The sequence below is a fragment of the Actinorugispora endophytica genome, assembly GCF_004363075.1.
Classification (GTDB): Bacteria; Actinomycetota; Actinomycetes; order Streptosporangiales; family Streptosporangiaceae; genus Actinorugispora; species Actinorugispora endophytica.
Genome location: NZ_SNYN01000015.1, coordinates 1 through 103014 on the forward strand (window position 1 = coordinate 1; position 103014 = coordinate 103014).

Genomic DNA, 103014 nt, shown 5'->3' on the forward strand with positions numbered 1-103014 from the left:
TACGGGGAGTCGGGCGCCGGCGCGGGTGCGCGCGCTCGCCTGCGTTCCGCGCGGCGCGCTTCCCGCGCCACGCCGTGCCCAGGGGCACGACGTTCAATAGGGGGATCGACCAGAGGGCCAACCACAGTCCTTGAGGGAGTGGACCGCGGGACCGAGGCCGGAGCCGAGAGCACCAGCACAGCACGCGCGGCCAGGACCAGAAGCCCGCTCACCGGGCAGGCCGAGGCCAAGAGCGCAGCAAGCACAAGAAGAACGGTGAGGAGAGGGGAAAGGGGGGAGGAGGGAAGCAGGGAAGGCACCGTGTTCCGTCCCTGTTCCGCTGAACAACCGGAAGCAGCCGGAAACAACGGCAAACAGGGAGAGGAACTTTGCCAGGCCAGAGCCTTATTTATGGCAACGGTGCAGGTCGGAGCATTCTGGTTTTAGAATCCGGCTTACCGGCCGACTCCTCTTCTCCTCGCCCTCCTCAGACGGCGGGGCGGCATCCTCCTGCGGGGGTCCTCCCCGGCCGCCAGGCCGCGGCCCGTCTCGGTGACGCCGCCGAGTTCGACCAGGTCGGACGAGGAGCGCTCGAAGTAGGAGATCGCCCGGTGGGTGGTCTTCAGGGACTCCGCGGCCATGCGCACCCGATCGGGCGGCAGACCGATCCCGGCCGCGATCTCCTGTGCGGAGAAGCGACCGAGCCAGCCCTCCTGGTCCTCCAGCCGGATCAGTTCGCGCAGGACAGCACCCTCGTCGTCGTTCATGGTCCGACCGTAGACAAACACCCCGCGGCGCGCATAGCAGACGCGCTGGCGGAGCGGAATCCCGGGATCCCGGTCCGGGAACCGAGTGGGGCGAGGGGCTCCGGCCGACGGATGAAAACTCCTGCCGGGTGTCCCTGTCGGTATGAAACCGCCGGTCAGGGGCATGGTGGCCGGAACGGGGGAGCCGGACGGCCTGTAACGGGCGGTGCGTCGGACTCCGGGGGTCTTCGGGCACCACTAGATTGGGGGAAGTTTTCGGCGGCGTCCCCGACCCGAGTGGGTGAGCATGAGTTCCACGGTGTACCTGCTGATGTTCGGCCTCCCCGTTGTCGCGATCATCGTGATCATCGGGTTCGCCCGTTACCAGTCCTCCCCGGTGGAGCACGACGAGCGCGAGGAGGAGCGGTCGGGCGAGGAGTAGGGAACCTCCGGCGCGGGGGTGGTTCGGCGTGCCGGTGCTTCGGGTGGGTCTTTCGGTCTCGCGCCACGCGGATCGCGGGGTCACGGCGGGCGGCGACGGACCCCTCACACAACGGACACAGACCCCGAGCAGACCTCGATCCGGCCAACCACGCGAAACACCCCCGCGGCGGAAACCCCATAGCCCGCCCGCGGACCGGGACCCTCCGGGGGCGCCGTGTGCGCGGCGCCCGCCGAAGCCCCCGGCACTCCGTGCCGGGGGCTTCGGGGAGCCCGCCCCTACTGCGGCTGGGGCTCCCGGGCCGTTCCGGTCGGGGGGTGTTGCCGTCCGGGGACCGGGGCGGCCTCCACCGCGGTGAACAGGCCGGTGCGCGGGTCCAGGACGTGCAGCATCGCCGTGTCCAGGTCGTAGTACAACCCGGTCAGTTCGAGCTCTCCCCGCTCGTGGCGGTCGCGCACCGCCGGGTAGCCGAGCAGGTTCTCCAACTGCTGCACCACGTTGGCCTGGGACAGCCGCCGCACCGACTCCGCCGCGGGCACCCCGGGGCCGACCTCCCCCAGCCGGTCCAGGCTCGGTTCGCCGTACCGCAGCCAGCGCCCCAGCGACCCGGCTGCCACCTCGTCGGCGGCCGCCGAGGGCCGCTCCTCCAGCAGCGCGCGCATCGCGCCGCAGTGCGAGTGCCCGCACACCACGATCGAGGGCACCTCCAGCACCGACACCGCGTACTCGATGGCGGCGCCCATCGAGTCGTCTCCGCTCCCGGCGCCCCGGGGCGGCACCAGGTTGCCGATGTTGCGGACGGTGAACAGGTCCCCGGGGCCGCTCGAGGTGATCACGTTGGGCACCACCCGCGAGTCCGCGCACGTGATGAACAGCGCCTGCGGCCGCTGGCACTGGGCCAGCCGCCCCATCAGCGCGCGCATCCGCTCGGCGGTGCTGGCGTGGTACTCCCGGGCCCCGGCCAGCAGCAGCCCCGAAGCGTCGGGGGAGGCGGCCCGCTCCTGGCGCATCCCCCACGGCGCCCACCAGCGGGCCAGTCCGCGCGTCGGGGTCTTGGCGACCGGCGCGGTCCGGGTGGAGTTGAGCTCGTACCAGTTCTCGTGCACCTCGTCGATGTCGACGCGGCCGCCCGTGCGCTCGTGGTCCACCCGCCAGGCGTGGATCGACTCGAACGCGGCGTGGTCCATGAAGTCCACGTGCAGGTCCAGGTCCACGTGCGCGCCCGCGGGCACGGTCCGCAGCACCTGCGCCACGCGGGGCACCCCGAGGAACGTCAGCGAGCCCTGCACGACCACGTGCCACTGCCCGGTGCCGCCCGGTCGCTCCTCGGTCAGCACCGTCACCCTGGTCAGGCGGCGCAGCGAGACCAGGAGCGCCAGCGCGAAACCGATCAGCACCCCCTCCATCAGCCCCAGCAGCACCACGGCGGCCAGTGTCGTCAGGTACACCCCGGCCTCGTGGTGCTCGCGCAGGTCGCGCAGGTGCGCCAGGTTCACCATCCGCACCCCGATGAACACCAGCAGCCCGGCCAGCGCCGCCATCGGGATCAGTTCCACGGTGGAGGCGAACAGCGCGACGAACAGCAGGACCCATACGCCGTGCAGGACCGCCGCCAGCGGTGTGCGCGCGCCCGCGCGGGCGTTGACGCTGCTGCGGACGATCACCCCCGCCACGGGCAGCCCGCCCAGCGCGCCGCTGGCGATGTTGGCCGCGCCCTGTCCGATCAGTTCGCGGTTGAGGCGGACCCGGCGCCCGTCGTGCATGCGGTCGACCGCGATGGCGCACAGCAGCGACTCCACGCTCGCCACCAGGGCGACGGTGGCGACGGCGGTCGCCACGCCGTGGACCTGGCCGATCTCGGGCAGCGCCGGCCCGCTCCAGGCGTGCGCCGGCGAGTCGGGAAGGTCGACCCGCTGCACCGGCCAGTCGTAGAACGAGGCCGCGGCGGTGGACGCGGCGACCGCCACCAGCGCGGGGGGGATCCGGCGCAGCCGCCCGGTCTCCGGTAGTCGGGACCACGCGGTCATGACCACGACGGTCACCAGGCCCACCGCGACCGCGGGGGAGTGGTTGTCCATGACCTGCCGGGGCAGTTCCATGATGTTGGCGACCGCCGAGCTCTGCGGGTCGCCGCCGAGGACCACGTGCAGCTGGGCCAGCGCGATGGTGATGCCCACTCCGGCGAGCATGCCGTGGATGACGGCGGGGGAGACCGCCAAGGCGGCCCTGGCCACGCGGAACGCGCCCAGCGTCAGCTGGACCAGGCCGGCGAGAACCGTGACCAGGCAGGTGACCCCCCACCCGTGGGTGAGGACGAGCTCCGCGACGATGATGGTCAGCCCGGCGGCGGGTCCGCTCACCTGGATGGCGGAGCCGCCGAACGCCCCGGCCACGATCCCTCCGACGACGGCCGCGATGATCCCGGAGACGAGCGGGGCGCCGGACGCGACGGCGATCCCCAGCGACAGCGGGACGGCGACGAGGAAGACCACGAGCGAGGCGGCCGCGTCGCGGGGCAGGGAGCGGAGTAACGGAACGGCGCGCGCGTCGATCGCGCGGATCGGCCGGACAGCCGGATTCGACGGTGTTCCCTGGGCGTCTTCACACATGCGGTACCCCCGGTGGGTCTGCGGAGCCCGCGCGCACCGGTTCCCGGCTGCTGCTCCTGCCGGCGGTGCGCGCTCCCCCGATGAAACGGCGCTCTGGGGACAGCGGGCCGGGGGAGACCAGGTCGTGCCTCTCGAGTCGTTCCGGGTTCGCGCCCGCCGGAGCGGTGCTCGCCGCGCCGATTCCGCTCGAACGGCCGCCCGGGGCGAACCTCGCGAATCAGCGGGCGGGTCCCGCCCCGGACGGGGGTTCGCCCACCCGGACGTCCCCAAGAGAAACCCCCGCTGCGGCCGGCGGGTTCACGTCGTCCCGGTTCCGGCAGCATCGAGGCCTGTTCACCCGGCGGATGCTGTCGATCACTTACCGTCGCCAATTCTGGGGGTGTCCGCTCGCGGCGCGGGCGGTCTTGGCCGATCTTCTCCCCGAGTGTGGCCAAGGACACGTTTCGGGACCGGGTATGGAAACGGCCGGGGGCGGGGCGCTGTCCGCGCCCCGCCCCCGGCCGTTTCCGACGGTGTCCCGTTACCGGCGGTAGCCGTCGCCGTAGTAGTTGTCGGGATCGTCCTCGGGCCGGTTCGGGCGGCCCTGGGGAGGACCGCTCTGGTCGTAGGGCGGCCACTCGCCGGGCCGGGGGCCGTAGCCCGGTCCGGTGCCGTACCCGCCCGGCTGGGCCGGCCCGCCCTGGGGGTATCCGCCCTGCCCGTCGGGGTAGCCGTTGTAGGACGGCGGCTGCGGAGCGCCCGGCGCGGGGTAGTCGCCGCGGTTGTAGGAGCCGGTGTCGTAGGGGTTGTCGAAGGACCCGGTGGTGTAGGGGGAGTCGTAGCCGCTCGTCGAGGGCTGCGCCCCGGTCGGGGTGTAGCCGCCGCCGACCCCGGGACGTTCCCCGGCGTCGCCGCCGAACGGCTGCGGCCCGCTGTCGGGGGAGCCGCTCCAGGAGGACTCCTCCCAACCGCCGCGCGGTCCCGGACCGTACCCCGGTCCGCTCCGCCCCTGTGCCGGGTCCTGCCCGGCGGAGTCGCCGCGGTTGTAGGAGCCGGTGTCGTAGGGGTTGTCGAAGGACCCGGTGGTGTAGGGGGAGTCGTAGCCGCTCGTCGAGGGCTGCGCCCCGGTCGGGGTGTAGCCGCCGCCGACCCCGGACTGGTCGGGGGAGGAGCCCCGGAAGGACGGCTGCGCACCGGTCGGCGCCGCCCCGGCGGGCGGGAACGGCGGCGCGGCCGGCGGAACCGGCGGCCGCTGGTGGGAACCGGTGTCCAGACTCGACCAGATCGGGGATCCGGTGGCGGGGCCCGACGGAGGCGTTGACGTGAACGACGGGTCGGTCAACGGGTCCCCGGGGGAGGGCCGGGCGGCCGGCGCGCCGGCCGCGAAGGAGCCGGTGTCGTAGCTTCCGCGGCTGTGGGAGCCGGTGGTGGAGGCGGGGCGGTCGTGTGACCCGGTGTCGTAGGAGGAGGGGGTCGGCGCGCCCGACGGGAAGGAGCCGGTGTCGTAGCCTCCGCGGCTGTGGGAGCCGGTGGTGGACGACGGCGCGGGGCCGCCCAGCGGGTCGGACTCGTAGCTTCCGCGGCTGTGCGACCCCGTGTCGAAGGACGACGCGGGGGACTGGCCGCCGGGCGTGCCGTAGCCCCCGCGGTCGTGCGACCCGGTGTCGTAGCTTCCGCGGCTGTGGGAGCCGGTGGCGGAGGCGGGGCGGTCGTGTGACCCGGTGTCGTAGGAGGAGGGGGTCGGCGCGCCCGACGGGAAGGAGCCGGTGTCGTAGCCTCCGCGGCTGTGGGAGCCGGTGGTGGACGACGGCGCGGGGCCGCCCAGCGGGTCATCGGCCGCGCGCGGGTCCCACGCCTGGGTGCGTTCGGTCGCGGACGGGACCTGACCCGGGTTCCAGCCCTGGGCGGGCGTCGCGGGAGCCGCCGGGACAGGGGGCAGGGCCGCGGCGGGGGCGCGGTTCACGAGGCCGCCCAGAGCCTCACCCGCGACGGGGGTGGGCGGACCGGTCCGGCCGGAGAGGCCCGGCTCCGAGGGGGAGTCGTCCCCCTGGCCGAGACTGGCCAGCATCGCCAGCGGGTCGGTGCCGCCGGACGCGGCCGGCGCGGCCTCCTCGGCCTCGCCCCGGGAGCGGCGGCCGCGCGAGCGCGGAGGCTCCTCGTCGTACTCGTCGTCCGCGACGACGGTCATGGCCGCCGTGGACTCGTTGCGGGTGTCGCGGCGCTGCGGTTCGGGCTCGTCGAAGTCCGGCCCCTGGTCGAGGCCGTCGTCGGAGCGGTCGTCGTGCAGGCTGGAGAAGTAGCCGTCGTCGTCGCCCCAGTCGTCGTCGCGGCTCTTGCGCGAACGCGGCTTGCGGGCGGCCCGGGGCTCGGCCTCGGACCGGGACCGGCGGCCCCCGCGCGACCGGGGCGCGGGCTGATCGTCCTCGGACTCCTCGGCCGGTTCGGCCTCGTCGTCGCGGGCGGCCGCGCGGCGCGAGGAGCGCCGGGCGCGGGGCTTAGCCTCCTCGCCCTCGTCCTCCTCGACGTCGTAGTCGTCCTCGTAGTCGTCCGCCGCGCTGCCCGCGCCGAGGGCACGCAGCCCAAGCACGATGAGCAGAAGCACGACGATGACGATGACGACGATGAGTGCAATGATCATGGTGAACGCACCACCCTGGGCCCCGTGGCCTGATAGAGGACAGAGATGGCACCGGCGGTGGTGATGTGTCTGGCCGGTGTCGGACCGTTCCCGCCGTGATGGCGTCCGCGCCCGGGGGCCGGTGCGGAGTGCCCGGTGAAGGGCGCCCCGGGATCGGTGCTCGGACGTCGGCGCGCGCGAGCACGTCGACGCGCCGGCGCACGCGGAACGGATTCGGTCATCAGAAAATCAGCGGGGGGCACGGCCCCACTTTATGCATAGTTGCGCCGTCCGTGCAGAGGGCGACGGCCGGTTCTCCCTGAGGAACGGGAGACCCGCGCGTTCCCGGGTGTCGCATGTCACGAAGCGCTCACGGTCGTGAGCCGCCCCCGGGCGAGTGTATGCGAGGCGATCGCCCCGAGCGCGACATCCAGCGTCGCGGAGTCGCCCAGGTCCAGCTGCTCCGACAGCGCGTACACGGTGAAGCGGAACTCGTGCTCGACGCCCTCCTCCGGGCAGGGCGGCTCGTACGCGGCGTTCCCGAGGCTGTTCTGGCCCTGCTGGGCGGGTTGGGGGACGCTTCCCTCGGGGAACTCCGGGTTGACCGGGTCGATCCCGTAGACCACCCAGAGCACGGTGGCGCCGCCCGACGACTCGGCCTCGTCCACCACCAGCGCCAGCGACTCGGTGTCGGAGGGCAGGCCCGACCAGCGCAGCGGCGGCGACACGCCGTCCCCCGCGCAGGTGTAGCGGGCCGGGATCGTCTCGCCCTCGCGCAGCATCGGACTGGTGACGGTGATGTCGTCGCTGGTCTCGACGTTGCTCGTACCGATCAGCACGTCGCACCCCGTGGTCAGGGCGATCAGCGCGGCCGCGCCGCCGGCGGCGGCCGACCGGCGGGCACGCCCTGCGGCCGTGCGGTGTCGTGCGAAGGCGAACATGGGACTCCTGCGGGACGGGGCGGACGGGGGCGCGCGTGCCGCGGCACGCGCACGCGGGCGGACCCGCGCGCGGTGCGGCACGCGTCGGCGGGCTCCAACCGAACCATACTGCCGTCGGCGCCCCGCTCGGCCCCGGCACAGACGGCGCGGGGAAAGTTTCGCCGCGCCGCGCGCGGGTCGAATCGGTTGGCCCGGTAGGTCCCTTATCGGTGACGATAGGGGAGTGAAGTTCTCGATCCTGGGCACGCTCGCGGTGCACGACGACGAAGGCCGGCCCGTGCCGGTCGGCGGAACCCGGCTGCGGGCGCTGCTCGCCATCCTGCTGCTGGAACCGGGTCGCGGCATCGGCGCCGAACGGCTCATCGACGAGATCTGGGACGGCGTCGCGCCCGCGGGAGCGGCCAACGCGCTGCAGGCCCTGGTGTCCCGGCTGCGCAGGGCGCTGGGCGAGGCGGCGCCGCTGCGCGCCGAACCCGCCGGGTACCGCCTGGACATCGACCCCGCCGACGTCGACCTGTGGCGCTTCGAGGAGCTGGTGGAGCAGGGCCGCCGAGCCCGTGCGGAGGGCCGCGTCGAGCGCGCGGCGGAACTCCTGGACGCGGCCCTGGCGCTGTGGCGCGGCCCCGCCGACGTGCTGGCGCTGCCCGGGGGCCGGGGGGTCGCGGTCCGGCTGGCGGAACTGCGCGGCACCGTCACCGAGGAGCGCCTCGGTCTGGCCCTGGACCTGGGCGAGCACGCCCGCGCGCTGCCCGACATCGAGGCCGTCGCCGCCCAGTCGCCGTCCCGGGAGCGGCCGACCGCGCTGCTGATGCGCGCCCTGGCCGCTTCCGGCCGCACGGCCGAGGCGCTGGCCGCCTACGACAAGCTGCGCCGGGTGCTCGTCGACGAGCTCGGCATCGACCCCTCCCCGGAGCTGCGCGCCCTGCACGTGCGGCTGCTGCGCGGGGAGCTCGACCCCCGACCGGAACGGCCCCTCGACGACGAGGAGGAGCCCCCCGCGGTCCGCCTGCCCCCCACCCTCACCAGTTTCGTCGGCCGCGCCGCCGAGGTGCGCGCGGCCGTGGACCTGGTCGGCGGCGGACGGCTGGTCACCCTGACCGGTCCTGGAGGGGCAGGCAAGACCAGGCTGTGCATCGAGAGCGCCGCCCGCCTGGCCGCCGAACGGCCCGGCCTGGTCCGCGACGGCGTGTGGTTCGTCGAGCTCACGCCGCTGACGGGGGACGCGGAGGTCTCCCAGGCGGTGCTGGCCGCGCTGGGCCTGCGCGAGCGGGTTCCGGTGGGGGTGCGCGGCGGGGCCCCCGCCGCGCACGAGCCGATGGCGCGCCTGACCGAGGCGCTGAGGGGGCGGCGGATGCTGCTGGTGCTGGACAACTGCGAGCACGTGGTGGAGGCCGTCGCGGCCTTCGCCGCGCGCCTGCTGGCGGCCTGTCCCGGCGTGCGGATCCTGGCCACCAGCCGCGAGGCGCTCTCCGTGGCGGGGGAGCGGCTGCTGCCGGTCCCCTCGCTGGATCTGCCTCCCGAGGGCACCGGGGCCGACCGCGCCGCGCAGTACGCCTCGGTTCGGCTGTTCACCGAGCGGGTCGGCGCGGTACTGCCCGGTTTCGCCGTCAACGACGGCAACGTCGCCCAGGTGGTGCGCCTGTGCCGGGAGCTCGACGGCATGCCGCTGGCCCTGGAACTGGCCGCCGCGCGCGTGCGCACCATGCCCCTGGCCCGGCTCTCGGACCGGCTCTCCGACCGCTTCCGGCTTCTGGCGGGCGGGAACCGGCTCGCCCTGCCGCGCCACCGGACGCTGCTGGCCGTCGTGGACTGGAGCTGGGAGCTGCTGGACGACGCCGAGCGCGCGCTGCTGCGCCGCCTCTCGGTGTTCGCGGGCGGCGCGACCCTGGACGCCGTCCAGCAGGTCTGCGCGGACGACGCCGAGGCGGGGGTCATCGCCGGGCGCGACGTGTGGTCGGTGCTGTTCGCGCTCGTGGACAAGTCGCTGGTGCAGATCGTCGACAGCGGCGGAGACGGGACGGACCACCGCCACTACGGGATGCTGGAGACGGTGCGCGCCTACGGCGCGCGCCGGCTGGCCGAGGCGGGCGAGACCACCGCCGTGCGCGCCGCGCACGCCGCCCGGGTGCTGCGCCTGTGGCGCGAGGGCGACCCGCAGCTGCGCGGCGCCGGGCAGCGCCGCTGGCTGGCGCGGTTGCGCGGCGAGCAGGACGACCACACCGCCGCGCTGCGCTGGGCGCTGGAGGTCCGCGACACCGGGCTCGCCCTGGACCTGACACTGGCCGCCCACTGGTACTGGCAGATCATGGACGGCTGGATGGACTTCGGGGGCTGGGCCGCGAAGGTCCTGGAGCTGGCCGGGGACCGGCCGCCTCCCGGGAAGGAGCTCGCCTACGCGGCGTGCCTGTCCGCCGTCGGGATGGACGGCAGGTCCGAGGAGAGGAGGATCTCCTTCCTGGAGCGGGCGCTGGGCGTCCTGCGCGAGGCGGGGCTGCGGCCGCGGGACCACCCGAGCACGATCGTGATCCCCGGGATCCTGGCGCTGGTCCGGGGCGAGGGCGAGAAGGGGCTGGATACGGTCGCGGAGTGGCGGGACCACCCGGACCCGTGGCTGCGGGCCACGGCGCTGTATCTGGAGGGCACGCTCGCGATCCAGGTCGGACAGGCCGAGCGGGCGTACGCGTCCCTCTCGGTCGCGGTCGAGGAGTACCGGTCGCTCGGAGAAGGCTGGGGAACGGCCCAGGGGCTGGTCATGCTCACCGACATCCTGCGCTTCACCGACCCGGAGCGGGAGCGGGAGATGCTGCTGGAGGGGCTGGGCCTGACCGAGGGCATGGGGACGGGCGACTACTTCGTGATGTTCCGGCTCAAGCTCGCCCTCTCGCACGCCGAACGGGGGGAGCGGGACGACGCCAGGACGCTGCTGGACCTGGCCCGGGGCGCGGTGGCCGCCTCGGTGTTGTCGCAGCAGGAGATGAGGATCTACATCGACTTCGTCGCCGCCGAGGTCGACCGGCTGCTCGGCGACCGCGGATCCGCCCGCGAGGGGTTCACCCGGGTCCGCTCGGACCTGGCCGGAACGGCCGAGGTCGGCACCCTCGCGCGGGTGCACCTGGACGCCCTGACGCGCGACGCGCTCGCGCGGCTGGCGGTGGACGACGGGGACGCGGAGGCGGCCAGGGAGCACCTGGCCGTGGCGTGGACGGCGCTGGAGGACGCCAGCGGAGACGCGTTCTCGACCGCGACGCTGCTGGAGACGATGGCGGCCCTGGCCGAGCGGGACGGCGAACCGGAGCGGTCCGCCGTCCTGCTCGGGTTCGCCGGGCTCGCCAGGGGCATCCCCGGCGGTATCGCGCCGGAGGCCGTCCCCCTCCGCGAGCGGTTGCGCGCGAGTCTGGGGGCGGACGGCTTCGCCCGCGCCCACGCGCGCGGCGCGGGCGGAGCCCCCGACCGGCTCACCGCCGAGGTCCGCGCGTGGGTGGGCTCCTGGCGCTGACCCGGCACCGCGGAGAAACGTACCCCCCGGCACCGCGGGGGGTGACGGTCCTGGGCAGGGCCGCCCGCCGGGCCTCAGCGGCAGGGCGCCGTGGGGTTTCCGCCTCGGGGGTGTCTCGGTGTCGGGGGTTCGCCGGCTCCTTGGCGCTCTCTCCGGTGATCTTGACCTTTTCGGGGCCTCAACCGTCTCTGAGACCCCGAAAAGGTCAAGATCACCGGGAGGAACGGACACCACGGGCATCGGGGCGGGGCCCACTCCCGGCCCCCGCCCGCCGTCGCCGCCGCTGTCACCAGACCCTGAGCGGACCCCGCCCCGACAGAGCCCGAAACACCCCCGCGCCGGGGACTCCCTAGGAGCGGCGTCGGTAGGCGCGGGTGGCCAGGGGGAAGAAGAGCGCGACGAGGCCGAGGGACCACGCCAGGGTCCACAGCAGGGGTTCGGCGACCGGGCCGCCCAGCATCAGTCCGCGCATCGCGTCGGTCACGTGCGTGACCGGGTTCGCCCCGGCGAACGCCGCCATCCAGCCCGGCATGCTGTCGGTCGGCACGAACGTGGAGCTGGCGAAGGTCAGCGGGAACATCCAGAGGGAACCGAAGATGTTCACCGCCATCGGGGTGCGCAGCAGCAGCCCCACGAAGGCCGACAGCCAGCACAGCGCGAACGCGAAGAGCATCAGCACCGCCGTGGCCGCCAGCACCCCCGGAAGGCCGTTGTCGGGCCGGAACCCGATGACGACCGCCACCAGCAGCACCATCGCCACGGTCAGCAGGTAGCGGACCATGTCGCCCAGGATCGCGCCGATCAGCGGGGCGGAGCGGGCCACGGGCAGTGACCGGAAGCGGTCGAAGATCCCCTTCTCGATGTCGGTGTTGAGCGCGACCCCGGTGCCGATGGTGGCGAAGATGACGGACTGCGCGGTGATGCCCGGGATGGTGAAGTCCCGGTAGGCCCGCCAGTCGCCCATCATCGCCTCGCCGAAGACGAACACGAACAACGCCACGAACATGATGGGCATGAAGGTCAGGCCCAGGACCTCTTCGGGGTTGTTCTTGATCCGGATCAGGCTGCGCCAGGTCAGCAGCAGGCCGTGCCGCACCGCGGAGAGCGGCGATATCCAGGCGGGCGGCTCGGGCGCGGCCCCGGCCCGGGGGGCCGCGTCCGTCATGGTGCTCATGCGTTGGTCCTTTCGGGGCTGTGGCCGTTCAGGGCGGCGGTGTCCTCGGCCGCGTGCCCGGTGATCGCGAGGAACACCTCGTCCATGCTGGGCTTGCGCAGCGACAGCTCGGCCACCGCGATGCCCGCGGCGTCCAGGCGGCGCACCACCTCGGGCAGCATGCCCGGGTCGGTCACCGAGGCGTGCACCGAGTCGTCGGTGGAGCGGGTCCGCGAACCCGTCACGGACTCCACGACCCCGGCCGCGTCGGCGAGCCGGCCGGTGCGTACCGGCCGCACCTGGAGCACCTGGTGCCCGGCGCGGTTCTTGAGCTCCTCGGGCGTGCCGGTGGCGATCACCCGGCCGTGGTCCAGCACCATGATGTCGTCGGCGAGCTGGTCGGCCTCCTCCATGTACTGCGTGGTCAGCAGCACCGTCACGCCGTCGTCGACGAGCCCGCGCACCACGTTCCACAGCTCGTTGCGGCTGTGCGGGTCCAGCCCGGTGGTGGGCTCGTCCAGGTACAGCAGGCTGGGGCGGCCCACCAGGCTCGCGGCCAGGTCCAGGCGGCGGCGCATGCCGCCCGAGTACGTCTTGGCGGGCCGCCCGCCCGCGTCGGTCAGTGAGAACCGCTCCAGGAGTTCGGCGGCGCGGGCCTTCGCGGCCGGGCGCGAGTAGCCCAGCAGGCGCGCGATCAGCACGAGGTTCTGCGTTCCGGTGAGGCCCTGGTCGACCGCGGCGTACTGGCCGGTGAGCCCGATCAGGCGGCGCACCTGGTGCGGCTGCTTGACCACGTCGAAGCCGCCGACGAGCGCGTGCCCCCCGTCGGGCCGCAGCAGCGTGGACAGGACGCGCACCGAGGTCGTCTTGCCGGACCCGTTGGGGCCGAGAACACCCAGTACCGCCCCCGTGCGGGCCACGAGGTCCACCCCGTCAAGCGCGGTCTTGCCCTTGAACCGCTTGACCAGGCCCTCCGCTCGGATGGCGTCAGTCATCAGTTCGGTCCTCCACGTCCTTTTCCGTTTTCACGGCACCCAGTCTCGGGGGCGCCGCTGACAAAGAGCTGACAGGCGGCACCGGGCGCCTCCGTCGGAGACGCCCGGAGTGTCGATTTCCTGTCGGAAAAGCCGAAGTGTCCCCTGGGGGGCGCGTCACCGTAGAATCTGACGGGTGACGATCACAGCCCGGCTGCGCCCTCCCCAGAACCGCGTTTCCCCCCGAGCCGTCTGGATGTGGACGGTGAGCGACGCGGTGGGGTCGGTGGTCCTCACCGGTCTGCTGGCCGCCGGCGCCTGGACGGTGTGGTTCTTCCGCTGGTCCTGGATACCCGACTGGGTCGTGGAGTACGCCTGGCTGGTCCCCGTGGTCGCCGGGGTGGTCTCGGTCGTGGACACGGTCGTCTCGCCGCGCTGGCGCTACCAGGCGCACCGCTGGGAGATCACCGGTGACGTCGTCTACACCCGCAAGGGCCGGATCGGCCGCTCCTGGCAGCTGGTGCCGGTGGGACGGATCCAGACCGTGGACCACACCCAGGGATGGTTCGAGCGGGCCTTCGGCCTGGCCACACTCAAGATCCAGACCGCCTCGCACGCGGGCTCCTCGAGCATCGAGGGGCTGGAGGAGGCCGACGTCCGGCGGATCTCCGAGGAGCTGGCCGCGCGCGCCGGCGAGCTGAAGGACGACGCCACGTGAGCGCCCCGGACGAAGCGGAGCAGGGCCGACCGCACCTGGGCGACGGGGACGGCCCCCGGCCGCCGCGCGACCCCGCCGAGGCCGTTCCCGCCGAGGCCCCCGAGGGGACCGGGAGCGCTCCGGTGGAGGAGCCCGGCCCCGTGGGGGCCCTCGACGGGGCCGAGGCCGGACTCGCCCCCGACGCCGACCGGAGGCTCAGCCCTCTGACGGTGGTCACCGCGTCGATCAACCACGTGCGGTCGTTCATCGTGCCGATCGTGGTGGCCCTGGTCGCCGGAAGCTTCAACCCCTGGGTGCTGGGCGGTTCGGCCGCGACCCTCGTCGCCCTGGTCGTCACCGGCTTCGTCACCTACAAGACCGTGCGCTACCGGGTGAGTCCCGAGCGCCTGGAGATCCGCTCGGGCCTGGTCTCCCGCTCCCGGCGCACCATCCCGCTGGAGCGCATCCGCGGCGTGGACATCACCTCCACGCTCCTGCACCGCGTGTTCGGCCTGGCCGTGGTCAAGATCGAGGCCGCGGCGGGCGGCGGCGGGGGCAAGGAGGAGGGCAAGCTCGACGCGGTCACCGCTGCCGACGCCGAGCGGCTGCGGGTGGAGCTGCTGCGCCGCAGGGCGCTGCTGACCGCCGGGGCCGCCGCCGACCCGGTGGAGGGCGGCCCGGAGGCGGGGGAGGCCCCGGAGGCCGACGCCGGGGCGGACCCCCGGGACGTCGTCTACTTCCGGATGCCGAACCGCTGGTACCTGTACGCGGTGCTGAGCCTGGGCTACCTGCTCACCCCGTTCGCGGCGCTGGCGGCGCTGTTCGGCTTCCTCAGCCAGCTCGTCGACGACGACGCCATCGCGGACTACGCCGTGGAGGGGGTCGACGCGGTCCAGGACCTCGTCCGGTCCGGGGTGGCCGTGCTGCTGATCCTCGTGGTCGGCGCGGCCGTGCTGCTGCTGGTGGCCATGCCGCTGTTCGCGGTGGGTTCCTACCTCGTCAGCCACTGGAAGTTCACGCTGCGCCGGCACGGCGACGCGCTGGTCACCGAGCGCGGTCTGCTCACCCGGCACAGCGTCACGCTGGAGCACCGCCGCATCCGCGGCCACGAGCTGTCGGACAACCCGATGCAGCGGATGCGCTCGCTGGTGCGGCTGTCGGCGATCGTCACGGGGCTGGGGGAGTCCGCGACCCGTGCGGCGCTGCTGCCGATGGGCCCGCGCGCCGTGGTGGACGACGTCCTGGCGCGGGCGCTGCGCCCGTTCGAGGGCGTGCTGACCCCGCATCCGCCCGCTGCCCGTTCGCGCAGGCTGTTCCGGGCGGTCGTGCCCCCCGCCGTGGTCGCCGTCGCCGCCGCGCTGTCGGGGTTCTACTGGGTGGCCGGGGCCTTCGCCGTCCTGGCGCTGCTGGGAGTCCCGCTGGGTCTGAGCCGCTACCGCGCGCTCGGCCACGGCTACGACGGTCACCTGGTCAGTGTGCGCTCGGGGTCGCTGAGCCGAACCCAGGCGAGCGTGCGGCGCGACGCCGTCATCGGCTGGCGGTGGGAGCAGAGCCTCTTCCAGCGCCGCGCGGGCCTGGCCACCGTGAAGGTCACCGTCGGCGCGGGCAGCGGAGGCTACGACGCCGTCGACGCGGACTTCGCCGAGTCCGTGGCCTTCGCCCACGGGGTCACCCCCGGGATGGTCCGCCAGTTCCTGGAGGCCGGACCCGGGAAGCCGGAGAAGCATGAGCCCCCGAGGGAGGGCTGACCCCGGGAAACGGAGCGGGCCCCGCGGCCTGGCCGCGGGGCCCGCTCCGTCACGGGTCATTCGGACTTCTTGGAACCGAACATGATCTCGTCCCAGGAGGGGACCGAGGCCCGGCGGCCGCGGCCCTTGCGGCGGGGCGGCTGCGGGGCCCCCGAGGCCGCCGCGGGCAGCGGCGGGTCCGGGTGGGGCGAGAGCTGGCCGGGGGCGGAGGGCTGCTGGGCGGCGGCCGGGGGAGAGAGCGGTTCGGGCCGCTCGGCCCGCCCCGGCGGAGCGGGCGCGGGCGGCGGGGCGGCCTCGGGCCGGTACCGGTACTCGGGGGCGGGGCGAGGAGGAGCGGACTCGGCCTGGCGCATCCGCTCGGCGGTGATGGGGACGCGCGTTCTGCGCGGTGCCGCGGCGGGGGCGGGCCCGGCGGCCGGGGCGGCGGTCTCCTCCAGCGTGGGCGGCGGGGCCTGCGGGACCTCGCGCGCGCCGGGGCGGCGCGGCGCGAACGGGGTGACGTTGGCGCTGCCGGGCCCCAGGTCCGGCGGCTCGTCGGAGTCCGCGCCCGAGGAGAACCGCACGGCCTCCTCGTCGTAGGGGGTCACCGAGCGCCGGCGCGGCTCGTACACCCAGTGCGCGACGTGTTCCTCGCCCATCACCCGGAAGGACAGTCTGATCTGCCAGGTGTTGTCCTCGCGCTTCCAGGAGTCCCAGGAGGCGTCCCCGGACTCCAGCTGGGCGCTGCCGATCCGCTCGGCCACGACGTCGCCGAGGACGGGCCCCGGCGCGGCGTCGCCCTGGAGGCGGACCGAGGCGCGCTGGGCCTGCTGCGCCATGTACTCGCGTTCCTGCAGGACCGGGCCCTCGAACCAGCGCACGCGTTCGATGGGGATGCCGGCGGCCTGGGCGATGGATTCGGCGGTCTCACCTGAGCGGATCCGGGCCTGGATCTCCTTGGGGCGCAACGGATTCTCCACTTCGATCTCGTACTGGCCGAGCCGAGAGAACTGTCCGCGCACGGCGGCGCGGAGACGGTCGTCGACGGGCAGCGTGAACCGGGTCCCGCGCCCGGCGCTGGCCAGCACCAGGTAGGTTCCGTCCTCGCTGACGGCGACCAGGCGAAGCTCCTGCATCGCCCTCCCTTTCGCGTCCCGTCGAGGGTATGTCGGCAGCCCTACATCCCCCAGCTCACAGTCTTGTCGGCCCGGGTTTGTCGAGCCAGTACCGCGCCCGGCATGTTCCGAACCTCCGACACCCGGTACGGGGCGCGCTGCACGCCCCTATCGTGCCATCTTGACACGTCGGCGTGTCGGAGCCGAGACCGCGGATCCGACACTCGGGCGCCCGGTGCTTGACGCGCGCCGGTCGCGCCGTCCACCGGCTCCGCTTTCCCCGGTGGCCCGCGCAGCCGATCACGGGGCGTCCCTGATGTCGAATCGACACGCCGTCCGCTGCCCCGGGAAAACGGGTCCAACCCTCCCGAGGGAGGCCGTGTGGTCTCGGGCGGGCCGGAGCCCGGTCCCGGGTCACCTCCCCAGCACGCGGTCCAGGTAGGCGTTGGCGAAGAGCCGCCGGGGGTCGACCCGCTCGCGCACCGCCAGCGCGTCGCCCAGGCGGGGGTACACCGTCTCCAGGTACGCCAGGTCCCGGGTGTGCAGCTTGCCCCAGTGCGGACGCCCGGCCACGTTCGTGAAGACCGCCTCCAGGTCCGCGAAGTACGCCTCGTGCGGGGTCCCCCGGTACACGTGCACGGCGACGTAGGCGGTCTCGCGACCGTAGGCGGTGGACAGCCACAGGTCGTCGGCGGGCGCGAAGCGCACCTCGATGGGGAAGCTGACGCGGTGCTCCCCCCGGTCGAACACCGCCCGGACCTCCCGCAGAACGTCGGCCAGGTGCTCGGCCGGGACGGCGTACTCCATCTCCACGAACCGGACCCGGCGCGGGCTGGCGAACACCGAGTGCGAGGCGTCCACGTACTCGCGCGCGGACAGCGCCCGCGCGGACACCTGGTTGATCGCGGGGATCGCGCGGGGGAAGCGCAGCCCTATCCGGTTGACGGCCTCGAACACCGTGTTGGACAGGAACTCGTCGTCCAGCCACGCCCGGAAGGCCGACAGCGGCCGGGCCGGGCCGGGGGTCCGGTTGTTGCGCTTGGTGTTGGTCGAACCGGTGTGCGGGAACCAGAAGAACTCGAAGTGCTCGTTCTCGGCGCGCAGTTCGGGAAGCCGTTCCAGGACCTCGGCCAGCGGCATCGGCTCCTCGCGCGCGTGCAGCAGGAACGCGGGTTCGATCGCCATGGTCAGCGCGCTCACCACCCCGAACGCGCCCAGGCCCAGGCGGGCGGCCTGGAACAGGTCGCCTTCGGTGTCGGCCGAGCAGTCGACGACGGAGCCGTCCGCCAGGACGATCTCCAGGCCCAGGATCTGTGCGGCGATGCCCGCCGAGCCGCGTCCCGTCCCGTGCGTGCCGGTCTGGGTGGCGCCCGCCAGCGTCTGCACCGCGATGTCGCCCATGTTGGTCAGGGCGGCGCCGCGCGCGGCGAGCGCGTCGTTGAGGTCGCACAGCCGCGCCCCGGCCTCGACGGTCGCGGTCCCCGCGTCGAGGTCGATCGAGCGCACCGACGCCAGCGCGGTCGGCGACAGCATCAGGCCGTCGGTCACGGCGATGTCGGTGAAGGAGTGGCCCGATCCCACCATCCGCACCCGCAGCCCGTCCCCGGCGGCCGCGCGCACCGCCGCGACCACGCCGGCGGTGTCGGCGGGGGCGCCCACCCGGCGGGGTTCGCTCCGATAGGTACCCGACCATGTGTTCCACGTCACACTCGTCATGCAATGGCACGGTACACAGTGGAGGCCCGAGAGGTAACCCGTCGGTAATGGGCTTTTCGCCGGCCCCCGCGGCGGGCGGCCGGGCCGCCTCCGCGCCGGGCCCCCGGCGTGGAGCGGGGCGCAGTCCGGGGGTCGCGCGTGACCTCCGCGAACAGCTGGTTTGATGGGGCCATGAGGCCCTACGACGCTTTCCTTCTTCTCTCCTTCGGAGGACCGGAGAAATCCGACGACGTCATCCCGTTCCTGGAGAACGTGACCCGCGGGCGCGGGATCCCCCGGGAACGGCTGGCCGAGGTCGGCGAGCACTACTTCCTGTTCGACGGAGTCAGCCCGATCAACCAGCAGTGCCGGGACCTGGTCGAGGCGGTCCGGGCCGACTTCGACGCGAACGGGGTCGACCTGCCCGTCTACTGGGGCAACCGCAACTGGGACCCCTACCTCGGGGACACGGTCGCGGCCATGGCCCGGGACGGCGTGCGCCGCGTCGTGGCGCTGGCGACCTCCGCCTACAGCAACTACTCGAGCCACCGGCAGTACCTGGAGGACATCGAGCGGGCCCGCGCCGCGGTCCCGGGGGCGCCCGAGATCGACCTGATCCGGCCCTACTACGACCACCCCGGGTTCGTCGACTCCTTCACCGGGCACACCCTCGACGCCCTGGCCCGGCTGCCCGCCGAGCTGCGCGAGGACGCGCACCTGCTCTACTCCGCGCACTCCATCCCCGAGGCGATGGCCAGGGCCTCGGGCGACCCGCGCCGCGACTACGGTCCGGTGGGCGCGTACGAGGCGCAGCTGGCGGAGGTGGCGCGGCTGGTCACCGAGCGCGTGGGCGGCGGCCACCGCTACGACCTCGTCTACCAGAGCCGCAGCGGCCCGCCCACCCAGCCGTGGCTGGAGCCCGACATCAACGACCGCCTCGCCGAGCTGGCCGACGAGGGCGTCCGGGCCGTCGTCGTGGTCCCCTACGGCTTCGTCTCCGACCACATGGAGGTCAAGTACGACCTCGACGTGGAGGCGCTGGAGACCGCCCGGAAGCTCGGTGTCCGGCTGGAGCGGGCATCGGCCCCGGGCACGCACCCCGCGTTCGTGGCGATGGTCCGCGATCTTGTCACCGAGCGCGCCGAGGGCCGCGAGCCCAGGGGTCTGGGCGCGATCGAGCGCTCCTGCCACGACGCCCCGGAGGACTGCTGCAGACCGCGCTGACGCCCCGCGTCCGGGAACCGCCGCGGGCCGGGGTCAGGAGACCGGGACGGCGGCCCCCTCGGCCTCCGAGGGGGCCAGGAACTCCGCCCAGCCCTGCTCGGGCCGCTGACCCACGCCCAGGGTCGCCAGCCGCTCCACGACGGCGGGGTCCTGGGCGTTGATCCAGTCGGTGAACTGGCGGAAGGAGACCATCCGCACGTCCCGCTCGCCGCCGACCCCGTCCATGAACCGCTCGACGGCGTCCATGTAGATCCCGCCGTTCCACCGCTCGAAGTGGTTTCCCACGAACAGCGGCGCGCGGTTGCCGCTGTAGGAGCGCTCGAAGCCCGCCAGGTAGGTGCCCAGCGCCTGCCCGCCCCACGCGCGGTGCCTGCTCTTGTCCTTCGTGCTGGTCTCGGACTGGTTGAACATGATGTTGTAGTCCATCGAGAGCACCTCGAACCCGCTGCCGGGCATGGGGATCGACTGCAGCGGGAAGTCCCAGAGCCCGCCCCTGCGCCGCGGCCAGACCTGCAGGCCGCCCGGGGAGCTCGCGTCGTACTTCCAGCCCAGCTTCGCCGCGGTGGGCAGCAGGTTGTCCTGGCCGAGCAGGCACGGGGTGCGCGCCCCGACCAGTTCCCTGCGGTAGTCGAAGGGCAGCGGCGGCAGGTCGGTGAAGCCGGTGTTGGTCTTCCAGTTCATCACGAACCGTACGGCCTGCTCGATCTCGGACGCCCAGTCCGCCGCGCCCCACAGCCGAACGCCCCGGGGGCCGCAGAAGTGCCCGTTGAAGTGGGTGCCGATCTCGTGCCCGGCGCGCCAGGCGAGGTCGATGTGCCGGATGGTCCGGTGCACCGACTCCTCGCTCAGGTAGGCGATGTCGGAGGCCCCCACGGGGTGGCCGGGCGGGCGGTAGAGGTTCTTCCGGTGCTCGGGCAGGAAGTACAGGCCGCTGAGGAAGAACGTCATCCACGCGCCGTTGCGCCGGGCGACCTCCAGGAACCGGGCGAACAGCCCGTCGCTCAGCTCGCCCGCCCCGTCCCAGGAGATGATCACGAACTGCGGCGGGGCCTTGGTGCGGTCGAGTGTGTCCACCACGGGCTGGTTCGGCTGCGGTCCCGTGTCCGACGTGGAGCCGTCGCCGATGAGGCGGGCCTCGGGCGCGGGCCCGGGCGGGGGCTTCCCGGTCCGCGGCGCGGAGCACCCGGCGGCGCCGAGCGCGCCCAGCGCGGTCGCGGACAGGAGTGTGCGGCGCGAAATGTCTCTCACTTGGATCCCGGTTTCCCTGGGCGCGTGAACGCGGCGGAAGGTGACCAGGAGAAAATTTATCACTTTAAGTAATCATTCAGCTGCGTTACGTGCTCGATTGTCCGTCTGGCGTGTCATGCGCTTACTGTGCGTCCTTGCGGGCGCCGATAGGGTCACAGACGAGACCAACAGTCGAGAACCGGAGGGTTCTATGCGTCAGCCGTGGCACGAACCGGACGCGTACGTGGCACTGCGTCGGGTCAACGGCCTCCGCCTGTCCCCCGACGGCCGCAGGCTCGTGGCCCCCGTCAGCGAGCTCGGCCCCGACGGCAGGTCGTTCGTCTCCTCGCTGTGGGAGGTCGACCCCGGGGGAGCGGCGGAACCGCGCAGGCTGACCCGCTCGGCCGCGGGCGAGAGCGCCCCCGTGTTCCTGCCCGACGGCTCCCTGCTGTTCACCTCCAAGCGCCCGGACCCCGACGCCGAGCCGGGGGAGGAGGCCACCGCGGGGCTGTGGCTGCTCCCCGCGGACGGTGGAGAGGCGCGCAGGGTCGCCGCGCGCCCGGGCGGCGTCGCCGGGGTGGCGGTCGCCCGCGACGCGGGAACGGTCGTCTACACCAGCGACGTGCACCCGGGCGCGGCCGATGCCGAGGCCGACGCCAAGGCGCGCAGGGACCGCAGGGACGCGGGTGTCACCGCGATCCTGCACGAGGGGCCCCAGGTGCGCCACTGGGACCGCGACCTGGGGCCGGACCGGCCGCGGCTGTTCGCCGCGGACCCGCCCGCCGACGCCTCGGACGGGCTGGCGGACGAGCGCGACCTCACCCCCGACGCCGGAACGGGCCTGGACTTCACCGCGCCCGCGCTCACCCCCGACGGCGCCACCGCCATCACCCCCTGGGCCGTGGCGGACGAGAACGCGCGGCAGCACACCAGCCTGGTCGCCATCGACACCCGGACCGGCGGGCGCCGGACCCTCGCCGACGACCCCGACCGGGACTTCGAGGCCCCCGCGGTCTCGCCCGACGGCCGGTACGTCGCGGCCGTGCGCGCCTTCGACGGCCACTACGACGGCGAACCGCGCGACAGCACCCTCTGGCTCGTCGACCTGGAAACCGGGCAGGGCCGCGACCTGCTGCCCGGACACGACCTGTGGCCGGGCGAGATCGCCTGGGCGCCCGACTCCTCGGCCGTGTACGTCACCGCCGACGACCACGGCCGCCGCCCCGTCTTCCGGATCGGCCTGGACGGCGCCGCGCCGGTCCGGCTCACCGGCGAGGGCGCCTACAGCGCGCTGAACCCGTCCCCCGACGGCGCGGCCCTGTACGCGCTGCGCGACTCCTGGAGCGAACCGCCCACCCCCGTGCGCCTCGACACCGCCGCCACCGGACAGGACCCGGTTCGGCTGCCCTCGCCCACCCCCCGGCTGCAGCCGCCCGGCACCCTCACCGAGATCGAGGCCGTCTCCGCGGACGGCACCACCATCCGCTCCTGGCTGGTGCTGCCCACCGACGCCTCGGCGGACTCGCCCGCCCCGCTGCTGCTGTGGGTGCACGGCGGCCCCTACTCGAGCTTCAACGGCTGGAGCTGGAGGTGGAACCCGTGGCTGATGGCGGCCCGGGGGTACGCCGTGCTGCTGCCCGACCCGGCGCTGTCCACCGGGTACGGCGTCCGGATGCGGCAGCGCGCCTGGGGGAACTGGGGCGAGCCCACCTTCGCCGACGTCATGGCCGCCACCGACGCCGCGGAGGCCCGCCCCGACATCGACGCCGAGCGCACCGCCGTGATGGGCGGCTCCTTCGGCGGTTACATGGCCAACTGGATCGCCGGGCACACCGACCGCTTCAAGGCCGTCGTCACGCACGCCTCGCTGTGGTCGCTGGACGGCTTCCACGCCACCACCGACTACCCGGCGGCGTGGATCCGCGAGTTCGGCGACCCCCTGACCCAGCCCGAGCGCTACGAGCGGAGCTCGCCGCACCGCCACGTGGCGGCCATCCGCACGCCCGTGCTCGTCATCCACGGCGACAAGGACTACCGGGTGCCCATCGGCGAGGGACTGCGGCTGTGGTGGGATCTCCTCAGCCACAGGGTGGACGCCAAGTTCCTGTACTACCCGGACGAGAACCACTGGGTGCTCACCCCGGGCAACATCAAGGCCTGGTACGAGACCATCTGGGCCTTCCTCGACCACCACGTGCACGGCAAGGAATGGCGCCGCCCCGAACTGCTCTGAGCGGCCCCACACTCAAGGAGAAGACGATCATGACAGATCCCGATCCCCGGGTCCTGCTGGACCTCGCGGTCGAGGCGGCCCGCAAGGGCGGCGCGCTGGCCGCGCGCGGCCAGGCGGGCATCTCGGTGCTCGACACCAAGTCCTCGCCCACCGACGTGGTCACCGAGATGGACCGCGCGAGCGAGGAGCTGATCCGGGGCGTCCTGCTCGGGGCCCGCCCCGGCGACGCGATCCTGGGGGAGGAGGGCGGCGAGGCCTCGGGCAGCACCGGGGTGCGCTGGCTGGTCGACCCCATCGACGGGACCGTCAACTACCTGTACGGGCGCCCCGACTGGGGCGTGAGCATCGCCGCAGAGGTCGACGGCGTCGTCGTGGCCGGGGTCGTGGAGGTCCCGGTGCGCGGCCTGACCTACACCGCGGTGCTGGGCGGCGGGGCCTTCCGCGACGGCGAGCCGATCGCGGCCGCGCCCCGGGTCGAGCTGGGGATGGCCCTGGTGGCGACCGGGTTCGGCTACGAGTCCCGGCGCAGGCGCAAGCAGGCCGAGGTGCTGGGCACGGTCCTGCCTCGGGTGCGCGACATCCGCCGGGTCGGTTCGGCCGCGCTGGACCTGTGCGACATCGCGGAGGGGCGCGTCAACGCCTACTACGAGCGGGGGATGCAGCCCTGGGACTGGGCCGCGGGCGCCCTGATCGCCGCGGAGGCGGGAGTCCGGGTCGAAGGGCTGCGGGGCGGGCCGCCCAGCACCGACATGACGCTGGCGGCGGTCCCGGGCCTGTTCGAGGAGCTCCACGACCTGCTGGAGCCCCTGGGGGCCGACACCGACGGCTGAGGCGCCTCCGACGGTGAAAGGGGCCGGCCCGGTGTCCCGCCGGGACCCGGGCCGGCCCCTGCCCTGCCGTCTCGAACGCTACGCGTTGTGCGGGTCGATCCCATTGCGAGCGGCGATGCGACGCAGGTCCTCCAGCTCCGACGCGTGCGCGTCGGCGAGGAATTCGTCTCCAGCGGCCTGAGCCGCTTGGAGCGACGTGCAGGTCTCGTTGATCCGGACCCGAATCTCCGACAGAAACTCGCCCATCATCACACCCCTCTCACCACATGGTTGGCGGTTGCCGACCATACCCACGCCCGTGCACGCGCCAAACCTCCCGGTTCGAAGGTTCACCAACCGGTAACCGGTAACCGGTGACGCGGCGGACGCCGGTTCCGGCCGCGGGCGCCGGGCCCCGCCATGATTCCAGGGGCCTCGCGGAGGGCGCGGGCCGGGTGGCGGTAAACCGCGATCGGGGTGTCTTACCCCACAATGGTCACGAAAGAGGGGTGCTTACCTTTTTCTTATCCGTGCTGTGTCACATTCGAGATGTGCGGGGTGAACGTCGCGGTCGGCGGTTGGGGGATGCGCCGACCGCGACTCCGCGTTCTCGGGGGTTCCGGACCGACGTCCGGACTCCGGTGAGCGAAGAGCGCGGAACTCCCCGTATCATCGAAGACGTACCGGCTCCGGCCGGGGAAGTCGCCTGATCTTCCGGTTGCGCGACACCGACCTGGTTTACCAGCACCTTAACCAGGACGTGGGAAAACAGATGACGCAGCCGGGGTTGAGCGCCGCTGCCGGTGTGTTGGGGGATGCGCCGGCAGCGGCCTTTTTTCTGCCGCCCCGACGGAGAAACGAAGGACACAGTGCGCGTACTCGTGGTCGAAGACGAGCAGGTCCTCGCGGACGCGGTCGCCGTGGGCCTGCGGCGCGAGTCGATGGCCGTGGACGTCGTGTACGACGGTGACAGCGCGTTGGAGCGCACCAGCGTCAACGACTACGACGTCGTCATCCTGGACCGGGACCTGCCGGGAACGCACGGCGACGACGTGTGCCGGTCACTGGCCTCCTCCAGCTACACCGGGCGCATCCTGATGCTCACCGCCGCGGGCGAACTCGACGACAAGGTGGCCGGGCTGACCCTGGGCGCCGACGACTACATGGCCAAGCCCTTCGCGTTCGCCGAGCTCATCGCGCGGGTGCGGGCACTGGCCCGGCGCGCGGCCCCGCCGCTGCCGCCCGTGCTGGAGCGCGGGGGCATCACGCTGGACCCGGCCAACCACACGGTCGAGCGCGACGGGCGCCCCGTCCCGCTCACGCCCAAGGAGTTCGCGGTCCTCGAGGTCCTGATGCGCGCGAACGGCACCGTGGTCAGCGCCGAGGGCCTGCTGGAGAAGGCGTGGGACGAGAACGCCGACCCGTTCACCAACGTCGTGCGGGTGACCGTCATGACCCTGCGCAAGAAACTGGGCGAGCCCCCGGTGATCCGAACCGTGCAGGGCGCGGGGTACCGCATTTGAGTGCCGAGGGACAGGGGCGGCCCGACTTCGTCCCCGCCCAGGCCTCCACCGGCGAGGTCCCGCCCACGCCGCCCGGCGAGACCGGGACCTGGCGCCGGCTGTCCTCGCCGCTGCAGTCCGCGGCCTCCGGCGGCGGGCCGGTGTCCCGCCCCGTCAGGGCGGAGGTGCCCCAGATCACCGACAACATCAGCCTGCGGATGCGCCTCACGCTCATCTACGGGATGCTCTTCTTCGCGGCCGGATCGCTCCTGGTCCTGCTGAACTACGTGATCCTGACCAGCGTCCTGGACAAGCCCGACTTCACGATCCAGATCGACGGCTACACCCTCGAATCCGAGATCGCGGAGGAGATCAAGGCCAGCCTGATCGACGGCATCGCCAACCAGGTCACCCGGTTCTCCATCCTGGCGCTGGTCGTGGTGGGCGTCCTGGCGGTGGGCCTCGGGTACGTGGTGGCCGGCCGGGCGCTGTCCCCGCTGCACAAGATCACCCGCATCGCGCGCAGGCTGTCCGAGCGCTCACTGCACGAGCGCATCGCGCTGAGTGGGCCCGACGACGAGATCCGCGAGCTCGCAGACACCTTCGACGCGATGCTGGAGCGCCTGGACCGCGCCTTCGACGGCCAGCGCCGCTTCGTCGCCAACGCCTCCCACGAGCTGCGCACCCCGCTGGCGATCAACCGCACCCTTCTCGAGGTCGCGCTCGCCGACCCCGAGGCGTCGGCCGACCTCAGGACCATCGGCCGCACCCTGCTGGAGACCAACTCCCGGCACGAGCGCCTCATCGACGGCCTGCTCTTCCTGGCCAAGAGCGACCGCGAGCTGAACGTGCGCGCCGTGGTCGACCTGGGCGAGGTGTCGGCCACCGTGCTCAGCCAGCTCAGCGGCGACATCGAGAACTCGGGGCTGAGGATCCGCACCGACCTGCGCGAGGCGCCCGTCACCGGTGACCCCGTGCTGCTGGAGCGGCTCGTGGGCAACCTGGTGGAGAACGCCCTGCGGTACAACGTCGCCGGCGGCGAGATCACGGTCCGCTCCGGCGAGAACGAGGGCGCCCCCGCGGTCCAGGTGGAGAACTCCGGTCCGGTCATCCCGGTCTACGAGATCGAGGGCCTGTTCGAGCCGTTCCGTCGGGGTTCCGGCGACCGGGTGCGCTCCAAGAAGAGCGCGGGCCTGGGACTGTCCATCGTGCGCTCGGTCGTGCGCGCCCACCAGGGGGTGGTCACCGCCTGGCCGCGTGCCGGGGGCGGCCTCGTGGTGACGGTCCGCTTCCCCTCGAGCGGCCGCCGCGCCGACTCCGAGGGCGCGGTCTGAGACCGCTTCCGGTCGCCGGAGTGTCAGCTGTCGAGACCGACTGCGCTTTCCATCGCCTCCGTGGTATTCATACGTGTCCGGTGACACGGGCGGCCGCGGTACGGAGTGCTCCCACGGGTGGGTATGCTCTCCCGGGCATCGTCACGGCGGGACGCGTCTCGCCGTGGACGTCCGCTCTGACCTCCTGACTTGGCGCGGGTTCCGTGCTCGGCCAGTCGGGACGCAGAGGAAACAGGTCGGAATCCGTTCGGCGTTGGGTAGCACATGGGGATGAACCGTTCGCGAAGTACACGAGTGCGCTCGCGTTCGGCCGCTCGATGCTGCCGTTCAGGTGTGACAAGCACCCGGGAGGGGTCACAGTCCACTAACGCCGTGGGAATTTTTTGATCCGAACGGGCACAAGAAACGTCTCTCAAGCGTTACACCCGCGCGACGAGGCACAGAGATCGAGGGGGATGGAGTAAGAAAGATGGCCACCGACTACGACAGCCCGCGTAAGACCGACGAGGACCTGGGCGAGGACAGCCTTCAGGAGCTGCAGGCGCGTCGGGTGGACAAGGGGACCAGCACCATCGACGTCGACCCCGACGACGTCGCGGAGGGCCTGGAACTGCCCGGTGCGGACCTGTCCGGCGAAGAGCTCGCCGTCCGGGTGCTGCCGCGCCAGGCCGACGAGTTCACCTGCTCGCGCTGCTTCCTGGTGCACCACCGCAGCCAGCTGGCCGAGGAGCGGAAGGGGCAGCTCGTCTGCAAGGAATGCGCCTACTAGGCAGGCGGCGTTCCCCTTCCCCACTCCGTCTCTTCCGGCCGAAGAACGCGACGCGCCCCGGCAACCGTGCCGGGGCGCATCCGTTTCCCCGGCCCGGCACGCGCTTCCGGGACGTTCCCGCCGTCGCGGCCCCCGGGCCCCACGGGCGGCCGCCGGGGGGCGCGGGAGACGGGCCGCGCCAGGGACGGAACGGGACGGCGCACCCGTTCGTCTACCGTGTGTGCCACTACCACCTTCGTCGCGAAGGGGAACGAGACCGTGACCGAAGAGACCGAAGACAGGGACCGGAACATCGAACCGGGAACCGGGCTGGTGCCCGTCGGCGACGCGGAGGTGGGTGAACTCGTCACCCGGCTGGTCGCCGACGACGGAACCGACAAGGAGGGGCGCGCCCGGCTGCTGGGGCGGCTCTCCGCGGCGCTGGCCCGCAGCGCGCGCACCGCCGGAGCCAGGAGCCTGGCGGGCGGACGCTGGCTGACCGACCTGTTCACCGAGGAGATCGCGCCGCGCATCCCGGTCCGCGACCGCGAGACCCTGGTCCGCCACCACAAGGGCCTTGAGGGCGAGGAGCTCGCCGACGCGCTGGAGCGCACCGCGACCAACGCCACCACCGCCGTGGGCGCGGCGGGCGGGGCGCTGGCGGCGGTCCAGTTCACCGCGCCGCCGCTGCTGCTCACGGTGCCCGCCCAGATCGTCGCCGAGACCGTCGTGGTCGCGGCGATCGAGGTCAAGCTCATCGGCGAGCTGCACGAGGTCTACGGGGCGCCGGCCAGGGGCGGCTCCCTGCAGAGGACCTCCGGCTACCTGCTCTCGTGGGCCAGGCGGCGCGGCATCAACCCGGCCCAGATGACCGAGTCGCTCACGGTCGCCCTGGGGTCGGCCGCCAAGACCGCGCTGCGCAACCGTCTGATGAAGCTGCTGGGCCGCCACGTGACCACGCTCGGCCCCTACCTGACCGGAGCCGTGGCGGGAGGGACGCTGAACCGCGTCGGGACCCGCGGCATGGCCAAGGCCGTGCGCGCCGACCTGCGCTCGGTGGCGCTTCCCGGAGCCGGGGGCATGGCCACGGTGACCCCGCTGTCCCAACCCGCGCACCGCAGGAGCCTGGACGGCGGTCACTAGGGAGTCTCCGGCGCGGGAATGATTCTTGTACCGGTGCTTCGGGGGTCTTTCGGCCCCGCGCCACGCGGTTCGAGAGGTCACGGCGGGCGGCGACGGCGGGCGGGGGCCGGGGCCGCACCCACGGTGTCCGGTGCGTGAGGGTTCCGTTGACGGTCGTGGGCTTTCTGCCCGTTTCGGGGCCGGGAAGGGCGGAAAGCCCGTGATCATTCCGGGTGGGGGCGGAACCGGCCCTCGAATGTCCGGTGATCTTGCTGTTTTCCCCACGGAATCCTTGGTTTCAGGGGGAAACAGCAAGATCATCAACGGAAACCACGCGAAACGGACGTCGTGGGCGCGGCCCCGACCCCCACCCGCCGTCGCCGCTCGCCGTGACCCCGCGATCCGCGTGACAGGAGGCCGAAATGTCACCGAAGCACCGGAGGGAACGCCAGGAAACGGACGCCTTCCCGCAGCCCGGGGCCCCGCCCGTCGTCGCCGCCCCGTCACCGCGCGCACGAGAACACCCCGACGATCCGGTCGGCGGACTCCCGGCGCCGAATCACCCCCGCGACGGAAATCCCATGGTGCGGTGACCACAGGCGTTCGTCGGGTCGGAGGGCGAGAAGCCCCTCCGTGAGCGGCAGCGGCCTCGGACCGCCGCCGGTGGCCGGGGAGGGTCACCAGGCCGCCCCGGCGAACGTCTCCGGCCGGAGCGCCGGGGGCTCCCGGGGTTTCCGGCGCGGAAGCGCGGCGGGGGACGGCGGGAGTGCTCCCGCCGTCCCCCGAACCGGACCCGGAGGGTCAGACCGGCAGGTCCTTGATGTCGCGGTGCCGGCGCGGCGCGAACCGCTTGTGCACGGTGCGCACCACCAGGACGCGGGCCACCTCCATGCCCACGCCGGTGACCACGGCCCAGCCGAGAGCCTCGCCCAGGCTGATGTCGGGCGCCTCGGGGTCGGCCGGGGGCTCCTTGCCCACGGCCTTGGTCCAGGCGAGGGTCAGGGCCTTGCGGGTCACGTAGGCGGCGGCCAGCGCGGCCACGCCTCCGACGATCCGGGCGGTGAGGTCACCATCCTTGTCTGCCATATGCGTTCAGTCGCCTTCCGTTTCGGCGTCGGTCGTCAGCGGGGAACGGGAAACACTGACCGAAATACTGCCACGCCCGGGGCCGCCGCCGCAGGGCGCGGCCGCTCAGGGTGTCGGGGCGGCCGCCCGGGGACCGGGGACCGGGAGCGCCGCGGGGCCTGTGGACAACCGGAGCGATCATGCGCGCGGGGCCAATACCATTACCTCTATGACCAACCGCTCTCGTTCCTTCAACGTGCCTGAGAAGCCTTCGCTCGACGGTATCGAGGCGAAATGGGTGGACGCCTGGGACGAGTCCGGCGTCTACCACTTCGACCGCTCCCGGAGCCGGGAGGAGATCTTCTCGATCGACACCCCGCCGCCCACCGTCTCGGGCTCGCTGCACATCGGGCACGTCTTCTCCTACACCCACACCGACACCGTCGCCCGCTTCCAGCGGATGAACGGCAAGGCCGTCTTCTACCCGATGGGCTGGGACGACAACGGCCTGCCCACCGAGCGCCGGGTGCAGAACTACTACGGGGTCCGCTGCGACCCGTCGATCGCCTACGACCCGGACTTCACCCCGCCGGCCAAGCCCGACGCCAAGCGACAGGTCCCGATCTCCCGGCGCAACTTCATCGAGCTCTGCGACCGGCTCACCGCCGAGGACGAGAAGGTCTTCGAGGGGATCTGGCGCACCCTCGGCCTGAGCGTGGACTGGCGGCACACCTACGCCACCATCGACGACAACTCCCGCGCCGCCGCCCAGCGGGCCTTCCTGCGCAACCTCGCGCGCGGCGAGGCGTACATGGCCGAGGCGCCCACCCTGTGGGACGTCACCTTCCGCACCGCGGTGGCCCAGGCCGAGCTGGAGGACCGCGACCGCCCCAGCGCCTACCACAAGCTGGCCTTCCACCGCGACGGCGGCGAGCCGGTCCTGATCGAGACCACCCGCCCCGAGCTGCTGCCCGCGTGCGTGGCGCTGGTCGCCAACCCCGACGACGAGCGCTACCAGCCCCTGTTCGGCTCCACCGTGCGCACCCCGGTCTTCGGGGTCGAGGTCCCGGTCCTGGCGCACCGCCTGGCCGATCCCGAGAAGGGCTCGGGCATCGCCATGATCTGCACCTTCGGCGACCTCACCGACGTCACCTGGTGGCGCGAGCTCCAGCTTCCCACCCGGCCCATCGTCGGCTGGGACGGCCGCATCGTCGCCGACCCTCCCGCGGGCCTGGAGTCCGAGGCCGGGCGCGACGCCTACGCCACGCTCGCGGGGGCCACCGTGCACACCGCGCGCGAGCGCGTGGTCGGGCTGCTGCGCGAGTCCGGCGACCTGATCGGCGAGCCCAGCAAGATCACCCACCCGGTCAAGTTCTACGAAAAGGGCGACAAGCCCCTGGAGATCGTCACCACCCGCCAGTGGTACATCCGCAACGGCGGACGCGACGCCGGGGTCCGCGAGGCGCTGCTGGAGCGCGGCCGCGAGCTCGCCTGGCACCCCGCGCACATGCGCAGCCGCTACGAGCACTGGGTGGGCGGGCTCAACGGCGACTGGCTGATCAGCCGCCAGCGCTTCTTCGGCGTGCCGTTCCCCGTCTGGTATCCGCTGGACGCCGAGGGCAACCCGCGCTACGACGAGCCCATCACCCCGGCGGAGTCGGCGCTGCCGGTCGACCCCAGCTCCGAGGCCCCCGAGGGCTACACCGAGGCCCAGCGCGGCGTGCCCGGCGGTTTCACCGGCGACCCCGACGTCATGGACACCTGGGCCACCTCCTCGCTGTCGCCGCAGATCGCCGCGGGCTGGGAGCGCGACCCCGACCTGTTCGAGCGGGTCTTCCCGATGGACCTCCGCCCGCAGGGCCAGGACATCATCCGCACCTGGCTGTTCGCCACGGTGGTCCGCTCGCACTTCGAGCACGGTTCGCTGCCCTGGAGCACCGCGGGCATCTCCGGCTGGATCCTGGACCCGGACCGCAAGAAGATGTCCAAGTCCAAGGGCAACGTCGTCACCCCCATCGACCTGCTGCAGAAGTACAGCTCCGACGCGGTCCGGTACTGGGCGGCCAGCGGCCGCCTGGGCACCGACACCGCGCTGGACGAGGGGCAGATGAAGGTCGGGCGGCGCCTGGCCATCAAGATCCTCAACGCGAGCAAGTTCGCGCTGTCGGTCGCGGGCGAGACGTCCGTCCCGGACCCCGCCGCCGTCACCGAGCCGCTGGACCGGTCGATGCTGGCGGCCCTCGCCGACGTCGTCGAGGACGCCACCGCGGCGTTCGAGGGGTACGACCACACCCGGGCGCTGGAGCGCACCGAGCGGTTCTTCTGGGACCTCTGCGACGACTACCTGGAGCTGGTCAAGACCCGCGCCTACGACACCGAGTCGGCGGCCGGGGCCTCGGCCCGCGCCGCGCTGCTCATCGCGCTGTCGGCGCTGCACCGCCTGTTCGCCCCGTTCCTTCCCTTCGTCGCCGACGAGGTCTGGTCGTGGTGGCAGGACGGCTCCGTGCACGCGGCGGCCTGGCCCTCGACCGGCGAGTTCCGGGCGGCCGCGGGCGACGGCGACCCCGCCGTGCTGACCGCCACCGCCGAGGTGCTGCGCGCGGTGCGCAAGGCCAAGTCCGAGGCCAAGCTGTCCATGCGCGCCGAGGTCGACCGGGTCGTCGTGCGCGGCAAGCAGGCCGAGAACGCGGGCCTGTCCCGGACCGACATCGCGGCCGCGGGCCGCGTCGGCGAACTGGGCTTCGAGACCAGCGACGACGCCGAACTGCGCGTCGAGGTGTCCCTGCCCGAGGCCGCGGAGTAGCGGCCGGGAACCGACCGGAGGCGCCCCGCGTTGACGTGGGGCGCCTCCGCTGTTCGCGGTAGGCTCGGCCAGTGTGAGCAACGTTTCCCTCGACAGCACTCCGGTACGGGTCCGGATCCTGAGGATCGACCCCGACCTGCCGCCGCCCGCCTACGCCCATCCGGGGGACGCGGGGGCCGACCTGGCCACGGCGGAGGACGTCGTGCTGGACCCGGGCGAGCGTGCGACCGTGCGCACCGGCCTGGCCGTCGCGCTGCCGGACGGCTACGCGGCGTTCGTGCACCCCAGGTCGGGCCTTGCCGCGCGGTGCGGGCTGACCGTGGTGAACGCGCCCGGCACGGTCGACGCCGGATACCGGGGGGAGATCAGGGTGACCCTGCTCAACACGGACGCCACCACGCCGGTGAAGCTGACCCGGGGGGACCGCGTCGCCCAGCTGGTGATCCAGCGGGTCGAGCACGCGGTCTTCGTCGAAGTCGACGAACTCGGGGACTCGGCGCGCGGTGCCGGTGGGTTCGGCTCCACCGGCGGCCACGCCGTGCGGCCGGACCAGCGATGAACGTCTCCCGGACGATCCGGGACACAAGGAAGAGGTGTTGAGGCGTGTTCGGACGCCGACGCAAGAAGAACGCCAAGAGCGGCGCTGACGACACCATCCCCGCCGTCGCACCCCGACAGAGCCCGGTGACGGAGCCGGCCAAGGAGGAGGACAGGTACCGCGCCCAGGGACCGTGGGACGCCTCCGAGAAGTCGTCCGAGGTGCAGCGGGTGGACCTGGGGGCCTTGCGCGTCCCGGTCGGCCCCGACATCGAGGTCCAGGTCAACGTCGCCAAGCAGCAGAACAAGGTCATCGGGGTGACCATCGTCAACGGCCAGACGGCCTTGCAGGTGCAGCCGTTCGCCGCACCCAAGTCCAGCGGGCTGTGGGACGAGATCCGCGGTGAGATCGCCGCCGAGATCGCCCAGTCCGGGGGCAAGAGCGAGGAGTTCGACGGCACCTTCGGCCCCGAGCTGCGCACCATCCTGCCGGTACCGGGCAAGACCAACGACAAGGGCCAGCAGCTCGCCCAGCCCGCCCGCTTCATCGGCGTGGACGGGCCGCGCTGGTTCCTGCGCGGGGTGATCCGCGGGGAGGGATCAGTCCGGCCCGAGGCAGCGGCCAGGATCGAGGAGATCTTCGCGGGGATCGTCGTGGTCCGCGGCGACCTGCCGGTTCCGCCCCGGGAGCTGCTGGACCTCAAACTCCCCCAGCAGGCCAGGCCGGCGCCCGGGACGGCCGCGCAGCAGACCGCCAAGGAGTAGCGTCCCCGCCGACGGGGCCCGCACGGCGCGGACCCCGTCGGCGGGCACGGCGGGCGGGACGAGGACGTCCGGCCACCGCGTGTGCGGGTGTGGACGACGAGCGGATGCCGATCCGACGGGAGACCCCAGCGGGCCATCGACGTCATCCGGCCGGTCACGGCCGCGGTCTTCACCCGGGAGGGGAGGAGCCGCCCGAGGCGGACCTGACCGACCGGCTCCGGGCCTGGGGCCGATCAGCGAGGGAAGGGCCACCGTCCCGCAACATCCCTCGGGCACCGCGAGGAGTGACGACTCCGAGTGGGAGTCACCCGCCGACCCTCGGACACGGGACGCTAGGGAGCCTCCGGCGCGGGGGTGGTTCGGCGTGAGGCCGAAAGACCCCCGAAGCACCGGTGCCCGAATTCACCCCCGCGCCGGAGCTTCCCTAGTCGCCCGCGGGGCCCGGGTCCTTCGGGTCGTTGACGGTGCCCAGGAACAGGATCGCGTCGCGGCGGCGCAGGAGGACGAGGAAGGGCCGGTCCACGACGAAGGGCACCGGCGGGGGCGGCATCGCGCCCGCGGCGCGCATCATCATGACCGCGGTCGCGGCCGCGCCCTCGGCACCCTTCTCGTCGACCCGGAGCCGGGCCTGGTGGACGACGGAGTCCACCTTCAGCGGCACGGGGGAGATCGCGGACAGGTCGGCGGCGTCGGTGAAGACGGTGCGCACCCCCGCGGAGTCCAGCACGTCGGTGAGCTCCTGGTGGTGGGTGACGTCGAAGCGGGGCAGGGCCAGGGCCACGGAGGTGTCGCGCGCGTCCCGGTACAGCGCGGTGAGCGTCCCGGCGTCCAGCGTGCTCCGGGAACCGGCCTCGGGTGGAAGCAGCACGTCCAGTACGAGGCCGTCCCGCCCCGGCAGGCTCACCATCCGCCAGTCCCCGGTCCGGGCGTGGGCCAGGCGCTCGACCCGGTGCATCAGCGCGGCGCGCCTGGTCCCCGAGGGGGCGTGGAAGGGGAGGTCGCGGGTGCGTCCGGGGTTGAACGGCTCGGTCCAGCGCATCTTCACCCACAGCGCGTTGACCAGGATCGACAGCACGTCAGCGGTGACGCTGCCGGGGGTGAGCAGATCGCTGATCATCCCGCGGGTGGTCTTGGCGACGTCGGAGTTGATCTCGGCCCGGACCCCTTCGGGGTCGCCGCGGAAGTCCGCCGCCCGCAGGTCGGAGTCGGGGCGGGCGCGGACGCGCGACTCGAAGCCCGGCTCCACGGGCACGTCGTCGCGTACCCACAGGGCGGTCCGCGAGGCCAGTTCGGGTCCTCCGGCCACGGCCTCGTCGAGCGCGGCGAGCAGGCCGTCCAGGTCCGCGCCCAGCAGCGCGGTCAACTCCGAGCGGGTCCGCCCGTGGGCGCCGGCGGCCACGAGGCCCAGCGCGCACGCCACCGAGTAGGGCGACCACACGAAGCCCGGCCCGTCGCCCGCCCCCGACGCGGTCAACAGCTCGTGTACGCGGAGCGCGAACGCGACGTGGTCGGGGCGCGGGGCGGTGGCGGGCATCGGGTACTCCTTCGCGGAGAACGGCACTCCTGGCGGTTCACACCCTAGGCGACGTACCGTGGGTAGCTCCAGAACGGTGTTCGCCCGCGTGGGCGCGCAGGTCCGGGCGCCGTCGACACTAGGCTGGACGGCGCGGCAACCCTGTTGACCGCCTCCGTTCAGCGCGTCCCAGACTTCTCCAGGAGTGAAATGACCGACCAGCGCCAGGGCGAGGTCTCCGAGAACACCGTCGAGGAGGTCGTTCGAGGCCAACTGTCCAAGGCTCTGGGCGGCAAGCGCGGCATGGCGGAGGCGGCGGTGCCCACCATCGTCTTCACCGTCACCTACCTGCTGGCCAACCGCTACGAGTTCGGCCCGGTCATGGGACTGGACAACCTCCGGATCGCGCTGGTCCTGGGCGTGGGCTCGGCCCTCGTGCTCGCCGCGGTCCGGCTCGCCCAGCGCTCCTCGGTGCAGTTCGTCTTCAACAGCCTGATCGGCATCGGCGTCGCCGCGTTCTTCGCGCTGCGCAGCGGGGAGGCCGAGGACGCGTTCCTGCCGGGCATCATCTACAACGCCGTGTACGCGGTCGTGCTGATCCTGACCATCCTGATCCGCTGGCCGGCGATGGGCCTGCTCATCGGCGCGGTCACCGGGGACACCGGGGGCTGGCGGTCCGACCCCGCCGTCCTCAGGCTCAGCTCCCGGCTGACCTGGCTGCTGGTGCTGCCGTGCGTGGTGCGGGTCGTGGTGCAGTACCCGCTGTGGGCCTCGGGCGCGGTCGGCTGGCTGGGCGCGTCCAAGGTCCTGATGGGCTGGCCGCTCCAGGTCGCCGCGCTGGCCGCCATGGTGTGGCTGCTGGCCCTGGGCCGCACCCCCATCGGGGGCTCCGTCCCCCACCAGGACCCCGGGGACGGTTCTCCCCGGTGATCTCGGTCCCTCCGGGGCTCGGAAGCGGTTGAGAGCCGGGAAGCGTCGAGACCACCGGGGGAGGACCCCGCCCGGCCAAGGGCGGGGCGGGGTCAGGCGCCCAGCAGGTCGGCGAAGGGGGTCGGGTCCTCGTAGGGGTCCGAGGGCTTCTGCCGGTCCCGGCCGCCGAGCAGCGCGGCGAGTTCGCCGGCGGCCCGATCGATCCGTTCGGTGAGCGCCCGGCCGTCACCGCCGCCGGTCCCCCAGTCCTCGGACGCGGCGTAGACCGCGGTCGGAACGACGACGGACCGCAGGTAGGCGAACAGCGGGCGCAGGGCGTGCTCGAGCGCGAGGGAGTGGCGCGGAGTTCCGCCGGTGGCCGCGATCAGCACGGGCTTCCCGGCCAGCGACTCGGGTTCCAGGACGTCGAAGAACATCTTGAACAGGCCGCTGTAGGAGGCCGTGAAGATCGGGGTGACCGCGATCAGGGCGTCGGCGTCGACCACGCTGTCGATCGCGGCCCGCAGGTTGCCGGTGGGAACGCCGCTGACCAGGTTGTTCGTCAGGTCGTGGGCGTGGCCGCGCAGTTCGACCACGTCGACGGCCGCCTGGATCCCCTGGCCGAGCAGGGATCGCCCGGTCGCCGCGGCGAGCCGGTCGGCCAGCAGCCGCGTGGAGGACGGCTGGCCCAGGCCCGCCGAGACGACGGCGAGAGTGCGGTTGCTCATCAGGCCTCCCCGGCCTTCTCGGTGTCGGCCGCCGCGGCCGCCGCGCGCAGGGCGGCGTGCGTGGGAGCCTCGGGGACGTGTGCCGGGCGCAGGGAGTCGAACTCCTTGCGCAGGACGGGGACGACCTCCTCGCCGAGCAGGTCGAGCTGCTCCAGGACGGTCTTGAGGGGCAGGCCCGCGTGGTCCATCAGGAACAGCTGGCGCTGGTAGTCGCCGAAGTGGTCGCGGAACCCCAGGGTCCTGTCGATGACCTCCTGCGGGCTGCCGACGGTGAGGGGCGTCTGCTCGGTGAACTCCTCCAGCGACGGGCCGTGCCCGTACACGGGGGCGTTGTCGAAGTACGGGCGGAACTCCCGGACCGCGTCCTGGGACCTCCTGCGCATGAACACCTGGCCGCCGAGGCCGACGATCGCCTGGTCGGCCGAGCCGTGGCCGTAGTGCTCGTACCGCCTGCGGTACAGGTTGATCAGGCGGACGTAGTGCTCCTTGGGCCAGAAGATGTGGTTGGCGAAGAACCCGTCCCCGTAGTAGGCCGCCTGCTCGGCGATCTCCGGGCTGCGGATGGAGCCGTGCCAGACGAACGGCGGAACGCCGTCCAGGGGCCGCGGGGTCGAGGTGAAGGACTGGAGGGGGGTGCGGAACTTGCCCTCCCAGTCCACGACGTCCTCACGCCACAGCCGGTGCAGCAGGTGGTAGTTCTCGACGGCCAGCGGGATGCCCTGGCGGATGTCCTGGCCGAACCAGGGGTACACGGGGCCGGTGTTGCCGCGCCCCATCATGAGGTCGACCCGGCCGTCGGCCAGGTGCTGGAGCATCGCGAAGTCCTCGGCGATCTTGACCGGGTCGTTCGTGGTGATCAGGGTGGTGGAGGTGGACAGGACGAGCCGCTCGGTCCGGGCCGCGATGTAGCCGAGCATCGTCGTGGGGGAGGAGGGCACGAACGGCGGGTTGTGGTGCTCGCCGGTGGCGAAGACGTCCAGGCCCACCTCCTCCGCCTTCAGTGCGATCGTCACCATCGCCTTGATCCGCTCGGCCTCGGACGGGGTCCGCCCGGTCGTCGGATCCGTGGTGACGTCGCCGACGGTGAAGACTCCGAACTGCATGCCGACCCCTCCGAGAAGCTTTCCTTGATTGGAAAGAAGTAGAAAATTCAACTATATGTGCGAACTTACCCGCGTTCGCGTGTATTCCACGGATGCGCCGCTGGTGGGACACGTCACCCGGGCGGCGCGTCCCCTTCCCACGGTACGGGCCGCGCCTCTCCCCGGAGCCACCGGGGAGAGGCGTTCCTCTCAGCGGTCGGACGCCCCCGCCAGCACCGCCTGCAGGTCGTCGTCGGCCTCGGTGCTGCTGAGCAGCACCAGGTCGTCCCCCGGCGAGAGCACGGTGTCGGCCAGTGGGGCGAGCGCCCGGCCGCCGTGCACGACCGCCACCAGCACGACGCCCTCGGGCAGCTCCGCACCGAACTCGCCGACGGCCCGCCCCACGTGCGGGGAGTCCGCGGGCAGGGTGAACTCCAGCAGGTCGGTGCCGCCGAGCGCGGCCAGAGCCACCGCGTCGCCGGCCCCGGGAAGGCCGAACCCGGTGTCGTCCTCGTCGTCCTCCACCAGCGCCGCGATCAGCCGCGGCGGCGAGACGGCGACGTCCACCCCCCAGGAATCGGTGAACAGCCACTCGTTGCGGGGGTCGTTGATCCGTGCGACGACCCGGCGCACCCCGAACTCGCTCTTGGCCAGCAGCGCCACCACCAGGTTGACCTTGTCGTCGGAGGTCGCGGCGACCACCACGTCGAACTCGTCCAGCCGGGCGTGCTCCAGGGAGCTCAGCTCGCAGGCGTCGGCCAGCATCCACTCGGCGCTCTCCACCTCGTGCACGCCGATCGCGCGGGAGTCGCGGTCGATGAGCAGCACCTCGTGCCCGTTGCCCAGCAGCTCCATGGCGATGGAGCGCCCCACCGCGCCGGCCCCGGCGATCGCGACGCGCATCATCGGCCCGCCCCTTCCACATCGTCCGCGCCGAGACGGCGCACCGTCTCCTGGATCGAACCCGCCGGAGCGAGCACGTGCAGCACGTCACCGGACCGCACCCGGGTGTCCCCGCGCGCCAGCGTGATCTCCCCGCCCCTGCCCAGGTAGGCCACCCGCACCCCCAGCGCCGACTCGACCTGGTCGACCCGCCGGTCCAGCCACGAGGTCCCGGTCACGGCCTCGACGAGCGCGAGCGTGCCGGAGGGGTCCCGCCACAGGGGCTCGGCGCCCAGCCCCTCGTCACCGGGGACGAGGCGGCGCAGGATCGTGTCGGCGGTCCAGCGCACCGTGCCCACGGTGGGGATTCCCAGCCGCTGGTACACCTCGGCGCGGCGGGGGTCGTAGATGCGCGCCACCACGTTGCGCACCCCGAACGTCTCGCGTGCCACCCGGGCGGCGATGATGTTGGAGTTGTCCCCGCTGCTCACCGCCGCGAACGCGTCCGCCGTCTCGACGCCCGCCCGCACCAGCACGTCCCGGTGGTGGCCCAGCCCGGTGACCGCCTGCTTGGCGGTGGCCGAGCGCAACCGCCGGAACGCCTCGGGGGAGCGGTCGATCACCGCGACCGTGTGCCCGGCGTCCTCCAGCGTGTGCGCGAGGGTGGACCCCACCCGCCCGCAACCCAATATGACGATGTGCACTGGTTGTCCGATCCGATCGGGTTGTTCTCACTTCGCGCGCGCACGATCGCGCGGTCCAGGATTACGAAGATATCCAGTTCGCACGGTGGGCGTCGTCCCGCCCCGGGGCCGCGGCGCCGGTTCCGCCGGGCGCGGAGCCGCCGCCGCTCGACTAGAGTTACCGCAGACGGGCGGTGGCTGGAGCGTGTCTTCAAAGCCGTTTCGGGCTCGCGCCCACCAGGGGCAGGGCCCCGCCGCGCGAGAATCGCGAAGCGGTGCAGCAGGGACGTTCGCCGCGCCGATGTCACTCGAACAGCCGACCGAGACGAACGTCGCGAATCGGCTTGCGGGCAGCGCCCTGGACGGACGAGAGCCGTCCCGAAAAGCCCCTTGAGGACACGCCCCGGCAAGGGGGTACCCGTTGCGATGCCCGAAGTCCCGTCTAAACGAAGGTCGTTTTCCATGAGTATGGTCGGAAGCCACGTAGAGCTGAGCGTCGACGGAGTCGCGCACGGAGGGTGGTGCGTGGGGCGTTACGACCAGCAGGTCGTGTTCGTCCGGCACGCCCTGCCAGGGGAGCGCGTCCGGGTCCTGGTGACCGAGGAGACCAAGAAGTTCCTGCGCGCCGACGCCGTGGAGGTGCTGGAGGCCTCCGAGGACCGGGTCGAGCCGCCGTGCCGCTTCGCGGGCCCCGGCAAGTGCGGCGGCTGCGACTGGCAGCACGCCTCGCCGGACGCCCAGCGCCGGATCAAGGCGCGGGTGGTGGCCGAGCAGCTGCGCCGTATCGCCGGGATCGAGCGCGAGGTGCGCGTCGAGGAGCTGCCCGGAACCCCCGACGGTCTGGGGTGGCGCACCCGGGTGCGCTTCGCCGTTGACGCGGACGGCGCCGCCGGACTGCGCAAGCACCGCTCGCACGAGCTCCAGCTCATCGACGAGTGCCCCATCGCGCACCCCGAGGTCAACCGGTTGGGCGTGCCCCGCCTGGAGTGGCCCGGAATCGCCGAGGTCGAGACCGTCACCTCGGCGAGTACCGCCGACACCGCCGTCATCATCACCCCGAGCGGGGCCAAGCTCCCCGAGCTGCCCACCCCTGAGGCGTCGACCGCGGTGCTGCGCCGCTTCAAGGGCGGACGCACCCAGCCGATCAAGGGCCGCCGCGGCATCCGCGAGAACGTCGCGGGACGCGAGTGGCGGGTCAGCGCGGGCGCGTTCTGGCAGGTCCACCCGGCCGCGGCCGAGACCCTCACCCAGGCCGTCCTGGACGCGCTCGAGCCCGAGCCCGGCGAGACCGCCCTCGACCTGTACTGCGGGGCCGGGCTGTTCGCGGGCGCCCTCGCCCTCGCGGTCGGCGCCGAAGGCCGGGTGCTCGGCGTGGAGGGCCAGAGCGACGCGGTCCGCGACGCGGAGCACAACCTGCGGGACCTGCCCCAGGCCAAGGTCGAGCGCGGCGACGTGGCCGGGCGCCTGCGCCAGTGGGCCGACCTGCGCGCCGACGTCGCGGTCCTGGACCCGCCGCGTTCGGGGGCCGGGACGGAGGTCGTGGAGTCCCTGACGCTGCTGCGCCCGCGCCGTGTCGCCTACGTCTCCTGCGACCCCGCGACGCTGGCCCGCGACATCAAGACCTTCGCCCAGCGCGGCTACCGGCTCACCGGCCTCCGCGCCTTCGACGCCTTCCCGATGACCCACCACGTGGAGTGCCTGGCCACCCTGACCAGGGACTGAAGGGCCTGAGCGGCGGGGCGGCCGATGGCGCGCGCTCGGACTGGCGATCCCCCGGCGCGGGGGCCGCTCGGTGTCCGTGGACGGGGACCTGCTCGATGGTCTCGAGCTTTCCGCCCGTTTCGGGGCCGGAAAGAGCGGAAAGCTCATGATCATCCCGAGCCCGGTCACCCCGCGCCGGGGGTCAGCGGCACGGCGGGAGTTCCGGGGGATCCGGCGCCGTCGAGGGGGCCGTCAACCACTCGGCGGCCTGCTGCTCCTCCACCATCGCCTCCCACTCGGCGGACATCCGGTCCCACCGCAGCCGGGCCAGGCGCAGGTGGTCGGCGGTGACCTCCACGCCCAGGAGCGCGGACGCGTCCGCGCTGCCGGTGTCGGGAGAGGCCAGCGCGTCCCAGTGCCGCTCCACCCCGTCCCGGACCCGCGACACCGGCGCGTCGTTCAGCGCGGACAGCACCGCCAGGTCCTCCGCGGAGTAGGTGTCGGGCTGGAACCTGGTCTCGGCCAGGGCCTCCATCGGGTCGCCTCCGTGAGCCCGGTGGTACTCCCCGGTCATCCACAGGGCCAGGACACCGCGCGCCTGCCCGGTCATGGTGCACTCGTCCATGGAGGGGTTCAGGCCGCCGAGCGCGGCCGAGGCGACCCCCATGGCCACGTACCCGCCCGACAAGGGGTCCCACGCGGAGTACGCCTCGACGTACCCGGTCTCGGGCGGGGGCTCGCCCGCGCCGTGGGTCACCCACACCACGGGCAGATCCGCCCTGACGTGCCCGGGCAGCAGGACGACCAGCGGGCGCAGGCCGTTTCCCCACCCGGGGAGCAGGGACGCGTACGGCTCGATCGAGCAGTAGCGCGCCCCGTGGTCGGTGACACAGGACTCCGCCGGCAGCGGCCGGGCCGGGTACAGCGGTGACGAGGGCCGCTGGTCGTAGGGCAGGCTCGACAGGCTCTGGATCGCCCCGCCGCTCAGGACCAGGGCCGAGGCGGTGAGCGCGCCCACCACGGCCCGCCCCGCCGCGCGGCGCCGGTGGCGCAGCTCCACGGCCAGCACGCAGAAGAGCAGTGTGCCGACCAGGTAGGCCAGGTACATGGGGGCCTGCGAGTAGCCGAACGCCTCGTTCCCGTACGCGGGATGGGTCACCAGGTCGGGGAGGAGTGTCGCCCTGCGGCCGATGGAGCCCGGGGTGTCCCCGAGGAACACCCCGGACACGCCGAGCCGACCGCCCAGGTAGACCAGTACGAGTCCGAACGCGGGCAGCGCCGAACGGGTCCAGGCGGCAACCGCGACGGACAGGAGCCCGCAGGCGGGAACGGTCAGCAGGGGGACGCCCAGCTGCCACAGGTGGAGATCGCCCAGGAGCTCGTCCCGGCGGGACGCCAGGTACAGTGCCGCGGCTCCGCTGAGCAGCAGCCCGTGCAGCGCGCCGACGAGCGCGGTGGCCAGCAGCAGTGACGCCCTGCGGACCGGTTCGGGGACCGGGGAGACGACGTCCGGGCCGTGCCGGAAGACGCGCACCCCGGCGAACGTCGCCGCGATGAACAGTCCGCCCGCAGGGTAGGCGCCCAGCGTCAGCACCGAGTCGAGCGTGTCGCTCCACAGCAGCGGCCGCTCCATGAGCCTCAGGTCGCGGTAGCCCAGCAGCAGCCCGCCGACCAGCCCGAACCAGGGGAACGGCGATCGCAGCAGCCGCCCCGCCTCGAACCGGCAGAGCCTGGCCAGCGCGGTCGGGACGCGCGCGGCCGCGCGGCCCGTTCGGGGCGTCAAGCCGCCACCGTTCCCTCGGCGGACCCGGTGACCAGCAGGTAGCCGTCCTCCAGGGTGGGCTCCAACGGCTCGGCGATCCCCCCGTATCCGGCCGGGGGCTCCGCCCCGTGCGGGGTGAGCACCCGGTAGCGCCCGTCGGGGGAGCGCCACGAGGTGCTCCCGGTGGAGGGCCGCTCGGGCAGCGACCAGACCCGGCCCCGGGCGCGGTCGGTGAGGGCCGCGGGCGTGTCCGCGAACACGACCAGCCCCTCGTCCAGCACGACCACGCGGTCGCACACCGCGGCAACGTCCTCGGTCTGGTGGGTGGACAGCACCACGGCCCGGGTCGCGGCGAACTCCGAGACCAGGTCGCGGAAGCGGATGCGCTGCTCGGGGTCCAGGCCGATGGTCGGCTCGTCCAGCAGCAGCAGCCCGGGCTCTCCCAGGAGCGCCCCGGCCAGCCCGAGGCGCTGGCGCATCCCTCCGGACAGCCTCCGCACCCGCGTGTGCCGCCGGTCGGTGAGCCCCACCTGGTCCAGGACTCGCCGCACCTCGTCGTGGCGGGCACGCCGCCCGCCCACCTCCTTGAGGATCGCGATGTAGTCCAGCAGGGTGAACGCCGTGAAGTTCGGGTAGAACACCGGGTTCTGCGGCAGGAACCCCAGCTGGGCGCGGACACGGGCGCGCCCCGGAGCGGTCGTCGGATCGTGCCCGAGGACCTCCAGGGAGCCCGAGTCCGGGTCGTGCGCGGTGGCCAGGCAGCGCAGCAGCGTCGTCTTGCCCGCGCCGTTGCGGCCCAGCAGTCCGGTCACCCCGCGGCCCAGGTCGAGGTCGATCCGGTTCAGCGCCGCGCGGTCGCCGTAGTGCTTGGTCAGGCCGCGGGCCGAGACCACGATCCCCGAGGGGGACGGCCACGTCGTCATCGTCGTCGTACTCCTGGGTCTCAGGCGCGCCGGGCGCGCGCGGCGATGCAGGCGGTGCCGAGCGCGGCGAGAAGGACCGCGTACAGGGCCTGGGCGGGCGGGGTGAACAGGTACGCGGCCGCGAACCGCGACTCGTGGTGCAGGACGGTGGACACCAGCGCGCCCGTCCACACCGTCCCGGTCAGGCCGGTGGCCATGATCAACGGAACCCACCGCGACAGCAGGAGCGAACCGGTGACCAGGGACAGCGCGGGCAGCAGCCAGGCCACCGGCGCCCACCCGGGCCCGTGTCCGGGCAGGAGCAGGGCGGTGACCAGGCAGAGCGCGAACGCGGGGACGAGGACGGCCAGGGAGCGCAGGAACAGCAGCCGCTGGCCCGCCATCGGGGTGACCGAGGTGAACTCGTGGGCGGGGTCCACCCAGCGGCCGTAGGCCAGTGCGACGCCGACCAGCGGGAGCACCGGCGCGAGCGAGAAGAACATGAGGGTTCCGCCGTTCACGTTGTAAGCGGTGGCCAGGGCCATGCCCAGGACGACCACCATGGCCAGCAGCCACGCGCGGTACAGCATGGGGGTGGCGACCAGCAGCCGGGCGGCGGCCTCGTGGACGCCGATCCGGGTCAGCAGGCGCTCCAGGAGGCTGGCCCGGGGCCGGTCCACGACGTCGCGCAGTTCGGCCCACCCGGCCCTGATCCAGGCGGGGTCGGCGGGCACCCCCGCGCGGCACCGGGGGCAGTCGAGGATGTGGGCTTCCGCGGACATCGCCATGGCGTGGTCCAATCGTCCGTCGGCGTAGTCGTCGAGCTGCTGTCGGGTCAGGTGCCAGGCGGTCATGTCAGCTGCTCCCGAAGTCGTGCCTTCGCCCGCATGACGCGGGTCTTGACGGTCCCCTCCGGGACGCCCAGGAGCTGGGCGGCTTCGCGTACGGTCAGCCCGTCCAGGATGGTGGCCTGGATCGCCAGGCGGAGCTCGGGGGACAGGTTGTTCAGCGCCGCTCCCAGCGGCCCGTGCTCGATGCCCACCAGTACGAGGTCTTCGGCCGAGGCGTCGCCGACCGGCTCGTAGGACTCCAGCGCGGCGTCGCCGATCCACTTGTTGCCGCGCCTGCGCAGGGCGGAGACGAGCTGGCGGATCGCGATCGTCCAGATCCACGCGGCGGCGTCCCCGTCGGCCGTGCGCGGTGTGAACGTCCTGGCGTTACGCCATATGGACAGGAAGGCGTCCTGCAACGCCGCGTCGACGACGTCGGGATCGGCGCACCGGTAGCGGAGCCGCGCGCCCAGCCACGGGGCGTGCCGCCGGTGCAGGATCTCCAGGGCGTCGGCCGCGCCCGCGCCGATCGCGGAGAGCAGCTCGGCGTCGGAGCTCCGCGCGTCGTAGTCGGGGACGCGTCTGGCGCGTCGAAACAGCTTCACGGTGCTCTTATCGCGGTCGGGGGCGCGGACGGTTCACGGGGCGGGGCGGATCGGGGGAAGCGGGCCGGGCGGCCCCGGCCCCGCCGCCCCGACGTTACGGGGGCTCAACAGGGAGGCGGCCGGTGGCGCGCGCCCGGAGCACCCCGGTGCCGCGCCGAGGCAGCCGGGGGAGGACGAAGGGGCGTCCGGTCGACGGGACAATAGGGTCATGCGACTGAGGATTTTCACCGAACCGCAGCAGGGCGCGAGCTACGACACCCTTCTGGCGGTGGCCAGAGCCGCCGAGGAGCTCGGCTTCGACGCCTTCTTCCGCTCCGACCACTACCTGACCATGGGCGGCAGCGGGCTGCCCGGTCCGACCGACGCCTGGGTCACCCTGGCCGGGCTGGCCCGGGAGACCTCCCGGATCCGCCTGGGCACGCTCATGACCGCGGCCACCTTCCGCCCGCCGGGCCCGCTGGCGATCAGCGTCGCCCAGGTGGACCAGATGAGCGGCGGCCGGGTGGAGTTCGGGTTCGGAGCGGGCTGGTTCGAGGCCGAGCACACCGCCTACGGCCTGCCGTACCCGGCTGACGCCCGTGAGCGCTTCGACCGCTTCGAGGAGCAGTTGGCGGTCATCACCGGGCTGTGGGAGACCCCGGTCGGCGAGACCTTCGACCACAAGGGCGAGTACTACAGCTTCACCGACAGCCCCGCGCTGCCCAAGCCCGCCCAGTCGCCGCGTCCGCCGGTCCTCATCGGCGGTACCGGACGCAAGCGCACCCCGCGGTTGGCCGCGGCCTACGCCGACGAGTACAACGTCCCGTTCAACTCCCGGGAGGACACCGCTGCGGCCTTCGAGCGCACCCGCGCCGCGGTCGAGGCGTCCGGGCGGACCAGGCCCATGGTCTACTCCGCCGCCCAGGTGGTGTGCGTCGGGCGGGACGACGCCGAAGTGGCCCGACGCGCCGCCGCGATCGGGCGGGAGGTGGACGAGCTCAAGGCCAACGGCCTGGCCGGGACCCCCGCCGAGGTCGTCGACAAGATCGGCCGGTTCGCCGGGATCGGCGCGGAGCGGATGTACCTGCAGGTGCTGGACCTGTCGGACCTGGAGCACCTGGAGCTGATCGCCGCGGAGGTCGCGCCGGGGCTGGACGGATAGCGGCCCGGGCGGCGGGGCCCGGCCCCGCCGCCGCGCCTTCCGGGGCCGCCGTGTCCCGGCCGCGGCGCGGGGTAGTGGAGCGACGGCGGGGACGTCGCCGGTAGGTAACTTGATGTCGAGATACATGTTCGATACCTTGATATCGAGATAAAAACGAGAGCGAATCACTGAGCGCGTGAGGTTCACCGCCACCGGCGCTCCCACCTGCCATGATGAAGTCGGGGCAGTCCGAGCCCGGATGGCGGGGCCAAGGTCGTCAGCGCAGGTGGACCCCTGTGGCAGGGCTGACGGGAACCGTCGTCCCGGTCCGGGGAAGCGGTCTCGTAAGGGCAGCCTCAGTGATTTTCCGGCACCGCCGCTAGGGCAGGATGCTGGAGAAAAGTGGCGAGATCAGGAGGCGATCAACCGTGTCGGCGAACAGCTTCGGCAGCCGTGACACGCTCCGCGTTGGCGACGAGTCGTACGAGATTTTCCGTCTGGATGCCGTCGAGGGATCCGGACGACTTCCCTACAGCCTGAAGGTGCTGCTGGAGAACCTCCTGCGCACCGAGGACGGCGCGAACGTCACCGCGGAGCACATCCGGGCCCTGGGCGAGTGGGACCCCAGCGCCCAGCCCAACCAGGAGATCCAGTTCACCCCCGCGCGGGTGATCATGCAGGACTTCACCGGCGTCCCGTGCGTCGTGGACCTCGCCACCATGCGCGAGGCCGTCAACGACCTGGGCGGCGACCCGGCCAAGATCAACCCGCTGGCCCCCGCCGAGCTGGTCATCGACCACTCCGTGATCGTCGACGTGTTCGGGCGCGCCGACGCCTTCGAGCGCAACGTCGAGATCGAGTACGAGCGCAACCGCGAGCGCTACCAGTTCCTGCGCTGGGGCCAGACCGCGTTCGACGAGTTCAAGGTCGTCCCGCCGGGCACCGGGATCGTGCACCAGGCCAACATCGAGCACCTGGCGCGCGTCACCATGACCCGCAACGGCCAGGCCTACCCCGACACCTGCGTGGGCACGGACTCGCACACCACCATGCAGAACGGCCTGGGCATCCTGGGCTGGGGCGTGGGCGGCATCGAGGCCGAGGCGGCCATGCTCGGCCAGCCGATCTCCATGCTCATCCCGCGCGTGGTCGGCTTCAAGCTGAGCGGCGAGCTGCCCGCCGGGACCACCGCCACCGACCTGGTGCTCACCATCACCGAGATGCTGCGCGAGCACGGCGTCGTCGGCAAGTTCGTCGAGTTCTACGGGGACGGCGTGGCCGCGGTGCCGCTGGCCAACCGCGCGACCATCGGCAACATGAGTCCGGAGTTCGGCTCCACCGCCGCGATCTTCCCGATCGACGACGAGACCATCCGGTACATGAAGCTGACCGGCCGCAGCGAGGCCCACACCGCGCTGGTCGAGGCCTACGCCAAGGAGCAGGGCCTGTGGCACGACCCCTCGGTCGAGCCGGTCTTCTCCGAGTACCTGGAGCTGGACCTGGGCGAGGTGGTGCCCTCCATCGCCGGTCCCAAGCGTCCCCAGGACCGCATCGTCCTGGCCGAGGCCAAGCACACCTGGCGCCACGACGTGCAGAACTACGTCAGTGACGGCCTCGACGAGACCGTCGAGGACTCCTTCCCGGCCTCCGACGCCCCGAACTACGAGGCCAACGGCGGGGGGCGCCCGCACGCGCCCGTCAAGGTCACGCTCGAGGACGGCACCGAGACCGAGATCGACCACGGCGCCGTCGTGATCGCCGCGATCACCTCGTGCACCAACACCTCCAACCCCTCGGTCATGCTGGGCGCCGCCCTGCTGGCCAAGAAGGCGGTGGACAAGGGCCTGTCCCGCAAGCCCTGGGTCAAGACCTCCATGGCGCCGGGCTCCAAGGTCGTCACCGACTACTACGAGCGCTCGGGGCTGACCCCGTACCTGGACAAGCTGGGCTTCAACCTGGTCGGCTACGGCTGCACCACCTGCATCGGCAACTCCGGGCCGCTGCCCGAGTCGGTCTCCAAGGCGGTCAACGACAACGACCTCGCGGTCACCGCCGTGCTGTCGGGCAACCGCAACTTCGAGGGCCGGATCAACCCGGACGTGAAGATGAACTACCTGGCCTCGCCGCCGCTGGTGGTCGCCTACGCCCTCGCCGGTTCGATGGACGTCGACATCACCACCGAGCCGCTGGGCACGGGCTCCGACGGCGAGCCGGTGTACCTGGCCGACATCTGGCCCTCCGCCGAAGAGGTCCAGGAGGTCATGGACACGGCGATCGCCGCGGACATGTACGAGCAGGCCTACGCCGACGTGTTCGCCGGTGACGAGCGCTGGCGGTCGCTGCCCACGCCCACCGGCGACACCTTCGAGTGGGACGCCGAGTCCACCTACGTGCGCAAGCCTCCGTACTTCGAGGGCATGGAGCCGACCCCGGCGCCGGTCACCGACATCGAGGGCGCGCGCGTGCTCGCCAAGCTCGGCGACTCGGTCACCACCGACCACATCTCGCCCGCGGGCGCGATCAAGCCGGGCACCCCGGCCGCCGAGTACCTGAAGTCCCACGGCGTCGAGCGCCGCGACTTCAACTCCTACGGCTCGCGCCGCGGCAACCACGAGGTCATGATCCGGGGCACGTTCGCCAACATCCGGCTGCGCAACCAGATCGCCCCGGGCACCGAAGGCGGCTACACCCGCGACTTCACCCAGGACGGCGGCCCGGTCTCGTTCATCTACGACGCCGCGCAGAACTACGCCGCGCAGGGCACCCCCCTGGTGGTGCTGGGCGGCAAGGAGTACGGTTCGGGCTCCTCGCGCGACTGGGCGGCCAAGGGCACCGGCCTGCTGGGTGTGCGCGCGGTCATCACCGAGTCGTACGAGCGCATCCACCGCTCCAACCTGATCGGCATGGGCGTGCTGCCGCTGCAGTTCCCCGAGGGCCAGTCCGCCGACTCCCTCGGCCTGACCGGTGAGGAGACCTTCTCCATCACCGGCGTGACCGTGCTGAACGAGGGCCGCGTCCCCGCCACCGTCAGGGTCGGCACCGACACCGGCGTCGAGTTCGACGCCGTGGTGCGCATCGACACCCCTGGTGAGGCCGACTACTACCGCAACGGCGGCATCCTGCAGTACGTGCTGCGCCAGCTGATCGCCAAGTAGCGGTAGTCGTCCCGCCGCGCCGCGGGAGCAGACCCGCGTAAGGGCCCACCAGGCCCGGCGCGGCCGCCAAAAAGGCCCACCGCCGTTCAGGAGACGGCGGTGGGCCTTTGGCGTCGGCGGGGGTGTTTGTGTGCCGGTGCTTCGGGGGGGTCTTTCGGCCTCGCGCCACGCGGATCGCGGGGTGACGGCGGGCGGCGACGGCGGGTGCCGGTCGGGGCCGCGCCCATGATGTCCGTCGCGTGAGGGTTTCGTTGACGGTCGTGGGCTTTCCGCCCTTCCCGGCCCCGAAACGGGCAGAAAGCCCACGACCGTCAACAAAACCACCGGTGCCCGAATTCACCCCCACCCCGGGGACTCCCTAGTGGCAGGTGGGCTCGTCCTGGTGGGCGAGGGCGGTCTGGGCCGCCTCGATGATCGGGTAGACGTCGATGCCGCGGGCGGCGGAGTGGAGCTCCAGGACCTTCGCGGTGACGCCGCGCGGCTCGGCCAGGACGCAGTGGACCCCGCGCGAGGCCAGGGCGCCGTGGGCGGCGCGCAGGGCGCGCAGGCCGCCCGAGTCCAGGAAGGTCACCTGGGACAGGTCGACGATGACCGGGCGTCCCGGGGTGGAGCCGCGCGCGGCCTCCCTGATGAGAGAGCCGAACGTGGGGCCGGTGGCGAGGTCGATCTCGCCGCGCAGCCGGATGACGAGCGGGGGGTGAGGGTGGGACACAGAGATCATCTCTCTCCGGAGCGGACCAGGGTGACTGGATTCGCGGAGGGGCCGCCGCGAACAAGGACTTTCGCGACGGAAACACGTGAGGCCGCTCCGGGGCCGATGGTCGTGGCTCCCGGGCGGTTCCGGCCGGCACCGGGATCCCTCCACAGCAAGAGGCGCGTGAAGCGGTCCCTCCGTGTCCCGGTGCCGTTGACCGCACCGTCCGGCGTGACCGTCCGCACGCCGGACACCGGGAAGGCCGCCCACCCGTTTGAGGGCAGAAACCTACCGGCCTTGATCAACTTACTGAATTTTGCGTTTTCTGGCTACTCGAGACCGTCGTCGATCGTTTAACGGATATGACAATCCGGGTTGGATGTACCCCAAAACGGCTAATTATCACGTGGTATGCGCGGATGGTCGGCCTTGGCGGCTTTCACGGTGGTCTCGCCGAGGGGGCGGATCCGCGCCAGGGATCACGTTACGAAAGGCGAGTGCGCAGTGGCGCGTCACCAGGACTTCCAGCTCGGTCTGTTCTCCGCCAACACGGCTTCGGGGCTTTCCATCACCACGGTTCCCGAGCGCTGGTCGGGTGAGTGGGAGGACAACCTGCGGCTCGCGCTGATGGCGGAGGAGGCGGGCATCGACTTCCTGCTCCCCGTGGCGCGCTGGACGGACTGGGGGCCGGACACCGCGTTCCACGAGAGCGCCCTGGAGACCGTCACCTGGGCGACCGGGCTGCTCGCGGCCACCAGCAGGATCAGGGTGTTCGCCACCGTGCACACGGCCTTCCACCACCCCTTGGTGGCGGCCAAGCAGCTGGCCACCATGGACCACATCGGGCGGGGCCGCGCGGGGCTGAACATCGTCGCGGGCTGGCACGCCCCCGAGTACGCGATGTTCGGCCTCGAGCTGCCCTCCGAGCACGACGACCGCTACGCGCTCGCCCAGGAGTGGTGGGACGTGGTGCGCCGGGTGTGGGCCGAGGCCGAGCCCTTCGACCACAAGGGCCGCTTCTTCGAGCTCGAACGGGTCGTGGGCCGCCCCAAGCCCTACAACGGTTCGGGCCTCCCGATCATCAACGCGGGATCCTCCAAGCAGGGCCGCGCCTTCGCCGCCCGCAACGCCGACCACGCCTTCACCTCGGTGGGCGGCCCCGAGGACGGAGCCGGGGTGGTCGCCGCCATCGAGGCCGACGCGCGGGCGAACGGGCGCGAGGTCGGTGTCTTCACCTTCGGCCACGTCAGCTGCCGTCCCACCGAGCAGGAGGCGAAGGACCACCTTCGCCACTACGCCCAGGACAACGCGGACTGGCCCGCGGTCGAGGAGGTCATGCGGCTGCAGGGGCTGCACGCCCAGTCCTTCAGCCCCGAGATGCTGGCCACCTTCCGGGACCGGTTCGCCGCCGGGCACGGCGGCTACCCGCTCGTGGGCGACCCCGACCAGGTGGCGGAGCGGATCATCGCGTTCGCGGAGGCGGGCTTCGCCGGTATGACGCTGTCCTTCCTGGACTACACCGGCGAACTGCCCTACTTCGTCCAGGAGGTGCTGCCCCGCCTGGAGCGGGCGGGAATCCGCGCGCCGCGTCCCGCGGACGGGTGACGCCCGGGCGGGAGAGGGACATAATGTCCTGTTGTGAGCGCGGTGGCACCTGAAACGACGGATCCGCCCCTGCTGGCCCGACACCGCAGGGCCAGCAGCACGCGGATCGAGGACCTGCACGCGGCCGTGGAGCCCCTGGCGGTCGGCCACGATCTGCGGGCGCTCCGGCCCGCGGAGCCGCTGGACGGCACGGTCAACGGTGTCGTGCTGGAGCGGCTCAGCATGGTCTGGGTCCGCTACGGCGGGGCGGGCGTCGTGGTGGAGACCCCGCCCACCGAGGGCCACTTCGCGATGTGCGCGCCGCAGGCGCCCATGGGCGTGCGCTACCAGCGCTCCGGGACGGCGGCGCCCACTTCGGGGCAGCTCGTGCTGTCCCACGACGAGAAGATGTGGATGAGCCCCGACCCGGTGGCGGGCTGCCTGGTCGTCTCCGCCTCGATGGGCGACCTCGAGGACCACCTGCTGGCGATGGCGGGCCGGTCCGCGGCCGCGCCCCTGCGCTTTCTCGACGCCGGGCGGCAGGCCGTCCGCGGCCAGGCCATGATGGAACAGACGTGGCGCTACGTCGTGCGCGTCCTGGACGCGATGGCGGACAGCGACATGCACCCGATGGCGCTGCGGGCGCTGGAGCAGTCGCTGTTCACCGCCGTGCTGCTGGGGCTCCCGCACACCGCCACGGAACTGCTCGTCCCCGACGCGGAGACCCTCCCCTCGGCGCGGGCGGGCGACTTGGTGGCCTGGTTGGAGGCCAACCACCACCGCCCGCTCGGTGTCGCCGACATCGCGGCGGCGATGGGGGTGAGCATCCGGCACCTGCAGGCCACGTGCCGCCGCACCCACGGGGTCACACCGATGGCGCTGCTGCGCGCGATCCGGCTCGAGCACGCCCGCCGGGCGCTGCGCGAGGCGGAGCCGACCCGCGCCTCCGTGGCCGCGATCGCGGACCGGGCGGGCTTCACCCACCTGAGCCGCTTCGCGGCCGCCTACCGCCGCCGTTTCGGCGAGATGCCGTCCCAGACCCTCGGGTCGCCCCCGGTCCCGATCCGGTAGCGTCCGCTTCCGCGGCCGGACGAACCGGGCCGGAGGCCGGTCCGCGTCGTGGTGAGCCGATCGGAGCGCGCGCCGTCGGCGCCGTCGTCGCGGGCGCCCTGACGCCGCGCCCCGGGCGGCCGGGCGGGGGCGCGCCCCGGCGCTTCCCCCGGTGCCGGGCGGCCGGAGGGGTCAGAGGTCGCCGACGATGACGTCCGCGTAGTCGCGGGGGGTGTGCTCGGCGTAGAAGAGGTCCTCCTGGCGGGCCCACAGGTCCCGGTAGGGGGCGTACAGGAGCGCGTCGTCCCGGGCGTCCAGGCGCCGGCGGCGCACGTCCCCGGGGGTGTCGATCCAGACCAGGGTGGACACGTACGGCCGCAGCTCGGCGGCCCCGCAGCCGCAGCCCTCCACGACGAGGCCGTCGACGACGGGGGTGTCGTGCCACTCGGCGTGGCGGCCGAGCTCCCAGTCGTACCGGCGCCACCGCGGGTTCGCGCCGTTGAGCAGCGGCATGACCACCCACAGGGCCAGCAGCTCGGCCGAGGCCGCCAGTCCGGTCCAGCCCGGGTACACGTCCTCCATGCGGAACACCGGCCAGCCGAGTTCGGCGGAGAGCGCGTCGGACAGGGCGGTCTTGCCCGAACCCGAGCGGCCCTCGATCGCCACCACGCGCACGCCCCCGGCCAGAGGGGGCCGTACCCGGACCTCCTCCGCCAGGGCCGCGACCGTCTCGATTCTCAAACGTCCACCTTCATCGGTTCCTCGTTGGGCTTGGGCATGCCGTCGGCGGGTTCCATCGTGATACCCGGCCGGCGGGGGCCGATCAGGCCGGGGGGCCGTGGCGGTGAGCACGCGCCCCCAGGCAGTCGCGCAACCGGATCAGCCCGTCGCGCAGGCGGCCCTTGATCGTGGTCAGCGGAACCCCCAGCAGGACGGCGGCCTCGCGCTGGGTGCGGCCGGTGTAGTAGGTGAGCCGGACCGTTTCGCGTTGCAGGTCGGTCAGACCGCCCAGGCAGCGCCGGACCCTCTCGTGCTCCAACCGGCGCGCGACCTGGTCGGGGACGTCGTCGGCGGCCGAGGCCCGGTCCTCCAGCAGCCCGGCGCGCGCCTCGCGGTCGGCGGCGGTCTGCTCGGCGCGGACCCGGTCCACCGCGCGGCGGTGCGCGATGGTCAGCACCCAGGAGCGGGCGCCGCCCCGGCGCGCGTCGAACCGGGCGGCCAGGCGCCAGACCTCCACGAACACCTCCTGGGTCACCTCCTCGGCCTGGGAGTGGTTCCGCAGCACCCTTTGGACCAGACCGAACACCGGTCCCGACAGGTCCCGGTAGAACGCCTCGAAAGCCGACAGGTCGCCCAGCGCGACCGCGCGCAGCCGGGACTCGTCGGCGCCGCCCCCGGGCGCAGGTTCGGGCGGAACCCCCTGCCTCACCCGGAACCCACCGTCCTCGTCCGCGTCGTCGTGTCCTCCCGGGGGGCGTCTCCGACAGGGCCCCCAGCGGGGGCCGAACGGAGGGGCGGCGAACCCGGAACCGTCTCGGGGGACACGATCCAACTCTGCACCATCGCGTTCGGGGGCGGAACGGCGGTGGCGGCCTCGGAGGCGCCGTTATCTTCTCGTTATGGAAACCGGGGTCGCCCCGGGCGCCCGCGCTCCGAAGCAGGAACGTGTCCGAACCACTCGAGGGCCGCCCCGCGCCGCGTAGACCGCTCGTCGACGCCGTGTGCGGCCTGCTCGCCGCCGCGTCGGCGCTGGCCGCGGCCGAGCTCGTCGCCGCGCTGACCAATCCGGCCGCCGCCCCGCTGATCGCGGTCGGCGGCGCCGTCGTCGACCTGGCCCCGCCCTGGCTCAAGGACTTCGCGGTGGAGGCCTTCGGCACCGCGGACAAACCGGTCCTGCTGGGCGGGATGGCCGTCGTACTCGCCCTGTTCGCGGCGCTGGCCGGTGTCCTCGGCAGGACCGCGCCGCGGGCGGGGACCGCCGGGGTCGTGCTGTTCGCCGCGATCGGCGTGGCCGCCGCGCTGTCCCGGCCCGGCAGCGGGCCCGCCGACGCGCTGCCCGCGACCCTGGGCGGCCTGGTCGCGGCCGGGGTGCTGCGGCTGCTGCTGCGGGCGTCCGCCCCCGCGGTCCCCGGCGCGGCGCCGGACGAGGGGGAGGGGAGCGGCGAGGAGGCGGCCGGGGACGGCCCCGGGTTCGACCGTCGGCGGTTCGTCATGGTCGCGGGCGCGGCAGCCGGGCTGTCCGCGGGCGCGGGCGCGGTGGGTCGGCTGCTGGCCGTGGAGCGGGTGGACGTCGAGGCGGTCCGCCGGGCCGTCCGGCTGCCCGCTCCCGCGTCGCCCGCCCCGCCGCTCGCGGACGGCGTCGACCTGGAGATCGGCGGGCTGGCCGCGTTCTTCACCCCCACCGCGGACTTCTACCGGATCGACACGGCGCTCTCCGTCCCGCGCGTGGACGCGTCGACCTGGCGGCTGCGCCTGCACGGGAAGGGGATCGCCGAGCGCGAGTACGCCTACGCCGACCTTCTCGGACGCGCGGACCTGGTGGAACGCGACATCACCCTGGCGTGCGTGTCCAACCCGGTGGGCGGGGAGTACGTCGGCAACGCCCGCTGGATCGGCGTCCCCCTCGCCCCGCTGCTGCGCGAGGCGGGGGTGCGCCCGCCCGGCGAAGGCGGCCCGGCCGACCAGATCGTGTCGCGTTCGGTGGACGGGATGACCATCGGCACCCCCCTCGAGGACGTACTGGACGGGCGCGACGCCATGCTCGCCCTGGGCATGAACGGTGTTCCGCTGCCGCTGCGGCACGGCTTCCCGGTCCGGATGGTGGTGCCCGGCCTGTACGGGTACGTCTCGGCCTGCAAGTGGCTGGCGGAACTGGAGCTGACCACGTTCGACGCCTTCGACGCCTACTGGGTGCCGCGCGGCTGGTCGGCGCTGGGTCCGATCAAGACCCAGTCCCGCATCGACCGGCCCCGGTCGTTCGACGAGGTCCCGGCGGGCGACCTCACGGTGGCGGGCGTGGCCTGGGCCCAGCACACCGGGATCGACAGGGTCGAGGTGCGCGTCGACGGCGGCCCGTGGCAGGAGGCCGGGCTCGCCGCCGAGGACACCGCCGACACCTGGCGGCAGCGGGCGCTCACCGTGCGGCTCGAACCGGGCGACCACCGGTTCGAGGCCCGCGCCACCGACCGGTCCGGCCGCACCCAGACCGGCGCGCGCGCCCCGGTCGCCCCCGACGGCGCCACCGGATGGCACTCGGTCTCGGTGACCGCCGCCTGAGAAGCCGCCCCGGAGCTTCGCGCGAAGGCGGCCGCGCGGGGATGGGAGGCCGGGCCGCCCACCCGTTACTGTCGAGAGCACGTTCGACACGAGGAGTTCACGATGACCACTCGCACCCCTGAACTGACGGCCTCGTTGCGCCGCCTCGCGGCCGGAACCGCGATCGTCCTGCTCGCCCTGGTCCCCCTGAGCGCCTGCGACGACAGCGCAGAGGCGCCCCGGGAGGACACGGAGTCCGAGTCGATGACGGAGGACGGTGAGGACGGTGAGGACGGTGAAAACGACATGGAGGACGACTCCGACGACGGCGACATGGGCGGCGAGGAGGAACCCGTGGACGGTGACGGCGCGGAGGACGACATGGGCGGCGAGGAGCACGAGGACCACTAGGGAGTCTCGGGCGCGGGGGTGAATCGGGCATCGGTGTTTCGGGGGCCTTTCGGCCTCACGCCACGCGGATCGCAAGGTGACAGCAGGCGGCGACGGCGGGGCCGGTTCCGCACCCACCCGGAATGATCTTGGGCTTTCCGCCCTTCCCGGCCCCGAAACGGGCAGAAAGCCCAAGACCGTCAACGGAACCCTCACGCAACGGACGTCGTGGGTACGGCCCCGGCCCCCGCCCGCCGTCGCCGCCCCGTCACCGCGCCGCACACGAGGACACCCCGACGATCCGGCCGGCGGACTCCCGACACCGAATCATCCCCGCGCCGGAGCTTCCCCAGTGTCCCGCGTCCGGGGTCCGGCGCCCGCTCTCCCCGCTGGTCGTGACCTTTCCGGGGCCCGGAGACGGTCGAGACCACGAGAAGGCCACGTCCAGCGGGGAGGCCGCCAGGAACCGGACATCGTCCTGCGGTTCCGGGCTCCGGTTCCCGTCCGCTTCCCGCTGTTTTCAAGCCTTGTAAGCTCGCTTCCACCGGCTACCGACCGGAGCCGCCGAGAAGAGGAGCGCAAGTGACAACGGACGTCCAGGTCACGCCGGGGTCGCAGGCCGCACTGCGCCAGGCGAACCGGGAGCGGATCGTGAACGCGCTGCGCGACGGCGGAACGCTCACCCAGGCCGAGATCGCGCGCGCCACCGGTCTGTCCGCGGCGAGCGTGTCCAACATCGTGCGGGACCTGCGCTCGACGGGCGCGGTCTCGGTGCGCGAGACCTCCTCCAACGGGCGGAGGGCGCGCGCGGTCACACTGCTGCGGCCCCCCGGGGTGCTGGTGGCGATCGACTTCACGCACTCGGCGCTCACCGTCGCCCTGGGCGACACCCAGGGGCAGGTCCTCCTCGAGGAGACGATCTCCTACGACGTGTCGGAGGACCCGGTCCGCGGGGTGCGGCGCGCGGTCTGGCTGGCCGAGACCATGCTCACCCGGGCGCGGGTGGACCACTCGATGGTCGCCGGGGCCGCCGCGTCGATCCCCGGGCCCGTGGACCCGGTCAGCGGCCTGATCGGCGGGATCACCTGCATGCCGCGCTGGGCGGGGTTCGAGCCGGGGCGGGAGCTGAGCGACCGCCTGGGCCTGCCGGTGCGGGTGGACAACGACGCCAACCTGTGCGCGCTGGCCGAGACCGCCGAGGGCGTGGCCCGGGGGATGGAGCACGTCGTCTACGTCAACGTCTCCCAGGGCGTGGGCGCCGGGGTCGTCGTCGCGGGGCGGCTGTTCCAGGGAGCGGGCGGCACCGCGGGCGAGATCGGGCACATCGGGTTGGACGAGCGCGGGCAGGTGTGCCGCTGCGGCAACCGGGGCTGCCTGGAGACGCTGGTCGGCGCCCCGTACCTGCTGGGCATGCTCCCCCAGCAGGGCAACGTGGGGCACAACGCCACGATGCCGGACCTGATCCGGGCCGCGCTGGCGGGGGACCCGGGATGCCGCAGGATCATCGCGGAGGCGGGGGCCGCGCTGGGCCGGGGCGTGGCGGTCGTGGTGAACATGTTCAACCCGCAGATGGTCGTCGTCGGGGGTGAGCTCGCCGAGTCGGGGGAGCTCCTGCTCGACCCCATGCGCCGCGCCATGGAGATGGGCGCGCTCGGCAGCGCGCTCGCCGACCTGCGGCTCGTCCAGGGGGACTTCGACACCCGGGCCGCGCTGCGCGGGGCGCTCCGGCTCGCTCTTGCCTCCACGGCCTGAAGCGGCCGGGTAAAACCTTGACCGGTTTACAGATCTTCACATGACCCCTGTCGCCCGCTTTGACCTGCGGATACGTTGAATTCAAAGGCTAAATCCAACATCCGTGACATTTCGGTTATGTGTTCAAAGCTTGACGACAAGGTTGCGAGAGGTTTGACTTCACGCATTGGTTCACCGAGTGATCCAGCGCACGTTCTGCGGTGGGTGCGTACTCATTCCCCAGGTTCGGTGGGCCCTCAACGGAGGTCAGAAGCGATGAGCAACCGAAACAAGTTCTTCCACCGCGTCGCGGTGGGCGCCGCCTCGGTGGCGCTCCTGGCGGCGGCCGGGTGCGGGGCGACCACGACCGGCGGAGGCGACGGCGAGACGGCGACCGCCTCGGTCGAGGAGGGCTTCACCATCGGGCTGCTGCTGCCCGAGTCCAAGACCACCCGGTACGAGAAGTTCGACAGGCCCCTCTTCGAGGAGGCCGTGGCGGAGATCTGCCCCAACTGCGAGGTCTCGTACCAGAACGCGGACCAGGACGTCGCCAAGCAGCAGTCCCAGGCCGAGGCCATGCTGACCCAGGGCGTCGGCGTCCTGGTCCTGGACGCCGTCGACGCCGAGGCGGCCGGCAGCATCGTCCAGCAGGCCAAGGGCCAGGGCGTCCCGGTCGTCGCCTACGACCGGCTGGCCCAGGGCGGCGTGGACTACTACGTCTCCTTCGACAACAAGACCGTCGGTAACGTCCAGGGCGAGGCGCTCATCGCCGGGATGGAGGCGGCGGGGACGGCCGGCGAGGGCGAGGTCGTCATGATCAACGGTTCGCCCACCGACCCCAACGCCGCGGACTTCAAGGCCGGCGCGCACGAGATCCTCGACGGCCAGGTCGAGATCGGCGCCGAGTACGACACCGCCGACTGGTCGCCCGACAGGGCCCAGCAGCAGATGGAGCAGGCCATCACCTCCATCGGCGCCGAGGAAATCAGCGGCGTCTACAGCGCCAACGACGGCATGGCCGGCGGCGTCATCGCCGCGCTCAAGAGCGCGGGCGTGGAGGAGCTGCCTCCCATCACCGGGCAGGACGCCGAACTCGCCGGCATCCAGCGGATCATCTCCGGCGACCAGTACATGACGGTCTACAAGGCCATCCAGCCCGAGGCCGAGATCGCCGCCGCGATGGCGGTCGCCGCCGCCACCGGCGAGGAGTACGAGGGCAGCGCAGACAACCCGCTGACCGAGTCCACCGACGGCGAGGGGAACACGGTCCCGTCCGTGCTCATCGAGCCGGTCGCGGTCACCGCCGAGAACGTCGAGGACACCGTGATCTCCGATGGTTTCTACTCCATCGAGGAGATCTGCACCGACGCCTACGCCGACACCGACCTGTGCAAGGAAGCCGGCGACAGCTAGGACGTGCCTCCCGGGCCGCTTCGGGTCCGCGCCGCCGAGGCGACGCACACCGACCCGGGAGCACCGGAGAGGCGCCCCAGGAAGCGGACCGGGGGCGCCGGACCCACCCATAAGTCCGGCGCCCTCCCGATCAGCGGTCACCACGAGGAAGCGACAATGACAGAACCGGTCCTGGAGCTCTCCGGGATTTCCAAGAGATTCGGCGCGGTCCAAGCGCTCAGCGACGTCGACCTCCGCGTCCACCCGGGCGAGGTCGTGGCACTGCTGGGCGACAACGGCGCCGGAAAATCGACCCTCGTCAAGGTCATCGCGGGGGTCAACCCCGCGGACAGCGGCGTGATCGCCTGGGAGGGCCGACCGGTCCAGGTGAACCGCCCCAGCGACGCCCAGCACCTGGGGATCGCGACCATCTACCAGGATCTCGCGCTCTGCGACAACCTGGACATCGTGGCCAACCTGTTCCTCGGCAACGAGCGGACCACCGGCGGCGTCCTGGACGAGCTGGAGATGGAGCGGCGCGCCCAGGAACTCCTGGACTCGCTCTCCGTGCGCATCCCGAGCCTCCGGGTCCCGGTGGCCTCGCTGTCGGGCGGCCAGCGCCAGATCATCGCGATCGCCCGTTCCCTGCTCGGCGACCCCAAGGTCGTCATGCTGGACGAGCCCACCGCGGCGCTGGGCGTGGCCCAGACCGCCCAGGTGCTCGACCTCATCGAACGCCTGCGCGACCAAGGACTCGCGGTTATCCTGATCAGCCACAACATGGCCGACGTGCGCGCGGTCGCCGACCGCGCCGTGGTCCTGCGCCTGGGCCGCAACGCGGGTGACTTCCAGGTCGAGGACACCAGCTACGAGGAGATCGTGGCGGCCATCACCGGAGCGGCCGACAACCCCGTGTCCCGTCGGGCCGGCCGCGTCGCGGTTCCGGGATCGGAGGAAGCGTGATGGCTCAACAGACCACCCCCGCCGCCCACGGCGCGACGGCGGCCCGTGACCCGCGACTCATCGTGGACGGCGGCGGCGCCAAGGGACTGCTGTCCGGTTCGCTGCGTCGGCTGCGCGGCGGCGAACTCGGCCCGGTGCCGGTCATCGCGGGCCTCGTCGTCATCGCCGTCGTCTTCCAGAGCCTGAACGACAAGTTCCTGTCCCCGCAGAACCTGTCCAACCTGACCCTCCAGATCGTCGCGATCGGACTGATGTCCTGCGGCGTCATCATGGTGCTGCTGCTGGGTGAGATCGACCTGTCGGTCGGTTCGGTCGCGGGCGTGTCCGGCGTGGTCATGGCGGTCCTCGCGATCAGGCACGGCTGGAACGAGATCGCCGCGATGGTGGTCGCCATCGCGGTCGGCGCGCTCATCGGCGTCATCCACGGCGCCATCTTCGCCAAGATCGGGGTGCCCGCGTTCGTCGTGACCCTGGCGGGCCTGATCGGCTGGCAGGGCGCGCAGATCTACCTGCTCAGCCCCGACGGCACCATGAACGTGCCCTACGACGGCCCGATCGCCTACCTCACCCAGACGTACTTCGTCCCGGTGATCGGCTGGACCGTCGGGGGCCTGGCGGTCGCCCTCTACGCCGCGTCCACCCTGTACGGCGAGCGCCGCCGCGCGGCCGCGGGCCTGCCCGCCAAGTCCGTCACGGACGTCGTGACGCGCATCGTCCTGGTGGCGGTCCCGGTGCTCGGCACGGTGTGGGTGCTCAACAGCTACAAGGGCGTCCCGCTGGCGTTCCTGATCTTCGTCGGGTTCGTCGTCGTGTTCGACCTGGTCCTGCGCAAGACCCGGTACGGCCGGATGGTCTTCGCGGTCGGCGGCAGCGCCGAGGCGGCCCGCCGCGCGGGCATCAGCGTGGACCTCATCCGGATCTCGGTGTTCGCGCTGGCCTCGATGCTCTCGGCGCTCGGCGGCATCATGTTCGTCTCGCGCAGCTTCGCGGTGAACCAGTCCACCGGTGGCGGCGACGCGCTGATGATGGCCATCGCGGCAGCGGTCATCGGCGGCACCAGCCTCTTCGGCGGCCGCGGCAGCGCCTACTCGGCGCTGCTGGGCGGCCTGGTGCTGGGGGCCATCGCCTCGGGGCTGTTCCTGCTCCAGATGGACTCCTCGGTGCGGTTCATGATCACCGCGGGCGTCCTGCTCGTCGCGGTCATCCTGGACGCGGTCTCGCGCCGCAGCAGAAAGACCCACGCCCGGGGTTAGCGCGACCCCGGCCCTCCCCGGTCCCGCCCGCCCTCCACCACTCCTCCCGGCGGACGCGGACCGGTCCGGGCGGCACCCCTGGAGACTCCTCCCCTCCAGGGGTGCCGTGCCGTCCGATGTCCGATGGGGGATAGTCTCGCCTTTCGTGTCTGATCTGGTGTTCTTCTCGGTGGCGGGGGCGGCGGTGCTGCTCGGCGCGCTCGTGCAGAGCAGCGTCGGAACGGGGCTGGCCCTGGTCGCGGCCCCCGTCGTCTCGCTGCTGGACCCGACGCTGATGCCGGGTTCGCTGCTCGTGCTCACCGCGGTGCTGCCGCTGTTGAACATCGGCGCCGAATGGCGGCACGCGGACGTGCGCGGCATCTCCTGGGCGCTGGTCGGACGGCTGGTGGGGACAGCGGCGGGAGTGGGCGTGGTGGCGCTGCTGGCGCCCCGCGCGCTCGGCCTGATCGTGGGAGTGATGGTGCTCCTGGCGGTGGCCGCCACCGTCTCGGCGGTGCGTCTGAGCCCCACCCCGGTGACCCTGGTCGTGGCGGGCACGGTCTCGGGCGTCTTCGGAACGGCCACCGCGATCGGGGGCCCGCCCATCGCGCTGGTCTACCAGCACGAGAAGGGGCCCCGGGTGCGCGCCACGCTGGCCGGGTTCTTCTTCGTGGGCGTACTGCTCTCGTTGACCGCGCTGGCCCTGGGCGGCCAGTTGCACGCCCGCGAGGTCGTGGTGGGGGGCGCGCTGATCCCGTTCATGGCGGCGGGCTTCCTGTTGTCCCGCCCGCTGCGGCGGTACCTTGACGGGGACCGGCTGCGCGCGGCGCTGCTGGTCCTGGTCTCGGTCTCGGGCGTGGTGCTGATCGCGCGCTCCCTGCTGTGACCGGGAGCGCCGAGGAGAGAGGGGCGGCGGGGCCGATGACCGGACCGGTCCGGAGACCGACGAAGGCCGACCTGGCGGCCGCGCACGGGACCGCCATCGCCGACGTGCTCGGTCCCGACCTGGACGTGCTGTTCTGCGGGATCAACCCGGGGCTGTACTCCGGCTGGAGCGGCCACCACTTCGCCCGGCCGGGGAACCGGTTCTGGCCCGCGCTGCACGCCGCGGGGTTCACCCCCCGGCGGCTGCGCCCCGACGAGCAGGACCTGCTGCCCGCCATGGGGCTGGGCATCACCAACCTCGTGTCCCGGGCGACCGCGCGGGCCGACGAGCTGACCCGGGACGAGCTGCGAGAGGGCGGCCGGGACCTGGCCGCGCGGCTGCGCGAGTACCGGCCGCGCGTGCTCGCGGTGCTCGGGGTCACCGCCTACCGCCAGGCGTTCGCCCGTCCCGGTGCCCGGATCGGACCGCAGGGGGGCGACGCCGCCGTCGAGGAGGTCCCGGTGTGGGTGCTGCCGAACCCCAGCGGGCTCAACGCCCACTGGAGCGCCGAGGCCATCGCCGCCGAACTGCGCCGTATGCGTGCCGGGTGCGTGCGGGGAAGAAGTGGAACCGGTCGGTAGGTTGCGGGACAAAGCCCTGTGCCTTGCTCGTAGACTCGAACGAAGTGTGCCGGTCCAGCGCGCCCACGGCGCGGACACCGCACGCGTAGTCCGCAGATGAGGGGAATGGCGAGAGTGACGCTGCTCGAGTCGGTGCACAGTCCGGATGACCTGAAGAAGCTCTCAGCGGAGCAGCTTCCGGGGTTGGCCGCCGAGATCCGCGACTTCCTGGTCTCGGAGGTGGCCCGCACCGGCGGGCACCTGGGCCCCAACCTGGGCGTCGTCGAGCTCACCGTCGCGCTGCACCGGGTGTTCGACTCCCCGCGCGACCCCATCCTGTTCGACACCGGGCACCAGGCCTACGTGCACAAGATGCTGACCGGCCGCCGGGACTTCTCCAAGCTGCGCCGGGAGGGCGGCCTCTCGGGGTACCCCTCGCGCGCGGAGTCCGAGCACGACTTCATCGAGAACTCGCACGCCTCCACCGCGCTGTCCTACGCCGACGGCCTGGCCAAGGCCAACGAGGTGCGCGGGCAGGACGACCGCACCGTGGTGGCCCTCATCGGCGACGGCGCCCTCACCGGCGGGATGGCCTGGGAGGCGCTCAACAACATCGCCGAGGGCAAGAACCGGCGCGTGGTCATCGTCGTCAACGACAACGGCCGCTCCTACTCGCCGACCATCGGCGGTCTGGCCGACCACTTCGCCACCCTGCGCATGACCCAGGGCTACGAGCAGATGCTCGACATGGCCAAGAGCGCGATCAACCGCGCCCCCGTCGTCGGCCCGCCGCTGTACGAGGCCCTGCACGGGCTCAAGAAGGGCCTCAAGGACGCCATCCAGCCGCAGATCATGTTCGAGGACCTGGGGCTGAAGTACCTCGGTCCCATCGACGGCCACGACACCGCCGCGATGGAGCGGGCGCTGCGCCGCGCCCGCGACTTCGGCGGACCGGTCATCGTGCACGTCCTCACCCAGAAGGGAAAGGGCTACGCGCCCGCCGAGAACCACGAGGAGGACCAGTTCCACGCTCCCGGCGCGTTCGACGTGGCGACCGGTGAGCAGCAGGCCAAGCCCGGGGTGAAGTGGACCTCGGTGTTCGGCGAGGAGATGGTCCGGATCGGCGCCGAGCGCGAGGACGTCGTCGCCATCACCGCGGCCATGCTGCACCCCACCGGGCTGGCGCCCTTCGCCGAGGCCTACCCGGGGCGCGTCTTCGACGTGGGCATCGCCGAGCAGCACGCCGCCACCTCCGCGGCGGGCCTGGCCATGGGCGGGCTGCACCCGGTCTTCGCCGTGTACGCGACCTTCCTCAACCGCTGCTTCGACCAGGTCCTGATGGACGTGGCGCTGCACCGCCAGGGCGTCACCTTCGCGCTGGACCGCGCGGGCGTCACCGGTGACGACGGCGCCAGCCACAACGGCATGTGGGACCTGTCCATCCTGCAGGTCGTCCCCAACCTGGGCCTTGCGGTGCCGCGCGACGCCACCCGGCTGCGCGAACTGCTGCGCGAGGCGGTCGCGGTGGACGACGGGCCCACGGTGGTGCGCTATCCCAAGGGCGAGGTGGCCCCCGACATCCCCGCCGTCGGAAAGGTCGGCGGCATGGACGTGCTGCGCCGCCCCGACGGCGACGAAACGCCCCCGGACCTGCTGCTGGTCGCCGTGGGCGCCATGGCCCCGACCTGCTGCGAGGTCGCCGACCGCATGGCCGACCAGGGCATCGGCGTCACCGTCGTGGACCCGCGCTGGGTCAAGCCGCTCGACGCGGCCCTCGTCGACGAGGCGGCCCGGCACAGGGTGGTCGCCGTCGTCGAGGACAACGGCCGCGTCGGGGCGGTGGGCGACGCCGTCGCCCGCGCGCTGCGCGACGCCGGCCTGGACATCCCGGTGCGCACCTTCGGGGTCGAGCAGCGCTTCCTCGACCACGCCAAGCGCGACAGGATCCTGGAGGAGATGGGCCTGAACGCCCAGGGTCTGGCCCGCAGCCTCACCGAGACGGTCTCCAGGTACACCGAGAAGACCCTGGAGGACGAACCGGCCTAGCGTCCCGCGCTGTCCGTTCTTCTCGCTGATCCTGGCCTCTCCGGGGTCCCGGAAGCGGTTGGGACCCGGGAAAGGCCAGGATCAGCAGGGGAACCGCGGCCGGGTGCGTCACAATGGGGGCATGGACGCTCCCGACCCGCTGCGCGTGGCAGTCATCGGCTCCGGGCCCGCCGGGATCTACACCGCCGAGGCGCTGATCCGGCAGGCCCGGGAGCCGGTCGCCGTGGACGTGCTGGACCGCCTGCCCACCCCGTACGGCCTGGTCCGCTACGGTGTGGCGCCCGACCACACCAGCATCAAGAGCGTGGCGCGCGCCCTGGCGCGGGTCCTGGAGCACCCCGACGTCCGGTTCCTCGGCGGGGTCGAGTACGGCGCCGACGTCACCCGCGCGGACCTGGCGCGCGCCTACCACGCGGTCGTCTACGCGACCGGCGCGAGCGTCGACCGCAGGCTGGGCGTCCCCGGCGAGGACCTGCCCGGCAGCGTCGCGGCCACCGACTTCGTCAACTGGTACAGCGGGCATCCCGACCTGGACGTGGCGCGCTTCGTCCTGGACGCCGAGGAGGTCGCCGTCATCGGCGCGGGCAACGTCGCCCTGGACGTGGCCCGGATCCTGGTCCGCGGCGCCGACGAGCTGCGCCGCACCGACATCCCCGCCCCCATGCTGGAGGTGCTGGCGGCCAGCCGGGTGCGCCGCGTGCACCTGATCGCCCGGCGCGGCCCCGCCCAGGCCAGGTTCTCCGCCAACGAGCTGCGCGAGCTGGGCCGCCTGGAGAACGTGGACGCGGTGGTGCGCCCCGCCGACATCGACATCGACCCCAACAGCGAGGCCATGCTGAGCGCGGCCCGGGCCGCGCGCACCAACCTGCGCACCCTCTCCGAATGGGCCCGGCGCCCCTTGAGTGACGGCGCGCGCCGGGTGGAGCTGCGCTTCTGGCTGCGCCCCGCCGCGGTCCTGGGCGACGGGCGCGTGGAGTGCCTGGAGGTCGAGCGCACCCGGCTGGACGGCGGACGGCTCACGGGCACGGGGGAGCGCGAGGCGCTGCCGGTGGGCATGGTGGTGCGCTCGGTGGGCTACGCGAGCCTTCCGCTGCCGGACCTGCCCTTCGACGAGGTCACGCGCACCGTCCCGCACGAGGGCGGCCGGGTCCTCGACGGGGAGGGCCGCGCCGTCCGGGGCGACTACGTGGCGGGCTGGCTCAAGCGGGGCGCGACGGGGGTGATCGGGACGAACAAGTCCGACGCGGCCGCCACCGTCCGGGCGCTGCTGGACGACGCCCCCGCGCTGCGCGGGTCCCGCGCGCCCGAGACGACCCCCGACCGGCTCCTGGCGGACCGGGGAGTGGCCCCCTCCGGGTACGCCGACTGGCTGGCCATCGACGCGGCGGAGGCCGGCCTCGCCTCGCAGCTGTCCCGGGGCGAGCGCGTCAAGCTGTGCGGCTGGCCCGAACTGCGCCGCGCCATCGGGAAGGGGGCCTGATCCGGTCGGGTTTCCGGACAGCGGCTCCCGAGCGTCCCGCCGCGACAGCGCCCGTCCCGCGGGTTTCGGATCAGGGATTCCTGCCGATCCTGACAAAAGAGCCGGGTCGACACAGCGGGCGGAAGGCGGAGGGGGCGCCGGTGACGCACGGACGGGAAACCGAGGTCGGCGGATACGAACTGACCACGCTCCTGGGTGAAGGCGGATTCGGCGTGGTCTACCTCGGAAAGGACGCCAAGGGGCGTCTGGCCGCGGTGAAGCTCCTGCGCCCGGGCCACGCGTCGGACGACGTGCGGGCCGGTCTGGCCCGCGAGGTCGAGGCCGCCCGCAAGGTGAGCCCGTTCTGCATCGCCCAGGTGCTCGACGCGGACCTGTACGCGCCCCAGCCGTGGATCGCCACCGAGTACCTCGAAGGCCCCACCCTCGCCAGACGCGTCCGAGACGGGGGGCCGCTCACCGGGGCCGCGCTGGACCGCCTGGCCGTTTCCACGGCGACCGCCCTGACCGCCATCCACCGGGCCGGGATCCTGCACCGGGACTTCAAACCCGACAACATCATCCTGGCCCCCGACGGTCCCAGGGTGATCGACTTCGGTATCGCCAAGGCCGCGGAGCACTCCCAGGTCATGGCCAGCGCCGTGGTCGGGACCCCCGCCTACATGGCTCCCGAGCAGATCGACGGCGCCGCGCTGACCGCGAAGGTGGACGTCTTCGCCTGGGGCGCGGTCATGGCCTACGCCGCGACCGGGAGGAACGCCTTCGACGGCCCGAACGTCTCCGCCGTCATCAAGCGGATCATCATGGACGAACCGGACCTCGAAGGCCTCACCGGCCCGCTGCTGCCGGTCGTGCGGCGCTGCCTGGCCAAGGACCGGCAGGAACGCTACAGCGCCCACGAGCTCCTCAACACGCTGCTGGGCGTCGAGGAGCACGGACTCGACACCGACTCCGCGCTCGACCGGGGCAGCACCATGGTCGTGGGCCTGTCCTCCGGCGGCGAACCCGTCGGGGCCTCCCCGTACGGCGCGGTGGAGCGGACCCGCCGCAGCGGAGCGGTCCCGCCGTTCGAGTTCGCCGGGCGCCGCTTCTTCACCCCCGGCGACCTCGCGGCGGCGATGCGGGACGACTGGGCGGCGGGCGCCGGGGTGTTCCGCTCCACGGTGGAGCGCGGGGAGCTGCGCGCCTGGATGATCGACGACGTCGGCGACACGACCGTGAACCGGGCGCTGCTGCGCAAGGAGCCCGAGGACCCCGATCTGACACTGGCCCGGTTCGTCGCGGAACTGCGCCCGGATCTTCCGCCCGTCTACCGGGGCCTCGACATGAGCCCGGCAGGGCTCCGCGGCGTCCTGGCCCCGTACGGAACGGTCGTCCCGGAAGGGGTGGGAACCGTGCTCGGGCTCCTCTTCGGGAACCGCGCGTACGCCTCGCCCTTCGGGCACGTCGAGGCGGTACTGCGCGTCATGGCCGTCCACGAGGGGACCGGAGCCGACGGCGCACCGCTCCGGGGGGCGCCCAGCGCCGAGTACGAGGCGCTCCTCGCCGACTTCACGACCGCGACGAGGGTCCTGGCGGCCGCCGGGAGGCGGATCAACGAGGTCCTCGGGCAGGGATGGGGCTCGGCCGTCCTCGTCCCCATGAACCAGTCCGACCTGTCGGTTCGCGTCCTGGCCCGGCTGTTCGCGGAAGACCCCGGCGCCCTTCCCGCGCCGCCGTCGCGACCCGGGACCACCGCCGCGCGCTGGATGGCGGCCTTCCGTGCCGCGGCCGGTCCGGTTCAGGGGGCCGCGGCCGCGGGTTCCGCGGTGCTGCTGGAGAACTGCGTCGAGCCCGCCCGGAGGCTGGCGCAGATGGAGGACGCCTGCCGCGCGGAGAGGGGCGACTACGCCCGCGCGATCGACCGGTCGCGGCGGGTCCGCGCCCTGTTCCTGGGGAGCTTCGGCTTCTACTGGATGCTCGGGGGCTCCCTCGTCCTGGTCCTCACCGTCTCCACGGTCTCGGCCTTCTTCGAGCTGGACGAGGCCGTCCTCGGCTGGTTCGTCCTCACCTTATTCGCGGGGCTGCTGGTCCTCGGGGGCTTCCAACCCCTGCGCCTTTGGGCGAACCCGCGCAGGCGGAAGGCGCGCATCGACTACCTGGAGCAGGGCCTGAAGGCCATCGAGGAGCGTCTCGTCCAGGCCGAGGACAAGCGCCGCCGGCTGGCGGCCTGACCCGGTCAGCCCGCGCGGTCCGGGAAGTACCCCAGGTACCGCGCGGGCACCCCGGCGACCAGCCACACGCCGTTGCCCGACAGCCGGAAGACGTACCCGTTGGCGTGCATGGGCCCGGCGGCGACGGTGAGCACGACCGGGGCGCCGCGCCTGGCCCCCACCCGGCGGGCCGTCACCGCGTCGGGGGACAGGCGCACGTGGTGCCGGGACATCGGCCGCAGGCCCCGCGCGTCGATGGCGGGAAGGAAGCGCCCGACCGTGCCGTGGTGGAGCACGTCCGGGGGCACGCTCGGGGGCGGCGCCAGGTCCACCTCGACCGTGTGGCCCTGCTGGGCCCGGATCCGGCGGCCATCGGGGCTGAAGGCGAACCGCTTCTCGTCGTCGCGACGCACGACCTCCTCCAGTTGGGCCCGGGTGATGCGCCGTCCGGCGGCCCGGCACCCCGACAGGAGCGCGTCGACCTCGGCCCAGCCCTCCGGGTCCAGGACCGTACCGGCCCGCTCCGGCTCGTGTCGCAGCACGCGGGCCAGGAACCTGGACCGGCGTACCAGCTCTCGTTCGCTCATGGGGGTGACGATGCCCCGGCGCGAGCCGTGCGGCCATCGGTTTTCCGGTGTCCCCGGTGTCCGTTCTTCTCGCTGGTCCCGACCCTTCCGGGGCCTCGGAGGCGGCCGAGGCCCCCGGAGAGGTCAGGACCGGCGGGGAGACCACCGAGGGCCCCGGACGCGGGGCACTAGCGTGTCAGGCTGCTGTCGGCGCCGAAGGTGTTGCAGCCCTGGAGGGTGTCGCCGCGCGCGCCCTCGTAGAACCAGTGCACCCGGTTGTCGGTGCTGCCGTGCGAGTCGCTGTCACCGCTGTCGCCGTTGAAGTTCTGGTTGACGAACGTCACGTCGCCCGCGCCATGGCCCTCGACCCCGGCGATGCCGACCCCGGCGAAGCACTCGGCCTGGAGCTCGATCTGCCGGCCCACCGCCAGCTCCTCGCTCTCGGTGTCCGCGTCGGCCTCCAGGGAGTAGGCCGCGTCGAGGAGGCCCGCCTCGCCCTGGACGTGGTGCCCGTACTCGTGGGCGAGCAGGGCGAACCAGATCCGCTCGTCCTCCATGTTCGGGTACGGCAGCAGCTGCTTCACGCTCGGCACGAGGACGGTGATGCTCAGGTCGTGCTCCATGTAGTAGGCGAGCGTGACCCCCTCCTCCGCGGACTCGCCGCGCAGGTCGCGCGGAAGCTCGTCCTTGACCACGTAGTGCGGCTCCTCCGGCCGCAGCCCCATCTCCCGGAGCCGGGGCAGCCACATGTCGTTCAGGCAGGGGCCCACCGCGTCGGTGAAGGTCTCCCACTCGGACGCCGAGGAGGCGTCGAAGGCGGGGATGTCGCAGGGGATCTGTGCGGGCGCGGCCAGGTCGTACATCGGGTGGGTGTCGGCCCCGACCTCGATGCCCTCGGCGGCCTGGAACCAGCTGTCGTCGTACAGGACGTCCCGGTCCGGCTTGCCCGACGCGGGGCCGCCGCCCTGCAGGTTGAGGGCCACCAGCGCCACGCACAGCCCCAGCGCGACCATCGCGACGAACGCCGAACTGCCCGCGGTGAGCCAGACGCCCGCCGCGGTCGCGCGTCTGGACGGCCGCGCGGGCGGGGGCTGGGGGGGTCCCCACGCCCAGGTCTGCGTGGTGGCGGGGTGCGTGCCGTAGTAGGGCTGCTGTCTGTGGGGCGGGCCCGGGGGGAGGAGGGGCGGGTTCGGTCCGTGCGCGCCCGCCCCGTGGGGAGCGCTCCGAGGGTGGGCGGGCCGCGGCCCGGGACCGCCCGTTCGCGCGATCGGAGCCGGTCCGGTCGGGAACGCGGTCGTCACGGGACCGGTGACCGGTGCGGCAGGAGGGGCGGCGGGCGCCGGTCCGGCCTGGGCGGGGGGTTCGGGCGGCGCGGCCGGTCGCCGGTCGGGAGCAGGCGCGGACGGGGTCCCGTGGGTGCTCTCGCGAGGTGTGGTCGGGGCGGGGGGGACCGGTTCCTGAGCGGGGTCCCTTTCACCACCGCGGGGCATGTCCAAAACGGGGTCCTTCGCTCTGTGAAGACGTCATCGGGGGTGATCAACTCTATTCGGACATGCCGCCTGCGCGGGGTGTGGATCGCACCGGTCCGACTGTGGATGAGACGTCTCGCCGGCTATGTCCGGTTCCCCTCCGCGGGTGGCCGGTAGCGGACGCCGACCGATTCCAGCACGTCCCGCAGTTCCGCCTCGAAGAGGGGCTCCATGTCGTCCATGGCGAACGCCATGTGCTGGAAGACCTCCATGCAGACGAGTCCGTACAGCCGGACCCAGCAGGCGGTGAGCACGCGCAGCGCGCCGTCGGCGGCGTTCTCGGAGGTGTACCCGGTGGCCTCGGCGAACGCCCGGAGCTGGCAGCTCAGCGCGCGGGGGATGCCGTCCGCGTCGGGCAGCGGGAAGCGCCCCTCCCCGAGCAGCCGGTCGAACAGGGCGAAGAACGTCGCGGCGAAGCGCCTGCCCGCCTCCATCGCCGCGTCCTCGTGCGGGGATCCGGGGTGGCGGGGGTCGGCCGGACCGAACATCAGGGTGAACTCGGCGCGGTTGGCCAGCGCCCAGAACCGGAAGGCGCGCAGCGACACCAGGACCCGGCCGTCCACGTCGTCCTCGGGCACCCCCTCGTTCGCGGCGGTGACGTACGCGCCCAGCTCGGCGAAGAGGTCCGCCTCAAGCGACAGCAGAAGGTCGTCGAGGCTCGCGAAGTAGCGGTAGAGGCCGGGGGCGGTCATGCCCATCTCCCGCGCGATCGCGCGCAGTGAGACCCCGCCGGAGCCCTGGGCGACGAGGCGGCGGCGCGCGGCCGCCTTGATCTCGGCGAGTGTGGCCTCGCGCACACGCTCGCGCCGGGACAGCGGCGCGGCCTCCGGGCGTGCCTCGTTGAGCTGTGCTGATGTCGCCTCTTTCGACACTGATGTTCCTTACCGGGTGGTCGAGGCCGTCTCGGTCGTCCTTGACACTTGTGAGCACTGTACGCTTCAGTAAACGTCGTTTACTGATATTAACGCCATTTACTTATAATTCATCCGACTGGCACTAGAGAGAAGGGCGCGTCCATGTTCTCTGCGCTCGGAAGGTTCGCGTACCGCGGCCGGGTCTGGGTGCTCCTGGCCACGGGAGCGTTCGTCGTGTTCGCCGCCGTGTGGGGCACCGGTCTGTTCGGCGCGGTCATCGACGGGGGGTTCGAGGACCCCGCCGCAGAGTCGACGAGGGCCGCGGAGGCGATCCAGGAGAACCTGGGACACGACGGTGTGGACGTCGTCGCCGTCTACCGCAGCGACGAGATCCAGGTCGATAATCCCACGTTCGCGCGCGAGGTCCAGCGGGTCGTCGACGACCTGCCCGACGAGTACGTCGCGTCGGCCACCAGCTACCTGGACGAGGGGCTCGGTGACATCGAGCGCGGCGTCCTGATCTCCGAGGACCGGCACGCCGTGTACGTGCCCATCACCCTGGAGGGCGAGGACAAGGCGGAGCGGATGGACTCCTTCCACGCCATCGCCGACGACCTCGACGCGGGGCCGCTGGACACCCACCTGGGCGGCCCGGTCCCGATCGAGAGCGAGCTGTCCGAGCAGGCCGAGGCGGACGTCGTGCGCGCCGAGCTGATCTCGCTGCCGCTGCTGCTCCTGCTGCTCGTCGTCATCTTCGGCGGCGTGGTCGCCGCCCTGATGCCGCTGGCCGTCGGCGGACTGGCGATCATGGGGTCGCTGACCCTGCTGCGCGGGCTCACCTACGTCACGGACGTCTCGGTGTTCGCCGTCAACATCGCCACCATCCTGGGTCTGGGCCTGGCCATCGACTACGGCCTGTTCATGGTCAGCCGCTTCCGCGAGGAGACGCACCGCACCGGGGACGCCGCCGCCGCGGTCCCCGCCACCCTGGCCACCGCGGGACGCACCGTCGCCTTCTCCGGCGTCACCGTCATGATCGCCTTCGCCGGGCTGCTGTTCTTCCCGCAGCCGATCCTGCGCTCGATCGGCCTGGGCGGCATCGCGGTCGTGCTGTTCGACCTGATCGCCGCCCTCGTCGTGCTGCCCGCCCTGCTCGCCGTCATCGGCCGCCGGGTGGACGCGCTGCGCCTGCCCTCCCTCGGCGACGAGGGCTGGCTGCTGGGCTACCTCGTGGGCCGCGTCCGGCGCCGGCTCCGCCCCGGGGACTCGGTGGTCACCGCCGAGCGGGGCGTCGCCGCGCGCACCGGCCGGTGGTCCCGCCTGGCGCACAGCGTCATGCGCCGCCCCGTGCTGTACCTGGTCGCGGTCGGCGCGGTGCTCGTCGCGTTCGCGTCGGCGCTCGGCTCGTACCAGGTCGGCTCGACCGACCAGCGCTACCTGCCCGACTCCTCGGACAGCCGGATCGCCACCGAGATGCTGAGGGAGGACTTCCCCGCCGGCGGCGTCGGCCAGATCGACGTCGTGGTCACCGGACCGGTCGCGGAGGAGGACCTCGCCGGGTTCGCCGACGACCTCGGCGCCCTGGAGGGCGCGGAAGGCGGTCAGGTCGTGCGCGCCGAAGGCGAGACCGCGCACCTGACCGTCGCCTACGAGGGCGAGATCGACGACGAGTCGACCACGGACCTGGTCCGCGAGGTGCGCGCCGCCGACACGCCGCCCGACGCCGACGAGGTGCTGGTCGGCGGCGCGGCCGCGCAGCAGCTCGACAGCGTCGAGGCGATCCTGGCCGCCATGCCCTGGACGCTGCTGTTCGTCGCGCTGAGCACCCTGGTCCTGCTGTTCCTGGCGTTCGGCTCGGTCGTGCTGCCGGTCAAGGCGATCGTGATGGGCTTCCTGTCCCTGGGCGCGTCGCTGGGCGTGGTCGTCTGGGGCTTCCAGGAGGGCCACCTGGCCGGCGTGCTGGGCTTCGACGTGGTCGGCACCATGGACCCCACCTACCTGGTGCTGATCATCATCGTCGCCTTCGGCCTCGCCATGGACTACGAGCTGTTCCTGCTCAGCCGGGTGCGCGAGGAGTACCTGATCACCGGCGACAACACCCACTCCGTGGCCGTGGGCCTGCAGCGCACCGGCCAGATCATCACCAGCGCCGCGCTGCTGCTGGTCGTGGTGCTGGCCGCGATGGGCTCCTCCGACCTGCTGTTCCTCAAGATCATGGGCATCGGCCTGGCGCTGGCGGTCGTCGTGGACGCCACCCTGGTGCGCGCCCTGCTGGTCCCCGCCACGATGCGCCTGCTCGGCGGCCTCAACTGGTGGCTGCCGCGCCCGCTGCGCTGGCTGCACGACCGCATCGGCATCAGCGAGAGCGAGGAGGCCCCCGAGCCGCGGCGCGCGCAGGAGGCCGAGCCGGTCCGGGCGGGCTGAGCCGGAGGACGGGCGGGGCCGGGCGGAATCCTCCTCGGAGGAGTCCGCCCGGCCCTGTTCTTCTCCCCGGCCCTAGAGCGCCTTGAGCCCGTCCGGGTGGAAGCGGGCCCCGTTGACCTTCTCGGCCACGCCCGAGCGGTCCAGGTACGGGGTGATGCCGCCCAGGTGGAACGGCCAGCCCGCGCCGGTGATGAGGCACAGGTCGATGTCGGCGGCCTCGGCCACGACGCCCTCGTCCAGCATCAGCCTGATCTCCCGGGCCAGCGCCTCCAGGGCGCGGTTCAGGATCTCGGGCTCGGCGGACGGCCGGTCGCCACCGGTGAAGAACGCCCTGACCTCGGGGTCGATGGAGAGGTCCGGGGCGTAGACCGCGTTCTTCCCGGCCGCCACCATGGCCCTGAGCTGCTCGGAAACCCCGAACCGGTCGGGGAAGGCGGCGTTGAGCGTCTCGGCCACGTGCAGCGCCACGGCCGGGCCGACCAGCTGGAGCAGCAGCAGCGGGGACATCGGCAGCCCCAGCGGGGCCACCGCGCGATCGGCGGCCTCGGGCTCGGTGCCCTCCTCGACCGCGGCCAGGACCTCGCCCATGAACAGGGTGAGCAGCCGGTTGACCACGAACGCGGGAGCGTCCTTGACCAGAACCGCGGACTTCTTCAGGCCCTTGGCGGTGACGAAGGCGGTGGCCAGCGCGGCGTCGTCGGTCCGCTCGCCCCGGACGACCTCCAGCAGCGGCAGCACCGCGACCGGGTTGAAGAAGTGGAAGCCGACCAGGCGTTCGGGGTGCGCGAGGTCGGCGCCCATCTCGGTGATGGACAGCGACGAGGTGTTGGTGGCCAGCACGGCCTCGGGGGAGACGTGCTTCTCGACCTCGGCGAAGACCGACTTCTTGACCGACATCTCCTCGAAGACGGCCTCGATCACGAAGTCGGCGTCGGTGAACGCCTCGTACGACAGCGATCCGGTGACCAGGCTCCTGAGCCGGTTGGCCTTGTCGCCGCTGACGCGCCCCTTGGCCAGCAGCTTGTCGACCTCGCCGTGCACGTAGCCCACACCGCGGTCCAGCCGCGCCTGGTCCAGGTCGGTCATGACCACCGGCACGCCCAGGCGGCGGGCGAACAGCAGCGCGAGCTGCCCGGCCATCAGGCCCGCGCCCACGACGCCGACCTTGGTGACCTTGCGGGCCAGCGACTTGTCCGGGGCGCCCTTGGGGCGGCGGGCGCGCTTCTGGGACAGGTCGAAGGCGTACAGTCCGGCCTTGAGCTCGTCGCTCGCGATCAGGTCGGCCAGCGCCTCGTCCTCGGCGGCGAAGCCCTCCTCGCGGGTGCGGTCCTTGGCCGCGGCGACCAGGTCCAGCGCGCGCACCGGGGCGGGGGCCGCGCCGTGCAGCTTGCCCTCCACGATCCAGCGCGCGTTGGCCACGGCCTGGTCCCAGGCCTCGCCCCTGTCCACCGCGGTCCGCTCGACCCTGACGTCGCCGTTGACGACCCGGGCGGCCCAGCGCAGCGACTCCTCGACGAAGTCGGCGGGCTCGAACATCGCGTCGGCGATGCCCATCTCCAGGACCTGCGGCCCCTTGATGGTCCTGTTCTGGGCCAGCGGGTTGTCGATGATCAGCTTGAGGGCCTTCTCGGCGCCGATCAGGTGGGGCAGCAGGTAGGTGCCGCCCCAGCCCGGTACCAGGCCGAGGAACGTCTCGGGCAGGGCGAACGCCGGGACGCCCGAGGAGACGGTGCGGTAGCGGCAGTGCAGCGCCACCTCGACGCCGCCGCCCATGGCGGCGCCGTTGACGAACGCGAAGGTCGGCACGTCGATCTCGCCGAGCCTGCGGAACACGTCGTGGCCGAGCCTGCCGATGGCGTGCGCCTGCTCGCGGGTCCGCACCCGGGGCACGCCGTTGAGGTCGGCGCCCACCGCGAAGACGAACGGCTTGCCGGTGACCGCCACGGCGACGATGTCGGTCCGCGCGGCGGCGGCGTCGATCGCCTCGCCCAGGCTCAGCAGCCCGCCGGGGCCGAAGGTGTTGGGCTTGGTGTGGTCGTGGCCGTTGTCCAGGGTGATCAGGACGGCCGTCCCCGCGCCGTAGGGGAGTTCGACGTCGCGGGAGAGCGCCCTGGTGACGACCTCGTCGCCGAACAGTTCCCGTGTCTGCTCGATCGCGCTGCTCACTTGGCGTTCCCCTCCCAGTTGGTGTTCTCCCACAGCACGGTCCCGCCCATGCCGAGCCCCACGCACATGGTGGTCAGCCCGTAGCGGACCTCGGGGTGGTCGGCGAACAGGCGCGAGAGCTGCGTCATCAGGCGCACGCCCGAGGAGGCGAGCGGGTGGCCCAGCGCGATCGCGCCGCCCCACGGGTTGACGCGCGCGTCGTCGTCGGCGATGCCGAAGTGCTCCAGGAAGGCCAGCACCTGAACGGCGAAGGCCTCGTTGATCTCGATCAGGCCGATGTCGTCCATGGCCAGGCCGTTGCGGTCGAGCAGCTTCTCGGTGGCCGGGACCGGGCCGACGCCCATGACCTCGGGTTCCACACCCGCGAAGGAGAAGTCCACCAGGCGCATCCGGGCGTCCAGGCCAAGTTCGGCGGCCACGTCCTCGGCGGCCAGGATCGCGCCGGTCGCACCGTCGTTGAGGCCCGCGGCGTTGCCCGGGGTCACGTTGCCGTGCGGGCGGAACGGGGTCTTGAGAGCGGCCAGGCCCTCCATGGTGGTGCCGGGGCGCGGCGGCTCGTCCGCGGTGGCCAGCCCGTAGCCCTGCTCGGCGGAGCGGACCAGCACCTCGACCAGGTCGGGCTGGATCCTGCCGTCGGCGTAGGCCTTGGCGACCTTCTCCTGGCTTCGCACCGAGTAGGCGTCGGCGCGCTCCTTGGTGATGGAGGGGAAGCGGTCGTGCAGGTTCTCGGCGGTGTTCCCCATGACCAGGGCGGACACGTCCACCAGCCGCTCGGAGAGGAAGCGCGGGTTGGGGTCCACCCCCTCGCCCATGGGGTGGCGGCCCATGTGCTCGACGCCTCCGGCGATGACGACGTCGTAGGCGCCGAAGGCGATTCCGGCGCCGCTGGTGGTGACCGCGGTCATCGCGCCCGCGCACATCCGGTCGATGGCGTAGCCGGGGACGCTGCGGGGCAGCCCGGCGAGGATGGCGGCGCTGCGGCCGATGGTCAGCCCCTGGTCGCCGATCTGGGTGGTGGCGGCGATGGCGACCTCGTCGACTCGCTCAGGGGGCAGTGCGGGGTTGCGGCGCAGCAGTTCGCGGATGACCCGGACAACCAGGTCGTCGGCGCGGGTCTCGGCGTAGAGGCCCTTTCCGGCCTTGCCGAACGGAGTGCGCACCCCGTCGACGAATACGACGTCGCGGGCAGTTCGCGGCACGATTGCCCCTCCTTCTACACGGATGGCGGACTTGCTGACCCATATGCTACTCGCCGGTAACTAGTGCCGCGAGCCCCGGGGCGCACGTTCTTCCGGCGGGCCCGGCCGGACTGTCAGGCGGATGTCAGCGGGGGTGTCGAGAGTGGTCCCAGTGGCGGGGGCGGGCGCGGCGCGTCAATCGACGTTGACAACCGGCCCGGTTGTGTGTCAACTTTTGTTGACGAGTGGAGTGAAGGGGAGAACATGACGGAGCAGTACGACGTCCACGCGGACCGGGCCGGGGACGAGGGGGCGCCCAAAGCGTCCATGCGGCGCCTCTGGGACTACGCGCGCCCGCACGCCCGGTCACTCGTGCTGGGCGGAGGACTCGCCCTCGTCGGCGGGCTCACCGACCTGGCCCAGCCGCTGGTCGCCAAGATGGTCATCGACGCCCTGGGCGAGGGGGGATCGCTGACGAGGCCGCTGATGCTCCTGGGCGGCCTCATCATCGTCGGCGCGCTGGTCGCGGCGTCGGGGGCGTTCGTCCTGGAGCGCACCGCCCAGAGCGTCGTCCTGTCCGCCCGCCGGAGCCTGGTGGGGCGGCTGCTGCGCCTGCGGGTCGCCGAGGTGGACCGGCTCAAACCCGGTGACCTGATCTCCCGCGTCACCGGCGACACCACACTGCTGCGGACGGTGGCCACCAGCAGCGTCGTCGACGCCCTCAGCAACTCCCTCCTGCTCGTGGGGGGAATCGTGCTGATGGCGGTGATGGACCTGGTCCTGTTCGGCGTCACCTTCGGGGTGCTCGTCGTCGTGGGGCTCGTGATGGCCGCGGTGCTGCCCCGCATCAACAGGGCGACCGTCGCGGGGCAGGCCGCGGTCGGCGAGATGGGATCGCTCCTGGAACGGGTCTTCGGGGCCTTCCGCACGGTCAAGGCCAGTGGCGCCGAGCGGGCCGAGAGCGCCAGGGTGGACGCCGCCGCGGAGGAGGCCTGGCGCAAGGGCGTCGCCGTCGCGGGATGGGGCGCGTTCGCCGGCACCCTGTCCTGGCTCTCCGTCAACGTCGCCTTCCTGACCGTGCTGGGCGTGGGCGGGGCGCGGGTCGCGTCCGGGGAACTGGAGGTGTCCTCGCTGATCGCCTTCCTGCTGATGCTCTTCTACCTGATGGGCCCGATCAGCATCCTGATCAACGCGGCCACCCAGATCCAGAGCGGCCTGGCCGCCATCCACCGCATCGACGAGATCGACTCCCTCGGGAGCGAGGACCTGGACGAGCGGGCGGAGGCGCCCGCCGTGCTCGCGGCCGGGGGACCGGCGACGGTGTCGTTCACCGACGTGGCCTTCCGCTACGCCCCGGACCTGCCATTCGTGCACCACGGGGTCACCTTCGAGGCCTCCGGCGGGCTGACCGCGCTGGTCGGGCCCTCCGGCGCGGGCAAGACCACGGTCTTCTCCCTGCTGGAGCGGTTCTACGACCCGACCGGCGGAACGGTCCGGATCGACGGCACCGACGTTCGGGAGTGGCCGCTGGCGGTCCTGCGCGGCACGATCGGCTACGTCGAGCAGGACGCGCCGGTCCTGGACGGCACACTACGCGAGAACCTGCTGATGGCCGCCCCGCACGCGGGCGAGGACGACCTGGCCGGGGTGGTGCGCCGGGCCAGGCTCGAAACGCTGGTGGAGCGCCTGCCCGAGGGGCTGGACAGCAGGATCGGGCACCGCGGCACCACCATCTCGGGAGGGGAGCGCCAGCGGGTGGCGATCGCCAGGGCCCTGCTACGACGCCCGCGCCTGCTCCTGCTGGACGAGGCGACGTCCCAGTTGGACGCGCACAACGAGAACGCGCTCAAGCAGGTGATGCTGGACGCCGCGAGCGAGACCAGTGTGATCGTGGTGGCACACCGGCTCTCCACGGTGACCAGCGCGGACCGGATCGTGGTCATGGACGCGGGCCGGGTGCGGACGGTCGGCACCCACGAGGAACTGGTCGCGGCGGACGAGCTCTACCGCGACCTGGCCGCCTCGCAGCTCCTGGCCGCTGACTCCTGACCCGCGGCCCTTCGCACGGTGTAGTCCGGTATTCCTGACGTCACCGCCCTGGAACCCGTGGTTCCAGGGCGGTGACGTCAAGATCTTCAGTATGGAGTCTCCGCCGGAGGCTCCCCGGAAAGCCGTGAACGGCTAGTACAGCGCCGCGGCCTCCTTGGGCCTCCCCGCGGCGCGGTAGGCGGCGGCCAGGTCGCGGCGGACCTTCAGGGTGAGCAGGCGCACCTCGGGGTCGCCGACCGCGGCCAGGCAGTCGCGGTAGACGTCCCGCAGGATGCGCACCGCCTCAGCCGCGTGGCCGGCCGCCGCGCAGGCGCGGCCCAGCTGGTGGTGCACGGTCAGCGTCTGGTGATGGCGCGCGCCCAGCCGGCGGCGGCGCTGGGCCAGCACCATCCGGAACTGCGGGCAGGAGTCCTCCGGACGGCCGGCGGACCTCAGGGCCAGGGCCAGGCCGATCCGCAGGGACTCGGACTCGCCCGGCGACCCGTCCGGGGAGTCGGCGAGGGCGCGCTCGTAGTGCGCGATCGCCGCGTCGAACCGGCCGGTGCGCCGGTACGCCAGGGCCAGGTGCGCGCGGGCGCCCACCGTGTCGGCGGCGCGCGCGCCCAGCTGGTCGGAGCGCTGCCGCACCAGGCGCTCCCAGTGGCTCGCGGCCTCGTCGAACCGGGCGGTGTCCTCGTAGCACCAGGCCAGGTTCTCCCGGATCACGTCGGTCTGGGCGTGCTCCTCGCCCAGTGCCTTCACCGCGTCGTCCAGAGCCTGCTCGAACTGCGCGATGGCCGCGCCGCGCAGACCGATCTCCGAGTACTTGCTGGCCAGGTTGTTGCGGGCGGCGATGGTGCGCGGGTGGTCGGAACCACAGTTCACGACGTGGTCCTCGAGGACGCGCGCCAGGGCCGCGGCCCGCTCCGCGGGACTGGCGCCGATCGTCTCCCAGGGGGATTCGGGCCGCGCCGAGGCGAAGCCGGTGGTGCGCAGCACCAAGTGCCACGCCGCTGTCAGGGCGGTCGCCACACGACCGCCACCAGTCGCACGAATGCTGCGGTTCCGCGTCAAGGCCAACACGATTCCATAACATATCCGGCTTGCGTGAGTGGGGGGGATGGGCGGACGGGGTGGCGGATGTGAGACCCGCCACTCCGTATCCGGAGGAGGTTTGGGACCGTTCGCGTTCAGTGTCGGCTTTTTGTCCACCCCGCGCAACCGTCAGCGCGCGGCCGCCCGGAGCGCCTTCGCCAGCTCCCGCGCGGTCAACCCGACCTGCCACTCGCGGGCGTGGTGCTCGCGCAGGTGCTCGGCCACCGAGTCGGCGTCCACCGCCCTGGGCGGGGTCCACGCCAGGCGGCGCACCGCGTCCGGTTGGAGCAGGTTCTCCGGCGGCATCACCACCCGTTCGGCGATCGTGCTCACCGTGGCGCGGGCGGCCTCCAGGCGGCGGGCGGCCGCGGGGTCGCGGTCGGACCACCGGTTGGTGGGGGGCGGGCCGTCGCCCGGGGCGCTGGGCTGGGGCAGCTCGGCGGGGCTCATGTCCCGGGCCTTGTTGACCGCCTTGATCCACAGCGGCACGTAGCGGCGCGCCAGCCGGATGCTGAACCCCTTGATCGCGGCCAGGTCCGGGGCGGTGCGCGGCATCGCCAGCGCCGCGTCCACCATCGCGGAGTCCTGCAGGACCCGGCCCGGCGAGATGTCGCGCTCGCGGGCGATCCGGTCGCGTTCCAGCCACAGCTCGCGGACCACGCCGAGGCCGCGCTGGTTGCGCACCCGGTGGATCCCGGACGTGCGTCGCCACGGGTCCGGGCGCGGCTCCTTCGGCGGCGCGGTGAGCACCGCCGCGAACTCCTCGCGGGCCCAGTCGAGCTTGGCGCTCTCGGCCAGCTCGACCTCCAGGGCGTCGCGCAGCTCCACCAGGACCTCCACGTCCAGGGCGGCGTAGCGCAGCCAGTCCTCGGGCAGGGGCCGGGTCGACCAGTCCACCGCGGAGTGCTCCTTCGCCAGGCGCAGCCCCAGCACCCGCTCCACCATCGCGCCCAGGCCCACCCGCTGGTAGCCCAGCAGCCGCCCGGCGAGCTCGGTGTCGAACAGCAGGGCGGGGCGCAGGTTCACCTCGCCCAGGCACGGCAGGTCCTGGTGTGCCGCGTGCAGCACCATCTCGGCGTCCTCGATCGCCGCGCCGAGGCCGCCCAGCTCGGGACAGGCGATCGGATCGATCAGCGCGGACCCCGCCCCGGCGCGGCGCAGCTGCACCAGGTAGGCGCGCTGACCGTAGCGGTATCCCGACGCGCGTTCGGCGTCGACCGCGACCGGACCGGTGCCGCCCGCGAACGCCGCGGCCACGCGCGCCAGCCCGCTCTTGTCGGAGACGACTGGTGGAAGCCCGTCGCGGGGCTCGCTCAGAAGGGGGGCCGTCTCGGCCTCGTGGCCCTTGGACGCTTCGGGTTCGGGGTCTCCGGTCTTGGAGTTCAGCACGTTCGCCACAACACTACGGTATGTGGTTTCCGCCGCCTCCTTGTGCTCGGCGTCGACGGGATCCACCGGCGCAGCGCGCGCGGACCGCCCGGACCGCGTCGGTCAGGAGTCCTGGCGGCCGCGCCGGGAGATGTCGGACACATCGACAGGGGGCAGTCCGGCGGCGGTGGAGAGCAGGTCGAGCCAGGCCGCCATGTGCGCGGACAGGTCGTCCTCCTCGGTGGGAGTCCAGGACGCGCGCATCTCCAGCTCGGTCGTGGTGGGCTCCTCGGCCTTGCGGCCGAAGCCCTCGGTGGTGGCGCGGGTGACCGTCCCGCTCAGCGTGTGGTGCCCGGCGGGACCGGACTCCAGCGCGTCGGTCAGCCAGCTCCAGGCGACCTGGCCGAGAAGGGGGTCCCCGGACATGTCCGGTTCCAGCTCGGCGCTCACGTAGGCCACGACCCGGAACGGTCCGGGCCAGTCGCGGGTGCCGTCGGGGTCGTACAGGACGATCAGCCGCCCGAAGGCGGCGTCCTCGTCGCCGTTGGCGTGCACGCTCGCCGAGAACGCCGCCGAGTAGGGCGCGAGCCGCTGCGGGGCGGGGATGTTCTCCAGCACGATCTCGGGCCGCACCGCCTGGGCGCGCAGACTCGCGACCGCCCGCGTGAACACGGGAGGGGCGTCATCGGCCCTACTGCGAGGGGGCATGATGGTTGAGTCAGCCTTAATCTTGGTCACCGGAGAGGGGCACCCCACGACGGTGGCACGATTCACGCCCGAGCCCGGGGAGCTTTTCCGGCGTGTCGGCGTTTTGTGATGATCTTGGGATGTGAGGCCCACCCGCCGCGGGGTCATGGCACGATCGAAGAGTGACGCTTCAAGACTCTCCTTTCCTCCGGGCGTGCAAACGGCTGCCGGTGAAGCACACTCCGGTGTGGTTCATGCGTCAGGCGGGCCGTTCCCTGCCCGAGTACCGCAAACTCCGCGAGGGCGTGGCGATGCTCGACGCCTGCGCCCGGCCGGACATGATCGCCGAGATCACGATGCAGCCGGTGCGCCGCTACGGCGTCGACGCCGCGATCTTCTTCAGCGACATCATGGTTCCACTCAAGGCCATCGGCGTCGACCTGGACATCAAGCCCGGCATCGGTCCGGTCATGGCCGAGCCGATCCGCGACCTCGCCGGGGTCCGGACGCTGCGCGGCCTCGAACCCGCGGACCTCCCGTACGTGAGCGAGGCCATCGGCGGCCTCGTCGGCGAACTCGGCGACCGCCCGCTCATCGGCTTCGCCGGGGGGCCCTTCACCCTCGCCTCCTACCTGGTCGAGGGCGGGCCGTCCAAGAACCACGAGCACACCAAGGCCCTGATGTACGGCGAGCCCGACGTGTGGGCCGAGCTCATGCAGCGCCTCTCCGCCATCACGCTGGAGTTCCTGCGCGTGCAGGTCGCCGCGGGCGCCAGCGCCGTGCAGCTCTTCGACTCCTGGGTCGGCGCGCTCAGCGCGGAGGACTACCGCGCCAGCGTGCTGCCCTACACCTCGTGGATCTTCGACCAGCTGAGCGGGCTCGACGTTCCGCGCATCCACTTCGGCGTCGGGACCGGCGAGCTGCTGAGCCTGCTCAGCGAGGCCGGTCCCGACGTGGTCGGCGTGGACTGGCGGGTCCCCCTGGACAAGGCCGTGCAGCGCGTCCAACCGGGCACCGCCCTGCAGGGCAACCTCGACCCCGCCACCCTGTTCGCCCCCTGGAGCGTCGTCGCCGAACGCGCCGACGACATCCTGAAGCGCGCCGAGGCCGCCGAGGGGCACGTGTTCAACCTGGGGCACGGGGTGCTGCCGAACACCGATCCGGCGATGCTGGAGCGGTTGGTGGAGTACGTGCACGAGAAGACCGCCCGCTGACCCCCGCCCGCGGTGCTCCCCCCGCTGATCTTGACCTTCTCGCGGTGTCAACCGCCTCCGAGACCCCGAAAGGCCAAGATCAGCGAGAGGGGGGTCAGGTCCCCAGGTCGTCGGCCACCGGTTCGGCGGGTCGGGGAGCCCCATGGGCCGCGGCTTCGCGGCGGGCGCGGGAGCGGCGGACCAGCCAGACGGCCGGCGCGGCCGCCAGCGCGAACACGGCCAGGAACGGCAGCAGCCAGGCGAAGGCCACGACCAGCACGTCCACCACGGCCGTCAGCGCGCGCCAGCCCGAGGCCAGTCCGCCGAGGAAGCCGGGGGAGTCGTCGTCGGACGGGGGCACCACCGAGGAGGGCAGCGCCAGGGACAGGTCCACGGTGCCGTACGCGGTCGACTCGGCCAGCACCCGCTGGCGGGCCTGCAGCGCCTCCAGGTCGGCCTGGCGGGTGCTCAGCTGGCCCTCGATCTCGAGGACCTCGTCCACCGTCCCGGCTTCCTCCAGCAGGTCCCGCAACCGCCCCAGCGACGCCTCGGCCGAGTCGACCCGGCTGTCGACGTCGGCGACCTCCTCGGTGACGTCCTCGGCGTACCGGTCCAGGCTCTTGCGGTCGCCCAGCGCGGAGAACTCCTCCAGAGCCTGCTCGTAGTGGTCGGAGGGGACCTTCAGGGTCATCCGCATGGTCGGGTTCGCGGAGTCGGTGCTGCTGGCGGACTCCGCGGAGACGTACCCGCCGTTGTCGCGCACCCACTGCTTGGCGTCGGTGGCGGCCGCGTCCAGGTCCTCGACCTGCACCAGCACGGACGCGGTGTGGACCACCGAGCGCTCGGCCGCGTCCAGGTCCGTGCCGGACGGGTCCGGGTACTCGCCGGGGGCGGCCTCCTGTGCGGCTCCGTCCCGCTGGGCGCCGTCAGGGGCGGAGAGGGGGACGGCCCCCGCCTCCTCGCTCATGGGTTCGGCACCGCACCCTGCGAGGACGAGGACCCCGGTCAGGGACACGGCGATCGGTAGTGCTGCGAGTCGGCGTCGTCGCGGACGCCCGGACACGGTGGCGTTCATACCGGTTTCGACGCCCCCCTCCGGACACGGGTTTCGCTCACGGCATAACACGTCGGTCACGGTGCGGAGGCGCGGAAACGGGGGGTGCCGTACGGATCCGGTGACCATCTGCGAAGCTGGCGGCATGGAGACGAAACCACGCGCCGTGGTGGTCGGCGGCGGGGTGTCCGGCCTGACCGCTGCGCACCGGCTCGCCGAGAGCGGACACAGCGTCACCGTCCTGGAGGCCGCCCCGAAGCCCGGCGGGAAGCTCGCCACCGCGACGGTCGCCGGGGTCCCGGCGGACGTCGGCGCCGAAGCGGTCCTGGCCCGCCGCCCCGAGGCGCTCTCCCTGATCGAGGAGCTCGGACTCGGCGACCGGATCACGCACCCCGGGGTCGCGTCCTCGCGGCTGTACAGCCGCGGCGCGCTGCGCGAAATCCCCGCGGACAACATCATGGGCGTGCCCGGCGACCTCGCGGCGCTGGCCCGAAGCGGTGTGCTCTCACCGGCGGGCGTCCTGCGCGCCGCCCGCGACCTCGTCTGGCCCGCCACCCCGGTCCGCGGCGACGTCCCGGTCGCCGCCTACATCGGCGTCCGCATGGGCGCCGAGGTGGTGGACCGCCTCGTGGAGCCGCTCCTGGGCGGCGTGTACGCGGGCCGGGCCGACCGGCTCTCCCTGGACTCGACCCTGCCGCAGATCGCGCCGCTGGCGCGCGGCGAGCGCTCCCTGATGGCCGCGGTGCGCAAGGCCGGGAGGCGCGCCCGGGCGGCCGTCCCCGAGGGCGCGCCGCGCCCTCCCGTCTTCGCCACCCTGCGCGGCGGCCTGGCCGGCCTCGTCGACGCGCTCGCCGCGCGGCCGGCGGTCCGCGTGGAGACCTCGGCGACGGTACGCGAACTGCGCCGGACCGGCCGGGGCTGGAGCCTCGTCGTCGGCCCGGCCGGCGACAGCCGGCGGGTCGACGCGGACGCCGTCGTGCTGGCCTGCCCCGCGCCCGCGGCCGCGCGGCTGCTGCGCGCGGAGGTGCCGCGGGCCGCGACCGAGCTGGACGGGATCGAGTACGCCAGCATGGCCGTGGTGACCCTGGCCTACCGGGCCTCGGCGTTCCCCGCCCCGCCCGCGGGGAGCGGCTTCCTGGTCCCCGCGGTGGAGGACCGCGTCATCAAGGCGGTCACCTTCAGCAGCGTGAAGTGGCCGTGGCTGGCCGAGGAGCTGCGCGCCGTCCACTCCGGAGCCGACATGGTGCTGCTGCGCTGCTCGATCGGCAGGATCGGCGGAGAGGCCGTCCTGCAGCGCTCGGACGAGGAGCTGGCGGCCCTGGCCGCCGCGGACCTGGCCGACATCTGCGGAGTCGCCGGGCCCCCCGTCGACAGCCGTGTCACCCGGTGGGGCGGCGGGCTGCCGCAATACGCTGTGGGGCACGGGGACCGGATAGCCCGGCTGCGCTCGGCGCTGGCCGGGCACGAAGACCTCGCGGTCTGCGGGGCCGCCTACGACGGGGTGGGAGTCCCCGCCTGCGTCGGCGGCGCCGAGGAGGCCGCGCGCCTGATCACCCGAACAACCACTCGACAAAGGAGTCACACGTGAGCACGGGGCACGACAGCAGCACCTCGACCCCCGAGGACCCCAACCAGCTGATCCGCTACACCATGTGGTCGGTGTTCAAGGCCGGCGACCTCGCGGCGCTGGACCGCGCCGCCGCGGGCGACGAGGTGGCGCGGCTGCTCGACGCGGCGGCGGACAAGGGGGCGAGCACCCGTGGCGCCTACGACGTGCAGGGTTTCCGCGCCGACGCCGACATCATGTTCTGGTGGGTCGCCGACACCCCGGACCAGCTCCAGGAGGTCTACTCGGCCTTCCGCCGCACCGCGCTGGGCCGGATCAGCACCCCGGTCTGGTCGGCGATGGGCCTGCACCGCCCGGCGGAGTTCAACCGCGGCCACGTCCCGGCGTTCATGGCGGGCGAGGAGCCCGGCGACTACGTGTGCGTGTACCCCTTCGTGCGCTCCTACGAGTGGTACCTGCTGCCCGACGCCGAGCGCCGCCAGATGCTGGCCGAGCACGGCCGGATGGCGGCTCCCTACCCGGACGTGCGCGCCAACACGGTGTCCAGCTTCGCCCTGAGCGACTACGAGTGGCTGCTGGCCTTCGAGGCCTCGGAGCTGCACCGCATCGTGGACCTGATGCGCCACCTGCGCGGCGCGGAGGCCCGCAGGCACACCCGTCTGGAGGTGCCGTTCTACACCGGCCGGCGCAAGAGCGTGGCCGAACTGGTCGAGTCGCTGCCGTAGCGGACGGGAAGGGGGGCGCGCCCGGTCCGGGCGCGCCCCCCTTCGTCGTCTCGGCCCGTCGGCCGCGGGTCAGCGGTTCTGGTGCCGGTCGACCATGAGGTGGACCGGGGCGAGCAGGATCACCAGCAGCATCAGGCCCGAGCCCGAGTACAGCAGGACCTCCCCGGCGGGGGCGTCCATGGCCCAGGCCGCCAGGCAGCCCACCCCGGCCAGGATCGCCGCCAGAACGGCGTAGGCGACCCGGCCGCGCGGCTTGGGGTACTTCACCTGGCTGACCATCAGCCACGCCACCAGCAGGATCGAGGCGACCCCGAGGTAGACCGGCGGGTTGAGCAGCACGATGACGATCACCGTCATCGCCCCGAACGGGCTGGGCAGCCCGCTGAAGGTGTGCTCGCCCGGGGCCTGGCAGGAGAACCGCGCCAGCCGGACCACGACCGCCAGCAGCACCGCGGCCGCGGCGATGGTCGGCAGCACCGGGTTCCCCTGCACGATGAAGGTGCCCCAGGCCACGACGAAGAACGCGGGAGCGAAGCCGAAGCTGATGACGTCGGCGAGGTTGTCCAGCTCGGCGCCCATCCCGCTGCCGCCGAGCTTGCGGGCCACCCGCCCGTCGAACAGGTCGCAGGCCGCCGCCACCAGGAGCAGGATGACCGAGACCGCCACCGCGTTGCGCTGCAGGGGTCCGTCGAGCCCGGCCGAGATGTGCGCCACCTGCGCCGTGGCGAGCTGCCAGACGGCCATGAAGCCGCACAGCGCGTTGCCGAGCGTGAAGTAGTCGGCGAGGGCCAGGCGGAGCCTGGGGACCTCCTCGACCGCGGTCCCCGCGGTCACCGCCTGGTCAGTCGCGGTCAAGGCGGGTTTCCCCGGCCCGGACCCGCTGCCCGATCTCCACGGCAGGCGTGACACCCGACGGGAGGTAGACGTCGACCCGAGAGCCGAACCGGATGAGACCGATCCTTTCGCCCTGCTCGACCTTCTGCCCGACCTCGTGATACGGGACGATGCGGCGGACCATCGCCCCCGCGATCTGAATGACCGTGACTTCGCCCATTTCGGTGTCGAAGGTCCAGATGACGCGTTCATTACGTTCGCTGTCCTTGTCAAAAGCCGGCCGGAAACCACCGGGACGATGCTCGACTCCGGTCACCACGCCGGCGAGCGGAGCCCGGTTGACGTGGACGTTCAGGGGGTTCATGAACACCGCGACCCGGGTCCTGCCGTCGGGCCGGGTGTCGATGCTCTGCACGACGCCGTCGGCGGCAGAGAGGAACCGGCCGCTGGCAGGACCGCGGTCGGGGTCGCGGAAGAACCACGCCATGCCCGCAGCCAACCCCACCGCGGGGATGGCGAGGGCTTTGCGCGCGCGTGATCCGCGGCTCGAGAGCACGGCGATGCCCGCGGCCGCCACTGTGGGAACCAGCCACGGGGCGGAGCCCCGGGCCATCCGCACGAGCGGCCGGGAGTGAGCGACTGGATGGTCGTCGTCGGGGGTCATGGGGAGCTTTCGTTGAGGACGCCTTGCGGCGAAGAGAACGCCTTCGACATGAAGATGGATGCTATTCCACTGTGTCGTCCGCTTCCAAGGTCAGGGCGACGGAGTTGATGCAGTACCGGTCGTCCGTGGGAGTGGGGTAGCCCTCCCCGTGGAACACGTGGCCGAGGTGGGAGTCGCAGCGGGCGCAGCGGACCTCGGTCCGGGCCATGCCGAGGGACTGGTCCTCGTGCAGGGTCACCGCGGAACTGTCGGCCGGGTCGTAGAAGCTCGGCCACCCGCAGTGGGACTCGAACTTGTGGGCCGACCGGAACAACTCCGCGCCGCACGCGCGGCAACGGTACACCCCCGCGGCGGTCGTCGACACGTACTCGCCGCTCCACGGGCGCTCCGTGGCGCCTTGACGCAGGACGGCGAAGGCCTTCGGGTCGAGCGTGGCCCGCCACTCCTCCTCGGTCCGTACGACCGGTGCGCTTGATTCGTCCATGAAGTCGACGCTACCCCGTTTCCGCTGTTGTTCGGCGTGTCCCGGCGGCGTGTGGACCATTACCGGCCGTAAAGGGGACATGTGCCTTTCCTGCCGCCCTTTCCCATCGGTGTGAAGTTCCGCCCCCGATCCCCCGGGTAGAGAGACCGGGAGCGAGAGCGGGGGAGGGGTGACATGTTCATCACGTACCGGCAATCGACAGGGCGTCGTCGACCGCTCCATGTGGGGCGGGTCCATTATGGCCGCCTGTGGGTGGGGCACCGCCTGGGGCCGCTCGCCGCCCCGCTGCGCGCGGTGTCGGCGTCGGTGACCGCGGTCCTGGACCGGATCCGTCCGAGTCCGATGGCGGACGGCCCGCTGCTGGGCGTGGTGCTCCTCGTGGGGCTGGCCGCGCTGAGCGCGGCGGGCCTGGTGGGGCTGGCCCTGGCAGGCTGGGCGGCGACCTCGGCGGACGACGTGGTGCCCGCGGTGGCGAGCGCGGCCATCGTCGGCGCGTTGTTCCTGGGGCTGTTCCACCTGGTGTTCGCCTCGAAGCGGCGCAGGGGCGCCGGACGCGCGGACGGTTGACGGCCGGAGGGTTCCCGGCTCGCGGCGACGGGCCGGGGCCGTCCTCCCCGGCCCGCCGCGCGCGGCCGCTTCCTCGTGCGGCCGGGGCATTCCGGCGCACGAGGAGGTTCTCCAGAGAACCTGGTCTCTTTTATATCGACACAGAAACGGCACCGAGTCAACCGACCGGAACCGGTTCCGCGCCGAAACCCGGAACCCTGTACAGGCAGAGGCCCCCGGGCGGCCACTGAGGTTAACGACGCTTCACAATAGTGGCTGGGCGCCGGAAATGACAGAATTCGGGACGATTCGTTGCTTCCCGGGGGGTTCTCCGGAGTGGTTCACGCCTCGAAGTCGTACCGCAGGACGTAGGCGGAGCCGTCCAGGGTCATCTCGTTGAGCTCCACCGCCCGGTGCCCGGCGGTCAGCGCCACGCGCATTATGTGCAGCACCGGGGTGCCCGGGGCCAGGGCCAGTTGGGCGCGTTCGTCGGGGGAGGGCATGCGCACCCGGATCTCCTCGGTGAAGTGCGCGGGGGCGTGCCCCAGTTCGGCCAGCCGGGCGTAGATCCCGCCCGGCCCGGTGTCCTCCCGGGTGACGGGGGTGCCCGAGACCAGCGCGGCCGGCAGGTACGAGGTCGCCAGCTGCATGGGGCGGCCGTCCAGCCGGTAGCGGCGTCGCCGCGCCACCACCTGCTCGTCGCTCCCCAGGCCGAGGGCCCGGGCCACGTGCGCGGGGGCGAGAAGCTCGGCGACGGTGACGCTGTCCGCGGCGAAGGGGCGCTCCACGGCGTCGGCCTCCCAGATGGAGCGCCCCGCCCCCCACAGGTCCCGGGACAGCCGGGCCCTGCCGTGCCGCACCAGAGGGCGAAAGGCCCGCACGTAGACGCCGGACCCCCGGACCGCCACCGCGATGCCCTCGTTGATCAGGACGGATAACGCCTGTCGGGCGGTCGCGCGGGCAACGCCGTGGCGCTTCATCAGCTCGTTCTCACCCGGTATCCGGTCCCCGTCCGAGAGTTCACCGGAGTCGATGGCCGAGCGCAGCGCGTCGGCGATTTCTCGGTAGACGGGGGGAGAGTCGTTCTCGGACGTCGGCACTTGGTGTCCATCCTCTCGGCAACGCGAGACTCACACACCGGGTATGTCCGATAGTGGGGTGCTTTACGCCATTGCGGTTATCCGAATCCGGTCAGGGGCGGGTGTAACGCATGAAGAGCGAACCGTCGGATTCGGCGAGCGAGGCCAGCCGCAGTCCGCGCGCCGTCGCGGGACCGGTCCCGGCCACCACCCGCGCCGCGTGCGGCCCGACCAGGGTGGGGCTCAGCGTCAGGCACAGCTCGTCCAGGACGTCGGCGGCCACCAGCGCGCCCAGCAGGTGCGGGCCGCCCTCGGTGAGCACCCGGTGCAGCCCGCGCTCGGCCAGCGCCGCCAGCACCGACGCGGGGTCGACCGAGTCCGCTCCGACCACCACCACGTCGGCGTGCTCGGCGGCGGCCCTCCGGCGTTCGGCCGGCGCGCTCTCGGTGGTGAACACGATCGTGCGCGCGTCGTCGGGCGCGTCCGCGAGCAGCCCCGGGTCCAGGTCCATGCTCCGGGTCACCACCGCGATCGGCGGGGTCGCGGCGCGTCCGGCGCGCAGACCGGCCCACACCTCGCGGGGGCGGACCGGCCGGTAGCCCTCGGTCCGCGCGGTGCCCGCCCCGGCCAGCACCACGTCGGCCAGCCCGCGCAGAACGCCCAGTACGGCCCGGTCGGCCGGACCGGACAGGTCCCGGCTGCGTCCGGACGGACCCCACGCGCCACCGTCGGCGCTGGCCACCATGTTGGCCCGCAGCCAGGGGCGGTCGAGCCCGGCGGGATAGGCGTAGTGCTCGGCCAGGTCGACGGGACCGGAGGGAGCGGGCAGCAGCCGCGTGATCGGAGGCGGCGCGGTGGAAGAACTCATGGACCCGAGACTAGAGAGTCTTCGGCGCGGGGGTGGTTCGGGCTCTCCCTCCCCCGGTGATCTTGACCTTTCCGGGGTCTCAGAGACGGTTGAGACCCGGAAAAGGTCAACACCGGGGAGAGCGCCAGGAAACGGACACCTTCCCGCAGCCCGGGCCCCGCTCGCCGTCGCCGCCACGTCACCGTGCCGGGCACGGGAACACCTCGACGATCCGGTCAGCGGATTCCCGACGCCGAAACACCCCGCGCCGGAAACCCCCCGGGCGCCGGGCCGCCGGTGGGAGGAGCCCCTCCGTCAGCGGTCCGAGACCCGTTTGAGGACCAGGAACGCCCGGTCGATCACGGTGACCTCGCCCTCCGCGGGGACGAGCGGCCGGCCGCCGACATCCGGTTCGGCGGTGTCCAGCACCGTCTCCCACACGGTGCCGTAGCCGCGGCCCGGCAGGGTGAACCGCACGTCGTCGACGCCCGCGTTGAGCAGCAGCAGGAACGAGTCGTCGCGCACGGCCCTGCCGTTCGGGTCCGGTTCGGTGATGGCGTCGCCGTTGAGGAACACCCCCAGCGCGCGGTCCCCCCGGCCCCAGTCGGAGTCAGCCATGAGGCCGCCGTCGGGACGCAGCCACGCGATGTCGCGCTGCTCCCCCTCGCGCGGGGCGGAGCCCTGGAAGAAGCGGCGGCGGCGGAACACCGGGTGCCCGCGGCGCAGCCGTGACAGCGAGCGCACGAACTCCAGGAGGTCCTCCTGGTCGGCGGCGCGCTTCCAGTCGATCCAGGCGATCTCGTTGTCCTGGCAGTAGGCGTTGTTGTTGCCGCCCTGGGTGCGGGCCACCTCGTCGCCGTGCGAGAGCATCACCACGCCCTGCGAGCAGAACAGGGTGGCCAGGAGGTTGCGCACCTGGCGGTGGCGCACGGCCGTGACCGCCGGATCGGAGGATGGCCCTTCCACGCCGTGGTTGGCCGAGCGGTTGTCGTCGGTGCCGTCCCGGTTGTCCTCGCCGTTGTCCTCGTTGTGCTTGCCGTCGTAGGACACCAGGTCCGCGAGGGTGAAGCCGTCGTGGCAGGTGACGAAGTTGATGGAGGCGACCGGCCGGCGCCCGTCCGCCTGGTACAGGTCCGAGGACCCCGACAGCCGCGAGGCGAGCTCGGGCAGCACCGGGTGGCCGCGCCAGAAGTCGCGGACGGTGTCGCGGTACTTGCCGTTCCACTCGGTCCACAGCGGCGGGAAGTTGCCCACCTGGTAGCCGCCCGGGCCCACGTCCCACGGCTCGGCGATCAGCTTGACCTGCGAGATCACCGGGTCCTGCTGCACGATGTCGAAGAAGGTGCTGAGGCGGTCCACGTCGTGGAACTCCCGGGCCAGCGCCGACGCGAGGTCGAAGCGGAAGCCGTCCACGTGCATGTCCAGCACCCAGTACCGCAGCGAGTCCATGATCAGCTGCAGCGAGTGCGGGTGCCGCACGTTGAGGCTGTTGCCGCAGCCGGTGTAGTCGAGGTAGTAGCGCCGGTCGTCGTCGCGCACCCGGTAGTAGGCGAGGTTGTCGATGCCGCGCAGCGACAGTGTGGGCCCCATGTGGTCGCCCTCGGCGGTGTGGTTGTAGACCACGTCCAGGATGACCTCGATGCCCGCCTCGTGCAGGGCCTTGACCATGGCCTTGAACTCCTGCACCTGCTGGCCCCGGGTGCCGGTGGCGGCGTACCCGCTGTCGGGGGCCAGGAACGCCAGGGTGTTGTAGCCCCAGTAGTTGGTCAGGCCGCGCGCGACCAGGGCGTGCTCGGGCAGGAAGTGGTGCACCGGCATCAGCTCGATCGCGGTGACCCCGAGCCGGGTCAGGTGGTCGATGACGGCCGGGTGGGCGAGCCCCGCGTAGGTGCCGCGCAGCCGCTCGGGCACACCGGGGTGGCGCATGGTCAGGCCGCGCACGTGCGCTTCGTAGATGACCGTCTCGTGGTAGGGGGCGTTGGGCCGGTTCTCGTTGCCCCAGTCGAAGAACGGGCTGACCACCACGCACTTGGGTAGGTACGGCGCGCTGTCGTGGGTGTTGACGCGCGCCGGGTCGTCGAAGTGGTAGTCGAACAGCGACTCGTGCCATTCGATCCGCCCGTCGATGGCCTTGGCGTAGGGGTCCACCAGCAGCTTGCCGGGGTTGCAGCGCAGGCCGCGCGCGGGGTCGTACGGGCCGTGGACCCGGAACCCGTACCGCTGCCCCGGCCCCACGCCCGGCAGGTAGCCGTGCCAGACGTGGCCGTCCCTCTCGGTCAGCGAGATCCGGGTCTCGGCCCCGTCGCCGCCGAACAGGCACAGCTCGACCCCGTCGGCGACCTCGGAGAAGAGTGAGAAGTTCGTGCCGGAGCCGTCGTACGTGGCCCCGAGGGGGTACGGAGTGCCGGGCCAGACTTCCACCATGGGCGTCGCTGTCTCTCTCCACTGCGCGGTCGCGGACGCAGTGGTTCTTCCTCCATAGCGCGCCGTCTATGCCTGGTCGGGCGTATCGACACCCGATCGTGCTGGGAAGAGCCGCCTGACCAGGCGCGCGGGAGAGGTGGACGACGACCAACGGCTCCCGGGAACCACCTGGAACACTTCCGCCGCCGGAGAATGCGGCACGCCGATTCTCCGATGACGGAGGAAGGAAGCCAGGCTCCAGCGGAGGCCGTCACGGAATTCGGTACCGACTCGGATCTGGTGGATCAGCACCCGCTTGTCGCACAGGATCGCCATGTCGTCAGGGTCGCTCGTCACGAGGACGACAGGCCCCGGCTGTGCCATCGCCGTCGCGGCGACGATCGCGTCGATGGCGTGCTGGTGGCCGTGCCTGCCGACCTCAGAGAGCAGCTGCCGGGCCCGTTTGACGATCCTGAGATCGGGGGGCGATGACGTGCAGCCCGGAGAGCACGTAGTTGACCGCGCTCTGTCGCACCTTCGGATGCTGCGCCTCCACCAGCGTGACGCTGCTGATGACCGTCCCCGAGGCCCGGGCCCGGGAGTCCTGGTGCAGTCTTGTGACCAGGGGATCTCCCTCGATAAGTCTGGAGAGTCCGTGGGAGTCGAGGACAAGGGCCCCAGGGGACCGGTCCGACGGGTTCACACCTCCTTGGTCGCGGCGAGCCATGCCTCGTACCTTTCGTCCGCCTGTCGCCAGATTTCTTCTGCTTTGTTGACGACCTCAACAGGGAACGGCCCGTTTCCGGCCTCGTAGTCCTCGATGAGTCGTGCCGTCGAGTCGTCTCGGTACTGTCGGCCGACCGCGTTCTGGATGTACTCCTGGACTGCTTGGTGGGAGACTTTCTCCCGGATCTCCTCGGCGACCTCATAGGGAAGGGAGACGACGAACTCCTCGGTTCCCGCGTCGTCGTGCTCGCCGCCGGCGTGCCAGGAGGGAGCCTCGCTTGTCACTGTCATGCCCCTACCTTTGCACCCAGTGTGACCATTCCCTGGTCAGCAACCGTTTTCCTGCCGCCTTGGCCGGTTCCGGTCAAGGATGGCCCCTGTGTCCACGGTACGCGGCAACGTCCCGAACGCGTGGCCCCACTCGCCGCCCAGGCGCGAGGCGGTGAAGGCGTCGGCGACGGCCGCCGGGGCGTGCCGCACCAGCAGGGACGCCTGCAGGCACAGCGCCATCAGCTCCACCACCGAGCGGGCGCGGTGCTCGAGGGAGTCGGGGTCGCCGAGTTCGGCGTCCAGCCGCTTCAGCGCCGCGTCCAGGCGCGGGTCGGCGCCCCCGGCCAGGGCGGTCTCGGCCCGGAACGCCTCGACGCTCCCCGGTTCGCGGCCCATGGCGCGCAGCACGTCCAGGGCCGCGACGTTGCCCGAGCCCTCCCAAATGGAGTTCAGCGGGGACTCGCGGAACAGCCGCGGCATGCCCGACTCCTCGACGTAGCCGTTGCCGCCCAGGCACTCCAGCGCCTCGGCGACGTGCGCGGGCTGGCGCTTGGTCACCCAGAACTTGCCCACGGCCACCGCCAGGCGGCGGAACGCCGCCTCGTCCCGGTCGCCCCTGGCGGCGCGGTCGGCCGCGCCCGCCAGGCGCAGCATCAGGGTGGTGGCGGCCTCGGACTCCAGGGCCAGGTCGGCCAGCACGTTGCGCATCAGGGGCTGCTCGACCAGCGCCTTCCCGAAGGCGTACCGCTCGCCCGCGTGGTGCGCCGCCTCGGACAGCGCCGCGCGCATGCCCGCGGCCGAACCGATCACGCAGTCCAGCCGGGTGCCGTTGACCATCTCGGCGATGGTGCGCACGCCCCGCCCCGGCTCTCCCACGAGCCAGGCGTGCGCGCCGTCGTACTCCAGTTCCGCCGAGGCGTTGGAGCGGTTGCCGAGCTTGTCCTTGAGGCGCTGGACCGCCAGCGCGTTGCGGGTGCCGTCCTCCAGCACGCGCGGCACCAGGAAGCAGGTCAGGCCCTCGGGCGCCTGGGCCAGGGTGAGGAAGAGGTCGCCCGTGGGGGCGGAGGTGAACCACTTGTGGCCGCGCAGCCGGTAGGAGCCGTCGGGGGCCTCGGTAGCGCGGGTGGTGTTGGCGCGCACGTCCGAGCCGCCCTGCTTCTCGGTCATGGACATGCCCGCCAGCAGCCCGCGTTTGGTGTGCGGCGCGCGCGGCCCGAAGTCGTACTCGCGGGCGGTGAGCAGCGGCTCGAACCGCTCGGCGAGGGCGGGGGAGTGCCGCAGCGCCGGGACCGCCGCGTAGGTCATGGATATCGGGCAGCCGTGCCCGGCCTCGACCTGGCTCCACACGAAGAACTTGGCGGCGCGCGCCACGTGCGCCCCGGCGCGGCCGTCCGCCCAGGGCGCGGCGTGCAGGCCGTGGGTGACGGCGGTGTCGGTGAGCACGTGCCAGGCGGGGTGGAAGTCCACCTCGTCCACCCGGTTGCCGTAGCGGTCGTGGGTGCGCAGCACCGGCCCGAAGGCGTTGGCCTGCTCCCCCCACGAGCGGGCCTGCGAGCTCCCGGCCAGCCGGCCCAGCTCGCCGACCTCGCCGGCGGCCCACTCCGCGCCCTCGCGCGCCAGTCCCCCGGAGAGGACGGGATCGGCGGCGACGTCGTAGCCGGCCAGCGGGGAGGGCTGGTTGAACACCTCGTGCGTGGGCGCCATGGCCGGGAGGGTCCCTTCGTGTCGTGTCGTGGAACACGACCCAGGCTAGCCGGGGCGCCGGACGGGGGCGCGGCGGCCGGAAAGCGGTGGAGGCGCCCGCCCCGCGGGGACGGACGCCTGCACCGCCGGGTCAGCGGACCCCGGTGCCCACCGGACGCAGGGCCGCGTCGTAGCGGTCCAGAACCACCCGGGCGAGTTCCGGGCAGTCGCCCAGCGCGTCCGAGACGGCCTCCGCGCCCGCCGCGGCGGACCGCTCGCGCACCCGGTCCGCGAAGAAGCCGGGGGCGAGCAGGTAGCAGGCCGCCGCGACCCGCGCGGCCCCGGCCGCGCGCAGGTCCCGGACCGCCTCGTCCGGGGTGGGCGAGGCCGCCGACGCGAACGCCGCGCGCACCTCGCGCCACGGGCCGCGTGCGGCCAGTTCGCGCGCGATCCCCTCGACCACCGCGTTGGCGCCCGCGTCGCCGGACCCCGCCGAGGCCAGGACCAGTGCCGTGTCGGGCGCCCCCGCGACCCCGGCCTCGGCCAGGCGCCGCTCCAGCGCGTCCAGCAGCAGCGGGTGCGGGCCGAGGGTGTCCGCGTAGCGGATCCGCAGCCACGGGTGCGCGGCGCGTATCGGGGACAGGACGCCGGGCAGGTCCACCTTGCTGTGGTAGGCCGCGGTCAGCAGCGCGGGCAGCACCACGACCTCGCCCGCGCCCTCGGCGGCGAGGGCGGCCACGACCGCCCCCGGGCCGGGCGCCACGTGGTCGAGGTAGCCCACCCGCACGTCCAGCCCAGGGCGCAGCCGCCGCACCCGCTCGAACAACGCCTCGACCGCCACGGCCGAACGCGGGTCCCTGCTGCCGTGCGCCACCGCGATCAGCGGCACGCGTCCACCGGTCACAGGTGGATTCCGCACTCGGTCTTGCCGGTCCCCGCCCAGCGTCCGCTGCGCGGGTCGGCGCCCTGCGCCACCCGCCGGGTGCACGGCGCGCACCCGATGGAGGGGTAGCCGTCGTACTGCAGGGGGTTGACCAGGACGCCGTGCTCGGCCATGTAGGAGTCCACGTCGTCCTTCGTCCAGCGGGCGATCGGGTTGACCTTGACCATCTTCTTGCGGGCGTTCCACTCGACCACGCCCACGTTCCTGCGGGTCGCCGAGTCCTCGCGGCGCAGTCCGCTCAGCCACGCCTCGTACGGCTCGAGCGCCTGCTGGAGGGGTTCGACCTTGCGCAGGTGGCAGCAGATGTTGGGGTCCCGTCCGTGCAGCCGGGGCCCCAGGTCCCGGTCCTGCTCGGCCACCGTGCGCCGCGGTTCCACGTTGATCAGGTTGATCGGGTAGACCTGCTGGACGGCGTCGCGGGTGCCGATGGTCTCCGCGAAGTGGTAGCCGGTGTCCAGGAAGATCACGTCGATGCCCGGCACGACCTTGGAGACCAGGTCCACCATGAGGGCGTCCGCCATGGACGAGGTCATGCACAGTTTGTCGCCGAAGGTCTCGGCGGCCCACCGGATGATCTCGGGGGCACTCGCCTCCTCGAGCTCCGCGGCCGCCTCGGCCGCGAGCGTCGCGCCGTCCGTCGTGACGTTCATGCGTTCTCCTCACCGCTTGATGTGCCGCGCCGCGCGTCCGCGATCGCGCCCGCGCGCAGTCCGACGAACCCGACCCGGAAGACCCGCGCGCACGAGGCGCAGGCCCAGGCGTGCCCGGAGCCCCGCCCGCCGTCGCCCTCGTGCGGTTCCAGGTCCTCGTCGCCGCAGTAGGGGCAGTAGTAGGGGGCCGCGCGCTCGCTCACTTGAGGTCCGCCTCCTCCGCGCGCGCGACCCAGGCCGCGAACACCTCGCCGTCCTCCTTCTGGTCCAGGAAGCGCCGAAGCACCCGCTCGACGTAGTCGGGAAGCTCGTCGGCCGTGGTCTTGAGCCCCCGGACCTTGCGGCCGAACCCGGCCTGCAGGCCCAGCCCGCCGCCCAGGTGCACCTGGAAGCCCTCGACCTGGTTGCCGTCGGCGTCGGTGACCAGCTGGCCCTTGAAGCCGATGTCGGCGGTCTGGGTGCGGGCGCAGGCGTTCGGGCAGCCGTTGATGTTGATGGTCAGCGGGTCGGTGAACTCGGGGAGACGGCGTTCCAGCTCGTCGATCAGGGCGGAGGCGCGGTCCTTGGTCTCCACGATGGCGAGCTTGCAGAACTCGATGCCGGTGCAGGCCATGGTCTGGCGGCGGAAGGTGCTGGGGCGGACCAGCAGGTCCTCGGCCTCCAGGGCCGCCACGACCGACTCGACCCGGTCCTCGGTGATGTCCAGGATCACCAGCTTCTGGTCGGCGGTGGTGCGGACGCGGTCCGACCCGTGCGCCTCGGCGATGTCGGCGACGCGGCCCAGCTTGGTCCCGCTGACCCGGCCGACCCGGGGGGTGAAGCCCACGTAGAACCGGCCGTCCTTCTGCCGGTGCACGCCCACGTGGTCGCGCCGGGTGCCCGGGTCCAGGACCGGCTCGGGCCCGTCGGGCAGCGCGTAGCCCAGGTACTCCTTCTCCAGCACCTCGCGGAACTTCGCCGCGCCCCAGTCCTTGACCAGGAACTTGATGCGGGCGCGGTGGCGCAGGCGGCGGTAGCCGTAGTCGCGGAAGATCGAGCAGACCCCCGCCCACACCTCGCTGACCTGGTCGGGGCGCACGAACGCGCCCAGGCGCTGGGCGAACATCGGGTTGGTGGAGAGCCCGCCGCCGACGAACAGGTCGTAGCCGGGCGTGCCGTCGGGGCCGACGACGCCGACGAACGCGAGGTCGTTGATCTCGTGGTTGGTGCAGTGCACCGAGCAGCCGTCGACGGCGGTCTTGAACTTGCGCGGCAGGTTCGAGAACAGCGGGCTGCCGATGTGGTCCTCGACGATCCGGCGGAGGTCGTCGGTGGAGTCGATGACCTCGTCCTCGGCGATCCCGGCGAGCGGACAGCCGAGCATGCCGCGGGGGGTGTCGCCGCAGGCCTCGGTCGTGGACAGGCCCACGCCCTCGATCCGCTCCCACAGGGCGGGGACGTCCTCGATGCGCAGCCAGTGCAGCTGGACGTTCTGCCGGTCGGTGATGTCGGCGGTGTCGCGCCCGTAGGCGGTGGAGACCTCGGCGATGGCCCGCAGCTGGGCGACGCTGAGCTGCCCGCCGTCGGTGCGGATCCGCATCATGAAGTAGCGGTCGTCGAGCTCCTCGGGCTCCAGGACGGCGGTCTTGCCGCCGTCGATGCCCGGCGCGCGCTGGGTGTAGAGCCCGTACCAGCGGAACCGTCCGCGCAGGTCGGCGGGGTCGATCGAGTCGAAGCCGCCCTTGGAGTAGACGTCGATGATGCGCCGGCGGACGTTCAGCCCGTCGTCGTTCTTCTTGTTCTCCTCGTTCTTGTTGAGCGGTTCACGGTAGCCGAGGGCCCACTGGCCCTCACCGCGGCGCGGTCGTGTCGTCGTCTTCGTGGGGCGGCCGGTCGCTGCGGATGCGGGAGGCATCGCGGGGTCCTCCGAGTCTCTGGGGTGCACCGTCGTACGCGGCCGTGACTCGCGGAGTCGTCCGGCCGGACGCGATCAGATGGGTGGCGGGTCGGGGGCATGCGGCCGACGCCCGCCGGCCTGGCTCTGCGGCGCGGACGGCGTTGTGCGCGCGGCAGTGAGCGAAGCGAGAGACAGGAGGGCAACATCGGCGCTGAGCAGGCCCTGGAACAGGCGGAAATTGCTACAAAGCGGCTAGGGGTCAACCGATGTTGCGACAGATCGCGCTGCGGACCCGAAGAAAGTCCACGTGGCGGCGCACGCAGAGCATGGGGTCAATGGCAGCGGTCATGACAACGACAATGACATGCCGGGGAAACCTTTGTCCAGGGAAGGAGGTCACGGGGGTGTCGTGAGGCGCGTCACATCAAACCGGTATAAACAGTAGGAAACATTGGCGGCTTGGTCACGGTTCGCCATCGAAACCGCTCTGAAACCGCGACGGTCCTCTCCCGGGGCTGCCGGCCGCGGGGCCGGACCAGCTATTTTCGAAGAGTGCGACCCTTCTTGGAGCGAGTCCGGCGCGCCGCCGAGTCCTGGCGCGACCGCCATCCCCGGACGGGAGCGGCGGGAACACTCGTCGTACGCACCACCAAGTCGGCGGTCCGGGTCCGCGTCGTCGGCCTGGCGGCCGAGCTGGCGTTCTTCTCCCTGCTGTCCCTGCCCGCGCTGCTGCTGGGACTGGTCGGCGCCCTCGGACACCTCAGCGGGGTGCTCGGCCGCGGGACCGTCCTGGAGATCCGCGCCTGGATCCTGGACCTGGCCGCCACCGTACTGACCGGGGACACCGTGGACACCGTGGTCGCGCCCATGGTCGACGACTTCCTGCGCGGGGCCCACGGCGGCGTCCTCTCGCTCACCTTCCTGGTGTCGCTGTGGTCCGGATCGCGGGCGATGAGCGTGTTCATCGAGTCCATCACCATCGCCTACGGCCTGGCGGACGTGCGCGGCTACTTCCGCCAGCGCGGACTCGCGTTCGTCGCCTACCTCGGCGGCCTGCTGTTCGCGCTGGTCGTGCTGCCGGTCATCGTGGCGGGGCCCGACCTCGTCCGCGCGCTGCTGCCGTTCACCGGGGAGTACCTGCACCTGGCCTACTGGCCGACGGTGGGCCTCCTCTCGCTCACCTGCATCGTGGCGCTCTACGTCCTGAGCGTCCCGGTGCGCACCCCCCTGTGGCGCCACCTGCCCGGCGCCCTCCTCGGGATGCTGGTCCTGCTGTCCGGCACGGTGGGGCTGCGGATCTACCTGGGCGCCTCGTTCGGCCAGGCGAGCATCTACGGTTCGCTCACCGCGCCCATCGCCATCCTGATCTGGCTGTACGTGATGGCCCTGGCGGTGCTGATCGGCTCCTCCCTCAACGCCGAGATCGACGCGATGTGGCCCACCCCCAGGACGGCGGAGGCCCGCGCCGAGATCGCCGCGCGTCGGTACGCCAACGCCACCCGGCTGGTGGAGCGCCGCGAACAGGCCCTGCAGGCCCTGACCGAGAAGAGGTCCGGGGCGCACCCCGAGCCCCCAACCGACACGGGCGGGAAGCCGCCCCCACCCGAGGGCGACGAGACGCCTGAGACACCCGAGATCCCCGCCACCAGGTCAGGAGAGTAAGGAAGACATGGCCCCCAAGAGAGCCCGCACACTCGGAGGAGCCGTCGGAGCCGCCGTGGTGGTCGTCGCCACGGTGCTCGTGGTCTCCCTGGTCACCGGTGAGAACATCCTCGACGTGCTGCTGCGCAAGGTCACCGGGCAGGGCGGCGGCGCGCCGTCCCCGACGACCGGGCAGCAGGGCCCCGCCACCGGCGAGGACGCGGCCGAGGCCGAGGAGCGCCTGGAGTCGCTGGAGACCGCCGAGCCCGCGCCCCGCGGCGACTACGACCGCGACGAGTTCGGCAGCGGATGGATCGACACCGACGACAACGGCTGCTCCACCCGCAACGACGTGCTGGCCCGCGACCTCACCGACACCGAGATCGCCCCCGACTGCAAGGTGCTGTCCGGCACCCTCGACGACCCCTACACGGGAGGGACCGTCGAGTTCAGCAGCGAGGACCCCCAGGCGGTGCAGATCGACCACGTGGTCCCGCTCTCGCTGGCCTGGCGGATGGGGGCCGACGAGTGGGACCGCGACACGCGCGTGGAGTTCGCCAACGACTTCGGCAACCTGCTGGCCTCCGACGGCCCGGCCAACCGGGAGAAGAGCGACTCGGGCCCCGGCGAGTGGCTGCCCTACGAGGGCTACCAGTGCTCCTACGCGGTGGCGTACGTCGACGTGCTGCACCGCTACGAGCTCCCGGTGTCGGCCGACGACCGCCGGGGCCTGACCGACGCGCTGGCCGCCTGCGACCGGTAGGCCGCCGTGAACCGGCCCCTTCCGCGCCGCTTCGCGACTCTCGCGCAGCGGGGCCCTGTCCTGGTGGGCGCGGGCCCCGGGACGATCCGCCGAACACGCCCTGCGGAGTTTCCGGCGTTGGGATGGTCGGCGCGTCGGCGCTTCGGGCTCACCCCGGAGGGTTGCGGGGGGGGGGGGGGGGGGGGGGGGGGGGGGGGGGGGGGGGGGGGGGGGGGGGGCACGACAACCACAACCCACACAACCACACCACCACAAACACACGCGGCCGC

The 103014-nt window shown here is 72.8% G+C and carries 84 protein-coding genes; 40 read left to right on the plus strand and 44 right to left on the minus strand.

The genetic code is table 11. The features are described 5' to 3' along the window. Positions 1-434 precede the first annotated feature (434 nt). On the minus strand, positions 435-746 hold the full coding sequence (locus EV190_RS16125) for a hypothetical protein (protein ID WP_133742402.1): 312 nt from the start codon (positions 744-746) through the stop codon (positions 435-437). A 286-nt stretch (positions 747-1032) separates the two neighbouring features. Between EV190_RS16125 and EV190_RS24340 the strand changes: the two genes are divergently transcribed. Then, positions 1033-1167: a hypothetical protein gene (locus EV190_RS24340; protein ID WP_279536623.1), complete on the plus strand. Its 135-nt coding sequence runs from the start codon at positions 1033-1035 to the stop codon at positions 1165-1167. 278 nt (positions 1168-1445) lie between these two features. Here EV190_RS24340 and EV190_RS16130 read toward each other — a convergent pair whose 3' ends face one another. From EV190_RS16130 to EV190_RS16140, 3 genes are all read right to left on the minus strand, one after another. Next, positions 1446-3776, minus strand: a complete 2331-nt coding sequence (locus tag EV190_RS16130) for a SulP family inorganic anion transporter (RefSeq protein ID WP_133742403.1) — start codon at positions 3774-3776, stop codon at positions 1446-1448. Positions 3777-4296: 520 nt separating this feature from the next. Continuing rightward, positions 4297-6393: a hypothetical protein gene (locus EV190_RS16135; protein ID WP_208113206.1), complete on the minus strand. Its 2097-nt coding sequence runs from the start codon at positions 6391-6393 to the stop codon at positions 4297-4299. Positions 6394-6731: 338 nt separating this feature from the next. Continuing rightward, complete coding sequence (locus tag EV190_RS16140) at positions 6732-7313, minus strand: YbhB/YbcL family Raf kinase inhibitor-like protein (RefSeq protein ID WP_133742404.1); 582 nt, start codon at positions 7311-7313, stop codon at positions 6732-6734. 223 nt (positions 7314-7536) lie between these two features. Between EV190_RS16140 and EV190_RS16145 the strand changes: the two genes are divergently transcribed. Next, complete coding sequence (locus EV190_RS16145) at positions 7537-10809, plus strand: BTAD domain-containing putative transcriptional regulator (RefSeq protein ID WP_166655478.1); 3273 nt, start codon at positions 7537-7539, stop codon at positions 10807-10809. A 349-nt stretch (positions 10810-11158) separates the two neighbouring features. On the opposite strand, the gene EV190_RS16150 is transcribed toward EV190_RS16145, so the two are convergent. Together EV190_RS16150 and EV190_RS16155 are read right to left on the minus strand one after the other, a co-directional pair. Next, complete coding sequence (locus EV190_RS16150; protein WP_133742406.1) at positions 11159-11983, minus strand: ABC transporter permease; 825 nt, start codon at positions 11981-11983, stop codon at positions 11159-11161. Beyond that, positions 11980-12957, minus strand: coding sequence for an ATP-binding cassette domain-containing protein (locus tag EV190_RS16155; RefSeq protein ID WP_133742407.1), 978 nt, complete (start codon positions 12955-12957; stop codon positions 11980-11982). Before EV190_RS16155 ends, EV190_RS16150 begins: the two co-directional genes overlap by 4 nt. Before the next feature lie 175 nt (positions 12958-13132). Between EV190_RS16155 and EV190_RS16160 the strand changes: the two genes are divergently transcribed. Then, a complete protein-coding gene (locus EV190_RS16160; RefSeq protein ID WP_243742610.1) occupies positions 13133-13654 on the plus strand; it encodes a PH domain-containing protein in 522 nt (173 codons plus the stop codon). Beyond that, complete coding sequence (locus EV190_RS16165) at positions 13651-15381, plus strand: PH domain-containing protein (protein WP_208113207.1); 1731 nt, start codon at positions 13651-13653, stop codon at positions 15379-15381. The genes EV190_RS16160 and EV190_RS16165 overlap by 4 nt, the downstream gene beginning before the upstream one ends. Before the next feature lie 56 nt (positions 15382-15437). Here the strand turns inward: EV190_RS16165 and sepH are convergent, their stop codons facing one another. Beyond that, on the minus strand, positions 15438-16496 hold the full coding sequence (gene sepH / locus EV190_RS16170; protein ID WP_133742408.1) for a septation protein SepH: 1059 nt from the start codon (positions 16494-16496) through the stop codon (positions 15438-15440). 393 nt (positions 16497-16889) lie between these two features. After that, the gene (locus EV190_RS16175; RefSeq protein ID WP_133742409.1) at positions 16890-18191 is read right to left on the minus strand and encodes a D-arabinono-1,4-lactone oxidase; all 1302 of its coding nucleotides are present in this window, start codon (positions 18189-18191) and stop codon (positions 16890-16892) included. 171 nt (positions 18192-18362) lie between these two features. Between EV190_RS16175 and EV190_RS16180 the strand changes: the two genes are divergently transcribed. Beyond that, positions 18363-19394: a ferrochelatase gene (locus tag EV190_RS16180; RefSeq protein WP_133742410.1), complete on the plus strand. Its 1032-nt coding sequence runs from the start codon at positions 18363-18365 to the stop codon at positions 19392-19394. A 33-nt stretch (positions 19395-19427) separates the two neighbouring features. Here the strand turns inward: EV190_RS16180 and EV190_RS16185 are convergent, their stop codons facing one another. Next, positions 19428-20642 (minus strand): hypothetical protein, encoded by a 1215-nt coding sequence (locus tag EV190_RS16185; protein ID WP_133742411.1) that lies wholly within the window; start codon positions 20640-20642, stop codon positions 19428-19430. Between the two features lie 190 nt (positions 20643-20832). On the opposite strand from EV190_RS16185, the gene EV190_RS16190 reads away from it, so the two are divergent. Both EV190_RS16190 and EV190_RS16195 read left to right on the plus strand, forming a co-directional pair. Continuing rightward, positions 20833-22854: a S9 family peptidase gene (locus EV190_RS16190; RefSeq protein WP_133742412.1), complete on the plus strand. Its 2022-nt coding sequence runs from the start codon at positions 20833-20835 to the stop codon at positions 22852-22854. Between the two features lie 29 nt (positions 22855-22883). Beyond that, a complete protein-coding gene (locus tag EV190_RS16195; RefSeq protein WP_133742413.1) occupies positions 22884-23684 on the plus strand; it encodes an inositol monophosphatase family protein in 801 nt (266 codons plus the stop codon). 78 nt (positions 23685-23762) lie between these two features. On the opposite strand, the gene EV190_RS23460 is transcribed toward EV190_RS16195, so the two are convergent. Continuing rightward, complete coding sequence (locus tag EV190_RS23460) at positions 23763-23930, minus strand: hypothetical protein (RefSeq protein ID WP_166655479.1); 168 nt, start codon at positions 23928-23930, stop codon at positions 23763-23765. A gap of 602 nt (positions 23931-24532) precedes the next feature. On the opposite strand from EV190_RS23460, the gene EV190_RS16200 reads away from it, so the two are divergent. From EV190_RS16200 to EV190_RS16215, 4 genes are all read left to right on the plus strand, one after another. Then, the gene (locus tag EV190_RS16200) at positions 24533-25186 is read left to right on the plus strand and encodes a response regulator transcription factor (protein WP_133742414.1); all 654 of its coding nucleotides are present in this window, start codon (positions 24533-24535) and stop codon (positions 25184-25186) included. Then, positions 25183-26499 (plus strand): sensor histidine kinase, encoded by a 1317-nt coding sequence (locus tag EV190_RS16205; RefSeq protein WP_133742415.1) that lies wholly within the window; start codon positions 25183-25185, stop codon positions 26497-26499. The genes EV190_RS16200 and EV190_RS16205 overlap by 4 nt, the downstream gene beginning before the upstream one ends. Before the next feature lie 469 nt (positions 26500-26968). Next, on the plus strand, positions 26969-27268 hold the full coding sequence (locus tag EV190_RS16210) for a DUF4193 domain-containing protein (protein WP_133742416.1): 300 nt from the start codon (positions 26969-26971) through the stop codon (positions 27266-27268). 258 nt (positions 27269-27526) lie between these two features. After that, the gene (locus EV190_RS16215; protein WP_243742611.1) at positions 27527-28390 is read left to right on the plus strand and encodes a hypothetical protein; all 864 of its coding nucleotides are present in this window, start codon (positions 27527-27529) and stop codon (positions 28388-28390) included. Positions 28391-29170: 780 nt separating this feature from the next. Here the strand turns inward: EV190_RS16215 and EV190_RS16220 are convergent. Further along, a complete protein-coding gene (locus EV190_RS16220) occupies positions 29171-29455 on the minus strand; it encodes a DUF4235 domain-containing protein (RefSeq protein WP_133742417.1) in 285 nt (94 codons plus the stop codon). A gap of 208 nt (positions 29456-29663) precedes the next feature. Here EV190_RS16220 and valS point away from each other — a divergent pair, with 208 nt between their 5' ends. The 3 genes from valS to EV190_RS16235 all read left to right on the plus strand — a co-directional run bounded on the left by valS (position 29664) and on the right by EV190_RS16235 (position 33539). Next, the gene (gene valS / locus EV190_RS16225; RefSeq protein ID WP_133742418.1) at positions 29664-32237 is read left to right on the plus strand and encodes a valine--tRNA ligase; all 2574 of its coding nucleotides are present in this window, start codon (positions 29664-29666) and stop codon (positions 32235-32237) included. Positions 32238-32310: 73 nt separating this feature from the next. Next, a complete protein-coding gene (gene dut / locus EV190_RS16230; protein WP_133742419.1) occupies positions 32311-32796 on the plus strand; it encodes a dUTP diphosphatase in 486 nt (161 codons plus the stop codon). 44 nt (positions 32797-32840) lie between these two features. After that, on the plus strand, positions 32841-33539 hold the full coding sequence (locus EV190_RS16235) for a DUF3710 domain-containing protein (RefSeq protein WP_133742420.1): 699 nt from the start codon (positions 32841-32843) through the stop codon (positions 33537-33539). A 424-nt stretch (positions 33540-33963) separates the two neighbouring features. Here EV190_RS16235 and EV190_RS16240 read toward each other — a convergent pair whose 3' ends face one another. Continuing rightward, positions 33964-35073, minus strand: coding sequence for a serpin family protein (locus tag EV190_RS16240; protein ID WP_133742421.1), 1110 nt, complete (start codon positions 35071-35073; stop codon positions 33964-33966). A 189-nt stretch (positions 35074-35262) separates the two neighbouring features. On the opposite strand from EV190_RS16240, the gene EV190_RS16245 reads away from it, so the two are divergent. Further along, positions 35263-35982: a DUF3159 domain-containing protein gene (locus EV190_RS16245; protein WP_133742422.1), complete on the plus strand. Its 720-nt coding sequence runs from the start codon at positions 35263-35265 to the stop codon at positions 35980-35982. A gap of 92 nt (positions 35983-36074) precedes the next feature. Here the strand turns inward: EV190_RS16245 and EV190_RS16250 are convergent, their stop codons facing one another. The 4 genes from EV190_RS16250 to EV190_RS16265 form a co-directional block, all read right to left on the minus strand. Beyond that, positions 36075-36689, minus strand: a complete 615-nt coding sequence (locus EV190_RS16250) for an FMN reductase (protein ID WP_133742423.1) — start codon at positions 36687-36689, stop codon at positions 36075-36077. Then, positions 36689-37792, minus strand: coding sequence for an LLM class flavin-dependent oxidoreductase (locus EV190_RS16255; RefSeq protein WP_133742424.1), 1104 nt, complete (start codon positions 37790-37792; stop codon positions 36689-36691). Before EV190_RS16255 ends, EV190_RS16250 begins: the two co-directional genes overlap by 1 nt. 189 nt (positions 37793-37981) lie before the next feature. Continuing rightward, complete coding sequence (locus EV190_RS16260) at positions 37982-38674, minus strand: potassium channel family protein (RefSeq protein ID WP_133742478.1); 693 nt, start codon at positions 38672-38674, stop codon at positions 37982-37984. Beyond that, positions 38674-39357: a potassium channel family protein gene (locus EV190_RS16265; protein WP_133742425.1), complete on the minus strand. Its 684-nt coding sequence runs from the start codon at positions 39355-39357 to the stop codon at positions 38674-38676. The genes EV190_RS16260 and EV190_RS16265 overlap by 1 nt, the downstream gene beginning before the upstream one ends. A gap of 441 nt (positions 39358-39798) precedes the next feature. Here EV190_RS16265 and EV190_RS16270 point away from each other — a divergent pair, with 441 nt between their 5' ends. Continuing rightward, on the plus strand, positions 39799-41058 hold the full coding sequence (locus tag EV190_RS16270; RefSeq protein WP_133742426.1) for a class I SAM-dependent RNA methyltransferase: 1260 nt from the start codon (positions 39799-39801) through the stop codon (positions 41056-41058). 181 nt (positions 41059-41239) lie between these two features. On the opposite strand, the gene EV190_RS16275 is transcribed toward EV190_RS16270, so the two are convergent. Genes EV190_RS16275 through EV190_RS16290 form a run of 4 tightly spaced genes read right to left on the minus strand, consistent with a single transcriptional unit; the run spans position 41240 to position 45136 of the window. Continuing rightward, positions 41240-42820, minus strand: a complete 1581-nt coding sequence (locus EV190_RS16275; protein ID WP_133742427.1) for a hypothetical protein — start codon at positions 42818-42820, stop codon at positions 41240-41242. Next, positions 42817-43722, minus strand: coding sequence for an ATP-binding cassette domain-containing protein (locus EV190_RS16280; protein WP_133742428.1), 906 nt, complete (start codon positions 43720-43722; stop codon positions 42817-42819). The genes EV190_RS16275 and EV190_RS16280 overlap by 4 nt, the downstream gene beginning before the upstream one ends. Positions 43723-43742: 20 nt before the next feature. After that, a complete protein-coding gene (locus tag EV190_RS16285; protein WP_133742429.1) occupies positions 43743-44555 on the minus strand; it encodes an anti-sigma factor family protein in 813 nt (270 codons plus the stop codon). Then, a complete protein-coding gene (locus tag EV190_RS16290) occupies positions 44552-45136 on the minus strand; it encodes an RNA polymerase sigma factor (RefSeq protein WP_133742430.1) in 585 nt (194 codons plus the stop codon). The genes EV190_RS16285 and EV190_RS16290 overlap by 4 nt, the downstream gene beginning before the upstream one ends. 208 nt (positions 45137-45344) lie before the next feature. On the opposite strand from EV190_RS16290, the gene EV190_RS16295 reads away from it, so the two are divergent. Beyond that, positions 45345-46277: an LLM class F420-dependent oxidoreductase gene (locus EV190_RS16295; RefSeq protein WP_133742431.1), complete on the plus strand. Its 933-nt coding sequence runs from the start codon at positions 45345-45347 to the stop codon at positions 46275-46277. A gap of 407 nt (positions 46278-46684) precedes the next feature. Beyond that, positions 46685-49411 carry an aconitate hydratase AcnA gene (gene acnA, locus EV190_RS16300; protein WP_133742432.1) on the plus strand — a complete coding sequence of 909 codons (2727 nt, stop codon included), beginning with the start codon at positions 46685-46687 and terminating at the stop codon, positions 49409-49411. 358 nt (positions 49412-49769) lie between these two features. On the opposite strand, the gene EV190_RS16305 is transcribed toward acnA, so the two are convergent. Further along, on the minus strand, positions 49770-50132 hold the full coding sequence (locus tag EV190_RS16305; RefSeq protein ID WP_133742433.1) for an STAS domain-containing protein: 363 nt from the start codon (positions 50130-50132) through the stop codon (positions 49770-49772). A gap of 477 nt (positions 50133-50609) precedes the next feature. Here EV190_RS16305 and EV190_RS16310 point away from each other — a divergent pair, with 477 nt between their 5' ends. Both EV190_RS16310 and EV190_RS16315 read left to right on the plus strand, forming a co-directional pair. Continuing rightward, positions 50610-51710 carry an LLM class flavin-dependent oxidoreductase gene (locus EV190_RS16310; protein ID WP_243742612.1) on the plus strand — a complete coding sequence of 367 codons (1101 nt, stop codon included), beginning with the start codon at positions 50610-50612 and terminating at the stop codon, positions 51708-51710. Positions 51711-51752: 42 nt separating this feature from the next. Further along, a complete protein-coding gene (locus EV190_RS16315) occupies positions 51753-52760 on the plus strand; it encodes a helix-turn-helix domain-containing protein (RefSeq protein ID WP_133742435.1) in 1008 nt (335 codons plus the stop codon). Positions 52761-52931: 171 nt separating this feature from the next. Here EV190_RS16315 and EV190_RS16320 read toward each other — a convergent pair whose 3' ends face one another. Together EV190_RS16320 and sigK are read right to left on the minus strand one after the other, a co-directional pair. After that, positions 52932-53480: a hypothetical protein gene (locus tag EV190_RS16320; protein ID WP_133742436.1), complete on the minus strand. Its 549-nt coding sequence runs from the start codon at positions 53478-53480 to the stop codon at positions 52932-52934. An 82-nt stretch (positions 53481-53562) separates the two neighbouring features. Further along, positions 53563-54168 (minus strand): ECF RNA polymerase sigma factor SigK, encoded by a 606-nt coding sequence (gene sigK, locus EV190_RS16325; protein WP_133742437.1) that lies wholly within the window; start codon positions 54166-54168, stop codon positions 53563-53565. Positions 54169-54404: 236 nt separating this feature from the next. Here sigK and EV190_RS16330 point away from each other — a divergent pair, with 236 nt between their 5' ends. The 11 genes from EV190_RS16330 to EV190_RS16380 all read left to right on the plus strand — a co-directional run bounded on the left by EV190_RS16330 (position 54405) and on the right by EV190_RS16380 (position 68923). Continuing rightward, positions 54405-56015 (plus strand): molybdopterin-dependent oxidoreductase, encoded by a 1611-nt coding sequence (locus EV190_RS16330; RefSeq protein ID WP_133742438.1) that lies wholly within the window; start codon positions 54405-54407, stop codon positions 56013-56015. 102 nt (positions 56016-56117) lie between these two features. Next, positions 56118-56405, plus strand: a complete 288-nt coding sequence (locus EV190_RS16335) for a hypothetical protein (protein WP_133742439.1) — start codon at positions 56118-56120, stop codon at positions 56403-56405. Positions 56406-56966: 561 nt separating this feature from the next. Beyond that, complete coding sequence (locus EV190_RS16340; protein WP_133742440.1) at positions 56967-58136, plus strand: ROK family transcriptional regulator; 1170 nt, start codon at positions 56967-56969, stop codon at positions 58134-58136. A 255-nt stretch (positions 58137-58391) separates the two neighbouring features. Then, entirely contained in the window at positions 58392-59528 is a 1137-nt protein-coding gene (locus EV190_RS16345) for an ABC transporter substrate-binding protein (protein ID WP_133742441.1), read from the plus strand. Between the two features lie 156 nt (positions 59529-59684). Then, positions 59685-60470, plus strand: a complete 786-nt coding sequence (locus tag EV190_RS16350; RefSeq protein WP_133742442.1) for an ATP-binding cassette domain-containing protein — start codon at positions 59685-59687, stop codon at positions 60468-60470. After that, the gene (locus EV190_RS16355) at positions 60470-61723 is read left to right on the plus strand and encodes a sugar ABC transporter permease (RefSeq protein ID WP_133742443.1); all 1254 of its coding nucleotides are present in this window, start codon (positions 60470-60472) and stop codon (positions 61721-61723) included. Before EV190_RS16350 ends, EV190_RS16355 begins: the two co-directional genes overlap by 1 nt. Positions 61724-61868: 145 nt before the next feature. Then, positions 61869-62588 (plus strand): sulfite exporter TauE/SafE family protein, encoded by a 720-nt coding sequence (locus tag EV190_RS16360; RefSeq protein WP_133742444.1) that lies wholly within the window; start codon positions 61869-61871, stop codon positions 62586-62588. A 35-nt stretch (positions 62589-62623) separates the two neighbouring features. Then, complete coding sequence (gene mug / locus EV190_RS16365; protein ID WP_133742445.1) at positions 62624-63208, plus strand: G/U mismatch-specific DNA glycosylase; 585 nt, start codon at positions 62624-62626, stop codon at positions 63206-63208. A gap of 114 nt (positions 63209-63322) precedes the next feature. Continuing rightward, entirely contained in the window at positions 63323-65233 is a 1911-nt protein-coding gene (gene dxs, locus EV190_RS16370; RefSeq protein ID WP_133742446.1) for a 1-deoxy-D-xylulose-5-phosphate synthase, read from the plus strand. Between the two features lie 121 nt (positions 65234-65354). Beyond that, positions 65355-66713, plus strand: coding sequence for an FAD-dependent oxidoreductase (locus tag EV190_RS16375; protein WP_133742447.1), 1359 nt, complete (start codon positions 65355-65357; stop codon positions 66711-66713). A 140-nt stretch (positions 66714-66853) separates the two neighbouring features. Continuing rightward, the gene (locus EV190_RS16380) at positions 66854-68923 is read left to right on the plus strand and encodes a serine/threonine-protein kinase (protein ID WP_166655481.1); all 2070 of its coding nucleotides are present in this window, start codon (positions 66854-66856) and stop codon (positions 68921-68923) included. Between the two features lie 5 nt (positions 68924-68928). Here the strand turns inward: EV190_RS16380 and EV190_RS16385 are convergent, their stop codons facing one another. The 3 genes from EV190_RS16385 to EV190_RS16395 form a co-directional block, all read right to left on the minus strand. Next, a complete protein-coding gene (locus EV190_RS16385; RefSeq protein WP_133742449.1) occupies positions 68929-69489 on the minus strand; it encodes an RNA 2'-phosphotransferase in 561 nt (186 codons plus the stop codon). 167 nt (positions 69490-69656) lie between these two features. Beyond that, positions 69657-70481 (minus strand): neutral zinc metallopeptidase, encoded by an 825-nt coding sequence (locus tag EV190_RS16390; RefSeq protein WP_133742450.1) that lies wholly within the window; start codon positions 70479-70481, stop codon positions 69657-69659. A gap of 599 nt (positions 70482-71080) precedes the next feature. After that, the gene (locus EV190_RS16395) at positions 71081-71869 is read right to left on the minus strand and encodes a TetR/AcrR family transcriptional regulator (RefSeq protein WP_243742613.1); all 789 of its coding nucleotides are present in this window, start codon (positions 71867-71869) and stop codon (positions 71081-71083) included. 144 nt (positions 71870-72013) lie between these two features. Between EV190_RS16395 and EV190_RS16400 the strand changes: the two genes are divergently transcribed. After that, complete coding sequence (locus tag EV190_RS16400) at positions 72014-74275, plus strand: MMPL family transporter (protein ID WP_133742451.1); 2262 nt, start codon at positions 72014-72016, stop codon at positions 74273-74275. A 72-nt stretch (positions 74276-74347) separates the two neighbouring features. Here the strand turns inward: EV190_RS16400 and EV190_RS16405 are convergent, their stop codons facing one another. Next, on the minus strand, positions 74348-76441 hold the full coding sequence (locus tag EV190_RS16405; protein WP_133742452.1) for a 3-hydroxyacyl-CoA dehydrogenase NAD-binding domain-containing protein: 2094 nt from the start codon (positions 76439-76441) through the stop codon (positions 74348-74350). Beyond that, a complete protein-coding gene (locus EV190_RS16410) occupies positions 76438-77640 on the minus strand; it encodes a thiolase family protein (RefSeq protein WP_133742453.1) in 1203 nt (400 codons plus the stop codon). The genes EV190_RS16405 and EV190_RS16410 overlap by 4 nt, the downstream gene beginning before the upstream one ends. 243 nt (positions 77641-77883) lie before the next feature. Between EV190_RS16410 and EV190_RS16415 the strand changes: the two genes are divergently transcribed. Next, positions 77884-79668: an ABC transporter ATP-binding protein gene (locus EV190_RS16415; protein ID WP_133742454.1), complete on the plus strand. Its 1785-nt coding sequence runs from the start codon at positions 77884-77886 to the stop codon at positions 79666-79668. A 132-nt stretch (positions 79669-79800) separates the two neighbouring features. Here the strand turns inward: EV190_RS16415 and EV190_RS16420 are convergent, their stop codons facing one another. The 3 genes from EV190_RS16420 to EV190_RS16430 form a co-directional block, all read right to left on the minus strand. Further along, a complete protein-coding gene (locus EV190_RS16420; protein ID WP_208113209.1) occupies positions 79801-80679 on the minus strand; it encodes a tetratricopeptide repeat protein in 879 nt (292 codons plus the stop codon). Between the two features lie 192 nt (positions 80680-80871). After that, positions 80872-82140 (minus strand): HRDC domain-containing protein, encoded by a 1269-nt coding sequence (locus EV190_RS16425; RefSeq protein ID WP_133742455.1) that lies wholly within the window; start codon positions 82138-82140, stop codon positions 80872-80874. A gap of 93 nt (positions 82141-82233) precedes the next feature. Next, positions 82234-82818 carry a DUF3000 domain-containing protein gene (locus EV190_RS16430; RefSeq protein ID WP_133742456.1) on the minus strand — a complete coding sequence of 195 codons (585 nt, stop codon included), beginning with the start codon at positions 82816-82818 and terminating at the stop codon, positions 82234-82236. Between the two features lie 224 nt (positions 82819-83042). Between EV190_RS16430 and hemE the strand changes: the two genes are divergently transcribed. Next, entirely contained in the window at positions 83043-84011 is a 969-nt protein-coding gene (gene hemE / locus EV190_RS16435) for a uroporphyrinogen decarboxylase (RefSeq protein ID WP_243742614.1), read from the plus strand. Positions 84012-84105: 94 nt separating this feature from the next. On the opposite strand, the gene EV190_RS16440 is transcribed toward hemE, so the two are convergent. Next, positions 84106-84957: a DUF4349 domain-containing protein gene (locus tag EV190_RS16440; RefSeq protein WP_166655482.1), complete on the minus strand. Its 852-nt coding sequence runs from the start codon at positions 84955-84957 to the stop codon at positions 84106-84108. A 232-nt stretch (positions 84958-85189) separates the two neighbouring features. Here EV190_RS16440 and hemG point away from each other — a divergent pair, with 232 nt between their 5' ends. Both hemG and hemQ read left to right on the plus strand, forming a co-directional pair. After that, positions 85190-86632: a protoporphyrinogen oxidase gene (hemG, locus tag EV190_RS16445; protein WP_133742459.1), complete on the plus strand. Its 1443-nt coding sequence runs from the start codon at positions 85190-85192 to the stop codon at positions 86630-86632. A 62-nt stretch (positions 86633-86694) separates the two neighbouring features. After that, positions 86695-87336, plus strand: coding sequence for a hydrogen peroxide-dependent heme synthase (gene hemQ, locus EV190_RS16450; protein WP_133742481.1), 642 nt, complete (start codon positions 86695-86697; stop codon positions 87334-87336). A gap of 69 nt (positions 87337-87405) precedes the next feature. On the opposite strand, the gene EV190_RS16455 is transcribed toward hemQ, so the two are convergent. From EV190_RS16455 to msrB, 3 genes are all read right to left on the minus strand, one after another. Next, positions 87406-88191: a CDP-alcohol phosphatidyltransferase family protein gene (locus tag EV190_RS16455; RefSeq protein WP_133742460.1), complete on the minus strand. Its 786-nt coding sequence runs from the start codon at positions 88189-88191 to the stop codon at positions 87406-87408. Continuing rightward, a complete protein-coding gene (locus EV190_RS16460) occupies positions 88178-88834 on the minus strand; it encodes a phosphatidylserine decarboxylase (RefSeq protein ID WP_133742461.1) in 657 nt (218 codons plus the stop codon). Before EV190_RS16460 ends, EV190_RS16455 begins: the two co-directional genes overlap by 14 nt. Before the next feature lie 61 nt (positions 88835-88895). Next, entirely contained in the window at positions 88896-89318 is a 423-nt protein-coding gene (gene msrB / locus EV190_RS16465) for a peptide-methionine (R)-S-oxide reductase MsrB (protein ID WP_133742462.1), read from the minus strand. A gap of 252 nt (positions 89319-89570) precedes the next feature. On the opposite strand from msrB, the gene EV190_RS16470 reads away from it, so the two are divergent. Beyond that, positions 89571-89885, plus strand: coding sequence for a hypothetical protein (locus tag EV190_RS16470; protein ID WP_133742463.1), 315 nt, complete (start codon positions 89571-89573; stop codon positions 89883-89885). Positions 89886-90205: 320 nt separating this feature from the next. On the opposite strand, the gene EV190_RS16475 is transcribed toward EV190_RS16470, so the two are convergent. The 3 genes from EV190_RS16475 to glgX all read right to left on the minus strand — a co-directional run bounded on the left by EV190_RS16475 (position 90206) and on the right by glgX (position 94214). Then, entirely contained in the window at positions 90206-90964 is a 759-nt protein-coding gene (locus EV190_RS16475; protein WP_133742464.1) for a GntR family transcriptional regulator, read from the minus strand. Between the two features lie 91 nt (positions 90965-91055). Beyond that, complete coding sequence (locus tag EV190_RS16480; RefSeq protein ID WP_133742465.1) at positions 91056-91811, minus strand: pyrimidine reductase family protein; 756 nt, start codon at positions 91809-91811, stop codon at positions 91056-91058. Between the two features lie 294 nt (positions 91812-92105). Then, positions 92106-94214, minus strand: a complete 2109-nt coding sequence (gene glgX, locus EV190_RS16485; RefSeq protein ID WP_133742466.1) for a glycogen debranching protein GlgX — start codon at positions 94212-94214, stop codon at positions 92106-92108. Between the two features lie 213 nt (positions 94215-94427). On the opposite strand from glgX, the gene EV190_RS16490 reads away from it, so the two are divergent. Beyond that, complete coding sequence (locus EV190_RS16490; RefSeq protein ID WP_133742467.1) at positions 94428-94685, plus strand: hypothetical protein; 258 nt, start codon at positions 94428-94430, stop codon at positions 94683-94685. Between the two features lie 207 nt (positions 94686-94892). Here EV190_RS16490 and EV190_RS16495 read toward each other — a convergent pair whose 3' ends face one another. From EV190_RS16495 to EV190_RS16520, 6 genes are all read right to left on the minus strand, one after another. Beyond that, positions 94893-95210: a hypothetical protein gene (locus tag EV190_RS16495; RefSeq protein WP_133742468.1), complete on the minus strand. Its 318-nt coding sequence runs from the start codon at positions 95208-95210 to the stop codon at positions 94893-94895. 36 nt (positions 95211-95246) lie between these two features. Then, on the minus strand, positions 95247-96893 hold the full coding sequence (locus EV190_RS16500; RefSeq protein WP_133742469.1) for an acyl-CoA dehydrogenase family protein: 1647 nt from the start codon (positions 96891-96893) through the stop codon (positions 95247-95249). A 130-nt stretch (positions 96894-97023) separates the two neighbouring features. Then, positions 97024-97776 carry a sirohydrochlorin chelatase gene (locus EV190_RS16505; RefSeq protein WP_133742470.1) on the minus strand — a complete coding sequence of 251 codons (753 nt, stop codon included), beginning with the start codon at positions 97774-97776 and terminating at the stop codon, positions 97024-97026. Beyond that, positions 97773-98465 carry a phosphoadenylyl-sulfate reductase gene (locus tag EV190_RS16510; protein WP_133742471.1) on the minus strand — a complete coding sequence of 231 codons (693 nt, stop codon included), beginning with the start codon at positions 98463-98465 and terminating at the stop codon, positions 97773-97775. The genes EV190_RS16505 and EV190_RS16510 overlap by 4 nt, the downstream gene beginning before the upstream one ends. Continuing rightward, the gene (locus tag EV190_RS16515; protein ID WP_133742472.1) at positions 98462-98668 is read right to left on the minus strand and encodes a hypothetical protein; all 207 of its coding nucleotides are present in this window, start codon (positions 98666-98668) and stop codon (positions 98462-98464) included. The genes EV190_RS16510 and EV190_RS16515 overlap by 4 nt, the downstream gene beginning before the upstream one ends. After that, a complete protein-coding gene (locus tag EV190_RS16520; RefSeq protein ID WP_133742473.1) occupies positions 98665-100359 on the minus strand; it encodes a nitrite/sulfite reductase in 1695 nt (564 codons plus the stop codon). The genes EV190_RS16515 and EV190_RS16520 overlap by 4 nt, the downstream gene beginning before the upstream one ends. A 534-nt stretch (positions 100360-100893) precedes the next feature. Here EV190_RS16520 and EV190_RS16525 point away from each other — a divergent pair. Together EV190_RS16525 and EV190_RS16530 are read left to right on the plus strand one after the other, a co-directional pair. Further along, positions 100894-102003, plus strand: coding sequence for a YihY/virulence factor BrkB family protein (locus EV190_RS16525; protein WP_133742474.1), 1110 nt, complete (start codon positions 100894-100896; stop codon positions 102001-102003). A gap of 7 nt (positions 102004-102010) precedes the next feature. Continuing rightward, positions 102011-102745 (plus strand): HNH endonuclease family protein, encoded by a 735-nt coding sequence (locus EV190_RS16530; protein ID WP_133742475.1) that lies wholly within the window; start codon positions 102011-102013, stop codon positions 102743-102745. Positions 102746-103014: the final 269 nt, after the last annotated feature.

Bases quoted from the DNA above. Each gene is read 5' to 3' on its own strand.
- EV190_RS16255 (WP_133742424.1), bottom strand. From the start codon at position 37,792: ATGCAGTTCGGAGTCTTCACCGTCGGCGACGTCACCACGGATCCGACG.
- EV190_RS16295 (WP_133742431.1), top strand. From the start codon at position 45,345: ATGCGACTGAGGATTTTCACCGAACCGCAGCAGGGCGCGAGCTACGAC.
- EV190_RS16530 (WP_133742475.1), top strand. From the start codon at position 102,011: ATGGCCCCCAAGAGAGCCCGCACACTCGGAGGAGCCGTCGGAGCCGCC.
- EV190_RS16280 (WP_133742428.1), bottom strand. From the start codon at position 43,722: ATGACGACGTGGCCGTCCCCCTCGGGGATCGTGGTCTCGGCCCGCGGC.
- EV190_RS16520 (WP_133742473.1), bottom strand. From the start codon at position 100,359: ATGCCTCCCGCATCCGCAGCGACCGGCCGCCCCACGAAGACGACGACA.
- EV190_RS16375 (WP_133742447.1), top strand. From the start codon at position 65,355: ATGGACGCTCCCGACCCGCTGCGCGTGGCAGTCATCGGCTCCGGGCCC.
- EV190_RS16135 (WP_208113206.1), bottom strand. From the start codon at position 6,393: ATGATCATTGCACTCATCGTCGTCATCGTCATCGTCGTGCTTCTGCTC.
- EV190_RS16415 (WP_133742454.1), top strand. From the start codon at position 77,884: ATGACGGAGCAGTACGACGTCCACGCGGACCGGGCCGGGGACGAGGGG.
- EV190_RS16260 (WP_133742478.1), bottom strand. From the start codon at position 38,674: ATGCGCGTCGCGATCGCCGGGGCCGGCGCGGTGGGGCGCTCCATCGCC.
- EV190_RS24340 (WP_279536623.1), top strand. From the start codon at position 1,033: ATGAGTTCCACGGTGTACCTGCTGATGTTCGGCCTCCCCGTTGTCGCG.
- EV190_RS16440 (WP_166655482.1), bottom strand. From the start codon at position 84,957: ATGAGCGAGGAGGCGGGGGCCGTCCCCCTCTCCGCCCCTGACGGCGCC.
- EV190_RS16355 (WP_133742443.1), top strand. From the start codon at position 60,470: ATGGCTCAACAGACCACCCCCGCCGCCCACGGCGCGACGGCGGCCCGT.
- EV190_RS16285 (WP_133742429.1), bottom strand. From the start codon at position 44,555: ATGACCGCCTGGCACCTGACCCGACAGCAGCTCGACGACTACGCCGAC.
- valS (WP_133742418.1), top strand. From the start codon at position 29,664: ATGACCAACCGCTCTCGTTCCTTCAACGTGCCTGAGAAGCCTTCGCTC.
- EV190_RS16155 (WP_133742407.1), bottom strand. From the start codon at position 12,957: ATGACTGACGCCATCCGAGCGGAGGGCCTGGTCAAGCGGTTCAAGGGC.
- EV190_RS16175 (WP_133742409.1), bottom strand. From the start codon at position 18,191: ATGACGAGTGTGACGTGGAACACATGGTCGGGTACCTATCGGAGCGAA.
- EV190_RS16150 (WP_133742406.1), bottom strand. From the start codon at position 11,983: ATGAGCACCATGACGGACGCGGCCCCCCGGGCCGGGGCCGCGCCCGAG.
- EV190_RS16130 (WP_133742403.1), bottom strand. From the start codon at position 3,776: ATGTGTGAAGACGCCCAGGGAACACCGTCGAATCCGGCTGTCCGGCCG.
- mug (WP_133742445.1), top strand. From the start codon at position 62,624: ATGACCGGACCGGTCCGGAGACCGACGAAGGCCGACCTGGCGGCCGCG.
- EV190_RS16385 (WP_133742449.1), bottom strand. From the start codon at position 69,489: ATGAGCGAACGAGAGCTGGTACGCCGGTCCAGGTTCCTGGCCCGCGTG.
- EV190_RS16400 (WP_133742451.1), top strand. From the start codon at position 72,014: ATGTTCTCTGCGCTCGGAAGGTTCGCGTACCGCGGCCGGGTCTGGGTG.
- EV190_RS16190 (WP_133742412.1), top strand. From the start codon at position 20,833: ATGCGTCAGCCGTGGCACGAACCGGACGCGTACGTGGCACTGCGTCGG.
- EV190_RS16345 (WP_133742441.1), top strand. From the start codon at position 58,392: ATGAGCAACCGAAACAAGTTCTTCCACCGCGTCGCGGTGGGCGCCGCC.
- EV190_RS16510 (WP_133742471.1), bottom strand. From the start codon at position 98,465: ATGAACGTCACGACGGACGGCGCGACGCTCGCGGCCGAGGCGGCCGCG.
- EV190_RS16125 (WP_133742402.1), bottom strand. From the start codon at position 746: ATGAACGACGACGAGGGTGCTGTCCTGCGCGAACTGATCCGGCTGGAG.
- EV190_RS16490 (WP_133742467.1), top strand. From the start codon at position 94,428: ATGACGGAGGAAGGAAGCCAGGCTCCAGCGGAGGCCGTCACGGAATTC.
- msrB (WP_133742462.1), bottom strand. From the start codon at position 89,318: ATGGACGAATCAAGCGCACCGGTCGTACGGACCGAGGAGGAGTGGCGG.
- EV190_RS16430 (WP_133742456.1), bottom strand. From the start codon at position 82,818: ATGCCCCCTCGCAGTAGGGCCGATGACGCCCCTCCCGTGTTCACGCGG.
- EV190_RS16495 (WP_133742468.1), bottom strand. From the start codon at position 95,210: ATGACAGTGACAAGCGAGGCTCCCTCCTGGCACGCCGGCGGCGAGCAC.
- EV190_RS16240 (WP_133742421.1), bottom strand. From the start codon at position 35,073: ATGCCCGCCACCGCCCCGCGCCCCGACCACGTCGCGTTCGCGCTCCGC.
- glgX (WP_133742466.1), bottom strand. From the start codon at position 94,214: ATGGTGGAAGTCTGGCCCGGCACTCCGTACCCCCTCGGGGCCACGTAC.
- EV190_RS16500 (WP_133742469.1), bottom strand. From the start codon at position 96,893: ATGGCGCCCACGCACGAGGTGTTCAACCAGCCCTCCCCGCTGGCCGGC.
- EV190_RS16245 (WP_133742422.1), top strand. From the start codon at position 35,263: ATGACCGACCAGCGCCAGGGCGAGGTCTCCGAGAACACCGTCGAGGAG.
- EV190_RS16305 (WP_133742433.1), bottom strand. From the start codon at position 50,132: ATGATCTCTGTGTCCCACCCTCACCCCCCGCTCGTCATCCGGCTGCGC.
- EV190_RS16140 (WP_133742404.1), bottom strand. From the start codon at position 7,313: ATGTTCGCCTTCGCACGACACCGCACGGCCGCAGGGCGTGCCCGCCGG.
- EV190_RS16390 (WP_133742450.1), bottom strand. From the start codon at position 70,481: ATGGTCGCGCTGGGGCTGTGCGTGGCGCTGGTGGCCCTCAACCTGCAG.
- hemG (WP_133742459.1), top strand. From the start codon at position 85,190: ATGGAGACGAAACCACGCGCCGTGGTGGTCGGCGGCGGGGTGTCCGGC.
- EV190_RS16250 (WP_133742423.1), bottom strand. From the start codon at position 36,689: ATGAGCAACCGCACTCTCGCCGTCGTCTCGGCGGGCCTGGGCCAGCCG.
- sepH (WP_133742408.1), bottom strand. From the start codon at position 16,496: ATGCAGGAGCTTCGCCTGGTCGCCGTCAGCGAGGACGGAACCTACCTG.
- EV190_RS16180 (WP_133742410.1), top strand. From the start codon at position 18,363: ATGAGGCCCTACGACGCTTTCCTTCTTCTCTCCTTCGGAGGACCGGAG.
- EV190_RS16335 (WP_133742439.1), top strand. From the start codon at position 56,118: ATGACCACTCGCACCCCTGAACTGACGGCCTCGTTGCGCCGCCTCGCG.
- EV190_RS16480 (WP_133742465.1), bottom strand. From the start codon at position 91,811: ATGAGTTCTTCCACCGCGCCGCCTCCGATCACGCGGCTGCTGCCCGCT.
- EV190_RS16460 (WP_133742461.1), bottom strand. From the start codon at position 88,834: ATGACCCCCGACGACGACCATCCAGTCGCTCACTCCCGGCCGCTCGTG.
- EV190_RS16210 (WP_133742416.1), top strand. From the start codon at position 26,969: ATGGCCACCGACTACGACAGCCCGCGTAAGACCGACGAGGACCTGGGC.
- EV190_RS16195 (WP_133742413.1), top strand. From the start codon at position 22,884: ATGACAGATCCCGATCCCCGGGTCCTGCTGGACCTCGCGGTCGAGGCG.
- hemQ (WP_133742481.1), top strand. From the start codon at position 86,695: ATGTGGTCGGTGTTCAAGGCCGGCGACCTCGCGGCGCTGGACCGCGCC.
- EV190_RS16350 (WP_133742442.1), top strand. From the start codon at position 59,685: ATGACAGAACCGGTCCTGGAGCTCTCCGGGATTTCCAAGAGATTCGGC.
- EV190_RS16220 (WP_133742417.1), bottom strand. From the start codon at position 29,455: ATGGCAGACAAGGATGGTGACCTCACCGCCCGGATCGTCGGAGGCGTG.
- EV190_RS16270 (WP_133742426.1), top strand. From the start codon at position 39,799: ATGAGTATGGTCGGAAGCCACGTAGAGCTGAGCGTCGACGGAGTCGCG.
- EV190_RS23460 (WP_166655479.1), bottom strand. From the start codon at position 23,930: ATGGGCGAGTTTCTGTCGGAGATTCGGGTCCGGATCAACGAGACCTGC.